This is a genomic window from Niastella sp. OAS944, from assembly GCA_024809215.1.
Lineage (GTDB): Bacteria > Bacteroidota > Bacteroidia > Chitinophagales > Chitinophagaceae > Niastella.
In genome coordinates this window covers 519,045-634,387 of the sequence record JANUBW010000002.1, presented here as the reverse complement: position 1 = coordinate 634,387, position 115,343 = coordinate 519,045, and the positions used below count along the sequence as shown (strand labels likewise).

104 protein-coding genes and 1 pseudogene (2 of these 105 cut by a window edge) are annotated in these 115,343 nt (G+C 42.6%); 50 read left to right on the top strand and 55 right to left on the bottom strand.

All coding sequences use genetic code 11. The annotated features are described in order from the left end of the window. On the top strand, positions 1–975 hold the final stretch of the coding sequence (locus tag GGD38_RS13190; protein ID WP_375300371.1) for a hypothetical protein. The gene continues 1,227 nt to the left of window position 1, outside the view; only the last 975 of its 2,202 coding nucleotides appear in the window; its start codon lies off the left edge, out of view; the stop codon is at positions 973–975. 75 nt (positions 976–1,050) lie between these two features. On the opposite strand, the gene GGD38_RS13185 is transcribed toward GGD38_RS13190, so the two are convergent. Together GGD38_RS13185 and GGD38_RS13180 are read right to left on the bottom strand one after the other, a co-directional pair. Next, on the bottom strand, positions 1,051–2,319 hold the full coding sequence (locus GGD38_RS13185; protein ID WP_375300372.1) for an erythromycin esterase family protein: 1,269 nt from the start codon (positions 2,317–2,319) through the stop codon (positions 1,051–1,053). A 113-nt stretch (positions 2,320–2,432) separates the two neighbouring features. After that, positions 2,433–5,162: a glycoside hydrolase family 9 protein gene (locus tag GGD38_RS13180; RefSeq protein WP_375300373.1), complete on the bottom strand. Its 2,730-nt coding sequence runs from the start codon at positions 5,160–5,162 to the stop codon at positions 2,433–2,435. 337 nt (positions 5,163–5,499) lie between these two features. On the opposite strand from GGD38_RS13180, the gene GGD38_RS13175 reads away from it, so the two are divergent. Then, the gene (locus GGD38_RS13175; RefSeq protein WP_375300374.1) at positions 5,500–5,691 is read left to right on the top strand and encodes a hypothetical protein; all 192 of its coding nucleotides are present in this window, start codon (positions 5,500–5,502) and stop codon (positions 5,689–5,691) included. 38 nt (positions 5,692–5,729) lie between these two features. On the opposite strand, the gene GGD38_RS13170 is transcribed toward GGD38_RS13175, so the two are convergent. The 6 genes from GGD38_RS13170 to GGD38_RS13145 all read right to left on the bottom strand — a co-directional run bounded on the left by GGD38_RS13170 (position 5,730) and on the right by GGD38_RS13145 (position 9,156). After that, entirely contained in the window at positions 5,730–6,311 is a 582-nt protein-coding gene (locus tag GGD38_RS13170) for a DUF2071 domain-containing protein (protein ID WP_375303727.1), read from the bottom strand. A gap of 118 nt (positions 6,312–6,429) precedes the next feature. Then, entirely contained in the window at positions 6,430–6,660 is a 231-nt protein-coding gene (locus tag GGD38_RS13165) for a hypothetical protein (protein ID WP_375300375.1), read from the bottom strand. A gap of 46 nt (positions 6,661–6,706) precedes the next feature. After that, on the bottom strand, positions 6,707–6,982 hold the full coding sequence (locus GGD38_RS13160) for a hypothetical protein (RefSeq protein ID WP_375300376.1): 276 nt from the start codon (positions 6,980–6,982) through the stop codon (positions 6,707–6,709). A gap of 410 nt (positions 6,983–7,392) precedes the next feature. Beyond that, positions 7,393–7,599, bottom strand: coding sequence for a hypothetical protein (locus tag GGD38_RS13155; protein ID WP_375300377.1), 207 nt, complete (start codon positions 7,597–7,599; stop codon positions 7,393–7,395). Between the two features lie 482 nt (positions 7,600–8,081). After that, positions 8,082–8,684 (bottom strand): ferritin-like domain-containing protein, encoded by a 603-nt coding sequence (locus tag GGD38_RS13150; RefSeq protein WP_375300378.1) that lies wholly within the window; start codon positions 8,682–8,684, stop codon positions 8,082–8,084. Between the two features lie 73 nt (positions 8,685–8,757). Beyond that, the gene (locus tag GGD38_RS13145; RefSeq protein WP_375300379.1) at positions 8,758–9,156 is read right to left on the bottom strand and encodes a cupin domain-containing protein; all 399 of its coding nucleotides are present in this window, start codon (positions 9,154–9,156) and stop codon (positions 8,758–8,760) included. A 182-nt stretch (positions 9,157–9,338) separates the two neighbouring features. On the opposite strand from GGD38_RS13145, the pseudogene GGD38_RS13140 reads away from it, so the two are divergent. Both GGD38_RS13140 and GGD38_RS13135 read left to right on the top strand, forming a co-directional pair. Next, positions 9,339–10,319: pseudogene (locus GGD38_RS13140) on the top strand (NAD(P)-dependent alcohol dehydrogenase). Positions 10,320–10,482: 163 nt separating this feature from the next. Next, positions 10,483–10,932, top strand: coding sequence for a hypothetical protein (locus GGD38_RS13135; RefSeq protein ID WP_375300380.1), 450 nt, complete (start codon positions 10,483–10,485; stop codon positions 10,930–10,932). 105 nt (positions 10,933–11,037) lie between these two features. Here GGD38_RS13135 and GGD38_RS13130 read toward each other — a convergent pair whose 3' ends face one another. Then, positions 11,038–11,226: a general stress protein CsbD gene (locus tag GGD38_RS13130; protein WP_375300381.1), complete on the bottom strand. Its 189-nt coding sequence runs from the start codon at positions 11,224–11,226 to the stop codon at positions 11,038–11,040. Positions 11,227–11,745: 519 nt separating this feature from the next. Between GGD38_RS13130 and GGD38_RS13125 the strand changes: the two genes are divergently transcribed. Further along, the gene (locus tag GGD38_RS13125; protein WP_375300382.1) at positions 11,746–12,060 is read left to right on the top strand and encodes an RNA recognition motif domain-containing protein; all 315 of its coding nucleotides are present in this window, start codon (positions 11,746–11,748) and stop codon (positions 12,058–12,060) included. A gap of 18 nt (positions 12,061–12,078) precedes the next feature. On the opposite strand, the gene GGD38_RS13120 is transcribed toward GGD38_RS13125, so the two are convergent. Together GGD38_RS13120 and GGD38_RS13115 are read right to left on the bottom strand one after the other, a co-directional pair. Continuing rightward, a complete protein-coding gene (locus GGD38_RS13120; protein WP_375300383.1) occupies positions 12,079–12,435 on the bottom strand; it encodes a hypothetical protein in 357 nt (118 codons plus the stop codon). 465 nt (positions 12,436–12,900) lie between these two features. After that, the gene (locus tag GGD38_RS13115) at positions 12,901–13,356 is read right to left on the bottom strand and encodes a hypothetical protein (protein WP_375300384.1); all 456 of its coding nucleotides are present in this window, start codon (positions 13,354–13,356) and stop codon (positions 12,901–12,903) included. A gap of 58 nt (positions 13,357–13,414) precedes the next feature. Between GGD38_RS13115 and GGD38_RS13110 the strand changes: the two genes are divergently transcribed. Further along, a complete protein-coding gene (locus GGD38_RS13110; protein ID WP_375300385.1) occupies positions 13,415–14,572 on the top strand; it encodes an AI-2E family transporter in 1,158 nt (385 codons plus the stop codon). Positions 14,573–14,585: 13 nt separating this feature from the next. After that, positions 14,586–15,500 (top strand): YihY/virulence factor BrkB family protein, encoded by a 915-nt coding sequence (locus GGD38_RS13105; RefSeq protein WP_375300386.1) that lies wholly within the window; start codon positions 14,586–14,588, stop codon positions 15,498–15,500. Between the two features lie 34 nt (positions 15,501–15,534). Here GGD38_RS13105 and GGD38_RS13100 read toward each other — a convergent pair whose 3' ends face one another. Then, positions 15,535–15,834: a hypothetical protein gene (locus tag GGD38_RS13100; protein ID WP_375300387.1), complete on the bottom strand. Its 300-nt coding sequence runs from the start codon at positions 15,832–15,834 to the stop codon at positions 15,535–15,537. Positions 15,835–16,142: 308 nt separating this feature from the next. Between GGD38_RS13100 and GGD38_RS13095 the strand changes: the two genes are divergently transcribed. From GGD38_RS13095 to GGD38_RS13070, 6 genes are all read left to right on the top strand, one after another. Continuing rightward, the gene (locus tag GGD38_RS13095; protein ID WP_375300388.1) at positions 16,143–16,682 is read left to right on the top strand and encodes a helix-turn-helix domain-containing protein; all 540 of its coding nucleotides are present in this window, start codon (positions 16,143–16,145) and stop codon (positions 16,680–16,682) included. Positions 16,683–17,142: 460 nt separating this feature from the next. Continuing rightward, the gene (locus GGD38_RS13090; RefSeq protein WP_375303830.1) at positions 17,143–17,298 is read left to right on the top strand and encodes a lmo0937 family membrane protein; all 156 of its coding nucleotides are present in this window, start codon (positions 17,143–17,145) and stop codon (positions 17,296–17,298) included. 393 nt (positions 17,299–17,691) lie between these two features. After that, positions 17,692–18,780 (top strand): fatty acid desaturase family protein, encoded by a 1,089-nt coding sequence (locus tag GGD38_RS13085; protein ID WP_375300389.1) that lies wholly within the window; start codon positions 17,692–17,694, stop codon positions 18,778–18,780. Continuing rightward, the gene (locus tag GGD38_RS13080; protein WP_375300390.1) at positions 18,767–20,308 is read left to right on the top strand and encodes a B12-binding domain-containing radical SAM protein; all 1,542 of its coding nucleotides are present in this window, start codon (positions 18,767–18,769) and stop codon (positions 20,306–20,308) included. The genes GGD38_RS13085 and GGD38_RS13080 overlap by 14 nt, the downstream gene beginning before the upstream one ends. Before the next feature lie 65 nt (positions 20,309–20,373). Beyond that, positions 20,374–23,745 (top strand): chemotaxis protein CheB, encoded by a 3,372-nt coding sequence (locus GGD38_RS13075; RefSeq protein ID WP_375300391.1) that lies wholly within the window; start codon positions 20,374–20,376, stop codon positions 23,743–23,745. A gap of 34 nt (positions 23,746–23,779) precedes the next feature. Then, positions 23,780–24,166 carry a response regulator gene (locus GGD38_RS13070; RefSeq protein ID WP_375300392.1) on the top strand — a complete coding sequence of 129 codons (387 nt, stop codon included), beginning with the start codon at positions 23,780–23,782 and terminating at the stop codon, positions 24,164–24,166. Here the strand turns inward: GGD38_RS13070 and GGD38_RS13065 are convergent. Together GGD38_RS13065 and GGD38_RS13060 are read right to left on the bottom strand one after the other, a co-directional pair. Next, positions 24,127–25,089, bottom strand: a complete 963-nt coding sequence (locus GGD38_RS13065; protein ID WP_375300393.1) for an NmrA/HSCARG family protein — start codon at positions 25,087–25,089, stop codon at positions 24,127–24,129. The two genes, GGD38_RS13070 and GGD38_RS13065, sit on opposite strands and share 40 nt — an antisense overlap. 94 nt (positions 25,090–25,183) lie before the next feature. Next, on the bottom strand, positions 25,184–25,561 hold the full coding sequence (locus GGD38_RS13060; protein WP_375300394.1) for a winged helix-turn-helix transcriptional regulator: 378 nt from the start codon (positions 25,559–25,561) through the stop codon (positions 25,184–25,186). Positions 25,562–25,645: 84 nt separating this feature from the next. On the opposite strand from GGD38_RS13060, the gene GGD38_RS13055 reads away from it, so the two are divergent. The 4 genes from GGD38_RS13055 (at position 25,646) to mug (ending at position 29,281) form a co-directional block, all read left to right on the top strand. Further along, on the top strand, positions 25,646–26,512 hold the full coding sequence (locus tag GGD38_RS13055; protein WP_375300395.1) for a helix-turn-helix domain-containing protein: 867 nt from the start codon (positions 25,646–25,648) through the stop codon (positions 26,510–26,512). A gap of 56 nt (positions 26,513–26,568) precedes the next feature. Next, positions 26,569–27,726, top strand: coding sequence for an MFS transporter (locus GGD38_RS13050; RefSeq protein ID WP_375300396.1), 1,158 nt, complete (start codon positions 26,569–26,571; stop codon positions 27,724–27,726). Positions 27,727–27,745: 19 nt separating this feature from the next. Continuing rightward, the gene (locus GGD38_RS13045) at positions 27,746–28,651 is read left to right on the top strand and encodes an SDR family oxidoreductase (RefSeq protein WP_375300397.1); all 906 of its coding nucleotides are present in this window, start codon (positions 27,746–27,748) and stop codon (positions 28,649–28,651) included. A gap of 120 nt (positions 28,652–28,771) precedes the next feature. Then, positions 28,772–29,281: a G/U mismatch-specific DNA glycosylase gene (gene mug / locus GGD38_RS13040; RefSeq protein ID WP_375300398.1), complete on the top strand. Its 510-nt coding sequence runs from the start codon at positions 28,772–28,774 to the stop codon at positions 29,279–29,281. Positions 29,282–29,292: 11 nt separating this feature from the next. On the opposite strand, the gene GGD38_RS13035 is transcribed toward mug, so the two are convergent. From GGD38_RS13035 to GGD38_RS13020, 4 genes are all read right to left on the bottom strand, one after another. Beyond that, positions 29,293–30,150: a helix-turn-helix domain-containing protein gene (locus GGD38_RS13035; RefSeq protein ID WP_375300399.1), complete on the bottom strand. Its 858-nt coding sequence runs from the start codon at positions 30,148–30,150 to the stop codon at positions 29,293–29,295. Between the two features lie 7 nt (positions 30,151–30,157). Continuing rightward, positions 30,158–30,475 carry a hypothetical protein gene (locus tag GGD38_RS13030; protein ID WP_375300400.1) on the bottom strand — a complete coding sequence of 106 codons (318 nt, stop codon included), beginning with the start codon at positions 30,473–30,475 and terminating at the stop codon, positions 30,158–30,160. Positions 30,476–30,567: 92 nt separating this feature from the next. Then, entirely contained in the window at positions 30,568–31,437 is an 870-nt protein-coding gene (locus tag GGD38_RS13025) for a helix-turn-helix domain-containing protein (protein ID WP_375300401.1), read from the bottom strand. A gap of 29 nt (positions 31,438–31,466) precedes the next feature. Further along, on the bottom strand, positions 31,467–32,681 hold the full coding sequence (locus GGD38_RS13020) for an MFS transporter (RefSeq protein WP_375300402.1): 1,215 nt from the start codon (positions 32,679–32,681) through the stop codon (positions 31,467–31,469). Positions 32,682–32,818: 137 nt separating this feature from the next. Between GGD38_RS13020 and GGD38_RS13015 the strand changes: the two genes are divergently transcribed. Next, the gene (locus tag GGD38_RS13015) at positions 32,819–33,127 is read left to right on the top strand and encodes a hypothetical protein (protein ID WP_375300403.1); all 309 of its coding nucleotides are present in this window, start codon (positions 32,819–32,821) and stop codon (positions 33,125–33,127) included. Beyond that, positions 33,124–35,190 carry a 2-oxoglutarate dehydrogenase E1 component gene (locus tag GGD38_RS13010; protein WP_375300404.1) on the top strand — a complete coding sequence of 689 codons (2,067 nt, stop codon included), beginning with the start codon at positions 33,124–33,126 and terminating at the stop codon, positions 35,188–35,190. The genes GGD38_RS13015 and GGD38_RS13010 overlap by 4 nt, the downstream gene beginning before the upstream one ends. Positions 35,191–35,211: 21 nt before the next feature. Here the strand turns inward: GGD38_RS13010 and GGD38_RS13005 are convergent, their stop codons facing one another. Then, entirely contained in the window at positions 35,212–35,415 is a 204-nt protein-coding gene (locus GGD38_RS13005; RefSeq protein ID WP_375300405.1) for a hypothetical protein, read from the bottom strand. A gap of 71 nt (positions 35,416–35,486) precedes the next feature. Then, positions 35,487–36,374, bottom strand: coding sequence for a diacylglycerol/lipid kinase family protein (locus GGD38_RS13000; protein ID WP_375300406.1), 888 nt, complete (start codon positions 36,372–36,374; stop codon positions 35,487–35,489). A 197-nt stretch (positions 36,375–36,571) separates the two neighbouring features. Between GGD38_RS13000 and GGD38_RS12995 the strand changes: the two genes are divergently transcribed. Continuing rightward, on the top strand, positions 36,572–37,720 hold the full coding sequence (locus GGD38_RS12995; protein WP_375300407.1) for an AI-2E family transporter: 1,149 nt from the start codon (positions 36,572–36,574) through the stop codon (positions 37,718–37,720). 71 nt (positions 37,721–37,791) lie between these two features. Here the strand turns inward: GGD38_RS12995 and GGD38_RS12990 are convergent, their stop codons facing one another. Then, positions 37,792–38,406: a hypothetical protein gene (locus GGD38_RS12990; RefSeq protein ID WP_375300408.1), complete on the bottom strand. Its 615-nt coding sequence runs from the start codon at positions 38,404–38,406 to the stop codon at positions 37,792–37,794. Positions 38,407–39,605: 1,199 nt separating this feature from the next. Beyond that, the gene (locus tag GGD38_RS12985; protein ID WP_375300409.1) at positions 39,606–40,121 is read right to left on the bottom strand and encodes a hypothetical protein; all 516 of its coding nucleotides are present in this window, start codon (positions 40,119–40,121) and stop codon (positions 39,606–39,608) included. A gap of 179 nt (positions 40,122–40,300) precedes the next feature. Here GGD38_RS12985 and GGD38_RS12980 point away from each other — a divergent pair, with 179 nt between their 5' ends. After that, positions 40,301–40,816 carry a class I SAM-dependent methyltransferase gene (locus GGD38_RS12980; protein ID WP_375300410.1) on the top strand — a complete coding sequence of 172 codons (516 nt, stop codon included), beginning with the start codon at positions 40,301–40,303 and terminating at the stop codon, positions 40,814–40,816. 25 nt (positions 40,817–40,841) lie between these two features. On the opposite strand, the gene GGD38_RS12975 is transcribed toward GGD38_RS12980, so the two are convergent. Both GGD38_RS12975 and GGD38_RS12970 read right to left on the bottom strand, forming a co-directional pair. Further along, entirely contained in the window at positions 40,842–41,261 is a 420-nt protein-coding gene (locus GGD38_RS12975) for a VOC family protein (protein WP_375300411.1), read from the bottom strand. Positions 41,262–41,285: 24 nt separating this feature from the next. Then, positions 41,286–42,035, bottom strand: a complete 750-nt coding sequence (locus tag GGD38_RS12970) for a DUF6597 domain-containing transcriptional factor (protein WP_375300412.1) — start codon at positions 42,033–42,035, stop codon at positions 41,286–41,288. 343 nt (positions 42,036–42,378) lie between these two features. On the opposite strand from GGD38_RS12970, the gene GGD38_RS12965 reads away from it, so the two are divergent. Beyond that, complete coding sequence (locus GGD38_RS12965; RefSeq protein WP_375300413.1) at positions 42,379–43,122, top strand: hypothetical protein; 744 nt, start codon at positions 42,379–42,381, stop codon at positions 43,120–43,122. A 200-nt stretch (positions 43,123–43,322) separates the two neighbouring features. Continuing rightward, positions 43,323–43,964, top strand: a complete 642-nt coding sequence (locus tag GGD38_RS12960; RefSeq protein WP_375300414.1) for a hypothetical protein — start codon at positions 43,323–43,325, stop codon at positions 43,962–43,964. Positions 43,965–44,037: 73 nt separating this feature from the next. Here the strand turns inward: GGD38_RS12960 and GGD38_RS12955 are convergent, their stop codons facing one another. Continuing rightward, complete coding sequence (locus GGD38_RS12955; protein WP_375300415.1) at positions 44,038–44,526, bottom strand: hypothetical protein; 489 nt, start codon at positions 44,524–44,526, stop codon at positions 44,038–44,040. A gap of 499 nt (positions 44,527–45,025) precedes the next feature. After that, a complete protein-coding gene (locus GGD38_RS12950; RefSeq protein WP_375300416.1) occupies positions 45,026–45,424 on the bottom strand; it encodes a hypothetical protein in 399 nt (132 codons plus the stop codon). A 227-nt stretch (positions 45,425–45,651) separates the two neighbouring features. Here GGD38_RS12950 and GGD38_RS12945 point away from each other — a divergent pair, with 227 nt between their 5' ends. The 4 genes from GGD38_RS12945 to GGD38_RS12930 all read left to right on the top strand — a co-directional run bounded on the left by GGD38_RS12945 (position 45,652) and on the right by GGD38_RS12930 (position 47,847). Next, a complete protein-coding gene (locus tag GGD38_RS12945; RefSeq protein ID WP_375300417.1) occupies positions 45,652–46,512 on the top strand; it encodes a hypothetical protein in 861 nt (286 codons plus the stop codon). Between the two features lie 241 nt (positions 46,513–46,753). Continuing rightward, positions 46,754–47,203, top strand: coding sequence for a cold-shock protein (locus tag GGD38_RS12940; RefSeq protein ID WP_375300418.1), 450 nt, complete (start codon positions 46,754–46,756; stop codon positions 47,201–47,203). Positions 47,204–47,297: 94 nt separating this feature from the next. After that, the gene (locus GGD38_RS12935; RefSeq protein ID WP_375300419.1) at positions 47,298–47,582 is read left to right on the top strand and encodes a hypothetical protein; all 285 of its coding nucleotides are present in this window, start codon (positions 47,298–47,300) and stop codon (positions 47,580–47,582) included. 13 nt (positions 47,583–47,595) lie between these two features. Further along, positions 47,596–47,847 (top strand): RNA recognition motif domain-containing protein, encoded by a 252-nt coding sequence (locus tag GGD38_RS12930; protein WP_375300420.1) that lies wholly within the window; start codon positions 47,596–47,598, stop codon positions 47,845–47,847. A 9-nt stretch (positions 47,848–47,856) separates the two neighbouring features. On the opposite strand, the gene GGD38_RS12925 is transcribed toward GGD38_RS12930, so the two are convergent. The 5 genes from GGD38_RS12925 to GGD38_RS12905 form a co-directional block, all read right to left on the bottom strand. Then, positions 47,857–48,933, bottom strand: coding sequence for a 3-oxoacyl-ACP synthase III family protein (locus GGD38_RS12925; protein WP_375300421.1), 1,077 nt, complete (start codon positions 48,931–48,933; stop codon positions 47,857–47,859). A 71-nt stretch (positions 48,934–49,004) separates the two neighbouring features. Next, positions 49,005–50,084, bottom strand: a complete 1,080-nt coding sequence (locus GGD38_RS12920) for a fatty acid desaturase family protein (RefSeq protein ID WP_375300422.1) — start codon at positions 50,082–50,084, stop codon at positions 49,005–49,007. A 72-nt stretch (positions 50,085–50,156) separates the two neighbouring features. Beyond that, complete coding sequence (locus tag GGD38_RS12915) at positions 50,157–50,456, bottom strand: RNA recognition motif domain-containing protein (RefSeq protein WP_375300423.1); 300 nt, start codon at positions 50,454–50,456, stop codon at positions 50,157–50,159. A gap of 212 nt (positions 50,457–50,668) precedes the next feature. Continuing rightward, positions 50,669–51,118 (bottom strand): carboxymuconolactone decarboxylase family protein, encoded by a 450-nt coding sequence (locus GGD38_RS12910; protein ID WP_375300424.1) that lies wholly within the window; start codon positions 51,116–51,118, stop codon positions 50,669–50,671. 66 nt (positions 51,119–51,184) lie between these two features. Further along, positions 51,185–51,826, bottom strand: coding sequence for a Crp/Fnr family transcriptional regulator (locus GGD38_RS12905; protein ID WP_375300425.1), 642 nt, complete (start codon positions 51,824–51,826; stop codon positions 51,185–51,187). Between the two features lie 80 nt (positions 51,827–51,906). Between GGD38_RS12905 and GGD38_RS12900 the strand changes: the two genes are divergently transcribed. Continuing rightward, positions 51,907–53,397, top strand: coding sequence for an alpha-amylase (locus tag GGD38_RS12900; RefSeq protein ID WP_375300426.1), 1,491 nt, complete (start codon positions 51,907–51,909; stop codon positions 53,395–53,397). A 4-nt stretch (positions 53,398–53,401) separates the two neighbouring features. On the opposite strand, the gene GGD38_RS12895 is transcribed toward GGD38_RS12900, so the two are convergent. The 6 genes from GGD38_RS12895 to modA form a co-directional block, all read right to left on the bottom strand. Continuing rightward, positions 53,402–53,677: a SemiSWEET family sugar transporter gene (locus GGD38_RS12895; RefSeq protein WP_375300427.1), complete on the bottom strand. Its 276-nt coding sequence runs from the start codon at positions 53,675–53,677 to the stop codon at positions 53,402–53,404. Positions 53,678–53,954: 277 nt separating this feature from the next. After that, a complete protein-coding gene (locus GGD38_RS12890; RefSeq protein WP_375300428.1) occupies positions 53,955–54,317 on the bottom strand; it encodes a hypothetical protein in 363 nt (120 codons plus the stop codon). Between the two features lie 32 nt (positions 54,318–54,349). Further along, a complete protein-coding gene (bioA, locus tag GGD38_RS12885) occupies positions 54,350–55,609 on the bottom strand; it encodes an adenosylmethionine--8-amino-7-oxononanoate transaminase (protein ID WP_375300429.1) in 1,260 nt (419 codons plus the stop codon). 265 nt (positions 55,610–55,874) lie between these two features. Then, positions 55,875–56,702: an ABC transporter ATP-binding protein gene (locus GGD38_RS12880; protein ID WP_375300430.1), complete on the bottom strand. Its 828-nt coding sequence runs from the start codon at positions 56,700–56,702 to the stop codon at positions 55,875–55,877. 22 nt (positions 56,703–56,724) lie between these two features. Further along, positions 56,725–57,399, bottom strand: a complete 675-nt coding sequence (gene modB, locus GGD38_RS12875) for a molybdate ABC transporter permease subunit (RefSeq protein WP_375300431.1) — start codon at positions 57,397–57,399, stop codon at positions 56,725–56,727. After that, complete coding sequence (gene modA / locus GGD38_RS12870; RefSeq protein WP_375300432.1) at positions 57,396–58,151, bottom strand: molybdate ABC transporter substrate-binding protein; 756 nt, start codon at positions 58,149–58,151, stop codon at positions 57,396–57,398. The genes modB and modA overlap by 4 nt, the downstream gene beginning before the upstream one ends. 168 nt (positions 58,152–58,319) lie before the next feature. On the opposite strand from modA, the gene GGD38_RS12865 reads away from it, so the two are divergent. The 10 genes from GGD38_RS12865 (at position 58,320) to GGD38_RS12820 (ending at position 81,763) form a co-directional block, all read left to right on the top strand. Then, positions 58,320–61,994 carry a two-component regulator propeller domain-containing protein gene (locus GGD38_RS12865; RefSeq protein WP_375300433.1) on the top strand — a complete coding sequence of 1,225 codons (3,675 nt, stop codon included), beginning with the start codon at positions 58,320–58,322 and terminating at the stop codon, positions 61,992–61,994. A 964-nt stretch (positions 61,995–62,958) separates the two neighbouring features. After that, entirely contained in the window at positions 62,959–65,208 is a 2,250-nt protein-coding gene (locus GGD38_RS12860; protein ID WP_375300434.1) for a fasciclin domain-containing protein, read from the top strand. A 1-nt stretch (position 65,209) separates the two neighbouring features. Next, positions 65,210–68,482, top strand: a complete 3,273-nt coding sequence (locus tag GGD38_RS12855) for a SusC/RagA family TonB-linked outer membrane protein (protein WP_375300435.1) — start codon at positions 65,210–65,212, stop codon at positions 68,480–68,482. A gap of 19 nt (positions 68,483–68,501) precedes the next feature. Further along, complete coding sequence (locus GGD38_RS12850) at positions 68,502–69,971, top strand: RagB/SusD family nutrient uptake outer membrane protein (protein WP_375300436.1); 1,470 nt, start codon at positions 68,502–68,504, stop codon at positions 69,969–69,971. Between the two features lie 13 nt (positions 69,972–69,984). After that, positions 69,985–71,655, top strand: coding sequence for a fasciclin domain-containing protein (locus GGD38_RS12845; RefSeq protein WP_375300437.1), 1,671 nt, complete (start codon positions 69,985–69,987; stop codon positions 71,653–71,655). A gap of 21 nt (positions 71,656–71,676) precedes the next feature. Continuing rightward, the gene (locus tag GGD38_RS12840; RefSeq protein ID WP_375300438.1) at positions 71,677–73,041 is read left to right on the top strand and encodes a fasciclin domain-containing protein; all 1,365 of its coding nucleotides are present in this window, start codon (positions 71,677–71,679) and stop codon (positions 73,039–73,041) included. Between the two features lie 165 nt (positions 73,042–73,206). Further along, positions 73,207–76,383 carry a SusC/RagA family TonB-linked outer membrane protein gene (locus tag GGD38_RS12835; protein ID WP_375300439.1) on the top strand — a complete coding sequence of 1,059 codons (3,177 nt, stop codon included), beginning with the start codon at positions 73,207–73,209 and terminating at the stop codon, positions 76,381–76,383. 13 nt (positions 76,384–76,396) lie between these two features. Further along, positions 76,397–78,175 (top strand): RagB/SusD family nutrient uptake outer membrane protein, encoded by a 1,779-nt coding sequence (locus GGD38_RS12830; protein ID WP_375300440.1) that lies wholly within the window; start codon positions 76,397–76,399, stop codon positions 78,173–78,175. 10 nt (positions 78,176–78,185) lie between these two features. Beyond that, on the top strand, positions 78,186–81,134 hold the full coding sequence (locus GGD38_RS12825; RefSeq protein WP_375300441.1) for a sugar-binding domain-containing protein: 2,949 nt from the start codon (positions 78,186–78,188) through the stop codon (positions 81,132–81,134). 17 nt (positions 81,135–81,151) lie between these two features. Then, positions 81,152–81,763: a porin family protein gene (locus GGD38_RS12820; protein ID WP_375300442.1), complete on the top strand. Its 612-nt coding sequence runs from the start codon at positions 81,152–81,154 to the stop codon at positions 81,761–81,763. Here the strand turns inward: GGD38_RS12820 and GGD38_RS12815 are convergent. Continuing rightward, entirely contained in the window at positions 81,747–83,693 is a 1,947-nt protein-coding gene (locus GGD38_RS12815) for an ATP-binding protein (protein WP_375303829.1), read from the bottom strand. The genes GGD38_RS12820 and GGD38_RS12815 overlap by 17 nt on opposite strands. A 141-nt stretch (positions 83,694–83,834) precedes the next feature. On the opposite strand from GGD38_RS12815, the gene GGD38_RS12810 reads away from it, so the two are divergent. Both GGD38_RS12810 and GGD38_RS12805 read left to right on the top strand, forming a co-directional pair. Then, positions 83,835–84,263 carry a response regulator gene (locus GGD38_RS12810; protein ID WP_375300444.1) on the top strand — a complete coding sequence of 143 codons (429 nt, stop codon included), beginning with the start codon at positions 83,835–83,837 and terminating at the stop codon, positions 84,261–84,263. A gap of 223 nt (positions 84,264–84,486) precedes the next feature. Beyond that, positions 84,487–85,374, top strand: coding sequence for a DMT family transporter (locus tag GGD38_RS12805; protein ID WP_375300445.1), 888 nt, complete (start codon positions 84,487–84,489; stop codon positions 85,372–85,374). A gap of 91 nt (positions 85,375–85,465) precedes the next feature. On the opposite strand, the gene GGD38_RS12800 is transcribed toward GGD38_RS12805, so the two are convergent. The 3 genes from GGD38_RS12800 to GGD38_RS12790 form a co-directional block, all read right to left on the bottom strand. Next, the gene (locus GGD38_RS12800; protein ID WP_375300446.1) at positions 85,466–87,091 is read right to left on the bottom strand and encodes an NADP-dependent glyceraldehyde-3-phosphate dehydrogenase; all 1,626 of its coding nucleotides are present in this window, start codon (positions 87,089–87,091) and stop codon (positions 85,466–85,468) included. Between the two features lie 128 nt (positions 87,092–87,219). Beyond that, the gene (locus tag GGD38_RS12795; protein ID WP_375300447.1) at positions 87,220–88,644 is read right to left on the bottom strand and encodes a T9SS type A sorting domain-containing protein; all 1,425 of its coding nucleotides are present in this window, start codon (positions 88,642–88,644) and stop codon (positions 87,220–87,222) included. A 28-nt stretch (positions 88,645–88,672) separates the two neighbouring features. Continuing rightward, on the bottom strand, positions 88,673–90,097 hold the full coding sequence (locus tag GGD38_RS12790; protein WP_375300448.1) for a hypothetical protein: 1,425 nt from the start codon (positions 90,095–90,097) through the stop codon (positions 88,673–88,675). A 245-nt stretch (positions 90,098–90,342) separates the two neighbouring features. Between GGD38_RS12790 and GGD38_RS12785 the strand changes: the two genes are divergently transcribed. The 3 genes from GGD38_RS12785 (at position 90,343) to GGD38_RS12775 (ending at position 93,843) form a co-directional block, all read left to right on the top strand. Further along, positions 90,343–92,253 (top strand): hypothetical protein, encoded by a 1,911-nt coding sequence (locus GGD38_RS12785; RefSeq protein WP_375300449.1) that lies wholly within the window; start codon positions 90,343–90,345, stop codon positions 92,251–92,253. A gap of 105 nt (positions 92,254–92,358) precedes the next feature. Continuing rightward, entirely contained in the window at positions 92,359–92,874 is a 516-nt protein-coding gene (locus tag GGD38_RS12780; protein WP_375300450.1) for a DUF6438 domain-containing protein, read from the top strand. A 42-nt stretch (positions 92,875–92,916) separates the two neighbouring features. Continuing rightward, positions 92,917–93,843 (top strand): ADP-ribosylglycohydrolase family protein, encoded by a 927-nt coding sequence (locus tag GGD38_RS12775; protein WP_375300451.1) that lies wholly within the window; start codon positions 92,917–92,919, stop codon positions 93,841–93,843. On the opposite strand, the gene xth is transcribed toward GGD38_RS12775, so the two are convergent. Both xth and GGD38_RS12765 read right to left on the bottom strand, forming a co-directional pair. Further along, positions 93,840–94,616, bottom strand: coding sequence for an exodeoxyribonuclease III (gene xth, locus GGD38_RS12770; RefSeq protein ID WP_375300452.1), 777 nt, complete (start codon positions 94,614–94,616; stop codon positions 93,840–93,842). The two genes, GGD38_RS12775 and xth, sit on opposite strands and share 4 nt — an antisense overlap. A gap of 44 nt (positions 94,617–94,660) precedes the next feature. Beyond that, positions 94,661–95,932 (bottom strand): GH36-type glycosyl hydrolase domain-containing protein, encoded by a 1,272-nt coding sequence (locus GGD38_RS12765; protein WP_375300453.1) that lies wholly within the window; start codon positions 95,930–95,932, stop codon positions 94,661–94,663. Positions 95,933–96,305: 373 nt separating this feature from the next. On the opposite strand from GGD38_RS12765, the gene GGD38_RS12760 reads away from it, so the two are divergent. The 5 genes from GGD38_RS12760 (at position 96,306) to GGD38_RS12740 (ending at position 100,723) form a co-directional block, all read left to right on the top strand. After that, complete coding sequence (locus tag GGD38_RS12760) at positions 96,306–97,280, top strand: T9SS type A sorting domain-containing protein (protein WP_375300454.1); 975 nt, start codon at positions 96,306–96,308, stop codon at positions 97,278–97,280. A gap of 43 nt (positions 97,281–97,323) precedes the next feature. Further along, complete coding sequence (locus tag GGD38_RS12755; protein WP_375300455.1) at positions 97,324–98,775, top strand: tail fiber domain-containing protein; 1,452 nt, start codon at positions 97,324–97,326, stop codon at positions 98,773–98,775. A gap of 171 nt (positions 98,776–98,946) precedes the next feature. Further along, on the top strand, positions 98,947–99,723 hold the full coding sequence (locus GGD38_RS12750) for a hypothetical protein (RefSeq protein ID WP_375300456.1): 777 nt from the start codon (positions 98,947–98,949) through the stop codon (positions 99,721–99,723). Positions 99,724–99,894: 171 nt separating this feature from the next. Further along, positions 99,895–100,284, top strand: coding sequence for a DUF1801 domain-containing protein (locus GGD38_RS12745; RefSeq protein ID WP_375300457.1), 390 nt, complete (start codon positions 99,895–99,897; stop codon positions 100,282–100,284). Positions 100,285–100,489: 205 nt separating this feature from the next. Then, a complete protein-coding gene (locus tag GGD38_RS12740; RefSeq protein ID WP_375300458.1) occupies positions 100,490–100,723 on the top strand; it encodes a hypothetical protein in 234 nt (77 codons plus the stop codon). 323 nt (positions 100,724–101,046) lie between these two features. Here GGD38_RS12740 and GGD38_RS12735 read toward each other — a convergent pair whose 3' ends face one another. Further along, complete coding sequence (locus GGD38_RS12735) at positions 101,047–102,705, bottom strand: tetratricopeptide repeat protein (protein WP_375300459.1); 1,659 nt, start codon at positions 102,703–102,705, stop codon at positions 101,047–101,049. A gap of 317 nt (positions 102,706–103,022) precedes the next feature. Between GGD38_RS12735 and yiaA the strand changes: the two genes are divergently transcribed. Beyond that, on the top strand, positions 103,023–103,436 hold the full coding sequence (gene yiaA, locus GGD38_RS12730; protein ID WP_375300460.1) for an inner membrane protein YiaA: 414 nt from the start codon (positions 103,023–103,025) through the stop codon (positions 103,434–103,436). A gap of 67 nt (positions 103,437–103,503) precedes the next feature. On the opposite strand, the gene GGD38_RS12725 is transcribed toward yiaA, so the two are convergent. From GGD38_RS12725 to GGD38_RS12700, 6 genes are all read right to left on the bottom strand, one after another. Further along, a complete protein-coding gene (locus GGD38_RS12725; RefSeq protein ID WP_375300461.1) occupies positions 103,504–104,271 on the bottom strand; it encodes an alpha/beta fold hydrolase in 768 nt (255 codons plus the stop codon). Between the two features lie 161 nt (positions 104,272–104,432). Continuing rightward, a complete protein-coding gene (locus GGD38_RS12720; protein WP_375300462.1) occupies positions 104,433–105,479 on the bottom strand; it encodes a sensor histidine kinase in 1,047 nt (348 codons plus the stop codon). A 7-nt stretch (positions 105,480–105,486) separates the two neighbouring features. Beyond that, positions 105,487–105,882 (bottom strand): response regulator, encoded by a 396-nt coding sequence (locus tag GGD38_RS12715; RefSeq protein ID WP_375300463.1) that lies wholly within the window; start codon positions 105,880–105,882, stop codon positions 105,487–105,489. 327 nt (positions 105,883–106,209) lie between these two features. Then, complete coding sequence (locus GGD38_RS12710; RefSeq protein WP_375300464.1) at positions 106,210–106,839, bottom strand: response regulator; 630 nt, start codon at positions 106,837–106,839, stop codon at positions 106,210–106,212. Continuing rightward, positions 106,836–108,677: a PAS domain S-box protein gene (locus tag GGD38_RS12705; protein ID WP_375300465.1), complete on the bottom strand. Its 1,842-nt coding sequence runs from the start codon at positions 108,675–108,677 to the stop codon at positions 106,836–106,838. Before GGD38_RS12705 ends, GGD38_RS12710 begins: the two co-directional genes overlap by 4 nt. Positions 108,678–108,884: 207 nt before the next feature. Continuing rightward, positions 108,885–110,738 carry a PQQ-binding-like beta-propeller repeat protein gene (locus tag GGD38_RS12700; RefSeq protein WP_375300466.1) on the bottom strand — a complete coding sequence of 618 codons (1,854 nt, stop codon included), beginning with the start codon at positions 110,736–110,738 and terminating at the stop codon, positions 108,885–108,887. 212 nt (positions 110,739–110,950) lie between these two features. Here GGD38_RS12700 and GGD38_RS12695 point away from each other — a divergent pair, with 212 nt between their 5' ends. Then, entirely contained in the window at positions 110,951–111,319 is a 369-nt protein-coding gene (locus GGD38_RS12695) for a winged helix-turn-helix domain-containing protein (protein WP_375300467.1), read from the top strand. A gap of 240 nt (positions 111,320–111,559) precedes the next feature. Here the strand turns inward: GGD38_RS12695 and GGD38_RS12690 are convergent, their stop codons facing one another. The 5 genes from GGD38_RS12690 to GGD38_RS12670 all read right to left on the bottom strand — a co-directional run. Then, complete coding sequence (locus GGD38_RS12690; RefSeq protein ID WP_375300468.1) at positions 111,560–112,555, bottom strand: metallophosphoesterase; 996 nt, start codon at positions 112,553–112,555, stop codon at positions 111,560–111,562. A gap of 226 nt (positions 112,556–112,781) precedes the next feature. Next, the gene (locus tag GGD38_RS12685; protein WP_375300469.1) at positions 112,782–113,480 is read right to left on the bottom strand and encodes a GNAT family N-acetyltransferase; all 699 of its coding nucleotides are present in this window, start codon (positions 113,478–113,480) and stop codon (positions 112,782–112,784) included. A gap of 180 nt (positions 113,481–113,660) precedes the next feature. Next, the gene (locus tag GGD38_RS12680; RefSeq protein ID WP_375300470.1) at positions 113,661–114,242 is read right to left on the bottom strand and encodes a PhnA domain-containing protein; all 582 of its coding nucleotides are present in this window, start codon (positions 114,240–114,242) and stop codon (positions 113,661–113,663) included. A 39-nt stretch (positions 114,243–114,281) separates the two neighbouring features. Then, positions 114,282–114,854 carry a hypothetical protein gene (locus GGD38_RS12675; RefSeq protein ID WP_375300471.1) on the bottom strand — a complete coding sequence of 191 codons (573 nt, stop codon included), beginning with the start codon at positions 114,852–114,854 and terminating at the stop codon, positions 114,282–114,284. A gap of 25 nt (positions 114,855–114,879) precedes the next feature. Then, on the bottom strand, positions 114,880–115,343 hold the 3' portion of the coding sequence (locus tag GGD38_RS12670; RefSeq protein WP_375300472.1) for a hypothetical protein. The gene runs 139 nt beyond the window's last position; only the last 464 of its 603 coding nucleotides appear in the window; its start codon lies off the right edge, out of view; it ends in the stop codon at positions 114,880–114,882.

Genomic DNA, 115,343 nt, shown 5'->3' with positions numbered 1-115,343 from the left:
CAAAATAACACAGGTAACTATTTTACCTGGAGCACCAGCAACGGTAATATTATGTCAACTTCGGCCAGCAGCATAATGGTAAATAAGCCCGGTACCTATACCGTACAGACTTCTTTAGGGGAGGGATGCCCGGTGTTAAGGACCGATGTGATAACGGTTTCTATAGATACCTCTGCCCCGGTCGCTTCTTTTTATGGTTCGGCCACCGCAAACCCAAATCAGTTTATATTACATGGAGGCGATACAGCAGCCAGCAATTATAACACCCCATTCGGTGGTTCCCAGGGTCTTTTATGGAACTGGAGCGGGCCCAACGCATTTTCTTCTACAGTGCAAGACCCAACGATCAATAATATCTCAGGAACTTACCAGCTTATAGTAACTGAAAAAAGAAATGGTTGCACCGATACCGTATCAAGCAATTTAAATATGGTTGTATTGGCCTCCGGCGTTGTGCTTAAATCAGAAGCGGTTAAAAATTCAGTTGTTCTACGCTGGAGCATGACCGACAAACAAACGAGCGCATTCGATATTGAAAGAAGCAGGGATGGTGTAGCCTTTGAAAAGATCGGTTCCGTATCTGTGCTTGCTGCAGATGCCGGTTCACGGTTTTCATTTGCCGATAATGATCTTCTGACTGGTAATGTTTCCTATAGGATAAGAATTGTTACAACCTCCGGATCTTCGTACTATTCAAATATTGTGAAGCTGAATAAAGATGCAGTATTCACCTTTGCGCTTGCAGGTAACAGTCCTTCATCAACACCGCGGTTGATCTTGAACACAAAAGAAACCGTTACAACAAAAGTTATGGTGTTCAATACAGCAGGGCAAACTGCGTATACAAAGCAGATGGTGTTACAGGTTGGACAAAACAATATTGAATTACCAGTGAGAGGTATGAAGGATAAATTAAATATCGTTGCCGTATATATAAATAATCAGTTACAGTTTAGCGGAAAACTTGTTTTTTAAGAATCGATGATGTGATTTATTGAGTGTGGTTATAAACCCTGCCATTCCTGGCAGGGTTTTTTTAATAGAGTGCCGTTATTTAATTGCTTTACAGGGATACATGTCCCTGATATAAAACACCCCATCATATACGTTTGTCCATTCTGCCATTTCATTCCGGTGATCTGCGCCGCCACCAGTTACAGATCCCGACATATAAAAGCTTTCCTGTTTCTGGCTGTTAAGTTTATTGTAATCGTGAAAATTAAGAAAGGCGTAGCTATAGTCTTTATTCATCCAGTTCTCCAGACTATTTTTCTTTACCGGTGGTATTTTAACAGGTTTTGTTGAAAGTCTGCCTTCTGTACCCCGGTACGAGGTAAAACCAAGCACATATGTTTGATTGCGCATGGCTGCATCATTGGTATAACAGGTGCCCATAGTTGTGGCTGCATTCAAAAATGTTTGGGGATAATGGCCGCCATGTTTAGATACATGATAATTGTGGGCCCATACAATTATTTTTTTACCTGCATATTTTACTTCACTTAGCCATTTCAGGTTTACTGCCATCTGGCTATCCCTTACATTCATGTGGCGCCAGTATTCATTCTTTAATTCATAGGTCCTCATTTGTTCAATATAACTCAGCAGATTGTCGATTACCAATGGCCAGAACCCATTACTTTCATTTCCATCGCTCATCTGTTGTTTTATTTCTTTTATATAATTAACACATTTCCCGATCAGCACGCTATCCTTTGTATGGTTATACCATTTTGAAATAAGCGGGTATATTTCGGTTGAATAATTTGCCTGTGCTGTGATTGGTAACTGTAATCTCTTTAACGCCGAGTCCAAGGCTGGAAAAAGGGTCACCAAACTCATTTGGTTATCAAAGCCGGTAATTTCAAGCGGATGGGCCGTTTGCAGGGTAGCCGGAATGTATTTAAATAAAGGAACACCGGCATCGCAATACGTCCAGAAAGGATAAATAAATTGCCTGAAAAATGAGTCTGTATTCCCGGGTTCTTTTTTTACCTGTTCCCAGTAGTAATTCATAAAGAAATCGCTTTCCCAGGCCAGTACATCAAACCCCTTTTGTTCGTGCAGGTATTTTATAAGGCGGGTTTTGGCAAGAAAAGCGGGCGCGTCGCCGTGGTCCTGTTCGCCCAGCATTACTACACGGGCGTTGCCGATGGCTGTGCCTACAGCTTCCAGGTCGGCATAGTTTACTGAATCGGGGTCTACTGATACTACGCGTTGGGCATGTTCTTCTACGAATTGTTTAATTCCTTGTTGGGCATGGGCAAATTGTAGAAGGCAAAGCAATACGGGAACAATGATCAATTTTTGTTTTTTCATAATGGATGTTCATATATAGCCTTTCTGATTATACTGCCTGTTTCACCTGGTTAGCCCTTCGAAGGTATAAAAAATCCTCCCGATTTAATCGGGAGGACCTTTTGTTTATGCCATTATCGTATTATTAATTTAGTACTTATGAGCCTGGTGTTTTTACTAATTGCTGTAACATTATATATACCCGTTGCAATAGAACCATTGATGATTATTGGTTCATTGGGCTTTACTTCTTTCTTCATAACAATATTCCCATAAATATCAGTAAGCGTTACTGTCACCTGTTTTATGGCCGGGTTAGGTGCCCGAATAGTGAAGGTGCGCTGGGTAACCGGATTGGGATACACTACGGCGGCGCCTTTGTTTCCGGCTGTACTTTCTTCTATTAGCTGGCGGGCAAGTGAATTGGTACCTGTAGCTTCAAAATGCGACCAGGCAAACTGGCCCACGTAACGAACGTAATAATTACCATTTACCCTTGCAGGCATACTGTTCGACCATTTATTGGTGTAGTCAACGCCGTTGATCTGCACCAGGCTCATGTTCCATGAATTTACATAGGAGATATTGCCTGAAATTGCATAGCAAAATTCACCGGCGCCCTCTTTTGTAAATGGTAATGATACTGCAACAGCGCTGCTGCAATCGCCGGGATTCGGTACAACCACACCCGATACCACAATTGTTGAGGAAGCGGTAAAGCCGCCATCGGCGGTTTTAGCGGTAATGGTGGCTGTGCCCTGGGCAAGACCGGTAACAAGGCCCGTATTGCTTACTGAAGCAATAGCTGGTGCACTCGAGCTCCAGGTGATGCTTTTGTTAGTGGCGTTGGCCGGCGTAACGGTGGCTGTGAGTTGCTGCGTTTCGTTTATTTGCAATGAATCGCTATTGGGCGTTACACTAATACCTGTAACCGGAACAACTACTCCCGGCGTTGGGGTGCTGCCATACACCAGTACATTATCTACATACAATGGAATGGTAGTAACTTCTTTCAAAGTACCATCAACGCCCTGCGACGACCAGTCGTTTGCGGGGTTCCAGGCTGAGGCGTTTGCTTCATAGGGCAAACGGATCCGGATCTGCGATTCCCTGCGCGATTCACCTTGTCCGCCCGGCCATATTTTTATACCTGAATTAAAGGTTACCTCGGCGTAATAAATATTGCGGGCTGCATCCCAGGCCTGCAGCTGAGTAAACGTAACATCTGCATTGTTCGATGAAACAACATAACTGGCAGGTGTATAGCCGGCAGCCAGTCCTTCGGTAATATCAATAAACAACCGGAACACATGTTTGCCGGCAATGCGGGCAGGCCAGGCCGTATGGTTGTGCACCCAAACGCTCCATTCGGTATAGGTGTTTCCACTGCCATTTAACCGGGCTTCAATGATATATTCTTTACTGGGCGTTTCTGCAACCGGAAAACCGGCCAGTGGTGTGCCGCCATAATCAGAAACCAGCGCAGCAAGCAGGCCAGAGAAGGCCGCGTTATAATCGGTAGCCACTTCATTGTTTACATAATTACCCCGGTCATCGGTATAGGCATCATTGCTGCCGGGGCCACCTACCAATGCGCCATATAAAGTATGCCGCGTTTCTGTTGGCGGACCGGTTAGGTTGTTGCTCCAGCAGCCATGTGCTGTACGATGGTGTGGTTTTGTTGGCGGATTAACGCCATACCCGCATACATAGCTGCTGTTGCGTGGGTTGTTGCCCAATGCATAATTCATTTGTTGCAATGCGAAATTGCTATACTTCGTTGCTTTGGCGGTGGTGGTAGCTACGCTTTGATAATACTTTGCCAAAAAACCGGTATTGATGGCATACCGCAGGGAGCCCCAGGTATCGAGCCAGGCCAAACCACCGGGTGTATACGTAATACGCTGGCCGTTGTAGCCATCCGTCCAATAATCGAGGTGGCGCTCCATGTCTTCCTTGTATTGCGCTTTGCCGGTAAGTTTTGCCAGCAGGGCATAACAGCCATATGATTTATCGTCCCAGGCAATGCCCCATTTAAATGACTTTATGGTGCTTTGCGGTTCGGTGCCCAGGTTGGCATAATAGTTTTCGGCTTTGGTGAGCCAGGTGGCGTCATTGGTAGCGCGGTACAGCCAGATGGCGCCCCATACTAACTCATCGTTATAACCGCTATATGAATTGTAATAACCGGCTGCATCGGTAATAGAGCTGGAGTATTTGCCGCGATAGGTATCGGCAAAATTGTACAATTGTATGGCGTGGTTCAGCAGGGTAGTGCTATAGGCCGCATCGTCGGTTTTGAACAGGATGCTGGCGGCCGCCATGGCGGCTGCAGTTTCAGCAGCAAGGTCTGACCCTGGTTTTGAGGCATCGATCTTATAGGCAGGGCGCGTCATGGTCATTACTTCTGCCGATCCCCACCAGGCGTGATCGGTACCGCCATTGCCTACCTGGCCATACAATTCATTGGGAGCTGTATGGCATTTAATAAAATAATCATTTACAAACCGCAGGTTGCGTTTTAAATAAGTCATTTGTGCAGAAGCGTTATAACCGCCTGCGAAATCAATACCGCCCCAGGCCAGCATGGTGGCAGAGAACGCCATGGGGAAGTTGAATTTAACATGGTCGCCGGCATCGTACCAGCCTCCGGTAAGGTTAACACCCACATCGCTGCCATCAGTAAGCGCCGAATTGGCGCGCCACGTTACACGGTTATCTGCCGGTAGTTGGCCCGATCGCTGGCACTCATAAAAGAACATTGACTTTTGTAAAGCTTCGGCATAATTGAATGTTTGTGCAAAGGAGTTGTTAAGTAAGATCAACAGGATGAGGGTAGCAATGATGCTACATTTTTTTCTCATGATAGTATAGGTTTATTGTAATAAAATTTAATTCATATGGGCAATAGGCATCTGCTGCATTCATTGGTTAAATGAATACAGGGAAACATACAGCACATTTGAGATCAATAATTCAACTTGCTATTGTTAAGATCGGGGGCGCCAGAGTGAAGGGCGTTAAAAAGTAATTATTCCAATTGGGGGGTATAAATAATCTTTAGCAAATTTAGCAGAAAATGATATTGACAGCCGGTTACTGCTGTACTTTTTATTAACAATTATTATTGAATTTTTTACCCACATACCGGGTTGTACCCTGGCAGCATTTTAGTATATATATAATTTAAAATGTAAGATCATGGAAACAAAAACATTGGCTACTTCAGCATTGCAGGGCGTTGGTACCCGTATAGTGGAGAGAGGCGCGAACAAAGCCATAGAATCTTTACCAAAGCAAAAGCAAAATAAAGTGAGAGGTTTATTGATGATCGCAGGCGCTGTTGCATTGTTTATGTCGGGCTTAAAGATGATGAAGAAAAAAACAGTATAACATCTAAGCTGCAGGAACGTTCTTGCAGCTTTTTTTCACTATACTTTATCGCCGGGTAATTTTTCGCGCCGCCAAATGAGGGCCAATTGCAATGGTGAATAATGCATAAGATGAACTGATTGCTCTGTTAACTGCCAACCCGGAAGGTTGAACCGTTGTAAGTGGAAATTGATATTTATACTGTATAAAGGCCACATGGGGTGGTGAATATTATACCGGTACAGATTATTGTCATCTTCCTGATAACAACAATATCTTTCTGTTAACCACCGTTCAAGCGGCGATACTTCGTTGAAGAACGCACCAGGATGAAAATCAATATCCAGTATATTGTCTTCTTTTTCCGCATTCATATGGTAATGAAATGAAGGCGCCTTACTAAGGTTGGCATACTGGTACGGAAGCTTCGTCATTGTTCTGTTCATAATTACCGCCTTTCTGCTGTTCGCTTTTATCTGCATAAAGTATATACCCGGTTTATTGTCATATTTTACATAGGTACGCAGGTTCAGTTCGTTAAATGCAGGCAGCAAAGGCATAAGCGGTAAAAAGCGCGTACGTAGGTCCGTAATAGAAAATGCAACTACCGATACCCAGGCATACCCTGAATTACCGCTGATATATTAAATACTTCATGGCTTTGCGGTAACAAACAGATAGAAAAAGAAACCCATTGCCCGGTATGCGGTAATACGGTTTGGCAATATCGTGTAATGGGTTCCGCTTAAGAAAGACGCGCTATTGTTTACCTGTTTTCTGCTTGTTTTCAGCCTTATCGTTTTCATGATCTTCACCACGCAAAACTGCATCATTCACTATTCCTTCATTATCAAGTGGCACATCGGTATCGGCGTTTGGCGCAATAAATTCATCTGGTGCAGTATCTGTTTGATTTTCGCCAGCATTTTTCTCCGGCTCCAGCTTGCGGTCCCTGGCCGCTTTTTCTTTACTGGTATTTCCTTGTAGCATAAAAAAGGTTTAATATATCTAGTAACATTTTCATGCCAGGCCTGTCTTAAATAACGTTTTCCTTCGGGCAACAGTCTTTATTAAAATGTTTGGCAATGCCCCTGCCAACCGATAAGCGCAGCTGACCAGTTTCTTTGTCTGGAACAGGGTCCGATACTATAGCACCTCCTTCCTCAATAAATATATGATTGCCATACAATCGTTGTTCCAGCGGCCCATTCATAATGGTTACATGGTATTCTTCAAATTGTTTTCCCTTAATTCGTACAAGGGCGAAGTAAGTCTTGTGCCTGTACTCAAATTCAATTGATACAATAGGCATTATTGACATTTTAAAAATGTTTTAGTGTTTAATAATAAATACGTTGGAAAATTGGCAGTCCGGATAGCAGATAGGCTATCGTGTTGCAATCGCGGCAGATAAATGGTGCTTCGATGCCGGTAGTATAATTATGTATGAGCTGCTATAGTTTTTGTAAAGAGAGGTATGCAATATTTACTTAAAAAACTATGCCGGTGTCAATGTGTTATTTTATACCACTCGTACTCATAACCTTTGAGAGTTAATAGCTTATTTTGGCTGCAGGTTTAATGTCTTCGCTGTTCAACAAGTTATGGAGTGTTTTATTTTCAACGATTCAAAACGCAAAAAGCATTCCCTGTAAATAAAAAGCCAGGGCCATTCTATGGCCCTGGCTCGTATTGCACTATGAACATATAACTAATAAATTATTAAAGCGGGTCGTGCCGTTTCTGTTTGAAATTTATACAGAAAGGATATTGCTTACCCAGATTGTTAAGCTCATTTATTATTTCCTCAGTTGGTGGTTTTACATCGTTGACTGAGCTTTGAGATCGCCTGTCTTTTCTGGTTGAGGCGCTTCTTTTAATAAATGATTGCAATGATGGGGTCTGCGCTTTAACTTGTGCACTTTTCATTCGGCTTCTAATTTAATGGTGAGTAAACAATGATTTCTGATCCGCTGTATAATGGCAATACAATTCATTCTAAGCGAACACTTAAGTAAGTGAATACTATCGATTATTTTAGTTATTGAAGAGTAACGGAGTATGAATGGTTAAAAAAACAGAAAACATGTATGTTCAAACGGAGATAATTACCGCAGTGAATTAAAGTTATTAATTTATGCCGACATAAAAAGCGATTTTATAAAGAAGTTTTTATTTTTATTTGAGTATTTACTTTTAGTGTAATCTTTCTCCCACTACATCTAATTTATCATGGTTGCTGCAACGGATAACTTTTATTCGCTGTAAGGGCCGGTATGTATAAAAATTTAACGCGTGTTACATTGCCCGCTTAAATAAAGCTTTTTTAGTCAATACACCGCTCACTTATAAAATGAAAAGCGGCTGCCGATGTGTGACTGCCGCTTTTACATTTATATGACCGGTATTTTTTATTCTTCCTCTTCTTCTTCGTCTTCTTCCTCTTCTTCCTGCTCAGCTTCCCAGTTAATGCTGTTTTCGGCAACTTCGGTCAATGTTTGGTCTGTTTGTTTTTCTTCTTCCAGTGTTTGCTCCAGAATACCGGCGGCTTCGTCAAGGCCAAGTGTATTGGCAAACTGCACCAGGGTGCCATAGGTGGCTATTTCGTAATGCTCTACTTTTTGACATGCCATTATAATACCTGCGTCGCGGGTTGCGGTGCCATCTTCGGTTTCCTCAACAACACTTTCTGCCTCTTTTATAAGACCTTCCATTGCGTCACATTTCTTGGCCTGTGCTTTCTTTTCCAACAATTCAAAAACCTCTTCCAGTCGGGTAACCTGTTCCTGTGTTTGTTCAATATGATCTGCAATGGCCGACTTCAACTCTTCTGTAGTTGCTTTCTTCATCAGTTTGGGCAACGATTTGGTAAGCGCTTTCTCGGCCCAATAGATATCTTTCAGGGCATCATGAAAAAGCTTTTCCAGCTGGCTGTTACCGGCGCCGGCGCCCTGCGGTTGTGCTGTTTTTTTCTTAGCGGTTTTTTTTGCTGATTTAGATCTTGTTGTTGGCATAGTATAATTTTTTTGAATGATTATGAATTATACTATTGGCCGATACAAAGCTTGTGCCATGGGGACAATGCTGTTATTGGGCATTATATTGTTCGTCCGTTACATGTTCCATCCAGTCAACTACCTTACCATTTAAGTTTTCCTGAATAGCTATATGCGTCATGCCGTTGGTGGCAGTAGCGCCATGCCAGTGTTTTTCATTGGGCGCAAACCAAACAACATCACCGGGGAATACCTTTTCAATAGGGCCGCCTTCGCGTTGGACCAGTCCGCACCCTGCCGTTATAATTAACGTTTGCCCCAGTGGGTGGGTATGCCATGCCGTTCTTGCACCGGGCTCAAAAGTAACGGCGGCCGAAGCGCCCCGTCTTGCATCATTAGCCTCGAACAACATATCGATCCTAACGGCGCCTGTAAACCAGTCTGCGGGGCCTTTGCCCGAAGGCTTTGAGCCTATTCTTGTTATTTCCATTGTGTGAAGTTATGTTTAAATAGTAGACAGCGGTAATGGTTATCAAACCGATCATTAAGAATTTCAAACCTCCTGCGTACGGACGGTTCCTTTCAGAAATTTGCCGGGTCAGGATAGTATGGTTATTGCTGCAAGATCCACGTATGCGATCTCATTTTCCCCAACACTGAAAAATAATATTTATGGATGCAATAAGAACAACCGCCGAAGGCGCCACCGCATTGAGAACAAAACAGGTAAAGGCATTTGGCACCCAGGCTGCCGAAGCTGCTTTGGACCAGTTAAATATCAATCGCAGAAAGCCAACACCGCACGATGTTGAGATCGAGATCCTGTATTGTGGTGTTTGCCATTCTGACCTGCATACGGCCAGGAACGAATGGCACGGCACTATTTACCCATGCGTGCCCGGGCATGAAATTGTGGGCCGCGTGGTAAGCGTGGGCGATCATGTAACTAAATTTAAAGTGGGCGAGGTTGCGGCAGTAGGCTGTTTGGTTGATAGCTGCCGGGAGTGCCAGTATTGCAAGGAAAACCTGGAGCAATATTGCGAAGAAGGAAATGTTCAAACCTACAATTCGCCCGACAAATACCTGGGCACCCGAACCTATGGCGGGTATTCGGAAAGCATTGTGGTTGATGAAGCATTTGTATTGCGTGTGCCCGAGAACCTCAACCTGGCTGCTACCGCTCCATTATTATGTGCAGGCATTACTACCTATTCGCCGCTCAGGCACTGGAATGTAGGGCCCGGTAAAAAAGTGGGTATTGTAGGTATTGGCGGGCTTGGGCATATGGGCGTTAAACTGGCAAAGGCAATGGGGGCAGAAGTGGTTGTGTTCACTACATCGGCCTCAAAAGTGGAAGATGCAAAACGCCTTGGCGCCGATGATGTAATTCTGTCGAAAGACCGCGGGCAAATGAAACGGTATTAAGGCAAACTTCATTTTGTGTTAGACGCTGTTTCTGCAGAACACGATATTAATGCCTATTTAAACCTGCTAAGGGTAGATGGTTCGCTGGCATTGGTAGGGGCGCCCGAACATCCGCTGCCCGTGGCTGCATTTAGTTTAATACCTTATAGAAGAAGTTTTGCGGGCTCCATGATCGGTGGTATTGCCGAAACCCAGGAGATGCTTGATCAATATTCAACAGATCAATGAAGCGTATGAACGTTTACTAAAGGGCGATGTAAAATACCGGTTTGTGATAGATATGGCATCGTTGAAGAAATAAACAGGAGCGAGGGGCATTTGATCCGTACAAAAAATGCTATATATTAGCGCGGCTTTTCCATAACGAATGGCCCTAAATTCTACATCTCTTATGAATTTGATTACTTACTTTGCCCTGTTTTATTCTTTATTTAGTACCGGTCCGTCTGGTAAAATTACGAATGATCCAACACCAGTTTTAGAGTGTAAAAGTTACAATGATGCTACGCTTAAGTTAACGGTATATACCGGCGTAGAAAAAGAGCCCGAATATCCGGGCGGTTCGCCTGCATGGGCACAGTATATCAACAAAAACCTCATTGAGGCAAATCTGGATGCTGCTGTTGACTGCCACGTCAAAGTAAAACTGATCATCGACGCCAGCGGTGAGATCAAAAAAGCAGTGGCCATACGCAACGATGCCGAAGTAAAAGAACCAAATGCCAACGAAAAGGAAGTAGTTCGTATTTACCTTAAATCAGGTACCTGGGTACCTGGCAAATGCGGTGGAAGTAATGTAGCTGCTGAAATTGTGCAATCGTTCACCCCTTGTATCAAATAAAAACAAATAAAAAAAAGACTATCAGAAATGGTAGTCTTTTTTGTTTTTTATATGATGAGATTCTGGCTTGCCTTACTTTCCCTTAAAGATCCATTAACTCATTAACTATGATGCTCCAATAATTTGTTGCAACTCTTCTTTCGTTTTGCCCAGTTTAACCTGAAGTTTTGCCAACATCTCGTTCTTCCTGCCAATCTCAAAGAACAGGTCCTTTTCGGTAAGTGCAGGAAATTCTTTCTTTAACCTCGTCTTTTGCTCGCTCCAGTTTACACTTGGGGTTTCCTTGTTTGTCATAATATTTGTATTTATTTTTTGCCAATAAACTATTGTACAAAGGTGAGCTTGTTTTTATTAGTTTATGTTATATGATTGAATATATAACTTACAACATTCACACATGACTATACAGATATACTAAGCGTGTTTTTTGAAAAATTGATTGGGGAAATGCTATTACCCCAATCAATGTATGGGGCTGGTATCGGTAGGTTAAGGTTATTTTTCCCGTTTTAATTTGGTTGTTTTAAGGATGATAAGTTTTTGCACCTGTAAAGGTGAGATTCTTTTACGCTTAATTGTTATACTATTTCAGAAATGAATTACAGAATTCACACTTATTACTATTATGTAAATAAGTAATGAACTATTGCTTTAAGTAATTGTAAGAAAATACAAAAAAGAGTATTAACTTCAGTGTGTTAAATTGAGCCTCGCATTAGTATCCATTAATTACATTGCTAAGTAACCTGCATTATAGTTAGTTTATTACTTCTTGCCTTCCTCGAAATTTAGTCATCAATTAATTTTTTACAAATGAACATTTATGTTTCAAATTTAAGCTTCGGCGTGCAGGATGACGATTTAAAAGATTTTTTTGCTCCTTATGGAGAAGTTACTTCTGCTAAAGTTATCACTGATAGGGAAACCGGCAAATCGAGAGGTTTCGGATTTGTTGAAATGGCTGATGAAGCTGCTTCGAAAAAAGCAATTGCAGAACTCGATGGTGCTACTGTAGAAAACAGAACGATCAGCGTCTCTGTTGCAAAGCCAAAAGGAGAAAGATCTTTCCGCAGTAATAATGGCGGCGGTTTTAATAATGGAAAAAGTTATAATGAAAATAGATTCTAAATTCATTTATGCTTCAGGTTAAAGCCCCTTACGGGGCTTTTTTAGTATCGGCCTCATGTCTAGATCTTTGAATTGAAGAGTTCGGGACATAATGGCAAGCTCTTTTATAACAATGGATATAAACGCGCTTGATTTTTCAAGACAGATATCCAGGATTTCCTCATCATTTTTAGCCAGTTCTATATACAGTAAAGCTGCTACCAGCACCTGATTCAGATTCTCCTGTATTTCCTGTCCAATTTTTGCCCGCTCATTTTCCCGTGCTGCCAGCACTGCTCTGTCTATTTTGTTTTGCTTTATTTGTTGAGCCTGCGTTACCTTCCAATCACTTTTTAGTAGTAGATTTTCGGGTATTTTATTATTTGAATTACGCATATAATTGCTTTAACATAAAGGTGAGAAACATTTTATAGTTAGCTGTTATATTTCTGATCAAACATTTTATAGTTTTCACACTTTAAACCATCTCTATTCTGGCATACCGCAATTGATTAACTGCAATGTGTGAATGATATAACCTATTTATGCAATTACATAATCCATATCTAAAAAAAGACACTCACCTTCATGTAGATATTAATAACAAAATAAAATGACAAACAGAACTTCAGCCTATTCCATTGCCTTATCACCATTTTCTTTATTGGGTGAAAGATACTTTTGGAAAAGTTTATGGTTTTCTATAGCATGTTGGATCCAATGGGGCAGGTTTTATCCTCGCCCTTTTTTTATTAATTCGCGAACCAGCTCGTAATAAAAAAATCCGGAAGAGATTCCGGATTTTTTTCGTTGCGTTATTAACCACAGTACTTATAGTATCCATTTTCCCGGCGTGGCATATCACTGATTATATGGTATAGAATCAGCAGATATCTGGTAACTTCTGGTGCTCTTTAAATGTTTATTTAATTTGAGCTGATTTTTAGCGATCCTGTTCTTTAGGTTCTCAATATCCTTGTTCAGGTTGTCGAGGTTTTGTGATTCATTTCTTGCATTTCTTGAATCTTTTTTGGCATCTCTCGCGGTATTTTTTGCTTTTCTGGCGAGTTTCTTACTATCGGGATCATTACTTAATTTTTCTGCCGCTGATGAATTCTTATTTGCAGAACTCTGTACTTTTTCCGAAGCGTTTTGTTTGTTATTTACCTGTTGTTCAAGCTGATTTTGTAGTTTACCCAGTTTTAATTGATCGCGGCTGATTTCCGAAACTAACGAAAGAGAATCTGTATTTACCTGAGCAGATGTCGATATATAAATGAACAGGCTGGTCGAGATCAATAATAATATTTTTTTCATACCTAAAGGTGAAACTCTTTTTGTATTCAATGATTATATGATTTTAGATAAAAATTGTATGATTCTTACATTTCAAACATGGGGAAAAACAAGTGAACTGGTAAGCCTGTTATTAATGAGTATAGTAACAATGAATAACAACATGAAAGAAATGCCTCTTGCCATAAGACGTTCCATTGAAATTCTGGGGCTTTTTATATTCGGGTGTATAATTGTAATTGGTAAAATTGTCATCATGCCTCTTTTGATGTCCTTTTTCATTAGTATTATGCTGATGCCGGTTTATCGCTTTTTCAGGAATCGAAAATTGCCTGAAGTGTTGGCCGTTTTTTTACCGATATTTTTTATAATTATTGTTGTTGCATTAATAGTATGGCTTTTTTATAACCAAACAAGCTTTCTCCTGCATGATTATCCTAAAATTGAGAAAAATTTGACCATTCATCTTAATGCTTTGAGTTTATGGATCAGTGGGGCGTTCGGTTTTTCACCGGTAGAACAATTAAAATTTATTAATGAACAAAGCAGTAAATTTTTAAACTATGCAGCCGGTATTTTAAGTGGCGCAGCAGGTTCGGCTACCGGTACATTATTGTTTTTGGGGTTATTGCCGATCTATACCTATCTGTTAATGATGTATAGAAGTATTTTTATGAAATTCATACTGATGTGTTTTGATCCAAACGAACATGAAAATATAGAAGATGTGATGCTGCAAATAGAAAAGATGGGTAAAAAATACCTGTTGGGTTTGTTGATCCAGCTTGGTTATATCACCTTGCTGTTATGGGGTATACTGGCTGTTTTCGGTATAAAACATGCGCTTCTGATAGGAATAATATTTGCTTTTTTAAACCTCATCCCTTATTTGGGTGCATTGATAGGTAATATTTTAGGGGCATTGATCACACTGGCTTCATCTGAAAGTATTGTTGATATTCTGTTTGTGCTGGGTGCAATTGCTGTAGTACAGTTCCTTGATAATAATATTTTAATGCCCCGTATTGTTGGTTCACAGGTAAAGCTCAATCCACTCATTTCCATCATTGGTATATTTATAGCGGGGGCCATGACAGGCATATCGGGTATGTTCCTTGCATTACCAATAATGGCGATCTTAAAAATTATATTCGACCGCACCGTACAATTTAAAAAATGGGGTGTGCTATTAGGTGATGAAAGGTCTGTTAAAAAGCCAATGCGTTTCCGAAAATGATAAAAATAAGCTCATGAAATGGGTCCCTGTCTTTTTTTCGCAACTATGGCGGGCTTTCAAAACAACGCTTAAAACCTTTGCATCTGAAAATTACCTGCGTTATAGCGCCTCACTTTCTTACTATACCATCTTTTCACTGGCTCCTTTACTTATTATTACCATTTCATTATTCGGATATATTTTTGGAAGACAGGCTATGGAAGGAAGGATCTTTTCGGAAATACGTTTGCAGGTGGGAGATGTGGCGGCCATGCAAATTCAGCAAATGATTCAACATGTTGCTTCTCCACAAAATTCTTTTGTTGCCAGGGTGACGGGAATTATTTTGATGGTTATCGGTATTATTGCCGTTTTTACAGAAGTGCAGGATGCTGTTAATAACATCTGGATGCTGAAACCAATACCAAGGCTTGACAGGAAAAATTATCTTATCAGAAGAGTTATTTCTTTAGGCGTATTCAGCATTATTGGTTGCACACTCGTTTTGTCATTAATAATCAATCTGCTGATTGACGTTATGGGTAATTACCTGGTTAACTTTTTTGCAGGGGCCAGCGTTTTTATAGTATTTACAATTAACCGGATCTTTATTATTGCCATTGTAGCAATATTGTTTATGTTCATATTCAAATACCTGCCCGATGGAGAAGTAAAATGGAAAGATGCGATGAAGGGTGCTATTTTCACTTCCGTTTTATTTATGATTGGCAAAGCTGCCATAGGCTATTTTCTTGGGCATCTTCATACAACCTCTACCTATGGCGTTGCAGGAAGTTTGATGGTCCTTCTGTTGTGGATTTATTATTCAAGCGTTATTGTATACTTTGGGGCTACGTTTACCAAAGTATACGCGTGTATGTATGGAGGAAAAATTATTCCCAGGTCTTATGCTGTACATTTAGAAACGAAAGAGATCTGGCCGAAGTAAAAGGTAGCTGATGCGGATACGGAATGATCAGCTATCAATTCTCTAGGATCTGATTGCTTATATAGGCTTCATATTCTTTTAAAAAGCTTTTACTATTACGGCCTGCATCGAAGATCGATTCCAGATTCGATGTTTTGAAAAAGCCTGAGGTGATCATTCTGCTAAGTGATGGATTCGCTTCAACCCAGGCCACATTCAGGCTATGATTCTTTAAAAATGATACAATGATCTCAACTTTGAAATAAACAGGGGTGTCTGAGGTGCCCCGTTTTAAGGCCGATAGCTCACTCATGGCCCTTGGATAGTTGGCAGAATCAAACTTCTCATTATTCATATTATCTATTTGTGGCATTGCATAATTACAACACAGGCAAAACTGCACTTTTTAACCCAATTGGCTGTTATATCATTGAATAAAGAACTTATATCATTCTCACATTGTTAGTAATAGTATTAATAAACAAAACAGATGGATATTATGAGTTACTGTTCAAATAATCAATTAGTTGTCTGTTGATTCCGAAAGGAGATAAATAAGGAAGTTTTTATGTACATTTAAGTAAGGGAAACCTGCACATCCCACTGGCTTTCTTCATCTTGTCACTCCGTAAAAGAGCACGTGTGAAACTTTATATTAAAAATATGGTTTGCCTCCGCTGTAAAATGGTTGTAAAAGAGGAACTGTCTAAACTTGGATACCATTATATTTCAGTGGAATTGGGTGAAGCTGAATTGATTGAAAAGATTTCAATTGAGCACCATGAACAGTTAAGGATCGCATTGTTGAAATCGGGCCTCGAATTGATGGATGACAAAAAGAGCATTTTGATCCAGAAAATAAAAAATGTCATTATTGACTTAGTTCACAATTCAGAAGAGCCATTGACCGTAAATTTCTCGGAGTATTTAAGTCAGAAACTTAACTACGATTATACTTATCTGGCCAATCTCTTTTCAGAAGTACAGGGCACAACTATCGAGAAATTCCTGATCGCTCACAAAATTGAACGGGTAAAAGAATTACTCGTATATAATGAGTTTAATTTAACCGAAATCGCTTACCGTATGCACTATAGCAGTGTTGCGCACCTTTCGGCACAGTTTAAAAAGGTTACGGGTCTTACGCCTTCACATTTTAAACAGCTTAAAAATAAACGAAGGTCCATGCTTGATGAAATTTGAAATTCCCCTCTTATGCTTATGTGAATCTTATAACTCTTTTCGAAAGTTATGTAACAGGAATGAATAAATAAGGTATCAACTTTGCAGGTGGTTTACCGGCAGCGGCAATTAAAAGATCCAGTATATGCCAGTTTATTATTACTTTTTAATGCTCATATTTTTGTCAGTCGCATTCCTTGTTATTCGTTCCTGGGTTTTACGAAGGAAGAATATTCCGGTTGAGTTATTTGTTAAGGCGCTGCAGAATGAAAATAGCGGAAATTTTGAACAAGCACTCATCTCTTATGAAAGCGCTTTGAACGAAGTTAATAAAATAAGGTTTCATGGCCATTTAAGAAATAAGATCATTGAAAAGATCAAACTACTACATACATTAATCGATTACAAGAATAGTTTTCATATTATCAGGTAAACCGCTTTGCAATTTCTGAGGATATTTTAACAGTTAAAAAAATAAGTTATGGGGGATTTAATGTTTGTCGCCAGCATTGTTCTCAGTGTTGCGTGGCTTATAGGATACCTGGGTTATAATGCAGATGGCGCTATTCACCTCCTGCTTATTGCGGCTTTTATTTTATTACTGTTGAGTCATGTGACAGGTAATAAGTCTCTATAGTACATGGAATAATTCAATTTATTAATTAAATGTGTGAATTATGTAACATGTTTAATGAACTGTATAACGGGGATCGGAAACAGGACTTTATCTTTGTTATGGTTTTTCATAGGATATTGGATTAAATCAGGGCTGGATCTTTATCCTGGCCCTTTTTTATTTAGGAATAAAAACGACTGCATTCAAAACCTGCTCCACTGTTACCCAACGCAAATGTTTTTGTGTTGTATTTAAATACATAAGGATGTGTGAATAATATAAATTGGTAACAAAAGTGTATAACAGTTTTATGACGAAAATAAGGCAACTTTAATACAGACAGGATAGTTGATTTAGATCATATATTTTGTTACAACACATACAAAAACATTTATTTACCAATGCGGTTCGGATATGCCCAGAGTAACATTTGATAACAGGAACCATTTGTTTTTACAATCTGTAAGGGCCTCAGTGAATACCTATTTTCAAAACAACGGGCTCAAAAAAACCGGTAACTGGAAATTGTATTTAAAAGCGATAGTATTGATACCGTTAGGTATTGGCATGTATATCTGGCTTTTACTTGGTAATTATAGCTGGCCGGTAGGCGTTTTGCTTTCTGTGCTCTTGGGATTAACCCTGGTTTGTATAGCGTTTAACGTTATGCATGATGCCTGTCATGGCAGTTATTCAGCCAAAAAATGGGTGAATGAGTTTATGGGATTAAGTATGAATGTTTTAGGCAGCAATGCCTTTATCTGGAAGATTAAACACAACATTATTCATCATACCTATACCAATATTGACGGGGTTGATAGTGATATCGACAATGGCCCGCTATTAAGGCAGTGCAATACCCAAAAATGGAGGCCTATACATCGTTACCAGTTCATTTATATGTTCATCCTGTATTCTGTAAGCACACTTGCCTGGATGTGGGGTACTGATTTTTATAAATACTTTACTAGAAAGATACAATCTACAGTAATTAGTAAAATTGATGCACGTCAGCATATTATATTCTGGTTTAGTAAAGTGCTTTATGCTTTTTTTTATGCTGTTGTACCAATTTATTTTTTAGGTTGGCAGGCATGGCTCACCGGTTTTTTAATTCTTCATATAACAATGGGGCTTGTTTTATCTGTTGTATTTCAATTGGCCCATGTGGTAGAAAAAACTTCTTTTGAATCGGTTACGGAAAATGACAAGGTAATAGCATCTGAATGGGCTATTCATGAAGTGAAGACCACCGCCGATTTTGCCCCTCGAAATATAGTGATCTGCTGGTTGGTTGGCGGATTGAATTTTCAAATAGAACACCATCTTTTTCCGCAAATCAGTCATGTGCATTATCCGGCATTGAGCAAAATAATACGGAAACAATGTGAATTATTTGGCCTGCCCTATAACTATTACCCAACCATGAGACAGGCTGTTTACTCGCATGTGCGGCTAATGAAACAATTAGGAAGTAACTATCAACAATATGAGAACTCTTAAAATTGGTGTTATTGACCTTGTATGTAAAAAACCTTCGAGGTCATTATGGGCAAGGATCATGCATGCTAACCTGGCCAGTATAATGCCTCAGGTAATAGCTACCTGGTGCGAACAGGAAGGACATAAGGTTAATATGATCTGCTATACCGGTAACGAAGATCTGAGCAAAGAACTTCCGAAAGATATAGACCTTATTTTTATCAGTTCCTTTACCCAGGCCGCGCTTCTGGCCTATGCAGTTAGTAACTATTTCCGTAGCCAGGGCGTGATAACGGTGTTAGGGGGGCCGCATGCACGGTGTTATCCCGATGATGCCGTTCAGTATTTTGACTATGTGCTGGGGTTTACCAACCGGGGAATAATAACCGATCTATTAAATAATTGTGTACCCCAGCGCCCTGTAGGAAAAAAAATATGTGCCGGTAAACAACCGGCCGATTTATGTGGTATACAGGAACGATGGAAATTTATTGAACCTACTTTAAAGAAAGCCCCTTTTATAAAAATTGTGCCTATACTGGGAAGTGTGGGCTGCCCTTATACCTGCCCGTTTTGCATTGATTCAACGGTAAGTTACCAGGCATTGGATAATAAAACCATAAGTTCTGATCTTAAATTTTTGCTTACTAAGTTTAAACAGCCATGGATAGGCTGGCATGACCCGAATTTTGGAATACGGTTCGAAGAAAGTATGGATGCCATTGCTGCAGCTGCACCACCAAAAAGTTTTCGTTTTGTGGCGGAAAGCAGCCTTTCGGTGCTTACAGAAGCTCATCTGAACAAGTTAAAGGAAAATGGATTTACCGCCCTGTTGCCTGGTGTTGAATCGTGGTATGAGCTGGGTAACAAATCACGGTCATCGCATATTACCGGTATTGATAAAGTGAAGCAGATCTCGGAACATATCAATACTATTTTTCGTTATGTGCCATATGTGCAAACCAACTTTGTGCTGGGGCTCGACAGTGATGCCGGGGCCGAACCTTTTGAACTTACCAAACGCTTTATAGATCATTCACCAAACGCTTTTCCGGGATTTTCGCTGCTTACTGCTTTCGGTGAGGCGGCGCCGTTAAATTTGGAATACCAGAAAACAAAGCGGGTACTTCCTTTTCCTTTTCATTTTTTAAACAATCACCTGGCCATGAATGTGAAACCTAAAAATTATGATTGGGTCGATTTTTACGGCAAGGTGATAGACCTTACCGAATATGCATTTTCCTTAAAGGCAATTTATCGCCGTTTTATAAATACACAAGGTTTTAATGCCAGGTGGATGAATATTATGCGTGCCATTTCTTCAGAAGGATGGGGCAGGTTAAAGTTCTACCGGCAGGTAAGGCAAAACCTTATACAGGACCGCAACTTTAGAAAATACTTTGAAGGGGAGTCACAGCAATTGCCCGAGTTCTATTTTAATATTATTAAAGCAGATCTCGGTATCTGGTGGCAATGGCTGCCGGGTTCCGCCCTGTCGCATAATGCATATGCATATCTTCAAAATAAAGAGAAGGAAGGCAATTTGTGATCATTGTATGAATAAACGTACCTTGTAAGAGTTTGCTGATCATAATTTTCAGCAAATATTATATCATGTCTGAACTGCACAATAAAGATAAGGGCAAGGAACGCTCTGATAACCTTTTTCCGGTAGTTGGTGTGGGGGCCTCAGCAGGGGGCCTCGATGCTTTTAAGAGGCTGATAAAGGCCATTCCGGAAAATGCAGGAGTGGCTTACATTTTGGTACAACACCTGGAGCCCTCGCATGATAGCATGCTGGTAGAAATACTGCAAAAGGTAACATCTATACCTGTACAGGAAATTACCAATAATGTACGGGTTGAACCAAACCGGGTTTATGTGATCCCTTCGAATAAATTGCTCACGGCAAATGATGGCCGACTTGAGTTAAGCCCCCGGGCGCCGAAAGGTGAGAAGAACATGCCCATCGATCTTTTTTTTACCTCTCTGGCCGTGGTTCATCAAAGCCATGCCATCGGCGTTGTTTTATCGGGGACTGCAAGCGATGGTACCCAGGGATTGAAGGCGATCAAAGAATATGGTGGTTTTACTTTTGCACAGGAACCGCAGTCTGCCGCTTACTCCGGTATGCCGCAGAGCGCCATCGATGCCGACGCTGTTGATTTTATCCTTTCACCCGAAGAGATCCCATTGCAACTGGCCAGAATATCTGAGATCTTCAGAATAAGTATGGAAGGAGAGAAAGAGGACATTAAAACGGCCAGGGAAGACGCTTTTCGTCAATTAATTGCATTGCTGCGTGTGCGAAAAGGGAATGATTTTACCTATTACAAACAAACTACCATTCGCAGGCGCATCATGCGCAGAATGGGTTTAAATAAAATTGATAGTATCACTGATTACCTCACCTTTTTCAGGGAAAATATTGCAGAACAGGACCTCCTTTATCAGGATCTGCTGATACCGGTGACGGGTTTCTTCCGCGACCCCAAAACTTTTACAGCACTAAGCGAAACCGTGTTTCCGAACGTATTAAAGGGTAAAGACGACGCCAATCCCATACGCTTCTGGATCGCAGGTTGTTCTACGGGAGAAGAGCCTTATTCAATGGCCATAAGCCTGAGTGAATATTTAGAAGAAAGGATTGCAGACTATAAGATCCAGATCTTTGCAACGGATATTTCTGAAAGGTCAATCGCAAAGGCTCGTATTGGCATATACGCTAAAAAAGATATGGGCGGGTTGAACGCTTACCTGTTGGAAAAATATTTTACCAGGGTCAATGGCGGTTATCATATCAATAAGACCGTCAGGGATCTGTGTGTGTTTGCCTGTCACAATTTTTTGAAAGATCCGCCATTTGCCAAAATGAGCCTGATCAGCTGCCGGAATGTGCTGATCTATATGGAAACATTTCTACAAAAAAAGGCGCTGACCACTTTTCATTATGCGTTGAATGAGAACGGTTATTTGTTACTGGGTAATTCTGAAACTACAGCGCCCGCGTCGGAGCTGTTCGCAACCTATGGTAAAAGTGAAAAAATATATACAAGAAAAAGCGTTCCCGGAAAGTTTTTACATCTTGTTTCCGGTAAAACGGAAAATATACCAAAAGGCAATGGCAGCAATGGTAAAAAGGAACCGGGCCGCGATGATTTTCAGCGGAGCGCCGATGAGGCGGTCATTCAAAGGTTTTCACCTTCAGGGGTTGTGGTGAATGAAGAAATGGATATTGTTCAGTTCAGGGGTTCTACCGGCGCCTGGTTAGAACCACCGCCCGGAAAACCCAGTCTGAATGTGTTGAAAATGGTTAAGCCGGGACTGTCCTTTGAACTGCGGAATGCTTTACATAAAGCAAAAACCGACAATCAACCGGTGGTTAAAAAAGGAATTCCTCTTGTGTCACCAGAGAAACAACAGTTGGTGGCCCTCGAAGTTATTCCATTATTGAATACGATAGAGCGCTATTACCTGGTCCTTTTTTGGGATGAGCGGCTTAGGATGCCGGGCGAAGAACCTGACGAGGCAACGCGGGAAGCCATGTTGAAAGGGATGGCAGAAAGCGAACGGAATAGTCAATTAGAAAAGGAAATGGCCCAGTTGCGCGAAGATATCAGAAGCGTTACGGAAGACCAGGAAGCGGTTAATGAGGAACTGCAAAGCGCAAACGAGGAGCTGTTGTCGGGTAGTGAAGAGCTGCAAAGCCTGAATGAAGAGCTGGAAACATCGAAGGAAGAGATCCAAAGCACTAATGAAGAGCTAACTACCCTGAACCAGGAATTGTTAGACCGGAATGAACAATTGAATATTGCCCGTTTGTATGCCGAATCCATAATAGCAACTATCCGGGAGCCGCTTATTGTGCTGGATAAGGACATGAAAGTAAGAACGGCTAACCAGTCATATTATAAAAAGTTCAAAACATCGGAAGAAGAAACGGAAGGCAGACCTTTTTATCAACTGAAGAATCGATTATGGGATATTCCTGCGTTTAGGTCGGCACTGGAAAATAGTTTGTTGACGGATGGCCGTATTACCGATGTGGAGATCAAACAAAAATTTGAAGATATTGGAGAAAGGACCTTGTTGTTAAATGCCTGCCGCATTGCCAAAAAAGATGATGCCGAATTATTGATATTACTGGCTTTTGAGGATATCACAGATAGCAGGAACCGGGAAAATGATCTGATCAATTTTTCGCGGGAACTCGAAACTAAAGTAGATGAACGCACTCTTTCGCTTAAAGAAGCCAATAACTTGCTTAAACAGTCAAATGACAGCCTGGAACAGTTTGCAACAATTGCCTCCCATGATTTACAGGAACCTTTGCGAAAGATCCAGACTTTCTCGGCACTGCTTAATGAACGATATAGAAAAGATATAACCGGTGAGGCCAGGGAACTGATAAATAAGATCAGCCTGTCGGCACAGCGGATGTCGGGAATGATCAGTGATGTGCTTAATTTTTCAAAGGTATTGGATGCTAATGTTTTTGAACAGGTGAACCTGAACGTTATTCTGCAAAACGTAAGGAACGATTTTGATATGCTGATAGAACAGAAAAAAGCCGTTATAACACAGGATGAGCTGCCTGTTATTAAAGCGGTGCCACTGCAAATGAACCAGCTTTTTTTCAACCTGCTCGGGAATGCCATTAAATTTTCCAGGCCGGATGTAGCGCCGGTGATCCATATCTCCTGTAGAATGCTCACTAATGCCGAAGTGCAAACGCATCCATCACTCGATAAGGCCTTATCTTATTATGATATTATTTTTTCTGACAACGGGATTGGGATCGATAAAGCGTTTATGGAACAGGTCTTTCAGATATTCCAGCGATTGAATGCAAGGGAACGTTTTGAAGGTACCGGTATCGGACTGGCTTTATGTAAAAAGATTGTGTTAAATCATAAAGGGGAAATTTATATACGTTCAAAAGAAGGGGTAGGAACGGAGTTTCATGTTCTTCTTCCTAAGGGATAAAGGTTCTTTTTTCACTTACTTCAAATGAAAGACTATGACTATATTGCTAATCGATGATGATGAGGATGACAGGAAGTTGTTCTTTGAGGCAACCGCAGAATATGATGATACCATAAAGTATGTTGCTGCGGCTAATGCCCGTGAAGCACTCCTATATTTAAATAATACTGCCAATGCTTTGCCTGAATTCATTTTTCTCGACTTGAGAATGCCGGGCCTCAGCGGAGAGCAATGTTTGATAGAAATAAAAAAAGATCCCCGGATCGCTTCTATTCCGGTGATCATTTACACAACGTCGAGGGATGAAAAGGAATCTGCAAGGTTAAAAAAGCTGGGGGCTGCGCATTTTATGAGCAAGCCTGTTTTGCCCGATGATGTGTATTACATGGTTTCTTTTGTGCTTGGTGAAAAATGGGGGTAATTGATGGTTCGCAGAAATTGTTCCCAACTGAAGCTGTTTGGGTTTATTTGCCGGCTCCACAACAGATCGCGGTCTTTTTTGAAATAACCATGTTCAACTGTATATGCTACCATGCCTGCGATCTCACGCACCAACATTTCATTTGAACCAAAATGCGGGAAATGATGAAGCAGTTCTTCCGGGGTGAAAGCTGAACTGTATGCAGCCTTTATACCCGTAACCCGCGTAAAGGTTTCTACCATTTCCCGGGGCGTAATAATATCACCGATCACCGGCAATGATTTACCGGCATATTGAGCCGGGTTTGAAAAGATCTCTAAAACAGCAGGGCCTGTGGCGGTAGTAGGATCAACAAATGGTGCCGGGAAATCAATTGGTAAATAGATGGGAAGTATAAGCGTATCTCCCTTCTGGTAAGGCGGATAAAATTCAAACAGGTTGGTATAAAAATACGCCAGGTAAATAAACGAACTGGTAACGGGTAGCGTTCGAATATATTCTTCAATGGTTGCCTTATCGGTAAAATGGGGCGCAAACATATTGCCTTGCGAAATTTTATCTACATTTTCCAAACTGCTAAAGATAATATGCGGTACGCCTGCTTCAACCGCTGCGTCTGCCAGTTGTTTACCCAACTCCGTTTCGTGATTGGCCGGTGGTATAATACCTGGTGTCATCATGAAAACACCGTCCGATCCGCGGAATGCTTTTACATAATCTTTTTTATAACCCAGGTCAAGTGGTATACTTACCAGTTCGGCCCCTTGTGCGGCCAGTCTAAGCGCCTCCGGCGAGTCAATACGACGGGTTATACCGCGTACCCGGTAACGCCCGCTTTGTAATAACGTGTGGGCCGCACTGCGCCCTTGCTTACCCAAAACACCAACAACAGTAATGAGTGGTTTTTCTTTTAAATGCATCATGCTTCCTGTATTTAATACAGGTGCGAAGCTATTTACTGTTGAAGGGAATTACAATAGCTATCCATTTGGATAGCCTTACTACAGGAGAAATTGATTATATAGTACTATTGATAAACGATCCTTTGTTTATGGCAACCTGATTGCCCCATTCGGTAATGGCATTCAGCACCGGAATAAACGACCGCCCAAAATCGGTGAGATCATAAACTGCTTTAACCGGAGGTTTCTTTCCGAAGATCTTTTTTGATATTATGCCATCAGCCTCCAACTGTTTAAGTTGTTTACTAAGCGTCATTTCGGTCACAGCGCTCATATCGCGGCATAATTCACTAAACCGCTTTTCACCGTGCCGCAGATGGTATAAGATCACGGCTTTCCATTTACCGCCAACCAGGTCCATGGTAAGACTTACCGTACAGGGATAGTTTTTACCATTAAGGGCCACGCCATCGCCAATGCATTCTGTTACCATGGGAAATTCTTTAATAGAAACGAATTTATTGAATAACAATGAAAGTGTAAATAGGTTTAATTTTACCCTATCTTTCAGGGGAATATGAAACAACCTCATATAGAAATACATACAGATGAACTGACGGCTACCGGCATTGATATATCTCCCTTTAGTGACATGAAGGATAATATTCAGCGGCCGCATCGCGATGACCATTATATGTTCGTAGTACAATCGAAAGGAAATTTTCTATGGGAGTTGGATTTTAAACAGGTTACTATGTTGGGCCCCAGCGTTCTGTATGTAGCTCCGGGGCAGGTGCATCGCTATCTTCAATTCAGCGATTGTACCGGCTGGTTTATATTTATTGATCCGCTGCTTGTAACAGAGAAATACACCAGGGTGCTTAATAACTATCTCAACGCCGGCCAGGTGTTCCAGATAAAAACAGATAATCCTGCGTTTTCGATTATTCCTGTCATTGAAACATTACTTGAAAGAAAAGAGTTTTTTCAGGACCAGATCGCACGATCACTTACAGATTCATTACTGGGTTTTCTTACCGGAGCTTTAATTCAGGACCATGCTGCTGAAAAACTGATGAGCGGACAAAAATACCAAACCGTATACCAGTTTAAACAACTGGTACAAACCCGGTACAAAGAATTGAAGCAGGTAAAAGAATATGCGTCGCAGCTGAATATTTCGCCGTTGTATTTAAACGAGATCGTTAAACAGATCACGGGATTTCCGGTAAGTTACTGGATCCAACAAACGATACTCTTAGAAGCTAAACGATTATTATACTACACCCAACTGGATGTAAAGCAGATAGCCTTTGAACTTGGGTATGAAGACCACACTTATTTCTCCCGCTTCTTTAAAAAGAACGTACACATGACCGCTTCGGAGTTCAGGGTAAAAAACCATGATCTGTCCAACAGCAACCCTGCTATAGATCACAGCTAAAGCATGCCGCCTGTATAATTTTGCCTTCGTAAACATTCAATTATACGAAGCGAATTATGGCAGAAACAATTTCGATCAAAAGGTTACTGACGCCTATTGTAATAACAGTACTGGCAGTATACCTCACCATTGGTGTTAGCCTGGGTGTATTACCCAAGTTTATAAAACAGGTGCTGGGGTTTGGCGACCTCACTGTTGGGGTTATACTGGGAATACAGGCGCTGGCCACGTTACTCACCCGGGCTTATAGCGGAAAGATCACCGATACTTTAGGTTCTAAAACCAGCACACAGCGGGGCGTGATGCTGGTACTGGTTGCAGGCATTTTCTACTTACTTGCAGGCATGGCAACGGCGTTGCCGGTACTGTCTTTATGCCTGTTGGCCCTTTCCAGAATAATACATGGCATTGCCGAAAGCATGTTGGCAACAGGCGCGCTTACATGGGGCATAGGGCTTGTAGGCCAACACAACTCAGGCAAGGTGATGACCTGGAATGGTATTGCCATGTATGCCGGCATTGCTATTGGCGCCCCTTTCAGTTTGTGGCTTGTGCAGTTTGGAACGGTACTGGCTTTTGCTACCATTCCATTACTATCGCTGGTAAGCTGGTTCTCAACCAGGGAATTGCCTGTAGTAAAAGTAGATGGAATACATGTAAGAACACCCTTTTACAAGGTGATTGGTAAGGTAAGTATACAAGGGTTGGCGTTAGCATTCTCTTCCATAGCTTTTGCCTGCATTGCCTCATTTATTTCACTGCTGTTCACAAAAAAGCAATGGGATGGCGCATCCCTTGGTTTTATTTGTTTTGGCGGTTCGTACATTCTTACCAGGGTATTTTTCTCTGCTTACCCCGATAGGTTTGGTGGCTTTAAGGTTGCCATAGTATCCATCATCATCGAAGTTGCCGGTCAGTTGTGTATAGGTTTTTCTACCACCAACTGGTTAGCTATTGCAGGTTGTACATTAACAGGAACAGGCTTTTCGCTGGTATTCCCTTCTCTCGGTGTACTGGCTATTAAAAAAGTGCCGCCGCAAATGAGAGGCACAGCATTGGGCGCCTATGCTGCCTTCTTTGATCTTGCATTGGGCATAGCCGGCCCTGTTGCCGGGCTTATTGCAGGCTGGTTCAGCTATCAGGCCATTTATATCTTCGGCGCCATCAGCTGTTTGCTTGCCGTGATCATATTGCTCTTTAAACAACACAAATAATTAAACCAATAAAATACAAATGAAAATTGTTTTAACAGGCTCTCTCGGCAACATAGGATTGCCGCTTACAAAGGAGTTGGTAAAGGAAGGTCATGCAGTAACCGTTATTAGTAGTAATACAGAAAGAAAAACAGCTATTGAAGCGCTTGGGGCAAAAGCAGCCATTGGCAGTATGTTCGATGCGGGTTTTCTGGCAACTACTTTTCGGGGTGCAGAGGTTATATACCTGATGGAAACACTGGAAGCAGCCGGCGGGTTCTTCGACAAAGACATAGACTTCGTTGCATCTATCAACCAGATAGGGTATAACTACAAAAAGGCCGTAATGCAATCGGGCGTAAAGAAAGTGGTACACCTGAGCAGTGTTGGTGCACATACGAACGTAGGCACAGGCATACTCATTTTCCATCGTAATGTAGAGGCCATTCTGAACGAATTACCGGCCGATGTAACGATAAAATTCATACGCCCGGTAGGTTTTTATACAAACATGCGCTCCTTTGTAAAATCCATCAAATACAAGGGCGCCATTGTTTCAAATTATGGCGGCGATCAAAAGGAACCCTGGGTTTCGCCATTGGATATTGCAAAGGTTGTGGCTGAAGCCATTAACACGCCGTTTGAAGGCCGTACAACCAGGTATGTGGCCAGCGATGAAGTATCGCCTAATGAAGTTGCAAAAGCGTTAGGCGCAGTTATTGGTAAACCCGATCTGCAATGGCAGGTGGTCTCTGATGAGCAGTTATTAAGCAACTGGCTGGGTATTGGTTTTAATGAACAGATAGCAAAGGGATTTGTGGAATTTCAGGCAAGTATGGGCACAGGTGCTTTGTACGAAGACTACTACCGCAACAAGCCGGTTTTAGGTGAAGTAAAGCTGGCTGATTTTGCAAAAGAATTTGCGGTAATGTATAACGAGGAGTAAGTAACAGCCCGCAAATACATACATCAATGTATTTGCGGGCTTTTTTTATAATGGCTGCATTCAACCAGACTTTGGCTGTATTCATACAACTTTTTTACAAAGGCTGTGTTAGTTTTGTGAATGCTCCCAACGTTACCCGATCTCATAGCCAAACAGCTAAAAGTCGTTTTTTGCGGTATAAATCCCGGCTTGAAATCGGCTTTGGACGGTCATCACTTTAGCAGGCGAAGCAATCGATTCTGGAAAGTTTTGCACCTGGCTGGTTTTACGCCCCATCAAATTGAACCTGTTCGTGATGCAACGATCCTTAAGTATGGTTATGGGCTCACCACGGCAGTGGCAAGGGCAACAGTGCGTGCCGACGAGCTTTTAAAAGAAGAATTTGATAATTCCATCGATGCCTTTAAAACCAAAATGTTGCATTTTAAACCCGGGTATATTGCGTTTCTCGGTAAACCGGCCTATAAAGCGTTTACAGGAAAAAAGCAGATCGCATGGGGGAATCAACCCGAACCTCTCTTTGGATTAAAAGTTTGGGTATTGCCAAACCCGAGTGGTTTAAACAGGGGATTCACCCTCAACGAGCTTGTTGAACATTACCAGGAATTGTATAGCGCCATTCAACAGTAATCTATTATGGCTCAGTTGTGCATCGATGCCAGTAACTCTGATGGCCGGGTTTGGGTAACCTGGTAGAATGTATTACTAAACGATGATAAACTTTGGTAGCCACATAAAAATGCTACATGTGCCAGTGAATGCTCATTTTCAACTATAAGCTGAAATGCTTTTGACATGCGCAGCAGTTTCAGGTACTGAAGAAAAGAAATATGCAGTGTTGACTGAAAGAACCTCGAGAGGCTTCTTTCGCTGATCGCAAACCGCAAACCTATGCTTTGCAAACTATGGCTTTCTGAAAGGTTCTCTTCTATAAATGCCAATATACTCAGCATTCTTTTATTTTCTGTAGAAGGAAGGGCAACGGGAAGTATTTGACTGCTTATTTGCGGTAGTATGTTCTTAATACTTTGTAAGAACATATAGGGCTCCCCGCCGGGAAGTATATGCGTATTCCATTGCCCGCTGAATTTGATCATTTGAAATAGAAGATCATTGATAGGGTAGATGCCCACCCGGGTAAAGAATTCATTTTTTGCATCATCGAGGGTATGAAAAAATAATGTGCGGCACACCGTAGCCGGGTTACCGATCGTTATTGTATGTTCAACCCCGGCCGGGATCCAGAAATAATGGCGGGCCGGTATTACAAATAATTTTTCCCGCAATCTTAAATAACCCAGTCCGCCTTCAACATACGTTAATTGATTTTTTGAATGTTTGTGAAAGGCGATATACTTTTCGCATTTTTCATGCATAACAAATATTGAATGGGGGTGTAATTCAATTTCCTGAAGGGAAGCCATTTCTTTCATAAAATCTTTTTTATAAGAATTGAATGCATCTATCCCAATTATTGAGATAGACGCATTGCAATTCATGCGTTTCCTATTTAAGCCTGATCTCAATCAATACAGGGCCGGGTCTACCGGTGCGCGCTATATAAAAGGCCTTTGCCAATATAGCAGGAATTTCAGTGGCATCTTTCCGATCCTCACCGGCAGCGTTTTCTTCTATGCCGGCGGCCTGCACCCATTTGTTTTGCTGTTTGGCAAATTGTACCGCTTCGGTGAGCGTAAGTTTGTAGTTGTTCTGCGCGCTTGCAAGTACCGGGCTTAACAGTAAAGCCAGTACCGATATAACGATGACCCATAAGCCTGTAATTATATCAGCGGGGTCTTCGTTGTTCATTTTTGATTTTGTCATATCTCAACTGTTTTAAAGTTTTGATTAGACAAAATTCCCCATAAAAGACACCTGAAAATAGGCCGTATTGCCTCAATGTTCGTCGAAATGGCTTAGTCTACCTTTTTCCGATATTCAATGGGCGACATGCCTGTATTTGCCCGAAAGAATTTCCCGAATACTGATTGGTCAGAAAAATTCAGCATATTGCTGATCTGTGATACGGTAAGCGTTTTGTTTTGCAGTAAAACTTTTGCTTCTAATATTATGGTATCGTCGATCCACTGGCCGGCAGATCTGCCGGTTTGTTTTTTAATGGCTGCTGAAAGTGATTTGGGTGTTAGATGAAGCTGGCCGGCATAAAAATCGAGTTTATGTTCGCGCTTATAATTACTTCGCAGCAATTGCCTGAATTTTAAGAACAAAGGATGGCTGTTTGATGTGGGCGCCTGAGGTATATGTTGGCGATAATAAGCGTCTATCTCATACACCAGTGCGAAGATGTAGTTGCGAACGAGCTCCGCCTCGTGGTAACTGCCTGTTCCCTGTGTAAGTTGTATGAGCTCATAAAGCTTTTTGAATTTATTATGGTAAGCACCTTTCAGAGGTAAAACATGCAGATCGCTGTTTTCAAAGAAGTCGTATTTAAAAAGAAAGAAGAGGTCGGCGTGCCGCTCCATTAAAAATGTGTTCTTAAAAAATATAACATCCATTTTTAACAGATCGCTGCATTTGGTGAAGTACCTGATAACAGACGGGCCCAGCGTAATGATCGAGGGCGCATCTACATCAAAGGAGGAAAGCCCTGCATTCAACCTTACGCCGCCTTCTTTTATATAAACGATCGCATAACATTCCGCCCTGTATGGCTCATCGTGATAGGGGTGCCCGGCAGATGTTACCAAAAGGTATTCCTTGTTATTGTCAGGAACAGAAAAAAGCCGGCTGTACCGTGAAAGCGAAAATGTTTTCAGGTCCTTCATGGATATAAATTTACAACATGGCCTATATATTATGCAGCCGTTTTTTCTTTTGCGTCCACACTTTTTATTCGCCTGGCGTTTATTTTTTCTGAAACAATTACAACAGTGAGTGCAAAGGCGCCCCATAATAACATTTGCCAGGTTGATACATTCCATTTGCCAATTTTCCACGAAAGCAGGCCGAAGTAAGTGCCTATGGCACCGCCAATAAAATAAGTGGTCATATAGATGGTATTCAGCCTGCTGTGTGCGTGTTCATGAAGACTGTAAATACGGGTAAAATTGGTAACCTGGGTGGCCTGTACGCCAATGTCTAAAAAGAAAATGCTTATTATTAAAACCGGCATCGAAAGCGGGAATAATTTAAGCAATACCACACTTCCAATAATAAAACCAACTGTTGTCAGCAACGATTTGTAACTGTTTCCTTTATCGGCCAGTTTACCAAAATAAGGCGCTACCAATGCACCGCCAATGGCAATCAGGCCAAACAAGCCAATGGTACCTGGCGTATAATTAAGCGGAGCAGTACTCAGGTGAAAAGTAAGCGTGGTCCAAAAAGAGCTGAAAATACCAAACGTGAAAGAACCAAGCAGGGCGGCCTGCCGAAGCACGCTGTATTCTTTGATCAGTAATAAAGTTGACTTTAATAATTTTAGGTAATTGCCTTTGAATTTTGGCGCCACCTCGGGAAGATATATTCTTTGCAAAACAAAAATGGTAAGTACCATTCCTGCAGAAACAAAATATACCGATCGCCAGCCAAACCAGCCGGTTATTAATCCACTCAGTACCCGGGCTCCTAAAATGCCTGCCAGTATGCCGCTAAACACCACACCCACCGTTTTTCCACGGTTGGCGCTGTTCATGGTGGCGGCCATTGGTAAAATGATCTGTGCGGGTGTTGAGCATAAACCTATCAAAAGGCTAAAAATATATACCTGTAGCAGCGTAGTAGCAAACGCAAAACCTATCAATGCCAATATAAGGGCGCCTGTTAAAAAAAGGATCAGGGTCTTTCTGTTCAACTTATCACCAAGTGGCAGCAGGAAGAACATGCCCAGTCCATAACCCAATTGGGTAAGTACGGCTATTTTACCAGCTTCATTTTCAGTGGCGTTTAATGATAAACCTATTTCGTTAAGAATAGGATGGTTGTAATAAATATTAGCGACGATTATACCTGCCGAAACTGCCATCAATAGAATAAGTCCCGAATGCAATGTTGCCTTTCTTTCTGTCATGACGCGAATGTAGAAAAGTTTTTAAATAACTAACAGGGTTGGCGCGAACCCTTACATAATTGGCTGGTTTAAACAAATGAATGATTTAAAGGAGCTCTACCTTTGTTTGGTCTAATATTTTAAAATTAGAAACAATTATGGACCGTTTAACATATCTTAATAACGGGACAGCCTCTTACATCAACTCTCTTTACGAAGCGTATCAGCATGATCCCGGTTCTGTAGAATTTGGCTGGCAAAAATTCTTTGAAGGTTTTGATTTTGGTTCTCATGGCGAACCTTTATATACTACTATGAAGCAGGCTTCCTCTGTTGAAGTATTTGCAGCTGTTATTAAAGAAATAAATGTGCTCAATTTGATCGATGCCTATCGTACCCGGGGGCATCTGTTTGCAAAAACAAACCCAGTACGGGAACGCCGTAAGCATTACCCGGAAAAGAATTGACCCTGTTTGGATTGAGTGAAGCCGATCTTGAGGCTGTGTTTAGTTCCGGTGCAGAAGTGGGTTTAGGTAAAACATCGTTGAGGAATATTATTGACCATCTTGAGCAAATCTATTGCCAGGCTATTGGTGCAGAATACAAATACGCGCACGGTAACTATAGCGGTGATGTAAAATATCATTTAGGTTATGCTAATGACATTACTACGTACTATGGAAAAAAAGTGCAGCTGAGTGTATGTCCTAATCCATCCCACTTAGAAGCTGTTGATGCCGTGGTAGAAGGTATAACGCGTTCCAGGATCGATCATAAATACGGCGGCGATCAGTCGAAGATCGTTCCGGTGCTTTTGCATGGTGATGCTTCCATTGCCGGACAGGGTATTGTTTATGAAGTATTGCAAATGGAAAAACTTGCCGGGTATAGTACCGGTGGCACCATTCACCTGGTGATCAATAACCAGGTAGGCTTTACAACAGACTATAAAGATGCCCGTTCAAGTACCTATTGTACCGATCTTGCAAAAGTAGTATTGGCGCCGGTGTTTCATGTAAATGGGGCCAACGTAGAAGCGCTGGCTTATATCATTCAATTAGCTATTGAATATCGCCAGGTGTTTAAGGAAGATGTTTTTATCGACATGCTGGCTTACAGAAAATATGGACATAACGAAGGCGACGAACCAAAATTCACCCAGCCGCTTTTATATAAAGCTATAGAAAGCCACCCGGGTACAAGGGAAATATATGTTCGAAAACTGGTAGCTGAAAAAAGCATTAATGCTGATAATGCTGCTGAACTTGACAGATCATTCAGGGCAGAGCTGCAGGTGTTTTTAGATGAGGCAAAAGAAGAAGAACGAATTACAACAGGCAGTAGCAACGCCAATGAAAAAGATTTCAATGAATCGCCCAATACGGCTATATCGGAAGAAATGCTTGTTGATATCGGAAACAGTATCACCTCCTTACCACCCGATATAGCCTTTTTGAAAAAAGTGGAGAAGTTGTTTGCCGACCGCAAAAAGCTGGTAAATGAAACCAGGGTGTTTGATTGGGCCATGGGCGAACAATTGGCATATGGATCGCTGTTAAAAGAAAACCATTCCGTACGGCTTAGCGGTGAGGATGTAAAGCGGGGTACCTTTTCACATCGGCATGCGGTGATTACGGCAATAGATTCAGATGAAGAATATGTGCCCCTGAATGCATTGGGCACACCTGCCAGGTTCGAAATTTATAATTCCCTGCTATCTGAATACGGCGTATTGGGGTTTGAATATGGTTATGCCCTGGCCAACCCAACTGCATTGGTAATATGGGAAGCGCAGTTTGGTGATTTTCTAAACACGGCGCAGGTTATAGTAGATCAATATGTGACCAGTGCCGAAGCAAAATGGCAATTGGGCAATGGGCTTGTGATGCTGCTGCCACATGGGTATGAAGGGCAGGGGCCTGAACATACGTCGGCCCGAATTGAACGGTTTATGGAAATGTGCGCCAATAATAATATACAGGTGGTGAACTGTACAACACCGGCCAATTTTTTCCATGTATTACGCAGGCAGTTACATCGCGATTTTAGAGTGCCGTTGATCGTTCTTACACCCAAGAGCCTTTTACGTCATCCATTATGTGTATCTGTGATGGAAGAATTTACCAATGGAAAATTCCAGGAGTTAATAGATGACGCGAACGCAAACAGCGAGCAGGTAAATCGCGTACTGTTTTGCTCAGGTAAGATCTATTATGATCTGCTTCAAAAACAGCAACAAGAGGAGCGTAATGATATTGCTCTCGTTCGCATTGAACAACTTTACCCAACGCCATTTGCCCAAATGCAAAAGATAAAAGATAAATACAGAATGGCCAGGGAATTTATTTGGGTACAGGAAGAACCGGAGAATATGGGAGCATGGCCATATCTGTGCCGAAAGTTCAGAAATAATGAAATGAACCTCGGGGTAATTGCACGTAAAGAAACAAGCAGCACTGCTACCGGGTTCGCTAAGCAACACGCCGCTGAGCAACAGGAAATTGTTGAACGCGCCTTAAGCGGAAATTGATCGGGTTATTTGTAATCGCTATCACTTATTCATGCTGCTATCACGCTTAGTTCCACTGGTATCTCGCTGAGTTCCACTGGTATCACGTTGCATTGATGCACTGGTATCGCGGGTATTATTGTTGGTGGCTGTACTGTCGGCTGAAGTGCCCGTAGTGTTTTTAGGAGGCTCGCAGGCGCTAAAGGCTGCTAATACAACTATCAATGCAATAACTAGGTTTTTCATAAATTAGTTTTTAATACTATTGTAGTATCAATTCCTTTGCCACCTTTTTATAAGATGCGTTAAAACGTGTTTTAGGTGGCAATAAGAAATTCCAGACTACCGGCTGTTATTTCAATTAAGATCTCAGTTTCTTTTTTCAACTTCAGCATTTTATCATCGGCATGCAAATGTTTGCCGTTATAAAAGATCTTTACCTGTTTGGCTTTCAGGGTATGAAACTGATATTCTTCTTCGCCGCCAACCATCTTTTGCAAAAGGTAGTCGGCGAATTTTTCTTTATGCGCTTCAGGGATCAGGATCACATCGAGTTCGCCATCGCCCGGATCGGCATAAGGAGCCAGCATGAGGTTGGGGCCAATAGAGCGCATGTTCATCACTTCTACCATATAGAAGTTTCCTGAGTGGTCGGTGCCGTCTATCTCCAAATGGCACTTATGAGGTTCATAGGAAAAAAGTATTTTATGTAAAAGCTTCAATGCGCCTTTCAGTTCATCTTCAGGTGTGTCGAATTTTATATCGCGGTCTTTTATTTCTTTCACCAGGTATGGGAAAATGCCAAAGCCAAATCCTTCCAGGAAAAAACTGGCCTCAGCAAAGTTTACCAGGGTGCCAATATCTACTTTCTTTATGGTGCTGGTTTTCCACGATCGAACGATCTGTTTGATGTTTCCGCTTACCCCTAAAGTTTTGGCTATGTTATTGGCTGTACCCAGTGGCAACAGGCCAATTGGGTATTTTTTCTTTTTATTCAACAATTCCTTTATCACTTTTCTTACGGTTCCGTCGCCGCCGGCAATGGCAATTAGGTCGGTATCGCTGTCGAATTGTTGCCATCCTTCTTCCTTTGTGGAATATAGCCTGCAGGCAAAGCCTGCACTTTCGATCAGCGCTGCCAGTTTTTTACTGCTATGTTCTTCGTTCCCTGCTGTAGGATTGTAAATTAATGTTACCTGTTTCATGTGGCTTTATTCATTTCAAATTTTGCGGTCGTTGTCGGCAGGGGTGTTCCCGGCGCCTGGAAATTTTATCATTATTTATTCATTTCAATGTTTATTTGGGTAAAATGTAGTTTGTTGAAAATGTGTATGGGCTATAGGATGCAATAAAGATGCCGTGCGAATTGTGGCATGCGAATTATAGCATTATCCGTAAAACTGTGCAAACCCTTCCTTTAACAGTCAGGCGATCGATCGAGATCATTGGATTGGCGGTGTTCTTTTGGTTCATAGTTGTTGCCGCCGACATTCTTTCGCCCATCGTGCTTGCATTCTTTCTTACTATACTGATGTATCCATTATTTAAATGGCTTACAAAGAAAAAGCTACCCGAAATGGTGGCCATCATAATTGTACTGGTGGTGCTTTTGGCCGGTATGGCGGCGGTGGTTTGGTTCATTTCTACAAATATTACCCGGCTGATTGAAGATTTTTCAACGTTAAAAGCCAATGTGACACTGCACCTGGAGCGACTGAGTAGCTGGATCAGCAGCAAAACCAATTATTCTACCGAGCGGCAGTTACAACTGATCAACCAGCAAAGTGAGAAGCTGGTGAATTTTGCCGGCGGATATGTTGGCGGTATCTTTTCTTCGCTTACTGCGCTGCTTATATTTTTCGGCCTTGTTCCCATTTACATTTTTTTATTATTGTTTTACCGCAACCTGCTGCTGCGTTTTGTTTTCCTGTGGTATAAAGAGCATGAGCATGAGCGCGTGAAGGAAACAGTGAAGGAGATGCAGGGCATCATAAAAAGTTATCTTGGGGGGCTGCTTATTCAAATTGCCTACATTACCATTTTGCTGGGAGGTATATTAATGTTATTTGGTATTAAACATGCGCTGCTGATTGGGGTGTTGTTCGCCTTTCTTAACCTTATTCCCTATATAGGAGCGCTTATTGGAAATGTGATTGGCGTATTGTTAACGCTTTCTTCGTCTGACCATTTATCGCCTATATTAACGGTGTTGATCGCTATTGCGGCGGTACAATTTTTAGATAATAATATTCTTATGCCAAAGATCGTTGGCTCAAAGGTACGCATTAATGCCCTTACCAGCATTGTGGCAGTTATTGCCGGCGGGGCGCTTGCGGGAATTTCCGGAATGTTTCTTTCGCTGCCGGTCATTGCAGTGCTGAAGATCATTTTCGACCGCTCGAACCACCTGAAGCAATGGGGCGTTTTGTTTGGTGATGAGCGGCCACCAAGAAGTCCGTTTACCTGGCCACGGTATCGTAAAGCGTCGCCGGTGGTGCAGGATGAAATTAAAGAGGAGAGTGGGATAGAGGTGAAGAAGGGAGGTACATAAAAAACGGCCCCCCGATAAATCGGAGGACCGGGCAATCCCTTTACGGGACAATTTGTGCTATAACACACTATTTATTGAATAACCCTTGAAACCAGTATTGATATTACCTTTTGTTTACCCTTGCCGATGGCAATTACCCGGAACCAGTATTTAGCGATCGAATTAAGGTTAGTGAAAACAGCTTCTCGATCGCTGGAGGTTTCGTTTATCCATTGGCTGTTGGGTGTTACCGGATCAGGCGTACATTGGAATACATAAGCCTTGGCCCCGGTTACCCGTTTTATGCGGGCAATGGCCTGTCCCGGCGGTCCTATTTCAACGTCCAGTTGGTCAATGGTTCCCAGGTCCTGCGAGGCGTTACCAATGCCGGCGATATCGAACCCGCTGCTAAGCAGCATGGTCTTATCACCGTTACTGGTTGTTGTTACAAAGTCATCCCATTTAACAAGCATCCCTATGAGCTCAGCTTTTCTGTCGTTTTTAGCTGAAGAAAGGGTGCGGTCTTTTCTGCCGGCTACATTTAAAGCTAACTGGAAGTCTGTGTGGCCCTTTTCCACCTCGGCTATTGTCGGTGTTGGATTGGGGAACGATGCATTGTTTTTCATGTTTTCCAAAATGCGACCAACCAGCATCAGCAGAAAAGTATCGCTGGGTTTTTTGTACGATTTTTTAATTTTAAGTTTCATATACAATAGATTTAAAAAATTATAAAATTGTTTTTAGTACACGCTACCTATCAGAACCTTAACTTTTGAACATACTTTGCCTGATACATCACCCTTGTTCCGGTAATATAGCTTTAGCACAACTGCTAAAGTGAGTAACACAAAGTGTTATTGAACGTTAGTGAATAAAGGCTCGGAATGAATACGTATTGGCCAATACGGAAGGATCTTAATGACCTGTTTGACTTACTTCTTTCACCGTTGGATTCCGTTTACTAGTGTCAGTGAATTTAGCTCATCGTTCAGGCGTCTTTGTTAAATCGAATATACGGTGGCGGAGAAGCGAAATCCAAATTTTGGCAACACTTGGCAACACTTGGCAACATTTCCTAGGTAGAACTACTTAAAAGTTGAACTTTTAGCGGTATGCTTTTTCTCGCGTAGACAAGACACTTTGAGTGTTGATCAGTTCGCGTTTTGACCTTTCTTTTCAAATTCCTGCTTCCGCAAGTTGGTATAACGCCTTCGCCAATCGGGTAAAGGTCTTCGCTAATCAGTTTATGCCCTTCGCCAATCATATAAAGGCTTTTGCTGATCAGGTTTATACCTTTCCCTGGCAGGTATATGCATTAAACGGTTAGTTACATGCCTTTCCCAATTGGGTGTTGAGTATTGCCAAAAAAGTAAAGGTTATTCCTCATGGGGTAAACACCTTTTCCTGTCAGGGGCAGGCGACCGACGGTCAGGTTATAACGACAGCCCGGTCGGGTAATCACGATCACCTGTTGGGATTCTCATAAAACCCGATAAGTAAAAGTGGAAACCTGATAGGATAAGTTAAAAAGCTAATCGGGCAGGTGAAGCACCCGATGGGGGAAAGGGGAGATCTGAATGGGAAAGCACTATTCCCGGCAGGGAGAAGTGAATACCCAATGAGGAAAGTTAAGTATCTGACAGGGAGAAGTGATAATCCGACAAGGAAATATAAATACCTGACAGGGCTGGTTAAATACCCGACAGGTTGAATTGAAAACCTGAATGGACAGGTCAAAATACCAATAGGTAACATCAAAAAACTTAATGGGAAAGTTCAAAACCTTATTGGTAAAGAGAAAACCTTCGTTATACGTTACCTATTCCACCGAACAAACCTTTCAAATACTGAAATTGGGTAAACTACAATTTACCAAACTGCCCGGCAATTTTGCCGGGCAGTTAACTTATTTGCTTTTGAACTTAGGTTTGTCCCATCTTTTTAAGAATAATTCATGCAATTGTTCCTGTATTTTATCCTCGGGCAGGCCATTTAAATAACAAAAACGCTCCACTGTTATTTTCTGATATGTTTTTATAAATGCAACTTCGCGAATGATAGCCAGCATCCGGTCAAGGGTACGCATGCTTTCACCGAGTAATTGACTCATATCCTTTCTACGTAAATAAACCGTATATGGGGCGGCCCTTGAGCACATTGGCTCGCCACGCGGGTCAGGCGGGTTCATGTGAAACCACATCAGTGCTTTGTACCGTAATAATAGCGGAGCAGTGGGATGCCCATAACGAATATTGCCTACTGTTGCCCAGATGTCTTTTTCATCGAAGGGTTGTGCTGAAACCTCCTGTATCTTTTCTGCCATTTTCTGCATTTCTACAGTGATCCTGTCTCTGTATGCTTGCCGCTCTGCTTCCGGTACCGGATAATTCGGCGACCATTCTTTTTCATTTGAATCATTCATGGTAATACTGTTTTGTAAAACATTTTGCTTACCAATCAGGGCCTATTACCGTTATGGACAGTATAATAGTGAAGGGCGATAAGATAGTTCTTTTTTGAAATATCGAATACGTGAAAAACACCTGATTTTAGGGAAGCGTAAAATGTTTCAAACGTATATTTAGCACGCAAACCGATACCATGCAATTAACTGAAGCAATATTGTTGATCCAAAAAGGAATTGTTCCGCAAAGCTCACCACAAACCTGGGCCGACCTGGGCGCTGGCAAGGGATTATTTTCAGAAGCCCTCTTATCTCTGTTAATACCGGGTTCTGTCATTCATGCGATTGATGTACAAAAGCGATCTAATACCGGGCATAATTCTTCGATCATATTTCACCAGGCAGATTTTGTGAACGATAAATTGCCAATACCAACCCTTGATGGTATACTTATGGCAAATTCCCTTCATTACGTACAGGACCAGGTAGCATGTATTCAAAAACTTAAAACCCATTTGCGCAATCGAACTGGAGTGATGGTGCTTATCGAGTATGATACCGATGCAGGAAATGAATGGGTACCGTATCCGGTTTCATTTGCCCGTGCACAAGCAATATTTAGCGATGCAGGCTTTTCCAGCATCGAAAAAATAGGAGAACGACCATCTGTTTACGGTAGAAATTCTATGTATGCAGCTTTAGTTACCCAATGAGGTGAATAACAGCATACCTCTTTTATTATTTCAAATGTTCTGCCCATTGGTCTTTTGGCAAAGCGGAAAAAATTTCCAATAAATTTTCTTCTGTGTCTCTGAAATGTGCCACACGAATGCCCCAGGCCGGCATATCTTTGGGTTCTGTTAGAAAATTAATTCCCTTGCTTTTTAGTTTTACGTAGGTGTCTGACACATCTTCAACCTCTATTATGATCACAGATCTGTCCTGAAATTCACCTTTCTTTTTAGTATTAAAATTGTCAATTGCCATACCCATTAATTCCGCTTTGAAAATGGCCAGCCCGGATTCTAAACCAATATTAAAGCTGGCAAAGTTTTCACCCGGTTTGCCCCAGGTACATTCAAGGCCAAGCGTATCATTGTAAAAAGTGAAAGCTTTATCAAAGTCGTTCACCAGTAACCGAATGTTGCTGAATTTCATTTTTCTTTAATTAGTGGGACAAAATTACTTTTTAGCCGTTGTTGTCAATTGTAAAAATCGGTCGTTTTTATTTTCGTATAGATCTTCCGGATTAACGCCCGTGTGTTTTTTTACGGATTTAATAAAATGTGACCGGTCAAAATAATTATATTCCGGATAAAGCTGACCGTTCTTTATGTGTTTAAAAGAAGCAAAAACTTTTAAGATATTGCAATATTGCTTCAATGAAATACCAAACCGTTCATTGAAATACCTGTTGATTTGCCGGCTTGTCCAAAATACTTGTTTTGAATATTGCTGAACGGTGAGTTCTCCATTTGTTTGTTGCAAAAGGTTGAACAGGTTTTTCTTTTTGAGGTCAATACTGTTCTTATTGCTCAATATTGAAAGCATTATTTTATCGAAGTGTTCTGTAGCATTGTTAAGATCAGAAAAATCAGTTTTGTTTATGTGCCAAAAGCCGTTTTCAACCGGCGATTCACTGTTGAGTATATCAGCAATTTTATTTTTAAAAATATGATCAACAGCTAAAAGTTTGAAGCGTATTCCAAAGATCTGGGTGTTTGGTTCAATAGAAACATCCACCTGTTTTGTCCAAATGCCTGTGAGCGAAGTTTCAATCAACTTGTTGTTTCTAAAATGAACAAGCAGATCAAAGCAACCGTCGGGCAAAATAGTAAAGTCAAGTGGGTTAGGTGTTGCGTTATTAAACCACCAATAACTTTTCACAAAATCCGTTAGCTGATCGTGGGGTTGAAGTTCTTTGTATATCATTCGGTGGCAATATCGCTAATGGTTTTAGTAGTATCAAACATTTTGGCCTTTGCCTCGTTAATCAATTTACTGATGATTTTGCTGTCGTGAAATTGCTATATGAATAGCAAAAAAACTGTACATCAGCGTTAACCACATGACATTAATTAATACCGGTTTGAGTTTTTAAATATGTTTTTTTATACTTTTACACCTCGTACAATGTATTAGGTTATACGATAATGTGATGCACTTTTCCTGGTACACTTCCTGTTGATCATCCAATATTCCTGCAGCCCTCGAAAAATAAAACATTTAAGAATACACTTATCAGACGTTTGTAAATACCTGTCGCCCAAAGCCCATGAGCAACACGTTTACCGATAAGGGAGTAATGAAAGCAAATAATTTAATTTTAACTTCAATGCGTAACTTAATTTTAATAGTTTCAATATTTTTCTTTTCAACTTGCTCAAAAAATGATACAGAAAGCAAAGGCGAACCAATTAATACATTTAATGAGATTTTTCAAATTCATTTTGACCTCGATGGCAAAAAATATGATTTGCTAATAAACAAAGACAGTATCAACTACGGAAATAGTAATTTGATCCAAACCAGCCCGGATAATTATCTTATTGCCAGTGGGGCATTTTTTAGAATTTCCCAGAAGTCTAACTATTCACTTTTGCTCGGTTCTGCTCAAGGAGACTTGCTAAATAACTGGTCAGCGACATATGAATCTTTTAAAATGCTAATGAGTCCAGGTGAAAAAAAATATGACTCCTTGCTATATTGTTACCAAACTAAATTCAATAGGGTTGAAATAAAGTTTTCAGACGAGAATAGAAGCTCCTGGGCGACTACAAAGTGGACTGACATAGGTAATTATCAAATACAGAAAATGGTTGACCAACCAGGAAGCAGCTTTGTGATTACCGAATACAAAGAAGCATCAATCGGGAATAAAAACCCCGCGAATAAAAGCAGAAATAACGCAGCTATCATCAAAGGAACGTTTAATTGCATTCTTTATAAAGCGAATTCCAGTGAGAAAATGCTTCTTACAAACGGTAGCTTTACCTTATTTGTAGGATTGGATGGATGATTTTGAATTACAGATAAATTTACAGGGTGGTATTGTATAAATGGTGTTGAATGTTTAAAAGCGGATAGTGTATCAAAGCAGTTTGCAGGGCCTGGAATTGAGCAAAATCAATACTTTTAACCGATCCGAAGATAATAACAGTTAATGTGTTTGAATCATGCATGAAAAGGTCTCTAAGGGAATAAAAGAAATACTGATAGATGGCAGATAAAAATAAACTCATCGTAAAAATTGAAAGTTTCAGGCATAGGGATAAGTTTTCAGCAGAGGTATGGGACAAAAGAGGTTTGAATCCTTCCGGTTCAGAGCTTTGCGCTCATTTGAATTCACATTTTAATTCTTGTGCAACTAAATTGATAGATGCTATTAATCTAAATGCTCCCGCTGAGCACCTCGTTGCAATAATAAAGGATTCACTCAGGTCGCTGAATAAAAATGATTATGATACTGAGGAAAGAGAGCTTATATGCGACTTGTTTTTTGAGCTTGCAAAGAATATAAATATCGATTTGGGAAAGAGTTTGGATGAATGGTTGTATGGTTTAAATATTTTATCACTAATTAGCAGTGATAGAAAAATTATAGAAACTCTTCGCCAACCTTGTACCAATTGTGGAAAAGAGCTTGAAACACACATAATGCAAAAGGAAGATGGAATACCTGATCATTCCTGGCTCATAGGAAAATGCTTTCATTGCAATGAATTAAATCTTATTGCGTTAAAACCTGATATAATTGAGTTCAGGTTTGGAAATTATGAAATGGTAACTTCTTTGAACAAAGAAGACTTTCCCTATGAAAAGGCTTTGGCTAAGCTTTTAGAACTTAAAGCAGCATTATAATAAAATTAACCCGAGATAAGGTACTGCATCGAATAATGCTATGTAAAAGTTATTAAATTGAGATCAAAAGAATTTACTGCACTATTTCTAAATTATTGAACTCACCAGAAACTGCAGTTGCTTTGGTGGTACCATTATGCGTCATATTAATGGTGCCCGAAAAAGTGCCCGTATGTTTTCCATTGGTGATCTTACTGAATGTAAGTACAACCGCGCCATCCATAATTTGATAGCCATTCAGTTGCCAGTCAATATAGCTGCTTCGAGGAGTATAAGTATAACTGGTAGTTGTAATAGTGTTGAGCGGAACTTTAGAGAGCCAGAAATTTATATATTGGGTACCGTCGTAGGCTACCATTCTGGATCCTCCGTTATTGTCAGAAATAATGGCACAACCTTTTTCATTGGGCATCCTTGGCCCGGTAAATTTTGTTTCTTCGCCTTCTATTTTAACTTTCAGATAAACGTCAGTGGAGCCTGAATTAGATTCATTTGAATCGGTTTTCTTGGAGCAGCTTACCGCAAAAATAAATAAACACATGCCAAGCAGCAGTTTCTTCATACTGTAGGGATTTTTTAATGTATCACTAACGCTTTTGTATTTTATTTATTTTAAATGTTAGTCTGGTAAGCTGCCAATGATTGTTTGGTAAGTAATTCTATGTATTATGAGCGGGCGGCTCCTTATTTAAAATTATAGGTGAGGTTGTTTAAAAAGAGTTACTAATATTTCAGTAAAATTGCTAACTAACGAGAAGGAGGCTGAATCGGTCATTGAGACGGACAGCGACAAATGGGCTAAGAAAGAGAAAATTCTACAATAAAAGTGGTAATTGTAAAATAATTGATAGCATACAATCCAGGACTGGGAGCTTTTGATTTTCATTGTGAGGTCTTAATAAATATTTATCCCTGTAGCAAATATGAACTTTAAGAACAATAGTAAAATACTTGGATTGGTAATTAATAAAGGAAAAAGGGGAGATATATGTAGTGGTTATTCTTTTTTGGTTGAGTTTGATTCTATAAATCCGGTTAACAATAGAATTATTTTGGACTCTTTAAGGTAAATTCTTCAACGTAATTTCTACTGTCTTACGCTCCCCATCATACACCATCTTTCCATCTTTTATAAACCCACATCCAATGATCAGGTCATAAGGGAATTCATTTAACATAGTTCTTACAGGTGTTTTCCCAAAATCTAATCCCTGTATTTCAATTGTTATTTCATAAATATCTATGGGTTGCCGGCCAAGTATTGGGTGTACCGCAACGGCACCATCAACTTTTTTTAAGTCTAACAGCGTAATGATATCGGTCTTTATATGAAGCCCGGCCGCACCGGTATCTATGATTGAACTTACTTTTATTCCAACATTATTCAGGGGATTGATTATTGTTACTTCCTCAATGGCAGGGAAGCCGTATTCATCGATAATGCCGGTGATCTTTCTCATAAGTAATTAATAATGTGTTCTTCATGCTATGTAACTTAAAGATAACCTATAGAAATTAATGTGCCATTTATATTTGGCACAGGTTTTTAAATTAGTAAGGGAATAAAATAGCAGGGCGCTATATGAGAGCTTGTTGGAAATATGTAAAGCATGTCTTTTTGTATATCTTGTTACTTGTTGGCATCCATTCCTGTTTGCCCTGCAGGCATTGCCATACGGCGCAATGCATGCCACCTGTTCGGATTGTTCATGATCGTGATATCTCCATTAAATATTCAGAGTTTAGCAACAGCCCCCACATAATAAAATTACAGCGAAAACAATTACATGAGATCTCCGGTATGGCTGCCAGCCGGCAGAATAAAAATGTATTGTATTTAAATGAAGATAGCGGTCATCCTAATTTCATTTATCTTACCAATACCACCGGCGAAGATCTTGGTAAGCTGATAATCAATAATACTTTTAATCGCGATTGGGAAGATATTGCCGTGGGGCCTGGTCCGTTACCTGATCGTAATTACATATATGTTGCCGATATTGGCGACAATTACGCCTGGTATTGCAAAAAACGTATTTACCGGTTTCCCGAACCTGACCTTAAAAATGAAGCAATGCCGGTTAGAAAAGTAATAAAACATGCGGAGACCATTACCATACAATATCCTGATAAACCCCACAATGCAGAAGCTATTCTGCTTGATCCGCTTACCCGCGATCTGTATATAGTCACCAAAGAGGATAATAAGTGCAATATTTATGTAGCTTCATTTCCCCAGGCTACCAGCCATAAAGTGGTTCTTGAACCGGTAATAACCTTACCATTTCATTTGGTTACAGGTGGTAACATTTCATTTAATGGGCTCGAGATCATGCTGCGCAACGAACATACTTACTGGTACTGGAAACGGGCGAGGGGAGAATCCATAGCAGCTGCTTTGGCAAGATCGCCTCAACAAATAACACCGGTAACAAAAGAGCCGCAAGGGGAAGCTATCTGCTTTGCAACAGAGCAACCCGGTTACTTTACCTGTTCTGAAGTTAGCAAAGGCCAGCAACCGGTAATTTGTTTTTATGAACAGGAGTAGTAGGTTTTATTACAATATATAAGGCCTTCATTGATGATTTACCGGGGGGGTAAACTCTTTTAGCGGTAAACCCGATTATTATTAGTATATTTGAATATTATTTCCTCCCTGCACCTGTTCTGAATCTTCACAACATTTAGTACGGCAAGGTCATATACAACTTTCGACTTGCACTGGATTTGATTTGTTAAATAGTGTTAAACAATATTTCCTGCCCGGCAGGAGTCATTAAACATTTTATATGGGAAAATCTCAAGAGACCTTTTCAAAAAGAGAGCGTGAAAAACAACGCGTAAAAAAGCAACAGGATAAAATAGAGAAAAGAAAGGAAAGAAAGGCTAATGAAAAAAGCAAAAGCCTGGAAGATATGATGGCATATCTCGACGAAAATGGAAATCTTACCAATACTCCTCCCGATCCGAAGAAAAAGAAGATCTTCCGCCAGGAAGATATGCAGGTGAGCGTACCAAAACAGGAAGACCGCCCAATTGAAGAACCAAGAAAAGGAATTGTATCATTTTTCAACACACAGAAAGGGTTTGGTTTTATCAACGATGCCGAAACCCGTGAACGAATTTTCGTACATGTCAATGACCTTTCTTCACCTGTGATGGAAAATGATAAAGTAACATTTTTCGTACAGCAAAGTCCCAAGGGATTGGTAGCTGTAAACGTTACGGTGGTTAAGTAAAAGCACAACATCATTATTTAAATAAGGCATGGGTAATATCCATGCCTGTTAATGTGCTATCTCTCATTTTAAACTTTCCTTTAAATGACTACCAATGACTTTTTTAAAAGAACATTTACATAATGGTGATTATAACTGGGCCATGGGGCTAAATCATTCCATTCAGAACAATGAACCCGACCGGCGCATGTTCGACCGTTCCAATGGTTATCAGATGCTGTTTATTATAAATTACTTTGGCCAATCATTAGGTAAATTGACTGTTACCGACGGGCGTAGAATTGAAAAGCTTATATCAACTCAGTTACCTGGAAACATTAAAAGTGAATTGTCGGTCTTTAACTGGCTGCGCGGAATTTATTTATATTATAGTAATTGATAAAAAAACGAGTATGCATATTCAGGTACTTAATCTTAGTTTGAATACCGGAGATCGTGAGCTGCGAAGGTTATTTTCTCCTTTCGGCATTGTTACGTCTGCCGAGGTATTACGCGATAAATTTAATGGCCGCTCAAAATGTAACGCAATGATCGATATGCCGGTTGATACGGAAGCCCGGCAGGCGATCCTGTCGCTTCATAAAACAACGTTAGATGGTAAAACGATCTCTGTAAGTGAACATCATACACAACCTGAATGGTAGAAAATATCGCTACTCCAGTTTGTAACAAGCCGCGTTTATATTCATACCGGCGCCTACCGATGCAAATAAGATCACATCGCCCGCATGCAATGCATGATCTTCTACCTGCCCTTTAAGTACAAGGTCATATAAAGTTGGAATGGTGGCCACAGAACTGTTACCCAGCCAGTGTATGCTCATAGGCATTACGCTTTCAGCAGCAACATCCATGTCATAAAGCCGGTACAGCGCTTTTACTATGGCCTCGTCCATTTTTTCGTTTGCCTGGTGAATGAAAATTTTCTTCAGGTCTTTTATATCAACGCTACTTTTTTCGAGACAGTCTTTCATAGCCGCAGGTACCTGCTTAAGGGCATACTCATATACCTTGCGCCCATGCATTTTTATAAAGTTGGTATTGCCCACTATTTCCGGTTCATATGACTTATCGAAATAAATATAATTGAGTTCTTCCGTGCAGTCTGATCGCGTGCATGCCCCTAAAAAGCCACCACCAGTTGCATTTACCTCTTTCTTTTGAACAATAAATGCACCGGCTCCATCCGAAAATATCATGCTGTCCCTGTCAAAAACGTCTATTACCCTCGATAGGGTCTCTGTACCTATTACCAGGCAGGTGCTGGCCATGCCTGCTTTTATAAAAGCATCGGCCTGTATAAGCCCCTGAAGCCATCCGGGGCAGCCAAACAGGATATCATAAGGTACACACGATGGATTTGATATTTTAAGCTCATGTTTTACCCTCGAAGCAAGTGATGGTACTGTATCGGATTGTACGCTCCCATGTTTAATATCGCCATAGTTATGGGCAACAATGATCTGGTCTATGGTTTCGGGGTCTATACCACTGTCTTCTATAGCCAGCCGTGCTGCAAATGTTGCCATATTGGAGGCTGTAATATGATCAGGCGCATAACGTCTTTCCTCGATGCCCGTAATTTGACGAAACTTTTCAATGATCTCGGGCATCCCTGAAGAGAGCGCAAGGCTTTTTCCGGTATAGAATTTTCCTGATGTGAATTCGTCGTTTTTTTTAATGACCGGTGGAATATATGATCCGGTGCCTGCGATTATAGAACGTATCATGCGTGAAATAATGGCTTATTACTTAAAAGGTACAGATTTTATGTCAAATATGATTTTGATAATGGCAATAGTTACGCAATATAGGGATTGCGGCCCAATTTTTTCATAGTTCGAACATGTGATGAAATGGCCGTTGATACCCGGTTAAAACAATGGTATGGCAGCCCATGTTGAACACAATGCTGGCGTACGATGAGGCTTAATGCCGGGTAGTGAATATGGCTGATGCGGGGAAACAAATGGTGCTCTACCTGAAAGTTCAACCCTCCCAGCAGCCATGATAAAACTTTGTTCCGGGGAGCAAAATTGGCCGTGGTTTTAATTTGATGCACCGCCCATTCTGTTTCTATCATTTTATCTTCAATGCCCACCGAATCAAATTCAGGCCCCTCAACCGCATGGGCAAGTTGAAACACATAAGAAATGAGAATGCCGGTAGTAATACCCATGGTGGCATATCCAATAAACCAGGCAAGCGGCCCAACCGTCAAAATCGGTAGTAGAATATAGAAAAATACATACAACACCTTACTTGTCCAGAACATAATATGTTCCTTTTTGTCCATCTGGTGTAATGTAGTATTATGAATTTTCTTTGTAAAGTACTTTTGAAAATCCCTTATGCTCACCCACATGAATAATGTAAGCGAGTAGGCCAGCGTGAGGTATACATGCTGGTATTTATGTATCGGCATCCATTTTTGAGTAGGGCTTTGTCTCAGCAGTTTACTCTGTGCAATATCGTCGTCGGCCCCTTCAATGTTTGTATAGGTGTGGTGAATTATATTATGTTTCTGTTTCCAGAAAAATGCATTTCCGCCAATTGCATTCAGGGTAAGCCCCAGTAAGTTATTCATCCATTTTTTGTCTGAATAACTGCCATGGCAGGCGTCATGCATAATGTTGAAGCCAATACAGGCAAGCATCAGGCCAAGCAGCATACACAGGGCCAGTGCAATAATTACCGGTAAATGAATGGTAAGTAATAAAATGTAGATGGTTATAGCAGAAGGTATAAGGATGACGGTCTTTGTATATAACTTCCAGTTGCCGGTCTTTTTGAGCTGGTTTTCGCTGAAATACGATTCTACGGCTTTTTTAAGCGACTGAAAGAAAATATTATTCGAATTATTGAAAGTGATCTTCGACATAGGACGAATTGGAGATTGTTAAAAAAATAAAGGACTCCTGGTAACGTCCGGGAGCCCTTTAAAAAAGAGATATTACCAGCGACGGCTCGAATTATCTTTGAAAGGATTCTTAGGGTTTGTGTATCCGCTTTCCTTTGGTTTTGCAACAGTAACCGAAATGGTACGGCCTTCAATAGTTCCGCCGTTTAACTCTGAGATGGCTTTGTTGCCAGCCTGGTCGTCGGGCATTTCCACAAAACCAAATCCTCTTGACCGGCCTGTGGTCCTGTCTGTAATGATTTTAGCAGATGATACTTCTCCATATTGCGCAAAGATCGTTGTGAGGTCTTCGTTCTGAAAATTGAAGCCGAGGTTTGAAACGTAAATGTTCATTGAAATAATTAAGAATATTAAAAATCATTTGAGAGGCAAAAAGTAAGAGACTAAAAGAGGAAGTAGATTCCTGAAGAAGAGTGATACAAGTGCGAAGCTCAAATTATCTGGATGAAGATACGCTTTTTACCGGTAACAAATCACAACAATATCACAAAGTGGAAGAGTTTTGCAAAAAGACGGTCCTGACAAACGCCAGAACCGCCAATTATTTATAAAGCCACCGTTTTTGTAGAGATTCCAATTCGGTTAAGGAAATTGATATGACTGATGCAAACGAATATATCGGCTATCTCTTTGTCACTGAAATGAGTTTTCAGCTTTTCGAAGGTTGCATCTTTAACGCCCTCTACAGATATATGGGTCATTTCTTCGGCCACTTTAAGCGCGCTCTTTTCCTTGTCGGTGAACAAAGGGCTTTCTTCCCAGGCAGATAAGACAAATAACCTGCGCTGCGATTCGCCCAGTTTCAACGCATCCTGGGTATGGTAATCGATACAATAAACACATTTGTTGATCTGTGAAACCCTCACCTTTATAAGCTCCAGTAAATTCCTGGGCACAGTGGAACCAATAAGGCGTTTGTCAATGGCTACTATATGGTCCCAGTAAAGAGGTTCTTCTTTCCACACGTCTAAGCGGTGTTTTTCTACTTTTAACATAATTGAACATTTTTGATTTACAGGAACAAAGTTCCATTTCAATTATGCCCTTTTGCTTAAACTGGTTTAAGAAACGTATTTCTTACGGATCTCGCTTAAATATTCGGGCGTAAAACCCAGGAAGGAGGCCAGCAGGTATTGTGGTACGCGCTGGATAAATTCAGGGAAGTTCGTACTGAACTCGCGGTAGAGCTCTTCCTTCGAAAATTCGTATAATTTCCTGAGCCTGATCTGTGAGGCGGCATAGGCCTTTTGAAAAACAAGATGGAAGTAGGCGTTCAGTTCAGGTACTTTTTCCAGTAGCTCGCGTTGGCGTTCTGTTGTAATGCTCAATACGGTTGTAGTTTCTACTGCCCGTATGGAGAACTGGGCGCTGGCGTTTTGCGGAAAGGCCATAAAGTCGGAGATCCACCAGTTTTCAAGGGCAAAATCAATCGTTTGTTCAATGCCGTTCTGCCGCAGATAGTAGATATATACACATCCTTTTACAATAAAGAATTTTTCGTGGCAGCGTTCGCCTTCCTGTAACAGGAACTGCTTTTTCTTATAGGTCCTGGGTTCAAAGTAGGGTTCCAGCAAACCCAGTTGTTCAGGTTCAATGGAGCAGAACTTTTTAATATGTGTTATGAGCGGCTGTATCACCTGTTTATTATTTACACCTATTGGCAAAATTAATGGAACTGAGGCGTTGGGCAATATGTTCCCCAATTAACTGTAATTAAAATCAATAACCCTGGTTTGCCCTGGCCGCCATTTTGTGTATAAGCTTTAAAACAACCCCCATTCCCATGATCAATGGAACTATGTTTCAGTATTTTCACTGGTATATACCAGCTGACGGAAGTTTATGGAAACTGGTGGCAAACGATGCCGAACATTTAGCGCAATTAGGTATTAACTCTGTTTGGTTGCCTCCGGCTTATAAAGGCAAAGATGGCCCCAATGCCAGTGGCTACGATGTATATGATCTGTACGACCTGGGTGAGTTTGATCAGAAAGGATCGGTACGTACAAAATACGGCACAAAACAGGAGCTTCTCGATGCTATAAAGGCCCTTCACCAACAGGGTATTCAGGTATATGCCGATATTGTGCTGAACCATAAAGGCGGCGCCGATGAAGCTGAACGTATAACTGTTAAAAAAGTTGATGAAGAAGATCGTACAAAATTCATCAGCGAGCCATTCACTATAGACGCATTTACCAAATTCACTTTTCCGGGGCGAAAGGGCAAGTACTCCAACTTTATTTGGGACCATAATTGTTTTACCGGTGTTGATTATGCCCACGATCTGAATGAAACCGCTATTTACTCCATTCAAAATGAATATGGCGAAGGCTGGGAAGAAGTAATAGATACCGAAAAAGGCAATTTCGACTACCTAATGTTTGCAGATATCGAGTTCCGTAACAAGTCGGTGCGGGAAGAACTAAAAAGATGGGGTGTTTGGTTCTTACAGGAAACCGGCGTTGATGGCGTTCGCATAGATGCTGTAAAACATATAACCCCCGATTATTTTGTTGAATGGCTCGATCATTTGCGCACTGTTAAACCCAACCTGTTTGCCGTTGGAGAATATTGGGCGCCGGGCGAATTACACTTATTGCTCCGTTATATTGAGCGAACCGGCGGACGGATGTCGCTTTTTGATTCTTCGCTGCACCATGCATTTTATTATGCTTCGCTTGCCGGTAAAGATTATGATCTTACAACAATTTTGAATGATAGTCTGGTGGTTGCAAAACCCGAACTGGCAGTGACCGTAGTTGATAACCACGATACCCAGCCGCTTCAGGCCTTGGAAGCTCCGGTAGAGAACTGGTTCAAACCACATGCGTATGCCATTATATTATTGAGAGAAGGCGGTTACCCCTGTGTGTTTTACCCCGATCTGTATGGCGCTCATTACGTTGATAAGGGAAAAGATGGCAACGATCATGAGATCTTTCTCGATAAATGCGCCCACCTGGAACAGCTACTGGAAGCGCGGCGCCGCTTTGCCTATGGTGAGCAACGCGATTACTTCGATCACCCCAATTGCATTGGCTGGACGCGCGCCGGCGCCGATGATATTGAAGGATCGGCCTGCGCTGTATTGTTGTCGAATAGTGAAGACGGACATAAAAAAATGGAAATAGGTAAACAACACAGCGGTAAAACCTTTATCGATCATTTGGGAAAACATACGGCAGAGGTGGTGATCGATGAAGAAGGGTGGGGCGAATTCTTCGTTCCGGCAGGCTCTGTTTCCGTATGGGTGCAAAAGACCGATAAGTAGCAGGTTACTTATTTGCTTCTTTCTTTTTATACTTCAATGAAAAGATAAGTATTAGAACATTTGTGACAAACGAAAAACAGTTGGTGGCAATAATGGGAATATCTTTTTTCTCAACTCCATACCAAACCCAGCCGCCAAGGCCAATCAATAAAACGACAAACATGCCGAGTGAAATACCTTCGGCTTTTTTCTCTTTTATTATTTTTACCAGTTGTGGCACCAGGGACGATGAAGTTAAAATTCCTGATGCTATTCCTATGATTTGCGTATAGTTGCTCAAGTTTATAATAGTGTCTGAAAAATTGTATGCCAGTATGGTTGTTACGAGTTGACGAGGGAGTTGATAAGTTGATACGGTTGATAGAGTTGATAAAGGTAATACTGGCGCGGCAATAGGACCAGAAGCTTAGCCGGAAAATCACATTGGCGCAAGCCTGGGAAAAAAGCAGATGGCGAGCACAGCGAGGCCTGATGCAACTGAATAACTGAATAACCCAATAACCGCAACTTAGAACCAGGAAGTAACAACTAAAAACCTGTGAACTAAGAACTGTGAACTATAAACTTTTACTCCTGCTAATCTTCTCCTGCACGGTTTTTTTTCGCTTTATCCAGCGCACCATAGGTTCGGGCATGTAGTGCGGGTTACCTTTTTTATCAACCAGTCCGGCCGAACGGTTGATCTTTTCACTCAGGCGTTTGATGGCGGCTTTTGATTTGGCAACGGCCAGTATTTCATCGGTCTGCTTTTTAAAGTGATCGGCAAAAGTCTTTAGTGCTTTGTTAATAAGGATTAATTCCTTTTTATATTCTTTGTGTTTGCGGTAATAGACCATCAGCCGGTCATAATAGAATGGGTCAATGGAGCCGGACTTTGCCTGCTGCTCATAAAAGGCAATATTTTCGGTGAGTTGTGCCATTAAAGGCGTCATTGCAAAAACTGCACCGGTACTTAGCGCATTTGCTGGCACCATTTACGCATAACATCAATAATAGCAACCACTTCCTGTTCTTCGGTAATATAAGGCGGCATCAGGTACAGGATGTTCCCTATAGGCCGTAACCATACGCCCTCGGTTTTGGCAAAGGTATTGAAACCGGCCAACATGGAAACTTCCTTAAATTCAAGGGCGCCAATAGCACCAATGGTCCTTTTGTGAACGATACCAGGGAAATTAAGGGTTGCAAATTCCCGGCGAATGATGGCTTCAATACGGGCGATCTTTTCAAGGTAGTTTTCTTCTTCAATCAATCTTATGCTTTCGAGCGCTACCGCACAGGCCAGTGCATTGGCCATAAATGTGGGCCCGTGCATAAGGGCTTTATCACGATCATCGCCTAAAAAGCTATTATATACTTCTGTAGAAGCTAATGTGGCGGCATGGCCCAGGTACCCGCCGGTGAGGCCCTTGCCCAGCACCATAATATCCGGACTAACCCCCGCATGTTCCGCTGCAAATAGTTTACCGGTGCGGCCAAAACCGGTGGCCACCTCATCGAAAATAAGTAAGACCCGGTATTTAGAACATAATTCCCGGGCTGCTTTAAGATAGCGTGGAGAATAGATGTGGAACCCGCCGGCGCATTGAACAATGGGTTCTACAATAAAGGCAGCTATTTCCTTGTGATGCGCTGCCAGCAGGTCTTCCAGTTGTTTTACCGCAGGTTGTATTGTCGCTTCTGTGGCTTCAAAACCACCGGCCGGAATATCGAGAAAGAAACCACGATGCAATACGCTTGAAAAGGCTTTGCTGAAGTCGGAGTCGTCACTGATCTCCATGGCCTTAAAGGTATCGCCATGATAACCGTTTCGTAGCGAAACGATCTTCGTTTTACCGGTTATACCCAGGTTTGTGAAGTATTGAATGGCCATTTTAAGCGCCACCTCAACACCTATGGAACCGCTATCGGAAAAGAATACATGATTGAGCCCTTCAGGGGTAATACGTACAAGCGTTGCTGCCAGGTCAAGCGCGGGTTGATGAGTAAGCCCGCCCAACATTACATGGGCAAATTGTTGCAATTGTTGTGTAAGCGCTGCATTCAATGCGGGATGGTTATAGCCATGTATAACGGCCCACCATGATGAAATGCCATCAATTAATTGAGCGCCGTCTTCCAACTGCATCATCACGCCATTCGCCTTTACCATTTTTGGCAAATGTTTTACGTGCTTCATTTGGGCGTATGGGTACCATAGTGTAGAGTTCATAATGATTGCGAAGGTAAGGAATGGATTAGTTAACGAGTTAACAAGTTGACGAGTTGACAAGTTGACGAGTTGACAGGTTGACTAAGGAATGCTCGCTTCGCGAGCAGGTGAATCGCCGAAAACGCGAGTCACGAAATTCAGAAATCTTTTCACGTTTGCCGTTTCACGTTTCACGATAGCGAGTTACAAAATTTCGCGAGTTATTGCCGATTCACGATTGCCGATTGCCGATTCAGGCAACTCGTGGTTTTTCATTATCACATTATCACATTATCTCATTAGCCTTTATCTTCACCTTGTCATTTACATTGAATTTACCGCCGATATTGATATGCAACAGCCGGTTATCGATCAACACAACCGCATTGCCATTGTCATCAATTGAAACAATATTGCCGGTTAATGTACCGGTATCGTTGCCGTTGCGGAAGAAATCAGCGGGCGTGGTTTGCCGGGTAAACCTGCCTTGTTCAAGCTGTATAACCACGTCGCTCAGTTTAATGATCTCATCGGTATTATGGCTTACCAAAATAGTGGTCAATGCATAACGTTTGTGTATCTCTCTTAAGGTGTCCTGCAACTGCGCCCGCATAACGCTATCGATAGCCGATAAAGGTTCATCCAATAATAAAATGGCAGGCTTTTTAGCAATGGCCCTTGCCAGCGCCACGCGTTGCTGCTGACCGCCTGAAAGCGCCTGTATTTTTCTGGCCGCCAGGTTGGTCAACCCGGTTACATCAAGCAATTCATCTACAATGTTCGTAGGTTCGTTTTTACCAAGTGCAAACAACAGGTTCTCCCGCACATTCATATTGGGAAATAAGGCATAGTCCTGGAATACGAAGCCAATCCTTCTTTGCTGGGGTTCCAAATAGTTTTTAAGCAAACCGTTATACCATTCGGTATGATCTACTTTAATATACCCGTTATCGGGTTTCATAAACCCCGCAAGCATACGTAGTATGGAAGTTTTGCCCGCGCCCGATGCGCCATACAGGCTCACGAATTGCCCGCGCTCAATTTTGGCGGTTACGTGTAACTGCATTTCACCTTCTGCGGTATGTAAATTTTTCTGTAATGAGAATTCAATCATAACCTTTCCTCATGTTATGGGGTCAGTAAAACCTGGCCTGTTGCATTTTCCGGTTAAATGAATACAGCAATAATAAGATCGCAAATGACAGCGCCAACAGAATGCCGGCATATATATTAGCACTGTGATAATGGAGCGCATCTACTTCATCATAGATGGCAATAGACGCTGTACGGGTTTTGTTGGGAACATTACCGCCTATCATCAGTACCACACCAAACTCGCCAACGGTATGGGCAAACGTCAATACAATGCCGGTGAGCAGGGATGGTTTTATATTCGGCAGCAGCACTTTTGAAAGCGTTTGCCATTTGGTTTTTCCCAAGGAATACGAAGCCTCTTTTAAACTGGGCGACAGGGAAGAAAGCCCCGATTGAATGGGATGCACCATAAACGGAAAACTATAGATCACCGACGCGATCAATAAACCCGAAAATGAAAATACCAGCCTGATATTGAACCATTGCTCCAGCCAATGACCAAACCAGTTGGCCGGACTGAACGCCAGCAGCAAATAAAAACCTATGACTGTGGGCGGTAACACAAGCGGCATGCTCACTATGGTTTGAACCACCACTTTAAAAACGCCTTTATCGCCGGTTAACCAGTTAGCCAGCGGCACAGCTATAATAAATAAAATAAGCGTTGTGCTCAACGCCAGTTTTAATGTAAGCCATAAAGGTGCTAACTCTATCATTTTACAATATATCCGAATTTGTTGTAAATAGTTTTTGCTTTTGCTGAATAAAGAAAAGTATAAAACTTTTTGGCTGCGGCTTCGTTGTTTTGTTTTGCATGTTTTAATAAGGCGGCCGACTGCTCAATGGGCGGATAGTCCTGGGCGTTTAACTCTACCCATTTGCCCTTGCCCTGTGTTTCTTTGGAGATCACAATAGACTTGGCCGTAAAACCTATATCGGCATTTTGTGTAACAATGAACTGGCTGGTTTGCGATATGCTTTCACCCGTTACCAGTTTGGGTGAAACCTTATCGTACAACCCATATTTTTTAAGAATAGCTTCGGCTGCGTGGCCATAGGGCGCTGTTTTAGGATTAGCTATGGCTATATTCTTAATATTTGAGCCCAGCAACAACTTTAGGTCCTTTGTGGGTTGTATGTTTGGCCTGGCGCTCCACAATACAAGCAGGCCCTGCGCATATACTTTAGGCGCTTCAAGTGTAAGTTTATTTTCGGCCAGTTTTTGAGGAAACTCTTTGTCGGCCGAAATAAAGATATCGAACGGTGCGCCGTTTTGTATCTGTTGCGTAAGTTTTCCCGATGCACCCAGTACCACTTCGATCTTTGTTTTGTCGGTTTTGTTATATTCCGTTATCAGTTCCTGTATGGTATATTGCATATTGGCCGCAACGGCAACGGTAATTTTGGGTTGCGCCCATAATGAGAGTGTTTGAATGGCCAGTAAAAGGGCAAGAAGTATCTTATTCATCTCCTGCTTTCAATTTAATGATGAACAAATCTACACTTTTTGTGCAAGTTCGTTGTATTCTACCAGAAATAACGAATTTGTATTATGCCTGTTGGTGTTTTTTTAATGCCCCTAATTGAATATGCCGTATTTTACAACCCGTTACGGTTGTCTTGTATGCGCCCCACCATGAAAATACATTTGTTGCTGTTTTGCCTGATGTTCCTGGCAGTTCAATTGCGTGCCCAAAAGCTGAGTTTCGAATATCTTACGGTAAAGGAAGGGCTTCCTCAAAATACAATAAGAAGTATCATTAAAGATAAGTATGGTTTTATGTGGTTCGGCACCTGGAACGGGCTTTGCCGCTACGATGGCTATACCTTCAAAGTGTACCGCACCGTTCCCGGCGATACAACTTCTATTGCCAATACCCGAATACATCACATATATAAAGATATCGCAGGCACCCTGTGGATCACTTCGTTTGCCAACAACGTTAGCAGGTATAATTACGAAACCGACAATTTTACCCGGTTCAAAGCAGACAAACTGCCCAAACCCATTCGCGATTCAACCAACCGCATAAATAGTTTACGGGCATTGGAACGGGCGGCGGGTTTACTTCAGCAGCATTTGGGACCCTATCATCTTTCAGAAACAAAAGAACATTTTGTATTTGAAACAACGCCCAATAGCAACGGCGGCATAAACGACAATAACGCAAATTGTGTTTACCAGGATGATCACGGCATTTTGTGGCTGGGTACTGCTACCGGCGGGGTGAATAAAGCCGATCTGAAGGCAAAGCCCTTCAATATTTTTACCATCAATGCAAAAAATAAAACATCGGTAAATACACCGGTACGCGCTATTTGTGTTGATGCAAACAGCATTTGGATAGGTACGCAGGACGACGGTGTATTATTTATAGATCGTAAAACAAATAAAGAGAAATGGTTTCGCGATGAACTGGCCGGCACCAGCGTTAGGACCCTCTTCAAAGACAGCCATGGCTATATTTGGATAGGCGACCGGTTGGGGCTCGACAGGTACGACACCCACACGCAGAAAATGATAAGGTGTTTTAGTGAGAACACCGGCGGCGCCTTACATTCAGCCCGTTTTTATGGTATCACCGAAGATCCGGTTGACCATTCAGTATGGTTTGGTACATATGATAAACTGCTTCGCTATGATCCCGTTAAAAATACGTTCGAAGGCAGGTCGTTAGGTACGTACTATTCAAAATCAGGTGCAGGTTGTTTGTTCTTCGATTCAAAAAATAACCTGTGGGTAGGTACCGATTATTCGGGGCTTATTCAGGTAAAACGTGATCCCATAACCCATGCGTTTACCGATACTGTAAGTTATAATGAGGCAACGCCTGATCCCATTCCTACCGATGACCGCGTGTATACAGTTACAGAAGATGAATTTGGAAATATTTGGGCCGGTTCGGCCAATGGGTTATATAAAATAGATCCGGTTAAAAAGCAGGTAAAAGTATTTACAAAACAGGATGGGTTAAGCGATCAGTACATCGTCAAATTGATTCCCGATAAAAAGGGCAACCTGTGGATCTCACACACAAATGGATTATCAAGGCTTACGATAAAAACCGGTGATATACGCAATTATGCGGTAAAAGAGAGTTTTCATGGTTATGAATTTATAGAAAGTTCCGGTTGTATTGATACCGCTACAGGTGAAATGTATTTCGGTGGTATGGATGGTTATGTTTCATTTCCGCCCGGGGATATCGCCAATAACGCCTACCCGCCGGTGGTAAGGTTAACTGCTTTACAGGTGCTTAATAAACCAGTTGCCATAGGCCAGAAAATAAACGATCATGTTATATTGTCAACGGCCATCAACCTTGCCAAACAGATAACGTTAACACATGCCGACCGAAGTTTTTCTATTGAATTTGCGGCGTTACATTTTTCGAACCCCGAAAAGAACCAGTATGCTTACCGGCTCGAAGGGCTTGATAAGGATTGGTTATTTGTTGATGCTTCGCGCCGGGTTGCCAGTTATTCAAACCTGCCCGCTGGTAAATATACTTTTCAGGTAAAGGCCTCCAACAGCGATGGCTTGTGGAACCAAACCCCAACAACACTCGAAATTATTGTGCTGCCGCCCTGGTGGCATACAGGCTGGGCCTACCTGGTATATATATTATTGGTATTACTGGCTGCGTATATTGTAGTTCGTATCATTCGCGCCCGCCATCAATACAGTCAACAGATACTGGCCGAACGGTTAAAGGCGGAAAAAGCACAGGAACTCGATCAAATGAAATCGAGGTTCTTTACCAATGTATCGCATGAATTTCGTACACCGCTTACGCTCATCATCGATCCATTGGAGTCGCTGCTGGCCGAAAAAATACCGGCTGGTAATGAAAGAGAATATTATGGCATAATGCACCGCAACGCCCGCCGCCTGCTTGCACTCATAAACCAGTTCCTCGATTTCAGAAAGCTGGAATCGGGCAGTTTACACCTGCATGCAAGCCGGCAGAATATGGTAGCGTTTGTACGTAATATTATGAGTGCTTTTGAATTTCAGGCCCGGCAGCGGAATATTCAATTTCGGCTTGAAGCGAACCGGGAAGAAATACAATTTGGGTTTGATGCCGATGTGGTGGGTAAGATCTTATACAACCTGATAGCCAATGCATTTAAATTCACCAGCGAAGGTGGTCGTATAACTGTTGCCATTATGGCGGCTGCCGAAAACCGCGAACAATTAATGCTCACCGTTTCTGATAATGGTATTGGTATCCCCGCTGAGCTTACTGCCCGCATATTTGAACCTTTTTACCAGGTAGAAAACAGTGAACGCATGCAAACCGGTGGTACCGGAGTAGGGTTGTCGCTCACCAAAGAACTGGTAACGCTGCATAAAGGTGCTATTACTGTAACCAGCCAACCTGGTAAAGAAACCAGGTTTACCGTTACACTTGGTAATTTGGAAGAAAACGCCGAATGGCAACCGGAAATACAACAACCGGCAAAAGCGACATTCGCTGACAATTACGCAGGTGCGGCGCATGTAACGGAAGAACCGGCGGCAACAACCGGATCGGCTGTTGTGCTGATCGTTGAAGATAATGATGATGTAAGGAACTACCTGCGCATGAACCTTAGCGCCACTTATAATATTATAGAAGCAATCAATGGGGTAGAGGGTTTGGAAAAAGCCCGGGAAGTTGTTCCTGATCTTATCATTAGTGATATTATGATGCCGGGTATGAACGGTCTGGAACTTTGCAAAAAACTAAAGACCGATGAAAAGACCAGCCATATTCCGGTAGTACTGTTAACCGCCCGGCAAAGCGACCAGTCGCAGGTGGAGGGGTACGAAACCGGGGCCGATGCATACATTACCAAGCCATTTAGTTCAACTTTGTTATTGGTTCGCATAAAGAACCTGCTTGAGTCGCGCCGCAAACTCAGGGAATTATATAACGCATCAACCGGGTTCAATACGCAGTTAATTGCCACTAATTCGGCCGACAAGGCTTTTTTAGATAAGGCCACTCATCTTATTGAAGAGAATATGAGCGACAAAGAGGTGAATGTGGAATGGCTGGCCAGTCAGTTATTGTTAAGCCGCACCCAGCTTTACCGCAAAATAAAAGCGCTCACCGATCAGTCGGTACATGAATTTGTGACCACCATAAGGCTAAACAAAGCCGCTCAATTGTTGCTGGAGGGCCGGCATACCGTAGGCGAAATTGCCTTTATGGTGGGTTATGCCGATAGTACCAGCTTTAGCCGCATGTTCCAAAAGCAGTTTAAGCAAACGCCCAAGAAGTTTAGCCAGCAGGGCGGGGTTGAGGGCGGGTCCCCTTCTTAAAGGGGGCTCGCCCTTGTTATAGGGTGAGCCGCTCTGAAAGAGCGACCCACCCTTAAGGGTTGATAATTAACCACTTTTAAATTTGTTCCATCCTCAAATGTATCAAAAAGCCGGTTTTTTGGTACGATCTGCCTATTGATGCCTTTCAATTCCCGATACTTTTAAGAACGAAAAGCAGCTGTAAGCAATTCGTGAATCGGCAATCGGCAATGGTCCCCGAAGTCCAGGGCCTCGCTAATCGTAACGGCAAACGTGAAACGTGAAACGTGAAATAATACAGCTTCGCGCCTCGCAGTGCAAACAAAGTCCGAAACTCGAAACCCGGAACTTAAAACTGAACAACTGAATAACTCAGTCCTGTGAACTAAGAACTAAAAACTAAAAACTGGTTTGGCCTTCGTTGCTGACAGGCCATTTTAGATAGTCAGTAGGTGATCGTCAAAAAACAGCTGACGTCACCACAATCGTTGAACACCCGCTGTTTCTACAGCAGGTACTTTTTTAAAGGATGCGGAACACCCGAACGTGAAAAGCTTACTGCTTACCACGCCGGAACCTTATTTTATTATCCCAACGTTACAACAGCTAACAGCATATTGTAACGAGTGGGGTTGGTTTGTTTTGTGTATAATAATAAATGCGGTTGTTATATATAGTTATATCATGATGATGTTTCGAAAACGTTTCCGTTGATTAATACAAATTTCGATTGCGCTTTCAGGATAGCTCAGGATAGAACTCACATGCATGCTGGTTAATTTTATGTTGTAAATATCATCTTGCCGTTCACATGCGATTGCACTACACGACCTAAAACTTTGCTTATATGAGAATGCACTTTTTACAATTACACTCCAGGCTTTATGCCCAATTGCCATTGAGCCAATTGCTGTGTTGCCAATGCTGCAACAAACACACCTCACTCACTTATTTATCAGGAACCCGGTTAATGTAAGCGTTTAATATGAACATATCTATAATGCGATATGCTGTACTATGTACAGTAATGGGGCTGCTATTTGCCTGTAAGAAAAAGTTCGACGATTATTATGAACGTCCAACTACTTTAGAGCCGCCGATTTACCAGCAACTGGAAGCCCGTGGTAATTTCACCAGCCTGCTTGCTGTAATTGATAAAGCTGGTTATAAGCGCATCTTATCTACCACGGGTTATTATACATTTTTTGCGCCCCACGATGATGCTTTCAATGCCTATTTAACTGAACATAAATTAACCAGTGTAAATGAGCTGGATTCTAACGCCTGTCGCGCTATTGTTACGTATTGCCTTGTGTATAATGCATATAAAAAGGACAGGCTCGATGATTATCAAAGCCCAACGGGTTGGGTGGCCGGCTCCGCATTTAAACGGAAAACTGCGAATTACACTTTTGTATATGATGGCACCGATACCAGTGGCGCACCTCTTAAAATGATCGCTAATAACCGAAACTCAATAAGTTTTGCAGAAACTGATAATAATAACAAGTATATCCCATACTTCGTCAATGATTATATGCAGAGCAGGAAACTAACAGCCTGGGATTACAATTACTTTTATCCAAATTCAAAGTATACCGGTTTTAATGTGGCTGATGCAGCAGTGACCGAACAGGATATAGCCGCAGAGAACGGGGTAATACATGTTATAGATAAAGTGGTAACGGCGCTGCCATCTATCGACCAGTACCTGGAAGGAAAGGAAGAATACAGTTTATTCAAAAGCCTGCTCGATAAATTCCTGGTGCAATATGTGTTGAACCCGGCCATTACCCGGCGCTATCAAATTACCACAGGCCAAACAGATAATGTATATACGAAAGTATACTCGGCGCCATCTGGTTCACTGGCTTATTCGTTGAATAATGAGAACCACCTGTTGTCTTTGAATGATGCACAAACGGAAAGCTATTCCATTTTTGTTCCCACCAATGCGGTATTGCAGAATTATATTAATAAAGTACTGCTTGAGAACTATCCGCCCGGTACTACACTGAGCGATGTGCCTGTAAATATTGTGTATGATTTTATAAATGCACACCTATGGCAACGCACTGTTTGGCCAAGTAAGTTCAATGAAGCAAGCAACTTCCTGGGTGAAGGAGCGCGTTTTGATGTGGCAACCGACATAGGAGAAAGAAAGATCTTAAGTAACGGTATTTTTTATGGCACTAAAAAGGTACAGGAAGCCAATGTGTTCACCAGTGTATATGGCCGTTCGTATCTCGATCCAAAGTATTCCATGATGACCAAACTGTTGAATTGGGAATTGAAATCTATTGTGTCGGACATTAACCGCGATTTCACGCTGTTTATGATCAGTGATTCGGTGCTGAATGCGGCCGGTTTTACCCACGATGCCGCGGTGAGTGTTCAACCCTACGAGCAATACCGTTTTACACCGCCCCCCGGTTCAACTTTACCCGCCACAAGCGGCGCCACTACCCGTAACCGGTTGTTGCGCATCCTTAACCTGCATGTTGTACCGGGAAGGGTGCTTACCAGTCTTGCAGGTGAAGGTGCCGCATTGACATATGGCGGCGAATACATTGGGTTTAAGTATAATAAAGTCTTCTCTTCCGGAAACGTAGAGGCTGATCAGACCATAGACGTTAGCCGGTACAAGGACTCAAAAAATGGCCGGGTATATTATATCGATAAATTATTTGATTTCAGTGAAAGCACCGTAGCTGCCCATATTGAAAAGCTGGGAACAACACCTTCGGCAAGTGCATCACCTTACAATTACTTCTGGGAATTCCTTAAAACATCCAGTATATATGTTGCCGCTGGCAAATCGATCGCAGGTGTGCCGGGCGGAACATTCTATACCTTGTTCATTCCCGACAATGCTGCCATTCAGCAGGCGGTAAAAGATACCTTGTTACCTGGCGATGCCACTACCGGCGTACCCAATTTTGTTGCTGCTACTCAAAGCAATTTAGATAAGGAAAAGGTGAACCGTTTTATTTATTATCATCTGTTAGACCGGCGTACAGTAGCCGCCGATGGAGTAGAAGAGGGCGGCGTTCCCACCTTGCTCAAAACAAACCTCGGTGATGCCGCTACTATATTAGTGACCAATACCCCGGGTAGCCTTATGCTAACCGATTCCTATGGCCGAACGGCAACGGTAATTTCTTCACCCAGCACATTTATGGGTAACAGGATCGTGATACATCTTATAAACAACTACTTAAAATACTCCTTATAAAATGAGCAAGTTGTATAAAATAGGTTGCTTAATTTTCTGCCTGCTGAGTTTGCACGGTATGGTGGCGAATGCACAACAGGCATCGGGTAATGCCGTGGCCATCAGAGGCAAGGTCACCGATAAAAAAACAAAGGGCCCCATGCAGGGAGTTACTGTTTCGGAAATGGATGCAGATGGCCGGTTTGTAAAAGGCACTACCACCGATATAGAAGGTAATTACAGCCTCAGGATCATCAATGCAAAAAACAAGATCTCTGTTTCCTATGTAGGGTATAAATCTACATCAGTAAGCATCAATGGAAGAACCAGTATTGACTTTCAGCTGGAAATGGGCGGCACCGATTTCGAAGAAGTGATAGTGGTGGGTAACCGCGGCAGCGACAATGGCCTGGGTACTACTTCTCAACGAAAGTTGACTACAGCAGTGTCTACCATTGCTGCCAAACAACTGGAAGAAATGCAGGCGGTGAGCATTGACCAGGCTTTACAGGGCCGGCTGGCCGGTGTTGATATTACAGCTACCAGCGGTGATCCCGGTGCTGCAATGAACATTCGCATTCGCGGGGTTTCTTCTATTAATTCAACAGGTAACCCGTTGATCGTTGTTGATGGTATGCCCTATGAAACCGAAATACCCAGTGATTTCAACTTTGGTACGGCCGACGAACAGGGATATGCGCAATTATTGAACATTGCCCCGGCCGACATTCTTACCATTACCGTATTGAAAGATGCCGCCGCTACGGCGGTATGGGGCAGCCGCGCCGCCAGTGGCGTACTGATCATAACTACCAAACGTGGAACCCGAGGTAAACCAAGTGTTTCCTATTCATTTAAAGGGTCAACCTCTATATTGCCCGATGCTATTCCCATGCTGAATGGCGATGAGTATGCTACCATGATCCCTGAAATTTATATGAACCGCATAGGGTTGAACCTGAACACCCAAAGCGCCAGGGAATTCAATTACGATCCTAATGATCCGTATTGGTATTACAACTATAGCAATAATGTGAACTGGGTGGATGCTGTTAGCAGGCAGGGGTATTTGAACGATCATAACTTATCTATTAATGGAGGCGGTGAGAAGGCCAAGTATTATGCCTCTATTGGTTATTTCAATCAAAAGGGAACAACCATTGGTACAGCGTTGAGCAGGATCAATACCCGTATTAACCTCGATTACACGATCTCCGATAGAATAAAGATCTTTACCAGTATCGCCTATACGCACACCGACCAGGACCGTAACTACTTAAGCGATAAGGAAGGCGCTATTCGCGGTGTTGCATACCTGAAAATGCCCAACATGAGCATTTTTGAATATGATGAGCTGGGCAATATTACACCTAATTATTTTTCACCCATGTCCAATGCCCAGGGAGGTTATAGCCGCATCTATAATCCCGTGGCCATGGCCTCACAGGCAAAGTTTTCGGTAATAGGCGAGCGTGTAGTGCCCCGGTTCCATATTGATTATGCTTTTATAAAGGGAGTACTTACGAGCTCGTTTGATGTGCAGTTCGATATCAACAATACACTAAACACCAGCTTTTTGCCCCAGGTGGCAACCGGCAGGCCGAATACAGAAACTGTAGTGAACAGGGCCTACAATGGCGATATAGATCTATATAGTGTAACTACAAGAACGAGTTTGAACTATACGCCCAAATTTAAAAATATCAATCATAATTTGTCGGCCTTCTTCAACCTTTTCACCAACGACTTTAAATCGGTGAACCAGGAGGTGATGACCTCCAATACGGCTTCCTCGTTACTGGTAGATCCGGCATCACCATCCCGTACCCAGAACACGGAATTAAAAGCCGTTTCAGGAAGCAGCCAAACACGTTCGTTAGGCGCCGTTGTGGAATTGCGTTATGATTTTAAAGATAAATACCTGTTCTCGGCTACACTGCGTGGTGATGGCAATTCACGATTTGGTCCGGCATACAGGTATGGGTTGTTCCCCGGCGGTTCTTTTGCCTGGCGTATTTCTGATGAAAAACCATTCAGGAATATCAAACAGCTCGACGATCTCAGGTTCAGGCTGAGTTATGCACTTTCGGGCAACGCACCCCGTCGCGATTACAGCTTTTACAATACGTACACCACGTATTCAACCAGCTATCTCGGCAGCAATGGGGTATACCCATCGGGCATGAAACTCGAAAATTTGCGTTGGGAAACTGTGCATGGCGGTAATGCCGGTTTAAATATTTCGCTCTTTAAACAACGGCTCAGGGCCGATGTAGACATGTATCGCAATCGTACCAAAGACCTGTTCTTCGATAACCTGCAGATAGCATCGCACAACGGCTTTAATGCAGTGAACATGAACGTGGGCACTATGGATAACCAGGGTTGGGAAATAGCCCTGTGGACCGTGCCTTACAAAAACCAGGACCTAAGTATTGGTTTTGACTTTAACGTTTCCAAAAACCAGAACGTTATCAGGAAGATCTCGGAGTACTATCCCAGTACCAGGGGAGATGTTGGTAACAACGGCGAATATATGCGCATGTTACAGATCGATAATCCCTTTGGCTCGTTCTATGGATTCAAATCAAAAGGCGTATACGCCGATAAAGAAGCAACCATTGCCAAAGGCGCCGATGGTAAGAACATAGTTGGGCCCAACGGGCAAACCGTATATATGCACTTTAATTACCCAACAGTTGATTACACTTTTCAGGAAGGCGATGCCATGTATGAAGACATCAATCACGACGGTAATATCAATTATATGGATGTTGTATACCTTGGTAATAGCAATCCTAAGTTATCAGGTGGCTTCGGTCCGTCGGTAACCTGGAAGAATTTTAAACTGTCATCCTTCTTCAGTTTCCGTTACGATTATGAAATAGTGAACGCCACCAAAATGAACACCAGCAACATGCACAGCTTCGACAACCAAAGTAAAGCTGTTTTGCGCCGCTGGCGTAAAACAGGCGACGTTACCGATATACCCCGTGGCATCATCGATGGCGGTTACAACTACCTGGGCAGCGACCGGTATGTAGAAGATGCATCTTATCTCCGATTCAGGGTTGTATCGCTGCGATACAATTTCGATAAAAAGTTCCTGGCAAAAGTTAAAATGAAAACACTCAGCGCTTTTGTTACTGCCGAGAACCTGTATACCTGGACCGGCTATACGGGCCAGGACCCTGAGGTAAGTACCCGTGGCGCCGACCCGTTCAGGGTGGCCAGTGATAATTCCATGACGCCGCCTTCAAAAACATTTACCATCGGTTTGCAGGCAAGCTTTTAAAACCTAACAATTGCATGAGATGAAAAAGACTTATTTATATATACTATTGATGTTGGTAGTGACCGGTATGGGTAGCTGCAAAAAATGGCTCGATCTGAAACCGCAGGATGGAATTGTAGGCGATGAATTCTGGAACACCAAGGAGCAGGTAGAGGCCGCCGTTACAGGTTTGTATACTTCATTACAAGGCAATACCGAATTGTTCTTTATCTGGGGTGAGGCCCGCGCCGATATGGTTGTGCCGGGTTTCAGAGCCAGCCAGGACGAGTTGGATATAGTAAACCTGAACATGCTTCCCGATAACTATTTCGTGAACTGGCGTACCATCTATCAAACCATTAACTATTGTAATACCATTATACAACTGGCGCCGGGCGTGTTGCAAAAAGACAATACGTTCGATCAGGCGCAGCTTGACCGGGCAATAGGCCAGGCGCGCGCAATAAGGGGGTTAATGTATTTTTACCTGGTACGCAGCTTTGGCGAAGTGCCGCTGACTACAAAAGCTACTGTAAGCGATAAGGATGTGGTAAACCTGGCAAAGAGCTCCAATGAAGAGGTCCTCAACAAGATCGCTGAAGATCTGAAAACAGCAACTGTCACATTGCCCGAAACATATGGCTCCGTTGCGCAGGACAAAGGACGGGTAACCCGCTTTGGCGCAAATGCCATGCTGGCCGATGTATATCTGTGGATGGACAAATACAACGAAGCCGCTGCCGAGTGCGACAAGATCATAGATGCCAGCAAATATTCTTTGGTAAGCCGCAGCAGCTACTTTAACGATGTTTTCTATACCGGTAATTCCCGCGAAAGCATCTTCGAACTGCAATTCGATGAGCAGCGTTTGAACCCGTTCTTCGATATGCATACGCCCAATAAAAAAAGATGGGGCGCGGCCACTCATCTTGTAGAAATGGTATATGGGTTAGACCTGGTAAGTTCCATTCCGAAATTTGATGAGCGTGGCATTAATACGTCCTTCCGAGGCAGCGATTTCATGATCTGGAAATATATGGGCGCTGATAACCTTGGCGATAATTTTCGCAATGCAGATCAGTCATTCGCCCATTGGATCTTTTACCGCTATGCCGATGTTTTGTTGATGAAGGCAGAGGCCATCAACGAATTAAATAAACCGCTCGAAGCATCACGCATTGTAAAAAACATCAGGGAGCGGGCCAATGCCGTTGACATGAAAGTGATGGATAGCTTAAGTAAAGGTGCAATGGCCAGTTATATTCTTGAAGAAAGACAACGCGAACTGGCTTTTGAAGGCAAACGCTGGTACGATGTATTACGCAATGCCAAAAGGAACAATTATGAAAAGCGCCAGCTGCTTCTGGATATGGCCAGCATAAGTCTTTCTGCCGATCGCCGCCAGGCTGCGTTTGCCAAACTGGCTGATAATAACAGCCATTATTTCCCCATTTACTTCTACGAGTTGCAAACAAACAAATTGCTTGAACAAAACTCTTTTTATAAATAATAAACGGGTTGTTATGAAACATACCTTTCTTATATACATCGCAACACTTATAAGTGCAGCCTCGTTCATGGCCGGTGGTTGTAAAAAACCGGACCTGAAAATGAACACTACAAACGATGTGAACATTGTGGGGTATCTTGAAAAATACCCCGACTCGTTCTCATTGTGGAAGGAGGTGCTCGACAGAACGGAGACCACTAACTTCCTGAATGCATTTGGTGCTTATACGGCATTTGCGCCTACCAATTCGGGTGTAAAAGCATGGCTGGCTGCCAACAGTATTCCAAGTGTTGATGCGGCCGATATAATCCAGTTGAAAGAGATCGTTAAATTTCATTTGCTGAACGATACGGTATCAACATCAAAATTCAAAGATGGTAAATTGCCTACCCCAACCATGCATGGGCAATTCCTTATAACCGGCGCACGCAATGAAGGCGGCGGAACAAGTTTCTCTATAAACCGCCAGGCGCTCGTATTACAATCGAATATTAAAGTAGGGAATGGGTACATTCACGTATTAGACCATGTGCTTGAGCCGGCTAAACAAACCATTGCCAGCCAGCTGGAAGCAAATCCTGAGTATTCCATTTTTGTGGAAGCCATGAAAGCAACAGGTTATTTCCATATGTTGGATACACTGGAAACCGATTCAAGCAAACGATGGATGACCTTGCTTGCCGAATCAAACAACGCCCTGGCCGATAGCAACATCACTTCATTTGCAAAACTGGTTGAAAGATATCCCCGGCCAAGATCAAACGACACAGTAGACCATTTGAAATTATATATGGCCTATCATATCATAAATGGCATCTTATTCCTCGGTGATATTGTAAACGCCCCTTCGTATTTAACATTACAGCCACAGGAGGTGATCAGCACCAAACTCATCAATAATGAAGTAGTGATAAATGAAGATGTGTTTAATGGTGTATTGGAAAAAGGGGTGTCGCTCATAAGAAGCAAAAGCGATTACGCCGCCACCAACGGCGTATGGCATACAGTAAATTCACATTTTGCTGCCAAAGTACGTGTGCCCACTGCCGTTTTTTGGGACCTGTGTATGTTCCCCGAGATCATGAAGCAACCGGCTTTTTATAAAAAATCGTGGCTTCAGTTCGACAAGGCAAGCCAGGATGACCGGCCTATTCAGGACATTGACTGGCATTATAATAATAACGATCGTTATGTGAAATATGAATACAGTACAACCGGTTCGCTAAGTAACTATGCATACAATAATGATATACTTACTGTTCCCATGGGTGGGCCTAACCGCGCAACCTGGATGGAATTCAGAACGCCGCCTATTATAAAAGGCCGTTATAAAGTATGGATCTGTTATCGTAACAGAAGCGGAAGCGGCACTATTTCCAGCATAAATGTATTGATCGATGGCGAACTGATGCAACGGCCCGTAAACCTCACTGTGGGCTATCCCGGCGGTTCAGATACCGACTTGGAATCACTGGGCTGGAAGAAATATACCCTGGGCGGCTCATTTGCCGGCAGATGTGTTGGTATAGTAGATATCAAAACTACCGAACGTCATATGCTTCGTCTTGAACCCACAGCAGGTTCCGGTGCGGCAGCCCATTTAGATATGGTGCACTTTATACCTATTGATGAGGTGCAATACCTGCCAAGGTTTGCACCCGATGGAAAGGAAGTTTGGCAATAATCACCCTATACTTAGAAAGAAATGAAACAAGTAAAAAGATATAAACTTATTGTAGCGCTGTTGTTCGCGGTTGTAATAAGCGGTTGTAATAAATGGAAAGATGTTGAATCACTCAGCGATCCTGAGTCAGGTTATGATCTGTATCAACGGATACAATCAATGCCCGAGCTCAGCAGCTTTGCAGAACTGTTATCAAAAACCGGGTACCACCAACTGATAGCTACATCAAAGAATTATACCGTGTTTGCACCTGTAAACGAGGCGCTGGCTTCGCTTGACCCTTCGGTGTTAAATGATACGGCAAAACTTCGGCTGTATGTAGGTAATCTTATAACAAACCAATTACAAACGGTAGAAGGCAGCAATACGGTTCGCCTGCCTATGATCAATGGAAAATACACAAACCTGCAGGGAACGCATTTTGAAGAAGCAACCATTACTACGGCTAATAAATATGGAAAGAACGGACTGCTGCACATAATAGATAAAGCAACACCCGTGCTTCCCAATGTATGGGAGTTTGTACAGCAATCGCCGCTGATGCCTGCTGCCCAGAAAAACTTCCTGCTGTCGCAAAAAGACTCGGCTGGTAATTATCTATACTTCAAAAATGTGTACGATATGCGCGATGAAAAAAAAGAATACACATTTTTTGTAATGACCGACACCAGCTATGTTAAAGAGGTTTCAAAGTATTTTTCTTTTTATGCAACCTCTACTGCCGACAGCACGGTGCCACTTGCCCAGCTGGCAGTGGTACGCGATCTGGCCATCGAGGGGGCATATACAGCGGCTGGCCTGCCCGATTCCGTATTGTCGAAATCCAATGCAAGAGTAAGAGTAAATAAAAACGACATCCTGCAAACGATAAAGGTGAGCAATGGCTACGTTCACTTTATGCGCAGGCTGCCCGTATTGCCAAAAGATAAATTTCAACCTTACATTATACAGGGTGAGAACTTTTCATTTACAAAGTTCGACAGGACCCCCTACACGTTTATAAGGGAAAGATTTAATCCCATTACCGGTAAAGATTTCAGGGATGTACTGGTATATAACCACGGGAATGCACAGTATTATTTGGGTTACAGGCTGGCAAGTGTGCCTGCTATGAAGTATAAAGCGTATTGGGTGGCGCTGAACGATAATATCAACAACAATTCAGACCCATATAAACAATTGTTGGGTATAGAAACGCCAACCGGTACTAAATTGTCGTACACAACAGTTGCTCCAAATGAATATAGGGAGGTGTTTCTCGGCGAATTCGAACTAACGAATTATTCGCCGGTCCTTAATATTCATCTCACTGCTGATAACAATACCAACAGCAACACCAGCAAGATCACCGTCGATTATATAAGGCTTGAACCAGTATTGAATTAGAAGTAGGAAGCATGAAGTAGGACGTATGAAAAACCCGAATTTCCTGGCCTTGCTCTTAATTCTTACCTCCTACTTCTTACTTCTGCATTTTATAATCAAATTTTTGATTTCTATTCATGGCTTTCTTATTTATACATTTTCTTAAATTATGACAATTCCAAAACGATGCTGAACAAAAGAAAATGGCTGATCGCAATAATTGTAAATGGATGCCTGGCTCATATGGGCGGAATCTTATATGCCCAGGACAGTGCCGCCAGCAACAATGTAATAGTGATAAGCAGGCAGGGAGTTACTATAACGGGCACCATAACCGATGCTGCCACCAGGAAAGAAATTGCCGGTGCACGCGTAAGGGTTGATAATTTTTCGGCCACATTGTCGGACAGTGCAGGGCATTTTACGCTGAAAGTGCCTTCTTATACAACCACTATTATTGTTGAAGGCGAAGGTTATAGCTCCAAACGTATTCCGCTGAAAGGCCGGCAGGCATTACAGGTATTTCTGCAGGATGAAACCCTTGAAACCCTTAACGGACCGGTGGCTACGCCATTTGGCGACGTAAGCAAAATACAGTCCACTGCAGCCATAGGCGCTTATAATATAAATGCCGGTCATAGCCAACCATTTGAGCTAACAGATGCCATGATGCAGGGAAGGGTAGCGGGCTTACAGGTTATTCGCCGCTCGGGCGCCCAGGGTGTAGGCGCTAACATGTTTCTAAGAGGGTACAACTCGCTGTATGCAACCAACAAACCGCTGGTGGTTATTGATAATATGCTGTTCGATGCCAATGAATATGGCGAAAGCATAATTGCCAACAACTATACTAATCCATTAGCGCTGATAGATATCAAGGATATCGAAAATATTTCTGTGCTAAAAGACGCCAGCAGTATTTATGGTACAAAAGGCGCAAATGGCGCTATTATAATTACCACCGCCAAAGCAAAAACACAGGCCACCAGGATCGACTTTGCTTTATACAGTGGCTTTAACCAGGCGCCCAAACGCCTGCCGGTGATGAATGCAGCAGATTACCGTACCTATTTGCATGAAATACTCCAAAGTAAAGGCATGAGTAATGCCCAAATTCAGGCGCAACCCTATATGAACGATGACCCTGCTGCTCCGCTTTATACGCAATATCATTTTGATACCGACTGGCAGCAAAAAGTGCTCACCAACAGTTTTAACCAGAATGCCTATTTGAAAATAACCGGGGGCGACGATATTGCCCTCTATGGATTAAGCATGGGCTTTACAAAAAATAACGGTATTGTTAAGCAAACCAGTCTTACCCGCTACAATACACGTTTCAATGCGCTCTTTAATTTTACAAAACGGTTTACCGGTAATACCAATTTATCGTTCAGCTATAACGAGCAGGATCTTAAAGACCAGGGTATAGCCGATAAAACAGCACCGGTATATCTTTCCCTTATTAAAGCACCCTTCCTGAACGATAAAGATGTAAATGAAAAAGGAGTTGAATCGCCCAATCTTTCTGATAAAGATACTTTTGGAATTACCAACCCGGCCGTAATTGTTGAGAATATGCTTGCACGCAACAAGTACTACCGTTTTATGGGCTCGTTTGGTTTTAATTATGAGATCTCTGCTAATTGGAAAGCCAGTACTACCATTGGGGTGGTATACGATAAAATAAGGGAGAACTTCTTTGTTCCAAGAAAAGGTATTGCCAACGATACCCTTTCAAACGCTGTTGCCGACAGCCGCATGGGTACCCAGGTAAAACGGTTGTTCTCTATTTACAACGACACACGTATTGAGTATAAAAAGATCTATCAGGATATACACAATTTTGTGGCCCGCCTTGGTATGCGATACCAGGCAAACAAAGCCTCACAACATTATGCATACAGTTATAATTCATCAACCGATGATTTAACCAGTGTGCAAACCGGGGTAAACGCGTTACGACAGGTAGGCGGTGGACTGGGCGATTGGAACTGGCTGAGCTTATATTTCAATTCGGAATATGATTTCAGGAACAAACTGTTCCTTACCCTGAATGCAGCCATGGACGGTTCTTCGCGTTTTGGTCCGCAGGCGCCACATGGTATAACCTTCTCGGGTCGTAAGTTTCCCGTGATGCCTTCTATAAGCGCCGCCTGGCTTGTTTCGTCGGAGTACTGGATGGCAAACACAGTATTAGACCTATTGAAGGTGAGAGCAACATTCGCTATTGCGGGGAACGATGATATCGGCAACTACAACAGCGGGCATACCTATACTTCGCAAAACCTGTTGGGTGCACAGGGATTGATCCGTGGCAATATTGCCAACCCTGCATTACAATGGGAAACCGTACGTAAAATGAATATAGGCTTCGATGTGGCATTTTGGAATGAAAGAGTGAACCTGAGTGTTGACGCTTACAAACACAAAACAACCAACATGCTGGTGTACCAGCCATTGTCGCCCCTAAGTGGTTTTGAATATACACTGACCAACGATGGCAGTATGCAAAATACCGGATTTGAAGTGGCCCTGAACGTTAGGGTAGTGAATGGCGGCAGTTTAAAATGGGATGCCGGTATACAAGCGGCAACAAATAAGAACAAAGTGCTGGCTGTGCCCGGTGACAGGGTGTTTACACCATTTGCAGGCGCTACTATTATTACAGCAGTAGGTAAGCCGGCAAACCAGTTCTATGGATATAGTACCAACGGCGTTTTTGCAACGGATGCCGAGGCGGCCGGTTTACAAAAGAAAAATACCGATGGTACATTAACTCCGTTCAAAGGCGGTGATATGCGCTTTGTTGATATGGATAATAACAACATCATCGATGATAACGATCGTGCGGTGATCGGCGATCCCAATCCCGGGTTTACCGGCGGTTTCAGTAATCGTATTATCTGGAAACGCTTTGAATTAAATGCCCTGTTCACTTTTAGCCAGGGAAATGATGTGTATAACTACCAGCGTTACCGGCTATCCGCTGCAAGCGGTATAGAGAACCAGCTGCAAAGTGTAAATAACAGATGGCGTGCCCCTGGTCATGTTACCACTACGCCCAAAGCAACCTGGGGCGATCCTATGGGTAACAGCCGGTTCAGCGACCGCTGGATAGAAGATGGATCGTACCTGCGTTTACGTAATATATCCATTCAGTACAATGTTCCGGTACGGGCAGGCACATTTGTAAAAAGCTTTGCTGTATACGGTACTGCCACCAATGTGTTCACACTTACAAAATACAATGGCTATGATCCGGAGTTTAGTGTAACCCCGGGCCTTTTTTCACAGGGCATCGATACCGGGCTCGATCCCTTGTATAGGAATGTAATAGTAGGTTTTCGCATGGGCTTATAAAATTATTTGAATTATGAAACTGACACTTAGAACAGCTGTGCTGGCCGGATGTTTGATCGCCGGTTTTGCATCCTGTAAAAAAATATTAGATGTTGATCCGGGTACTGAACTTACCGCAGACCAAATGTATCGCGATGTATACGACGCCAATGCTGCCGTAATGGGCATTTATGGCAGGTTCATGAGCCTGAGCGACCGGTATATCATTCTGAACGAACTGCGCGGCGACCTGATGGAGTTTACCAATAACGCCGATGAATATCTTAGGCAGATAAGTAATCATACGGTAACACCCGATAATCCATATGTAAATCCACGACCGTTCTATGAGCTCATCAACAACTGTAATGATGCGCTCACCAATTTCCTCATCATGCGGCAAACCAACAAGCTGAATGAACAGGATTTTAACCAGCGGTATTCCGATATCGGCGCTTTGCGTTCTTTCCTGTATTTGCAATTAGGCATACATTACGGTGAAGTGCCGTATGTTACGGAGCCACTACAGAATATAAATGAGGTTAAAGATGTTTCGCGTTTTACGCGCCTGCCTTTGAGCGTATTGATCGATAGCCTCATCAGTTTTACCGAAGCACTGCCGTATAAAGAAAATTATACCGCGAATGTGAATACCGGTACCGGCACCTCGCTGAATATTACACTCGATGGCTACCCAACGGAAAAGTTCTTTATCAATAAGAAGATCTTACTTGGTGAGCTGTATCTGTGGAAGGGCGATTACCATACGGCTGCAATACGGTTAAAAGAAATGATGGACTATTCTACTCCCAGCGCTTCCCTTGAAACCCGTTTTCTGTTGTATAAACGGGGATGGGTTATAGACAAGCCCGACAATATAGTGGTGTATACAAAAGCGGGCGATGCCGGCTCTCTTGATTACACCAATAGCTGGGGAACCATGTTCCAGGCAAAGGACCAGCGCTTTTTAAACGAAATGATCTGGGCATTGCCATACGACAGTAAGTTCAAACCCGAAAACCCATTGATCAAATTATTTTCACCCATAGGGGGCAATTACCAGGTAAGAGCATCACAGGAAATAATTGATAACTGGAATAGCCAGGAACAACGGCCCGTGGCTGGCACCGGTGCACTTACCGGTATACCCTACGACGCCCGCGGCTTGCTTAGTCAGCGTAAGATCGGCGGCCAGCCTACCATTACCAAATTCATTGGGAATTACATTAGCCTGAACGCATCAGTGCCATTAAACCCGTTGGAAAAAAGCGGCACCTGGTTCCTGTACCGGGCAGCGCACCTGCACCTGCGCTTTGCAGAAGCGGCCAACCGCGATGGCCAACCGCGACTGGCTTATGGGCTCTTCAATACCGGTATTCGTGGTATTCACCCGCCGCCCACAGGTGAAACCAATGTTACCAGTTACATGAATACACTCACGTACCCCGATCCTTACAAGTTTGATGCACGGCAGGGCGAGAATCCGTATTTTCGGGGGCCCTGGCATAGGAACGATGGCATACGTCAGCGCGCCGGTCTGGTATATTATAAACTTACGGCAATAAGTCAGCCCGACAGCGTTAACCAGGTGGAAGCCGGTATCATTAATGAGCTGGCGTTGGAAACCGCATTTGAAGGCACCCGCTGGCCCGATCTGCTGCGGGTGGCTATAAGAAGAAATGATGCTTCGTTCCTGGCAGACAAGATCTATAATAAACTAAGCAAAAACCCGGTAACAGCCGGTATAGCTGCAGATGTAAAAAGAAAACTGGCAGAGCGCGACTGGTTTCTGCCATTCAAGTGGGATCAATAAAAAATAAGACATGAATCAAAGAGTGCTTACGTTTACCTTATTGTGCTTACTACCATTGGCCACATTGGCGCAACGAACAAAGTATAACTTTAACAGCGAATGGAAAGTGTTTACCGGCGATGCCGCGGGCGCCGAAGCAGTAACGTTTAACGATGCTCACTGGAAGACGGTTACATTACCCTATGCATGGAACGAAGACGATGCTTTTCGCAAAGACATAGTCAACCATACCACAGGTATTGCCTGGTACCGCAAGAAATTTACATTGCCGGCAGCCGGCGATAAAAAAGTATTTATTGAATTTGAAGGCATCAGGCAGGCCGGTGATTTTTACGTTAATGGAACGCATGTTGATTTACATGAGAATGGCATTACCGCTTTTGGTTTTGATATTACCAACCTGGTAAAACCAGGCGCTGAAAATATAATTGCTGCCCGCATTGACAACAGTTGGGATTATAAGGAAAAAGCCACCGGACAAAAGTATCAATGGGAAGATAAAAACTTCAATGCCAACTTTGGCGGCATCAACAAAAATGTATACCTGCATATAACCGGTAAGGTATACCAAACATTACCATTGCACGCCAATCTCAATACCACGGGTGTGTATGTTTACGCTACTGATTTTAATATAAAAAACAAAACAGCAGTTATACATGCCGAATCGGAAGTGAAAAATGATGGCGATGCGGCAAAGATTGTTTCGTATGAGGTAGTGATCACCGGCCCGGATAATAAACCTGTAAAGATTTTCCAGGGCGAAAAAGCAACTATTGAAGCCGGAAAAACGGCGATCGTAAAAGCAGCGGCTGCAGTAAACAACCTTAACTTTTGGAGCTGGGGCTATGGTTATTTGTACAATGTAAAAACAATAATTAAAGTAGATAACAAACCTGTTGATGAAGTGAGTACCCGTACCGGGTTCCGTAAAACGGAATTTAAAAACGGCATGATCTATCTCAACGATCGTGTAATTATGGTGCATGGTTATGCGCAACGCACCAGCAACGAATGGCCATCAGTAGGTTTATCGGTGCCCGCCTGGTTAAGCGATTACAGCAATGGGCTGATGGTAAAAAGCAATGGTAACCTGGTGCGCTGGATGCACATCACTCCCTGGAAGCAGGATATCGAAAGCTGCGACCGTGTAGGTTTAATGCAGGCCATGCCGGCAGGCGATGCCGAAGCAGATGTAAATGGCACTCGTTGGGAGCAGCGTAAGGCCGTTATGCGCGACGCTATTATTTATAATCGCAATAATCCAAGTGTCATATTTTATGAATGCGGCAATGAAAGCATCAGCGAATCGCATATGGCCGAAATGAAAGCCATTCGTGATCAATATGATCCCAGCGGTGGACGATCTATTGGCAGTCGCGAAATGCTCGATAGCAAAACGGCCGGGTATGGTGGTGAAATGTTGTATACCAACAAAAGCGCCAACATACCCATGTGGGCTATGGAGTATTCAAGAGATGAAGGTTCGCGCAAATACTGGGATGAGTTTACACCGCCCTATCATAAAGATGGCGATGGTCCATTGCACAAAGGACAAAGCGCAGCACCTTACAATCGTAATATGGAAAGCCATGCCGTAGAAAATGTGGCCCGCTGGTACGAGTTTTGGCGCGAAAGACCAGGTACAGGCACCCGCGTTAGTGCCGGTGGTGTTAATATCGTTTTCTCCGAAACAAATACCCATCACCGGGGCGAAGAGAATTTCAGACGGAGTGGGGAAGTAGATGCCATGCGCATTATAAAAGAGAATTTCTATGCGCACCAAATAATGTGGGATGGTTGGGTAAATCCCGAAAAACAAGGTATCCATATCATTGGCCATTGGAATTATAAACCCAATGTAAAAAAAGCGGTGTATGTTATTTCAACTGCCCACAAAGTTGAATTGAAAATAAATGGCAGGTCGCTTGGTTTTGGTGAGAAAAGCAATGGCTTTTTATTCACCTTTAACAATGTTCAATGGGCGGCGGGCACTATCAGCGCAACAGGTTACAGTGCGAATGGTAAACCTGTATGCTCAACAGCAAAAAGTACAACAGGCGAACCCGTTGCCATTAAGTTGACCAATATTGCCAGCCCCACCGGTTTTATAGCAAACGGTCACGATCTGGCGCTTGTTGAAGTTGAAGTGGTAGATGCTACAGGCAACCGTGTGCCAACGGCATTGAATATGATCAGTTACTCATTAAGTGGCGAAGCAAGCTGGCGTGGGGGCATTGCCATGGGGCCCGATAATTATACGCTTACACAAAACTTTCCTGTTGAGGGAGGCGTGAACCGCGCATTAATTCGTTCAACCAACAAAGCGGGCACTATAACAATTACTGCATCTTCGCCCGGTTTAAAAGAAGCAACGCTTACGTTAACTTCGAAACCATTTGCTGTTCAAAACGGGTTAAGCACTACAATGCCTGGCGATGGATTACCTGTACATCTTGAAAGAGGACCAACACCAGGTACGCCTTCATTTACACCCCTTCGTAAAGCAGTGGCCATTGCAAAAGTTACAGCCGGCGCCAATGCCGATTCTGCCCAAAAAACCATCGACGATAACGAACTCACCAATTGGGTGAACGATGGTAAACTAAACACCGCCTGGATTGAATACGAGTTACAAAAAGAAGCAACCATTAGCGAGGTGACCCTTAAGCTGAACAAATTCAAATCGAATATTTATCCATTACGAATAACGGTTGATGATAAAGAAGTATTTAATGCCAACACTACCCGCAGCCTGGGTTATACAACGCTTGTTTGTACGCCAAAGCGCGGAAAGAAAGTGCGTATTCAACTGGTGAAAGATTCTATGGACGAAAGTAGTGATGAAATGGCCGAAGTAAATGGAAAAAAGCTGGAAGAAGGAGTAGGAAAAGAGGATGCCAATGCCACGGGTAGTTTTAGTATAATTGAAGCAGAGATCTACGAGGCAGTTAAATAACCAATCAAAATTGATCCATGAAAAAGTACTGTATTTTCTTCGCTGTTTGTTTCTTCTTGTTTGCTACGGTAAATGCCCAGGTATCATTCGGCGCAAAAGCCGGTGGTGCAATAACCTCGTTGCCCGGTGATGATGATAATAACAGTAAAGCTGGTTTTTATGGTGGCGTTACTGCCGAATTACCAGTTGGTAAAAAGTTTCGCATAGCAGCTGAACTGGTTTACGCACTGCAGGGAAACAAGAAACGTATAAGATTTAGCGACTGGGCGCCCAATGACGGTTATAGGGAAACGGGAAAAAAGGAGAACATGAACCTGAGCTATATAAACCTGCCCGTACTGCTGAAATACGAGGTTGTTAAAAAACTATATCTCGAAACAGGTTTGCAGGCTGGTTTGCTAATTAGCGCTAAGGTAAAAACATCACAAGGTACGGGTAACATAAAGGACCATTACGAGTCATTTGATCTTTCGTGGCCAATTGGTATAGGCTACCAGTTAAAAAACGGGTTGGGGGCAAACTTCCGTTACAACCTCGGACTTACCAATGTTTACAAGGAGGCTTTTTATAAAGCGCATAATAGTGTGGTACAACTGGGGGTATTTTATTGTCTTAAGCCGGTAAAATGATATAGAAGATTGCTCCTTGGCCAGGTTCGCTTTTGGCCCATATGGTACCGCCGTGGTTTTGTACTACCTTACGGGCTATTGAAAGGCCAATGCCTGAGCCTGAGTATTGAGATCTCGTATGCAGGCGTTCAAAGATGTCGAATATTTGCTCGGCAAAATGTTGTTCGAACCCGATACCATTATCCATCACTTCTATAAGCATGTATTGCCTGTTCTTTGCATGATTGGGCAGTTTTTCGGCAACCAGCTCTGCCGGGGCCAGGCTACTGTTAATGGTTATTACAGGTTGTTCACTGGCATATTTAAGTGCATTACCTATAAGGTTATGAAATAGTTGCTCAAGCTGCCGGGCATTTCCCTGCATAACGGGCAGGTTACTTACGGTGATCTTTGCCTGTTTTTCTTCAATCACCAGTTCAAGTTCCGATACTATAGCCTGAACGATATTATTCAGGTCCACGGTATCTTTTACTAAACGCTGTTGACTGATGTAACTGAAATTAAGCAGGTCGGTAACAAAATTGTTCAAATGCCGGGCAGAGGCTTCAATTCGGTTAAGTATGCGTTTATCTTCCTCAGTGGTTCCCGAAACGATGTTAGTTTTCAGTATGTTACTAAATGTGATGATCTTTCTTAATGGCTCTTTCATGTCGTGCGAAGCTGCATATGCAAAATCTTCGAGGTAGCGGTTCGATTGTTCCAACTCACTAACTGTTTGCTGCAATTTCAGCTGCGATTTTCGAAGGTTGGTATGATCGGTAAAAGAAACCAGCAACCGGTTCCCGATCTTAACACATTGAATGTCGATATAATTATCGAGGCCATCTGTATGATAATATACTTCTTTTCTTTTCACCTTGTTTGAAAAATATGCCTGCCGGCACATATCGAAAATACCATTGGTAAGGTAGCCGGGAAACCATTTGCTGCCCGGTTCGCCCATAAGTGCAGCTGGTGATTGTTGTGCATATGACGACATGGTAGCGTTCACCAGGTCGAATCGGAAATCTATAATTTCATTATTGTTGTTGTACTCAGGCACAAAAATGAACATTCCTGTTTGAGTGGCATCGAACACCGTTTTCAGGGTGCTTGCAAATTCTTCCAACTGAAGTTGTGACTGCTTTATAGTGGTAATATCTGTGAAGATGTGGATGAGATGATCGTTATCGAGCCGTGAGCTTGTTACTTCTATCCAATTGCCCGTATATTCAAGCTGGTACTGGTATAAAAAAGGTGTGCCGGTTTTGAGGGTGTTAAGCGTGCCCTGATAAAAGGGAGTGCTTAGGATCGAAGGCTCAATTTCAGTGATCCGTTTAGTAAGGTAAATATCGCGTGGAAGTCCGCTGGCTTTTACGGCAGCATCATTAGCTATTATAGTAAGTGCATCAATAACCTCACCCTGTTCGTTTCGTATTGCTTCGGTAACAGAAATACCGTTTGATGAATTTTTTAAGATATTATCCAGCAAGGTTTTTTGCCGGTCCAGCTCACGTGTATTCAGTTCAAGTGATCTTTTCTGCTGTTGAAGCTGGTCGATCATTTTCTTTTCGGTAGTTATATCCTGTACTACCGATAGTATGCCACCCCGGAGTTTTGATCGTAAAACGTGGGCATATTTATTGAGGGCCGGGTTATAAATGGTTGATGCACTCTGTATACAGGTTTCATATACATGCAACATTTCATTATAAAAGGAGGTACGCAACTCATCCGTCAATGTTCGGGAGGTACGAACGGTGAGTGTGTTGAGCGCCGCCGCCGTAACCTGCAAATATTCCAGTCCCTGCTGGTTGGCATACGAATAGGCAAAATCTACTATTTGCGGCGGGTTTCCAGCACTCCAAACTGGGCTCAACCATATTACGGCCTGCGGCTGGCCGCCATAAAACTCTTCAAATAATTGTAAATCAATTATGTCCTTTTGCATGGGGTTAGCTATATAGTTAATTATGCGAATGCAATGCCAGGCTATTGACGGTATATAAAAATTAATGTTCAAAGCATTAAATTTCAGTATATTGTAGCAATGCCATTAGCTTTACGGGATAGCAATAACTAATATTATTTTATGAAGAGCTTGCCAATGGGCCCAATTTTAATTATTGAAGATGATGAAGACGATCGGTTTTTTATAAGGAATGCTATTAAACAATGTGGAATAACGAATGATTACAGATTTTTCGATAATGGAAAACAGGCGCTTGACTATTTAATAATAACCAGTGAGCAGCCTTTCCTGATCCTTTGTGATATAAACATGCCCGTAATGAACGGCATTCAATTGTCACGTACAATTAACGCCAATGATTATCTTCGAAAGAAATCAATTCCATTTATATTTCTTACCACTACCGACTCACCGATACAGGTTAAAGAAGCTTACGAGCTTACTGTTCAGGGTTTTTTTAAAAAGCCACCTAGTATAGAAGAACTTACCACTATTATAAAAGGAATATATATTTATTGGGCTAACTGCCTGCATCCAAATAATGTTTAAAAGATGCTGTAGGCGGTCAAACCAATATTATACTATATTTGCACAATTACTACTATTTATATGAGCAGCTATAGTTCACTCGGTCCTCCAACGCTTTAATACTTCATCGAACACTCTGTTTTTTCGGTAGATTCTCTCTACCGGAATTAGCTGTTATTTTATTTTCAATTTATGTAACTATAAAAATGCACATCCTGTTGGGGATGAGTGGATAGGTCTTTTTATGAAAAAATCATATTTAATTTTACATATAGCAGTGCTCATTGCCGGCTTTACCGGCATCTTTGGTAAGTTGATCACACTCAATGAAGGGCTGTTGGTTTGGTACCGCGTATTCTTCTCTTTTATTTGGCTGTTTTTTATTTTAAAGTTGTTCAGGGTAAAAACGGCTATTCCAGTGCGCAATAAATTCAATATTGCCAAAGTGGGTATGCTTATCACGCTGCACTGGGTGTTCTTTTATGGAAGTATCAAGTATTCAAATATCTCAATTGGGGTTGTGTGTTTTTGCCTCACCAGTTTCTTTACGGCTATATTGGAGCCGCTTATAAACAGAAAGAAGTTTGTTGTTACCGAGCTGTTGCTTAGTATGCTTACTTTGTTGGGTATTGCATTGATCTTTCATTTTGATGCGTCGTACCAGGTTGGTATTGCCATAGGTGTTGTTTCTTCATTGTTTGGCGCGCTGTTCACTATTTATAATGAACGGCTGGTAAAACACTACGACAGCAAGCTTATCAATTACTATCAAATGATGGGTGGTGCCATTGGGCTGGGTGTTTTAATGCCCCTGTATCTTTATTTTTTTCCGGTGGCGCAACTTATACCGTCACTAACGGATACCGGATACCTGCTGTTGTTATCATTGTTCTGTACAGTGGGGTTGTATGTAATGTTTGCGGAATCGTTAAAAAGGATCCCGGCCTTTACTGTTAATTTAAGCTTTAACCTGGAGCCTATTTACTCCATCATAATGGCCTTACTTTTCTTTGATGAAGGCAAGGAGGTGAATGCTTCTTTTTATGTGGGGTTGTTTTTTGTAATGGCTTCGGTTGTTTTACAAACGGTTATTACAATTAGAAAAAAGCGTAAACCCGTGTTTGGGCAATAAATTAAAGGCGGGTACCTCTTCAAGAGGTGCTCGCCTTGATTATCAAAAACAAGGTGAGCAGCCCTGGAAGGGCTACCCACCTTGTTTAAAACTAGAAGATATAGTTTGTACTCAAGAAGTTCGACTCATGATCCCTTACTATGGTATTAAGCAGGGTTTTGTTCGACTCGGTATTTTTTGCGGCCACCAGTGAGCGGATAGAGAATGAGCGAAGTGCATCGAAAACAGAAAGCGTTCCTTCGGCACTGTCTTTTCTTCCGGTAAAGGGGAAAATATCGGGTCCGCGTTGAGCCTGGCAATTGATATTTACGCGGCTTACCAGGTTTACAAATGAATCAACCAGTTGGGCCACTTCTGTTGGCTCTTCACTGAAGATACTTACCTGCATACCATGCGATGCATTTACCTGGTAGTTAACCGGCTCATCAATTGTATCGAAAGGTACTACGGGAACAATAGGACCAAACTGTTCTTCATGATACAACTTCATTTGATCGTTCACGGGGTAAACTACCGCCGGGAATACAAACGATGCATCTTGCAGTCCACCGTTATCGTTCATTACTTTAGCGCCTTTTGCAATAGCATCATCGATGCAGGCTTTCAAATAAGCAGGTTTATTGTCTTCTGGCAGTGGCGTTACGCGTACACCGCTTTCCCAGGGTAAACCGGGTTTTAAAGCAGCTACGGCAGCAGATAATTTTTGGGTGAATTCTGCGGCCACTTCTTTTTGTACAAAGATCAGTTTCAGGGCTGTGCAACGTTGTCCGTTAAAAGAAAGCGCACCCAGTATACATTCGTTCACTGCAACATCGAGGTCGGCATTCTTTGTAACAATGGCGGCGTTTTTGGCGTCGAGGCTCAAAATGGCGCGTAAGCGGTTCACTTTGGGGTGTAATTTCTTAAGCCCGTTAGCTACTTTACTGCTGCCAATAAAGGCCAGTACATTCACTTTGCCGCTTTCCATAATGGGCGAAATGATCTCGGCTCCTTTACCATACAGGGTGTTTACTGTACCCTTGGGGAATGCCTCTTTAAATGCATTCAGCAACGGGTAGTGTGCCAGTACACCAAATTTTGGAAGTTTAAAGAGTATGGTATTGCCCATAATAAGGGCGGGAATGAGCGTGGTAAAAATTTCGTTCAACGGATAGTTGAAGGGGCCCATACTTAATACAACACCCAATGGCGCTCTTCTTATTTGGGCAATGGTGCCTTCTGCCTGTTGAAAACGTGATGATTCGCGGTCAAGATCTTTAAGCGCGTCTATTGTGTCGTTGATGTATTCTACGGTGCGGTCAAACTCTTTAGTAGCATCGGCCAAAGTTTTACCAATTTCCCACATCAACAGTTTTATTACCAGGCTTCTTTGCTGTATCATCAGGTAAACAAACTTCTGCATGCATTTGATGCGGCCTTCAACCGGCATAGTAGGCCATTCGCCCAATCCGTTTGCATAAGCGGCTTCTGCTGCAGCCAGCGCTTCCAGTGATTCTTTGGGAGTGGTATTGGGAATGCTGCCAAGCAGTTTTTTCTTTGGGCCATCGGGCGTTGGTATACATACAGGCGAATAAATATTGGTTACAGGGCCGTTCCAGGGCACCAGTTCGCCGTTCAATAAATATTCCCGTTGGTGAATTTCGGTTACCTGGTATTCTTCCGGGATACCGCTTTCGGCTTTAAATATCTCGGGTAAGGAACCTTTGTTTTGCTGCATGGTTGATTGATTTAACTTAACTTATTCTTATAAAAAGTTTCTAAATTAGGTATTACGTACTAAATAAAAAAGTACCGTGTTTCCACGGTACCCGCTTTCAAATAAAAAACAACCAAAAACAGCGCTAATTAATGTGTTAAAGCGACAATTATTTTTTTGCTAATAAACATCGATTGTTTGTGCAGCTGAATAGTATAAGTGCCCGAAGGTATGGATGCCGACACCGGAACCATCACTGGTGTATTTGTTTTCAGGTTCACTTTACCGCGTTGCACCGGTTTACCATTCATATCAAATATGCTATAATCGAATTCTCCTGTTAGTTCGCCTTTTGCCGTAAGTGCTATTTTGTCGTATACCGGGTTGTTTACAAGCAACGAACTGCCATTACCAGCTTCTGCCACCCGTACGATCTGTGATATAGTGAAGGAAGCATCATTGTCTACACTTTTAATGCGGTAATACGCTGTGTTAACCAATGGCTTATCGTCTTGTAATACATAACTTTCCAAACGGCCCGAGTTCCTCGCTGTCAATTTGCCAATGGCATAGAAGTCGATGCCATTCTCACTTCGTTCTACAATGAAATGGCTTACATTATGTTCATCGGCTGTTTTCCAGGTAACCTCAGTTAAGTTATTCTTTCTTTTGGCATCGATGCTAACAAGCGTCAGTGGCAAAATTGCAGATGTGCTGCCTAATGTAAACCTGTTAAACGATGAGATACTGTTTGATGTTATAGTGCCTGTACTGGCAAGGCTGCCGCTGGCGGTACCGCCCTGTGAACCCCAGGTGCTGCCATTATTAGCAGCAACTTTTACATCTGATAATATCCAGGTGGGAACGGTTACTTTACTATTGTCCCAGTTGAGCGTAACCTGGGCGGTTCCACCCGAAACTTTATTTACTTCCCAGTATTCATTAGGGTCAACGCTTACAATGGGCGCCTGCCGCTGGGTTGTATTGGGCGTTGGCATAGCATACTTTGCTGCAAATACACTGCTGGCCGACAGGTTATTTATATTGATTGTTCTTTGTACAGCGCCATTGCCAACGGGAAAATCAAAACTGGCGGTGCCATTCTTTTTAACCCAACCATTTACGTGCCGGCTATCGCCATTGCCTGTATAGGAAGCATTGGTTTCATAAACCAGGTAACTGGGTGTTGCAGCGGTAGTAATAACGCCACTGGTAAAATTGTGGGCGCCGCTAACCGTTAGGTCGGTATTCAACAGTATACCAGCACTATTGCCAGTAACCAGGTTAAAGGTTTTGAAGGCCTGGGCTCCATCGAGCGTTTGCAGGGCCGAACCATTCAGGTACAAGGTGCCGGCGCCAGTGCTCATGGCCGCCTGGTTTGAAGTAAGGTTTCTTTTTACATACAGGTTGCCATCATTTACCAGGCCGGCAGTAGAGGCATTGGTGAAATCGCCATGCACGGCCAGGTTGGCACCGCTGTGTATTTTTAAGTTGCCGGTATTATTAAGTGTATTCTGCGCTACCACTCCATTTGCAACCGGAAGTAACAACATACCGAATAGTAATTGTTTCATAAAGACCAGTTTTAGTTTGAGTGGAAAATTATTTTATAGAAAGCGTCATGTTCTGCACGTTGATATCAACACTGCTTTCATTATCCTCTGTCCATACTTCTACATAATCGCCGGGAGCTAAAGTAACGGTGCTTACAAGCGAAACTACCTGTATGTCGCCATATGAGGAGTAAACTTTGGTGCGCTGTCTCGATGCCGGTATTTGTACACCATTCTTGTAAATGTAAAAAGAATATACATAGGTGCCGCTGGTGCCAGATGCCGACATGGAAGCTGTTACAATGAACGTACGTGTTTTAGTTCCATCATACATGAGGCGGTTATTGGCTGGCGAGGTAAAGCGCACAAGTTCTGTAGCCGTAGTAGTGCCTGCCACCTTTACCGGCGAGTTCATAGTAAGGATATTTGTATTCGAAGGCGTAGAAATATACAGGGTCCCTGTAGCTACTGCATCTTTCTCTGTATTAAGACCGGCAGCTTCTACTTCCCATTTTTTAGAGAAAGTACCTGTAACCTTCGTTCCTGTGCCAATAAACGCAGTGTTTTTCAGGTTGCCGGCTTCAACTATCGACGTTATACCGGTAACATCAAGTGCCGTTGCTGAGTTTGCCGACATGGGTTGGCCAAAGCCACCCAATTTTTCAATAAGGTTAAAAGTTCCAACCAGTTTTTCAAAAGTACCGGCGTTGGTGCTGAACCAGGCAGTATTATCGAGCAGCAGGGTACTGTTGTTTTGATAGGTTATACCATTGGTGTTGCCTGCATAGTTGATAACGCTAAAGAACACCACATTACCACCTTTTACCAGGCCTACATCTTTACAACCGATCACGTTACAGTCGCGCACTAACATGGTTTCGGTAGCTGCCAGGTCAACGTTGAATAATTTAGCGCCGGTGGTTGAAGCTGTTAGCGTTAATGTTTTTACACTACCGCCTTTAGTACCAGTGAACATTTCGCCGGTTGCAGGCGTATAAACCAGTTTATCGTTGGTTGCATCGGCGCCTACGAGGTAGCAGCCGTTCAGGTTGATCTTAGAGGTAAGCGTAATGGTGCCATTCACTTCATAGGTAGTTCCGGCTGTAAGCGTTATAACACCGCTAACAGGGGCAGGCAGATCGGCTGCCGATTTAACAAGCACATAATTATTACGGGCATTGGCCGATGATTGCACCTGCAGCCATTTGCTGCCGCTCCAAAAGTAAAATCCATCGGTAACGGCGCCGCCTGTGCTGTAAACGATCATACCTGCGGGTACTGTACCTGTTAATGGACTAACCGAATTTACATCGCTAAGGGCAACCCGGGGCGCAAGCAAACCTTTATTGGTGCTTTCCATTTCAACAAGGGAATTAGCATTTATGGTGTTGGGATTGTCGCCAATTTTTATTTGGGCAGAAGAGGTAAGCACTGAACACACGATGGCTGCGGAAAAGAGAATACTCTTTTTCATAAATGTCTTAATTATTGGATTTTATTTGATTTGTATTCCGGTAGGAATGATTGAAGGCCAAAATTCCGAGAATGTGTATTTCTTACAAAAACTGTAGAGTGCTAAATGGAAACAGTAAGTGATTTTGTTTATGCATGTGATGAATAACCTTAAATATATTGTACTGCCTACTTCAAAACTACGTCAGCCCCTGAAAAGAAAGTACTGTATTATATGTAATAAACTGACTCTTATTAAGTTTGCGCATGAGCAGGCAAAGCAGACGTGCGTTTATTCGTACTACAACAGCAGGAAGTGTAGGATGGGCCACCGCAAAGTTCAATGGCCTGGCTGCCCTGGCGGCCCCGTTTGTAGCAGATGATCTTTATTCACTCAGCCATTCGCTTTCCGCTACCTGGGCAGGCAGGCTGTTGGGGTTGCAGATCACCGATGCAACGCAGGGAATTGATTATGGTGGTATTCGTTGCCCCAGCTTTCATCATATTCATGGCCGTATAGGCGATACCATATACCCCTTTATGCATATGGCCCGCCGTACCGGCGATGTTCGCTATATTGATGCCTCGGTACTTTTATTCCGCTGGATGGAGGCGAACGTGAGCCAACCCGATGGTTCGTGGCTGAACGAAAAGAACGACAAATGGAAAGGTATTACCGTTTTTACCGTCATCGCTCTTTGTGAGGCCCTACGTTTTCACGGTGCGCTGATGGATGATAATTTTAAAAGCGCCCTGCACAACAGGCTGCTGAAGGCGGGGGAGTGGATCAATACCAATGTGAATATCGATTACGGCAATATCAATTATCCTATTTCTGCATCCTATGCGCTTTCCCTTCTCGGAACCCTGCTGGATAATGGCAAATTCAGGGAAAAGGGACGCTTACTTGCGCAACAGGCAACCAAATTCTTTACCCAAAACAACCGTTTTGTTTTTGGCGAAGGCACCCCTTATTATGAGCCCAGTAAAAAAGGCTGTTTTTCGGTTGACCTTGGCTACAATGTTGAGGAGAGCCTGCCATCGCTGGCATTATACGGATTGTTGAATAAAGATGAAGAATTACTACAGCTGGTAACGGCTTCTTTGCAAACCCATATGGAGTTTATGTTACCCGATGGCGGTTGGGATAACAGTTGGGGTACCCGCAATTATAAATGGACCTACTGGGGCAGCCGCACTTCCGATGGTTGTCAGCCTGCATATGCATTGCTGGCCAATCGCGATGCCAGGTTTTATAGTGTAGCGTTAAAGAATACACAGCTGTTGCAACAAAACACCCACAACGGTTTGTTATATGGCGGACCGCACTATATTACCCATCGGGTACTACCAAGTGTGCACCATACCTTTTGCCATATAAAAGCGCTTAGTACTATGCTTGATCATGGACATTTACACCGCCCGGCAACTCCTGCGCTTCTTCCGCGCGAAACCAATTACGGCCTTCGCTTTTTTGAGGATATTCAAACCTGGCTTGTTGCTACAGGAAAATACAGGGCTACCGTTACCGGGTACGACAGGGAATACAAAGCCATGCACAACGGACATGCTACCGGTGGTGCATTAAGCATGTTATGGCACCAACAAACAGGCCCCCTGCTGGTAGCCAGCATGAATGCTTACCAGCTTGTTGAAGCCGGTAATATGCAGACTGATGCCGACCCGCTTTCAATGCCGCTAACGTTTAGGGCTGAACTTACCGCTAACGGCGTTGTTTATAGGAATATCGCTTGTCTCGATGCAACCGTTAATGCCAGTGTGCAAGGGGAGGGGGTGGTTATACAAGCCAACTCGAGGTTGGTTGATGAGCGCCAGAACGATCCGCCACAGGGACCGGTGTATTGCCAGGCTGAATATATTTTTACGCCGGAAAAAATAGTGCTTTCCCTCTATTGCAAAAGTAATTTAGCTGCTCATTTGAACGACATACGTATTGTTGTTCCCGTAATAGCTACTTCGCAGGAGAAGGTTGAAATGGTAAATGACAAAAACGTTTATATTTACAAAGCCAGCGCCAGCCTGCATTTGCACGCCGATACACCGCTTACCCGGTTACGTACAACCGCCGATCGTCTTTTTAATTTTGTACCGGGGCTGCAAGCTGTTCCTTTTGTCATACATAAAGCCGCTGGCTCCATTGTTATATCAGTACATTAGTATAACTGTTAATTATTAAGTAAGAAGTTGCATGTTGATAGAAAATGCCGTATTGTTGCGGGATTTTTTAATTGCTTAACACCTGTTTGAAACACAAAAACTACAATGAAAAGACTTACCCTATCAGCCGGGCTTATTGCTGCGGTGGTATTATTCGCCTGCAAATCACAATCGGCCAACACTACAGAAACAGAACCTGCCGATGAATTTAAAGTGGGCAAAGTTGTTTACCATTTGAGCCGTTGCAATGGTTCCTGCCCCAGCATGGACCTCGAGATTGACAGTGCAAGGAATGTATATGTTAACCGCGAGTTCTATAAATCCAAAAGTGAAATGGATTCAGCGAAGAGCGGCATCTTTAAAGGTAAATTAACTGCTGCACAGGATACCCAATTGGTAGCAGTGCTGAAAAAGAGCAATCTCGATAGCCTTGCTTTTCCAGAAGTTGGTATAGCTGATGTATCTGAAACTACCATTATTGTTTACTACAATGGAAAAAGAAAGCACCTGACAAGCGCCCGTCCGCCACAGGAAGCTAATGACCTCATCATGTTCTTAAAATCAGTAGGTAATGATTCAACACTGGTAAGAACAACCGATGTGAAAGAGTTAGAAAAGTAATACGTATCATTAAAAGATGTTTCTCCAAAAACAACCCGATCTATGACAACAATTGACAAGCTGGAACTGGCAAAAACCTCCCTTCTTGGGTTATCGGTTGGGGATGCTTTTGGAGAAACTTTCTTTGGTGTACCAGATGATATTTCGCTTAGGTGGCATCAACGAGGGCTGCAAAGCGGTACCTGGCCTTTTACCGATGATACGGTAATGGGTATTGGGGTTTACAATATCTTATCGAAGTTTGGCACCATTGACCAGGATGAACTGGCTAAAGAGTTTGCTGATAATTACCTGGCAGATGAAAATCGTGGGTATGGTGCAACGGCGCGGCGAATACTGAGGAACATTGCTGAAGATGGAGATTGGATGGATGCAAGCAACAGTGTGTTTGAAGGAATGGGTTCTGTGGGGAATGGCGCCGCCATGCGTAGTGGGCCTGTTGGCGCTTATTTTTATGAGAATACAGCTGAAGTAATTGAACAGGCCCGGTTAGCTGCCTACGTTACACATGCGCATGCCGAAGGTGTTGCCGGTGGTATTGCAGTTGCATTGGCAGCCTGTATTTGTACCCGCTATGGTTTGAATAAAGAGCCTTTATCTGCAGATACATTTTACGATTTTGTTATTGACAATATGCCGGCTAGTGAAGTGAGGGCCAAAATACAAAAGGCAAAAACACTTCCCGGCGATTACGATATCAGGACCATTGTTTCTGTATTGGGAAATGGCACCAATTTAATGGCAACAGATACCGTTCCATTAACATTATGGTGTGCCGCCAATAACAGCAATTCGTATGAAGATGCCATCTGGCGCGGCTTAAATGCTTTAGGCGACCGCGATACTATTGCTGCTATTATAGGAAGCATAGTGGTCATGTGTGCCGGCGTAAATAGTATCCCCGCACAATGGATCAAACAAGCTGAAAGCTTTAGTGAATCTTCTTTCTTTAATAAGGCTGCTTCTTAAGCATCTTTCAACTCAATCCAAACCGGACAATGATCGCTTGATTTTTCCCAACCACGAACTTCGCGGTCAACACCTGCAGCCAGCAATCTTCCTTCAATAGCGGGGTTTAATAAAAAGTGATCGATACGCAAGCCCGCATTACGTTCATAAGCCTGGCGGAAATAATCAAAGAAAGTATAGATGATGTCATCGGGGTAAAGCTTTCTTATGGCATCCGTCCAACCCTGATCTACCAGCTTTTTAAATGCTGCACGTGTTTCGGGGCGGAACAGGGCATCGTTCACCCATCGTTCGGGTTTATACACGTCTTTTTCTGTAGGCATTACATTATAGTCGCCGGTTAAAATAACAGGTTTATTTTGCTTTAAAAGCCCTGCAGCATGGTTTGTCAATCGTTCGAACCAGGCCAGCTTGTAATCGAACTTTGGACCAGGCGCAGGATTACCATTTGGTAAATACAAACAACCAATGGTTATATCGTTTACTGTTGCTTCAATATAGCGGCTATGTACATCCTCTGGGTCGCCGGGTAAACCTCTTTGTGTTTCAACCGGCTGGCCATGCTTTGATAAAATGGCTACACCATTCCAGCTTTTTTGTCCATGCCAGATGGCGTGATAACCGGCATCAAGAATAACCTGCTCAGGAAATTTTTCCTGGGGCGCTTTCAGTTCCTGTAAACATGCCACATCGGGCGCAGTTTCTTTTAACCAGCGAAGCAGCACCGGCAGGCGGCTGCTTATTCCATTCACATTATAGGTAGCGATCTTCATGTTATGTATTAGTAAGCCCGAATATAGTAATTGAAAACAGATATTCAATTTTTCTCTTTTAATAACATAATAGCCGTCCATAATACACCCGCTTCGCCTTTAAAACTGGAGGAGCCTTTGGGTTCATTGGCAGGTGTGTACCATTCGTAAAAGCCTTTATTCTTTAGTACCCGGGTAAGCATTGGTTGCAGCGCTTCTTTGGCTTCGTTCATTAAATCGTATCTCAATAACTGCGTTACCATTCTGCCGCCAAACCACGTCCAGTCGCCACCGTTTTGGTAAGAGTAAGGGCCCATGCCTTTGTTCTTAAAGGTGCCTTCGGGATAAACAGGATATAAGGTAAGCCCGATAGTGGCTGCATGCGCCTGTTTTACATTTTCCTGCATTTTATGATAGGCTTGTTTCACTTCGCGTTTACTTAATAAACCGGCTTCAATGGCAACAGTAGTGCCGCCGTGATAATATACTTCCGATTCATTGAACGATGCAGGAAAAGGCGAGTTGGTTAAGTATATATGTGCACGATATTTTTCTTTAGCAGCATCCCACAAATGTTTACGAATATTCTTCTTAATTCTATTCCTGGTGTTTGTCCAATAACGCCATTCACCAGGCATTAGCTGTGCAATTGTAAGATAGTCGTCGATGGCTATCACAAACATGGCGTTATCGTATATGTCAATGGCCTTGTGGGTATCGGCATTCAATTCAACACCCCAGTCGTGCTCGGGTTGTACATCGCCCCAATCGGCAGTTGTTGCGCCCCAAAGCAAACCATAGGTACTATCGTAGCGGGCATTCATTAAAAAATGCAGGGCCATTCCCAAACGTTGTTCAATACTTGTACCTGCAATGGTATCAGAAAGAATGGACCTGTCACCCGTGTTACGAATGTATTTGGCAACAGCCTGTACAAGCGAGGTTTCCTGATCGGTTTCAACGGTGTTCTTATGACCGGCATAATCGGGCGCCAGGTTGGTGTAATAGTAATTGTAACCAGCGCCTGCAGTTTTGGCTTTGGGCACATAGCCGTCGAGGATAGCGCCATCTTTTTGCTGAAAAAGGAAAAAGGTGGTAAGGCTTTTTCTGATGGAGGCCCTGTCATGCACCTTACAGGCTACATCCATAAAGGTGTTGAAGTCCCTGATCCACACTTCGCCATAGCCATCACCAGCGTTAAAACCTTTTTTTATCAGGTCTTCGGCCATGGTCTTCACCGAATCGGCCAACGGTATAATATTTTTCTGTTGGCCAAAAGAAGGTGAATGGCACCATAGCAGAAGACATACAATAATATTAATGGGGTTTACATTCATTCGAATGAATTATAGATGCATAAGTTACATCATTTAACTTATTCATCCGGGAACGGAAATGAAATTTCTGTTCTACCCTGTGTAATTTTTATAGTGGCCGATGTTTCTTTCATTAAGGTCAATAAGGCTGCATCGAGCTCAATAGTAAACCAATGTTTTCCCCTGTGGTATTCCAGCTCATATGATTTTAACGGTGACCGTTGGCATAAATACAATTTTCTTAACTACTTCAAATGCAAATAGTGGTCTGTGTTACCCGGGGGCTTTAAGGTAGCAACATCGGTATTACATTTTTTAATCAATAATTTTCGCTTTACCTATGATATGTCGTTTTTACGTCATATTTTGCGCGCTTAACCCTACTAATGCCCTTATGAAGAAACTCGTTGTTGTATGTTCTCTTGCATTCACAGTTAGCGCCAGTGCCCAGGTTAGTATAGGTGCCGATGGTATTTCCCTGGTAGCCGGTACTACGCTTTCAGCGGAAGGACTTGTTCTCACGCCTCAGGGTAACTTAGATTTAGCTAATACTACAATACAAAGAAGTAACACACCGGTAAATATAGGTAGCAGCGTTTATAGCATAGCCAATGTCATTAATTTTAGCTCGCCAATAGCTTTTACCGGAACTGTACGTTTAAATTACCTGGATGCGGAACTGAATAGTATTCCCGAATCACAACTATTGATGGCTTATAAGTCAACTTCGGTATGGGCCACTTCTTCTACCTCCGCTGTTAATACAACCGATAACTATGTTGAGGAAACGGTTTCATCAAAGACATTTGATGGTGTTACTGCTTCACCCGTATACATAGCATTACCTGTTTCGCTTACTTCATTTACGGCAAAACGACAAACAGATATAAGTGTGTTGTTACGCTGGACAACTGTTTCTGAATTACAGAACAGTCATTTTGCTATAGAACGGAGTAGTGATGGCGTTCAGTACAAGGTCATCGGCATTGTTCAGGCTTCTGGTAATGCAATGGGCTTTACATATTCATTTACTGATAGCGATCCGTTGGAGGGCGCCAATTATTACCGGCTAAAACAATATGATCTCGATGGCCGCGAACAGGTATATGGTGTTCGGTTGATACAATTTGAAAATGTAGCAACAGCCCTGGGACTATATCCCAACCCGGTTACCAACACCTTTAAACTGGTTTTGTCAACTATTCCGGCCAAACCATTGAGCTATTCTATCCAAAATGTATCAGGACAGATCATGCAGGCGGGCATCATTTCATTGCGTGAGCAATGGCTTGAAACCAGCGGATTGGCGGCCGGCGTGTATGTGTTGAGCCTTGAGAACGGTCAGGCCGTTCGGTTCTTTAAAAAATAAATCTGTATAACTATATTATTCCCCCGAAATGAAACCCTTACTCATGAGACCAGGATTTTTAATGCTGCCATTATTTGCTTTCGCTATAAGCGCTAAAGCCCAATTGGGCATTGGTACTACAACGCCCGATGCCAGCGCGCAATTACATGTTGAATCAACCAGCAAAGGGGTATTGGTGCCACGCGTTACCAGTACGGCTAATGTAACCAGTCCGGCAAAAGGATTGCTGGTATACCAAACCGGTGGCACCGAAGGCTTTTATTATAACAGCGGAACATCGGCAAGCCCCAATTGGGTACAGGTGCTTGCAGGTAATTATGTACAATTGGCACCTTCGGCACAGCAAACTTCCAATAGTACAAACAGCCTTATTAATGTAAAGCTTGTTGGCACAACCGGATTGGGTGTTGCAGGTACAAATGCCCTTGTTTCTCTTAGTGCCAGCGGTACTTATACTGATGGCAATACCCACGATAAAGAACGTTTCAGGGTTGATAACGACGGCAGCATTTTGGCTGTAAGTGACTACAATGGCGGAGTAACCGGCTCCGGTGTTCCTATTGAAGGTTCAGGTACCCGTTTTGTGTGGTACGCCCAGAAAGCTGCTTTTCGCGCGGGCAGCATAGATGGCACACAATGGGATGATGCAAACATTGGCTTGTATTCAACAGCGTTGGGTGAAAATGTACGCGCCCTTGGCGACAATGCGATCGCATTCGGTAAAAGTACGGTTGCAGCAGGTTCAAGAACTGTTGCTTTTGGGGAGGGGTGTACTGCAACCGGTGCAAATTCTGTGGCGCTTGGTTACGGATCTTCTACCTCTACATCAGCAGGTTCACCAAGGCAAGGGTCTTTTGTATTTTCCGACCGGTCAGTTCCGCTTGTTTATTCCTTTGGATCAAATATCGATGCAAGCTCACAGTTTCACCCTACCGTAAGCCACTCTTTCAACGTACGCGCTACGGGCGGTAGCTACTTTTATACCAACACGGCGCTTACTACCGGCCTGACTTTTAAAAATACTGATGCAAGCTTGATTTGTGCCAATAATTCGCTTAAGCTGAATAGCGATGGAAGCACCACCATTACCAGTGAGATGTACGGAAACGCGGGGGTATCACTTTCTGCAGGTGGTGGTTCATGGGCTTCGCTTTCGGATGTGAATATGAAGGAGAATTTTGCTACTGTTGATGGGGAAGAACTGCTTGAGCGTTTACGTATGGTGCCAATCACTTCCTGGAACTATAAGACACAGGACAGCAATATTCGTCATATTGGCCCCATGGCGCAGGACTTTGCCGCGGCCTTTAATGTGGGTGAAGATAACAGGCATATTGCAACCATAGATCCCGATGGGGTGGCGCTTGCCGGCGTTCAGGCGCTCGACAACCGCACCAACAATCAGCAGTTGCGCATTGAGCAATTGCAAAAAGAAAATAAGGAACTGAAAGAGCGGCTTGAAAGGCTGGAGAAATTGTTGATGAACGATAAATAGATCTAACTTATATACTATGTATTTTAAACAAAGCAGCTTCGCGAGAGGCTGCTTTTGTTTTAACATATCTGATGTTTTTAAATGTCTATTTTGGAGCCAGGTTAAACACTTATTAATATGTCTTTGCCAGGTAATTCCCAGGACTATTTTAAGATATTCTTTTTTATTCTCATGTTGACATTTCTCGCCAACCAAAACGCTTTTTCGCAGAATAAAAGCCTTGCCACAGAAGAAGATAAGCTGGCGAAACTGTATTCAAAAATGTTGTCTTTTACCCATGTTAGCTATGATAGTATTGAGGGATATTCCAATAAATTTGAAAAGGAATTTACCCGGTTTATTCAAAACAATCCAGGTACATTAAAATATCCTTTTGAGAAGTTTTCAGACAGCAGCATTTGCGCAGTAGAAACATCCAGCGATGGAAACTTTCGCATTTATACCTGGGACACCTGGGTTGGCGGCACGCAGCATTTTTATAAAGCCATTTATCAGTGGAAAGCCAATGGTAAGGTGTTTACAAAAGTGCCTGCTATTGAAGACGGTGATGGGGGAGAAGACTGTTCTGCTATGTATACCGTTACAATAAATAACAAGCCATATTATTTAGCAGTGATGAATAGTATAGGTTCTACAATGTATGGCGGGCAGTCTGTTTCGGCTTTCACAATTGATGGCAATAAATTGAATGACACAGTTAAGCTTTTCAAAACCAGAACCGCAAAGCTTAACAGAATACATATAGGATTTGAATTTGCCAGTATTGAAGATCAGCGGGAGTTAATTGTGTATGATAGTAAGTTGAAAATAGTATACATACCACTGGTAGATGAACATCAAAAGGTAACAAAAAAGAATCTGCTGTATCAATTGAAAGGCCACTACTTTATATACATTGGGGTTGAAACCGGCTGGCGTAGAACATCGAATGCCATTGATATGAAGTAACAGGGTTGGCCGGTCCCGAACGTCATAGTTGGCTACTTACGTGCATCTAAACAACTTCGACCCCGATCTTTTAAAGAAACCCGCAAAAAACGATGAACCACGGGTTGAAACCGGCTAAACGTGAATCAGAATAAAAAACTCCGTATATTCAAATCTCTAAACGCTTATTTTATGCATCCCGATGTTCAGGCTTATAACAATAACCAATCTCCTGAAGAGAAGGCGATCTGCGATCTGCTGGCAAAAGAAATAGATGCCGCACTGCCCGATGCAGAGAATAAGATCTGGCATGCCCACCCGGTTTGGTTTTTAGCAGGTAACCCTGTTGTTGGGTATAGCAAACTAAAGGGTGGTATTCGGCTGTTATTCTGGAGCGGTCAAAGTTTTGATGAAGCCGGTCTGCAAAAGGAGGGAAGCTTTAAGGCAGCAGAGGCCCGGTATATAGAATCAAAGCAAGTGAATAAAACCGATCTCAAACGTTGGTTGAAAAAGGCACGTGACATTCAATGGGATTATAAGAACATTGTAAAACGGAAAGGCGTACTGGAAAGGTTAAAGTGAGGGTATTGTTGAATAATTAGCCTGCCCCAATTCAGTAATTGAGATAGTCGATCAGGTTTTTGAGATCCCAAATCAGGTAATAGCCTCTCCCAATCAGGTAATAGCCTCTCCCAATCAGGTAATAGCCTCTCCCAATCGGGTAATAGCCTCTCCCAATCGGGTAATAGCCTTCACAAATCAGGTAATAGCCTCTCCCAATCAGGTAATGGCCTCTCCCAACCAGGTAATAGCCTTCACCAATCAGGTAATAGCCTCTCCCAATCGAGTAATAGCCTTCGCCAATCAGGTAGTAGCCTCTCCCAACCAGGTAATAGCCTTCACCAATCAGGTAACAGCCTCTCCCAATCGAGTAATAGCCTTCGCCAATCAGGTAGTAGCCTTCGCCAATCAGGTAATAGCCTTTGCCCAATCAGGTAATAGCCTTCGCCCAATCAGGTAAAGCCTGTACCCAACTTGTTTAGTGAAAAACTGAGTTGGGTGAGGCCCAATACCGGTTGGTAATGTCAAATTCCCGGATAGGTGTAATGAAAAACTGAGCTGGTAATGTCAAAAACTGAGTTGGTAATATCAAATACTGAATTGGCAACGTCAAATGCCGGGTTGGAGTGAGGTAAACCCCACTGGCGAAGACTACAATCCGATTGGCGAAGGCAATAAATGACTTGGTTACAGGTGTATATTGAAAAATCCATTCAAAAACCAGGTTAATGACCTCAGATTTGAGGTTATGAACGGAGAACTATGAACCAAGAACTGAAATAATTACTGTGCCTTTGCCACAGCTGTAGTTTTGGGAGCTGTAATTGCAGCAATGAGCTTGGAATAATAATCTGCCAGGTCCTTTTTGCCGCATAAGGCAGCCGATTGTGAGGCGCCGTTCAAACCATTATACCTGTTGGGATGCTTTTCCAGGTCGGCCTGGTAGGCTTCCAGGGCTTGTTCTGAGTCTTTTAATTCAAGGTACATATCGCCCAGCAATTCACGGGCGGGTAATACTTCGCCCGGTGTAACAGGATGCTTTTCGGTTTTGTCTTCCATATCTGTCGCCAGGCTCATTCTTTCCAGCGCACCTGCCTTATTGCCCTGTTTCAACAAGATCCAGCCTTCTACCGCTTTTATCTGAATGTCTACCTGGTTGGCCTTATAGCTTTCTTTTTTTGCCAGCAGATCATTGCGCAGCTGATTTAAAATGGCCAATTCGTTTTTTGCGCTATCAACTTTGTTGGTATGAATAAAACCCAGCGCCCGGGCAAAATGTATAATGGCCCGTTGCCAGGGAAATTGTTGCATGGGAAAACCGGCTGGCGTGGTGGTTAATTGCGTTGCTTCTTTCCACAACCTGTTTTCCAGCACATACCGGGCAGGAATAGCGGCAAAGGTATAGGCGCCTTTGAAGTTGGGGGGCGAAACCTGATTGAATGTATTCAGGTAGTCCCATTGTTCTTTGGCATGCTTCAGGTCTTTCTTTTGTAAATAGGCATACACTACGTAGTCCATGGCGTGCAGCTCTTCATCCCAATGGCCTTTTATCCCTGAATTTTCTGCATAACATTTGGCTGCTGACATCGATGCCAGGTTCGATTGTATACTTTCATCCCACATACCTAAACGAATAAAGATGTGCGATGGCATATGCTGCGCATGGGCCGATGCTGATGCTACCGATGCATATTTTTGCGCCGCCGGTAATGCCTGGTCGGCCAGTTCGGGATAATCGTACGTGTGAATGATATAATGTATGATACCGGGATGGTAAGGCGCACTTGCATAAAGGCCGTTGAGTATTTGCCCGGCCTTTTTTTGTTTTACATAGGTTTTATCGGCGGGGTCCGCTGCCGCATCGATGGCCAATGCATAAAAGATCGTTGCTTCTTTATCGTTGGGATATTTTTCCGATAAAGATCTCATTGCTGCTTCATATTGGTTGCAGCGGGTACGATGGTCGAGTTTTTCCCAATTGTTATAATAGGCAAGTAAGGCATTTATATAATCTGCTTCGCGAGGCGTTTTAGGTTCAATTGATTTTGCAATTTCCAATGCCTTTTGACCTTTTGTTAATTCGGGTGTTTCGGGCGGCGTCCATAAGGGATGAAAATTACACATGGCAACACCCCAGTAAGCCATGGCGCAGTGTTGATCATACTGAATTATTTTGGCGAATACTTTTTCTGCTTCATCGTATTCAAATGAATGCAGCAAGGCAATGGCAAAGTTGAATTGTTTGGTAAGACTATCATCACCCGAAATAATAAACGAAACTTTACCCACACCTTTATCATCAGGGCCGCAAAGTATTACATCGCCTGTTTTTAAATTGATAGCGTTTATCTCTTTGGCAAGCATCGGTTGTTTTCTTTCCCTGCATGAAAATAGCAACACAATAAACAGTACAGCTGTGGTAGTAGATAAGTGTCTGTTCATGATCTTTATCAATTTTAATGGCAAACATTATGTGCAGAGTGCGGATGTGACAGTACTTAAAGATAGAATTATTATGCCGGATATCCATTTGTAAGATAATTCCCGCCTGTCGGCCGGAAATTCCAAAAAATCAAGATCCAGGAACCAAATAAATTCAACCCATGCTTTTATATTGTAGTTTTTTTTGGTATTTATTTTTTGGTTCTTGTATTTTGAGATTTGGGATTTTTTCCAGGTATTTTAGCGTTATAGTGTCTTTTTTGTGAATATTTTATGGATTTTGACTATATCTTTATTGACCTTAAAACAAACAACCCATGAACCAAAAACCATCAAATGCCTTTATTGCTGCATCCTGGATAGCGCTTGGCGCAGGTATGCTTGGCTTTTTAATAGGCTTATGGCGTGCTGAAATGCAGCTGAATGAAAAGGGATATTATTTTACGGTTTTAATGTTCGGTCTTTTTGCTGTTATCTCTGTTCAAAAAAGTGTTCGGGACAGATTGGAAGGTATTCCCGTTACCGATATCTATTATGGCTTAAGCTGGTTCTGTACCATTCTGGCAGTTGTATTGCTTGTAGTGGGGTTATGGAATGCCGCCATTTTGCCCAGCGAAAAGGGTTATTATGCGTTTTCTTTCCTGCTGGCTTTGTTTGGCGCTATTGCCGTGCAAAAGAACACCCGCGATGCAAAAATACTGGGAAGTAAAAAAGATGCAAACGAACAATAATTGAATTTGAACTGCGTTTTAATAACGAACCCCGTCCCGGTTAATCCTGGGGCGGGGTTTTTATTTTTCAGCTATCGAGGAATTCCTCTATCAGCGGCATTATGGCTGCTGCATCTTTCTTTCCATTTTTTGATGTTGTAAGTTCGCCAATGTATTGGCCATGGATACCTGGTAATATGGCCAGGCGGCAATTGGCAATTAACCGGTACATTTCAACGGTGTTTTCAACCGTCATTACATCATTATCACCATTTATAAGCAGGGTATGTGCTGTAATCGATCTTATTTGATCATCGGTCCAGTCTTTGAATGCGATCATTCTGTCGCGGTCTCTTTCAAACATAATTTGCAACCTTTCTTTATCTGGTGTCAATGCCAGAAAAGCTTCGTGGTAGGGTTTGGGCATATTGTCGATCGTAACCCCATTCATGCCCTCAAAAAAGCCGGGTATAAAACCACTTCTTTTGTAAGGAGCGGCGGCCATAATCAGCTTATGAATTATATGAGGGTGCCTAAGCGCCAGTTCAATACAGGTATGTCCGCCGTTGCTGAAACCAAAGAAAGATGCTTTGTTTATATTCAAATGTTGTAACAGTGCTGCTACATCATCGGCATCCTGCGAAAAGGTTTGTGGTTCCATTCTATAGCCGCTACGGCCATGGTTTTGCAGTTCAATGGCAATGACGCGGTACTTGTTTGCGAGCAACGGAATTAAGTTGCCAAAGGTGGTTTGTATGGTTGAACCACCGCCATGTAACAATACTAACGGTTGGCCATCACCGTATATTTCATAATATATTTTAATGCCGTTCACCTGGGCGTGATCGTTTATCATATGGCTTTATTTTCGTACAATATAACCTATAAAAAGCAAAAAGCTCCTGATCGTTTATCAGAAGCTTTTGCGTACGTTACAATGCTCAATTACTTTGCATTGACAGTAACAGGTACCTTATTCAACACATTTCAATTGCACCCTGTTATATGTATTGGTTTTCAAATAGGAATCGTAATATGCAGCCGGCAACCTTTGCCCGGCGAGGTAATGATCTCACTGTTACCATAGAGGTGCTTAGCCCGTTCTCTTATGTTTATCAATCCAATTCCGTCTACCTGGTGGTTAAGGTCGAAACCGATGCCATCATCGTCTATGATCAACTCTACATGTTTATCATCGGTTTCGAGGGTCATAACCACCGTCTTGGCTCTGCTGTGCTCTATGATGTTCCTGAATTGTTCCTGCAGGATACGATATATGTTTACTTTCTTATGGTCGGAAATTAGTTCTTCATTGAAATGATGGATCCCGAATATGATATTTATTTTGTGGATCTGTTTTACGTCTTCAATAAAAGCTTTTACACTTTCGAGTAGGGTATCTTTTTGTAGTTTTTGTAACACCATGCCGCGCGATAGCTTCCTGATCTCGTCTATTGCTTCTTTCAATAATTGAATGGTTACACTTTTTGCTTTCTGGTTCTCTGTTTTATATACCTGCACCAGGTCGAGGTGCAGTTTGGCGGAACAGAGAAGCTGGTTCACATTATCATGTAGCTCCTGTCCAATCACCAGCCGCTCATGGTCCAGCATTTTGAGTAACATATCGCTTAGCGCGGTGTCATTGTTTTTATGGGTAGGTGCAGATGGTTGAATGGTGGATGCATTCTCTGCCTGCAGGGCCGCTGAGCTGCTATGGCCTGCGCACAGGATACAACCTTTCGCCTCTTTTCCGGAAACGAGTTGAAAGAATGACCATTTATATACTATCTGCCTGGTTGGGCCTGAATAGGTATACAGATTAATTGGGAAGGATTGATAGGGGTTTTCATTGGATGCCAGTAGGGTAGTGAATACTTCGCGATCGGTTTCAGACAGCAACGATTGAAAATAATCCAGTTGGCGGGATGTGCCCGGGCCAAAGGTTGTGTTCATGGCTGTATTCATAGAATGAATTCTGCCGTCGTGATCAATGATAGCATAATACACCGCTTCTGATTGGCCTTTTGGCAAACCATCGGGTGACCATCCGTCACTCAATTTCATAGCTATTTTACTTTTGTTTTACAAGGCTTTCCAGGGCCTCGTCTGTTATGCCTGTAATAGAGTCAAACCCCATAGACTTCTCTACATAGTAATCAGCTCCAAGGCGCATGCATGTTTCGTAATATTCCCCAGGGTCGTTATTTGTAAGCATGGCAATCTTTACATGCCGGTTCTTTTCCCTGACCTTCATCAGTAAATCAATGCCTGTCCTGTCGGGCAGATTGATGTCAAGGAAAATAAGGTGTGGCGTCTTTAGGGCGAACATCGTTAAACCATCTTCATAGCAACCCGCTGTTGCAATAGAGAGGCTGTCGTTATAACGTTCAGTTAGCAGTGTTTTGATACGATGAATGAATAAGGCCGAATCGTCAATTAAGAGGATACAGAGATTGCTGCTGTTCATTCATGCCTGTTTGTTTGGAATGCAAAGGTGCATCAATGTTGGTCCCTGGCAAATAGGGGCAGTTGTTGTTTTTGTGTCATGGTGACAATTACTGTTTGTAGTTGTTGGTACTACAATTGTTAATGTGATAATTTGCTAATGTGATAATGTGATAATGAAAAGGCAAATACAGTTAAGCTTCGCTTCGCTCGCCGTTGGCATTATTACTGGCAATGCCAACGGCATATTTTTGCTTCGCTGCGCTCCGCCTTTCAACAAATAAACAAGCCTTCCGGTATACCGAAAGGCCTGCTTTGTATTTTCCTCGTCAACTCGTTAACCAGTTAACTAAATAAGCTTATTCTCAATCGCATACACCGTTAATTCGGCATTATTCCCCATCCCCATTTTCTCCAGTATACGCGAGCGATAAGTACTAATAGTGTTTACGCTCAATGATAATGAGGCGGCTATTTCGGAAACGGTTTTGCCCGAAGCTATACGCTTTAGCACATCAAACTCGCGCTCCGACAGCTTTTCGTGCGGTAATTGGTTGGGGTCATCGCCAAAAGCTGCGGCCAGTTTTTCGGCCCCTTCGGCGCTGATATATTTTTTTCCCTGCAGCAATTGCCTTACAGCCTTTAACAGCTCATCGGGATGGCTTTCTTTGTTAAGATAGCCTGAGGCGCCGGCTTTTAATGCCCGTACCACATACTGGTCTTCGGGATGAACGCTCAATATAAGCACCGGTGTTGCCGGCAATATCTTTTTCAGTTGTTTTAGGGTTTCTAAAATATTGCGGCCAGGCATGGAGATGTCTGAAATAATAAGGTCCCATTTCTGTACCACGGCTTCTTTAATAAGGGCAGATGAATCGGTTACTTCGCTTACTTCTGAGCCGGGGAATTCTTCCCGCAATAAAGTGCTAAGGCCTTTACGGATAAGGCTGTGATCGTCGGCTATTAAAAATTTTGTCACTGTTGGCTAATTTCCTGGTTAGTGATTAGTATTGGAATGGATATTTGAATATAAGTTCCCGCACCGGGTTTGCTTTGTATTTGGAAATCCCCATCGATCATCAATGCCCTTTCCTGCATGCCCTTCAACCCAAGTGTTTTTCTGTGGGCCATATCTTCCATGCGAAATCCTTTGCCGTTATCACGGATCTCCAAAACAAACCTCGAATCTTCCTGCGACAGAACAGCATCTACCAGCGTAGCGCCGGCATGGCGCGCGATATTGGTAAGCGCTTCCTGATAAATACGGAACAGGGAATTGGATTGTTTGGTAGTGAATTGTGGTTCGTTCAACAGGCTTTCAAATACGCATTTGATGCCGAAGTTCTTTTCAAATTCGCGGCTTTGCCATTCCAGCGCACTAACCAATCCCAGGTTGTCGAGGATGCTGGGCCTGAGCTGGGTGGCAATTTTGCGTACCGATCGCATGGTGTCGGCCAGCAACTGATCGGCCTGTTTCATGTTCTCGATCATTTCTTTTTCGTCGGGGTGTAATTTTTTGCTCATTTGTAACAGGTCGAGTTTTAACAGCGTTAATTGCTGTCCTAACTCATCATGTATTTCGCGTGAAATATGTTTTCTTTCTTCTTCCCTTATGTTTTCGAGGTAAGAAGAAAGCTCTCTTAATTGCTGGTGCGATTGTTTCAGTTCCAGTTCGGCTTTTACCTTGCCCGAAATATCGTTGGCCACCACATACACATTATTATTGCCAATGGACACAAAAAACTCAATGACCTTTTTTGACGCGTCCTTACAGGTTACCTCAAACTGGCTAACAAACGTTATTCTGTTTCGGGACGGGTGTTGTTTCGCTTGTTCGCGATGGGCTATTACTTCGTTGCGGTAGTTTGCATCGGGATAAGCTTTTGTAAGCCAATCCTCCTGGGTGGGAATATCTTCTTTGGTATAACCAAAGGTTTCGTTAAAGGCGTTGTTCAGGAACCGGGTGTCGCCATTGTCGCTAAATACACAAATGGGAATTGGTAATTGTTCGGAAATGTTCCGGAATTTTTCTTCGCTTTCCCGCAAGGCCCTTGTAATGCAATTCCGTTCGGTAACATCGTTAAAGGTAATATAGCAGAGGTTATTAGCTGTAGAAAAAGACATTTCAATGTCCTTTGTACTGCCGTCTTTGCAATAGAGGGTGATCTCTAAAGGGCAGGATTCCGGCTTTTCCCCGGTCTGCACTTTTATCAACTCACTACGCCATATTTTCTGCATCTGCAGGAAATAGCCATCGTCGCGGTAGGCAACTTTTCGCCAATGGTCCATATCGGGCATGTCCTCAATGGTATAACCAAACCATTCGGTAAACTTGGGATTGATAAAAACAAATCGTTTGGGTTCCCGTATCTCATACACGGCAATGGGCGTGGTTATCTTTTCCAAAATGCGTTTGAACTTATTTTTTGCCGCCAGTACCATTTGCTCGGCCTGCTTTTTCTCTATAAGTTCATCGCCGGCTGCTTGTTTTTTATATATAACCAGTACAAGCGGTTGTTTTCGCATATGCCAAACCGAACAGGTATATGAAGCCGGTGGTAATTTTTTTGAACAGAGCTCAAGATGTATAAGGGAATCCCGATGTATATTTTTTTTTGTAATGGCCGTTTTGTATACCATTTTGGAGGCCGGGGTAAGAAATTGTTGGATCTTTTTGCCTACACACCGCTTTCCGGCCACTCCATGCAGCCTGGCTTGTGTTGGCCAGATGGCATTTATAATTCCTGTTCGCTTTTCTATCGATACTAAAATGACATCGCCGGCATAGGTGTTGGTAGCAAGCATACTTTTTTCCAAACGGAAATAGTTTTAAGTATGTATTAAGGGTTTGGATCATAAGATAAGGCATTTCTATATAAAACAATTGGTAAAACGGTTATTTTTTAACCATATACCCGATTAGTCGATGCTCCTGACCGGTGCATCACCGGTTGCGGGATGACAAGTGTTATAATAAAAAAGCTGCTCCATTGTTGGAGCAGCCTGGAAATATTTCGCCAGAAATTATTTAGACGCGTTCAGATCATATGACTGTACAAATTTATCTTTTATAACTACGTACAGTTTGTTCTCTGCTTCGTCAACAATATAGGCAGGGTCTTTATCGCCAAATGGTATTTTCACTACGTCTTTTCCTGAATCTTTGTCAACTTTTACCAATCCATTCACGCCATCTTCAAATTTGGTGAGAATGTAAATGGCATCTTTGGTTGCTTTGGTTGCATTAAAGCGTTGTTTGGCCACGGCGAACAACAGATCGGCGCCAGTGCCTGCGGCCGCTCCTGATTTATAGGTAGAGGTGCTTTTGTCAACATAGATCTCGTTAACAGGTTGGCCCTTGGCATCTGTGGCGGGGCGCATGCGAAGAGATTGCACGGTTTTAACTCCTGTATAAACATAGGCGGCAACGGCAGCGCCTTTCATCAACGCACGTGTGCCTTTGCTTAAGCCGGCTTCTTTGTAATTGTGGTTAAAAATTACTTTGCCATCAAAATCAACCAGCGAAGTATTTTGTAAAGAGTTAATGAAATAACCGTTCTTTCTTACTTCAATAGTAGCAAGTTCTTTGTCCTCGTCGTAGTCTTTCAACGGAAGCGCTTCTGTCAATACGGTCATGGTGCCATCGCTCAGGCTGAACGCATTCAGTTTATCGTCTGAATAAACCAGCAGACGGTTTTTTTCATTATCGAATCCAAAGGCAGGGCGTTTGCGGATCTTGATATCCCTTTTCCACAGCTCTTTACCTTTTTCATATTCTACCAGGTTGGCCCTTGAATCGGTAAAATATAAAATACCTTTTTCGGTGGGCTCAATGATGGCGGCCGGACTGCTCAATTCAAACTTCCAAACCTTTTTACCTTCATTGTTAACCAGGTAAAACTTGGTTTCTTTTTCTTCATTGTTAATGGCCAGAATACCATGGGCCGTTAAACGAATATCGTTGATGTTATCCAGTGAGCTTTCTTTTTTCCAGCGCAGCTCACCGGTTACTGCATCGATGATGTTCACTCCTTCAGAATGTTTCAGAATGTAGCTTTTTTCATCATAAGGGGCCAGGCCATTACATTTACCATTCAGCTTTAACAGCTTTTCGCCATAAGCACTAACGCCGCTTTCTGTTTTCAACAGGTCGATGCGGTTTTCGTATGATACGAAAACGCTCGATCTGTCGTAAGTAAGCAGGGCGTCTTCAATTTTCTCTTTGAATTCTTTTCTCCAAACTTCAGCGCCGTCATTACTGTTAAGGCAAGTCACGATTTCCTTGTCAATGATGATCAGGTTGCCATTTTTATCGACCATTGGCGGAACGGTAAAAATGCTTTTTGTGTTTAACAACGCGCGCAAGCCTGTTTTGGCGGCGCCAATGTCTTTCGACCATCTTTCTTTTCCGGTACCAAAATCGAGCAGGGCAATAAAGCTGCGTTTGTTACGGGTGCCTTCAATGAGCAATGCGCCCAGGTCGTATAAAGGTCTTTTACCAGAGATCTTCATGTCGGCTTCGTTGCTGTTGAAAACGATCTTACCACTTTCAGCTTCGATGATGCTGGTTTGCGGTTTACCAAAACCCAGCGTTTTGGCCGTTTCAACCATGAAATAAGGCGTGCCTTCAATGTTCTCGAACTTGTTTTCACTGGCGCTTCCCAGTTCTTTAATTTCCCAATTGATCTTTTTAGTTTTGGGATCGATGCCCACCAGGGCCTGGTCTGTTGCAGCTACCAGCGAACCGGTGTTTGTTTGCTGCATCCAGTTTACTTTTGTAAAAGTGGTTCCAATTTGAAATTCAAACTCAGGCTGTACCTGGGCAAATGATAAAACAGAGAGACTTAGAAATAGGGCTGTCGTACAAATGGACTTCATATTCGGTATTGGTTTGTGAAATAAGTGGCCGAAAAATAGAAAGAATAAAATGATGTATCAAGTGATGAATGTCAAAGTATTATTAATAACCATTCACCATTAGTATAACTACGTATACACGTTAGTGATAAATGTGATTTGTAAAGATGACACGTAAGGTATTAGTTATATATGTTAGTGGTAAACTCCGTTGAAATAATTATTATTGCAATATGAAAAAGCAAATGAAGGACATATTGACAAAAGGCGAGTTCAGGGTAAATGGCAGCTTATGGCTGGAAGGTAATGGTACCCGCTTTTTTGGTCCTGGTCCTGTTGAGTTATTACAATTAATTGAAGAAACGGGCTCTATAAATCAGGCTGCAAAAAAAATGGGTATGTCGTATAAGAAAGCCTGGGAAATTGTGAACCGCCTTAATGAAAAGGTTGGCAGCCCCCTGGTGATCACTGCTACCGGTGGCGAAAAGGGTGGGGGATCAACTATCTCTGAAGAAGCGAAGCAGATGGTTCTTTGGTATGTTTCGTTGCGTGAAAGGTTCCGAAAGTTTATAGAACATGAAACGGAGAAATTGACTGGTTAACTTTTTTGTTCAGTTCTCAGTTCTTAGTTCTCAGTTTTTAGTTCTTAGTTTTGGGGTTTAAGTTGCAGGTTATTGAGTTATTCAGTTGCTTCAGGCATCGCTGCGCTCGCCATCAGCTTTTTTCCCTTGGCTTGAGCCAATGTGATTTTTCGGCTACGCTTCGCTATTGGTCCTATTGCGGTGCCTGTATTACCTTTATCAACTTCATCAACTTATCAACTCCCTCGTCAACTCGTCAACTTATTTAATGATCAATTGCGACTTAATGATCTGGTCTTTGTAGTTTATAAATTGAACCAACATATTATCCCGTGTCATGGAGATGGCGGCAAAACCCTGTTCTGAAGAGATCCAGCGGCTGCCGGTTGGTTTTATAGCTGCTGGCCGGCCTTCGGAACCTGCGCCTGAGATAATGTAATGTGTTTTGCCTTCGGGTTTGTAATACTCCTGGTGATGTTCGTGGCCACAGATATAAACATCTACATTATATTTTTTAAACAATGGTTCAAGCAGGCCCTGCATATTCTTTGTATCCTGGAAGGTATTACGCCAGCCACCGGTATATACGGGGTGATGGCCTACCACTATTTTCCATTTAACAGAGTTGTCGTTTAAAATACTTTCAAGCCAGGCGATCTGTGCCTCTGCACCACCGGCCGGATATTTTATAGAGTCTGGTTTATTACCACGCATTTTCTTTTCAAGCGGGTCGGTATCTATAAAGGCAAAAAGCACCCCTTGTGAAGTATCGCCATTGATAAAGAACTTTTTTGAATGATAACGGGCGGGCAGCGTCCAGCGGGAGCTGATATTGCTGTATTGTACCTGTGCCTCGGGGTTTGAAATATAATCGTGATTGCCCAGCACCGGGTACCATTTAACATGAAGCGACTGTGCGCGGTAGATGGATTCAAACGAGCTGATCCAATGATAATCCTGGGTGCTGTTTACGCCATAAGGATAAAAATTATCGCCGGTTGCAATAACAAAAGTTGCATTGAGGTCATGTGCCGCCTTGCCCATACCGGCTGCTACTTCTTTTTGATAGTTCTCACCATTGCGTCCCCAGTCGCCAAATACGATATAATTAAGGGCGTTGGGTGTGATCTTAATACCATTAATAGAACCGCCACGATATCCCAGATCATCTACCACCGGCGCTTTTAGCTGCGCATTTGAAATAAAAGGGATGGTCAACAACGATAATAAAAACAGTATAGATGTTCTTGATGCCATAGCATTGGTTTTTAAAGCGGTGCAAGTTACTTTTTGGAGTGTATGAAAGTACGAAGAAACAATTTGATAATCTGCGTAAAACGTGAAACGTAAAACGTGAAACGTGAAACGGCAATCGGCCGCTCAATTTCGAGGCTCGGGTTTTGTCGGCAATCGCCTATAAGTTTCGGGTGGTGCAAGGCGCGTATTAATCTCAAAGTGGGTGAACCGTTTCACGTTTGCCGTCTCACGTTTTACGATTCTGCAACTGCCAGAAAGAGATCGTTCTTCTTCTAACAAACCCCATGTATTCATACAAACCAATGGCTCGTTCGTTGGTTTCAATTACATGCAGGAAGGGCGTAAGGCCAGCAGCGAGGTTGTATTTGCAAAGACCCCATATTAATTGTTGTGCATATTTACGCCCGGTATATTCAGGATCGGTACAAATAGCGCTTAGTTCAGTTAAGCCATCGAGCCGCATACGTGTGCCGGCAATGGCTACCAACTTACGGTCCTGTCTTATGCCTAAATAAAGACCCAACTGATACGTGTCTGGTTCGTAATAGCCAGGCTGCACGCTGTTGATGAGGTCATATATTTCATCTTTATGATCTGCCGTAAGTGGTTGAAGGGGCAAAACATTCTTTAAATCGGGAAGCGGCTTCTGCAGCACCATTTGTGCGCAGGGCAATTCTTTTAATACTGTAAAACTGGAAGGCAGCGGTGGAAGCTCGCCAATGAGGTAAAAGATCTCACCCGGTGCAAGCATAGTAGTCAGTGAACCAATTTCTTTTTCATGGCCGGGCTCACATGCTGCAAAAGGAAGTATGCCGCGCCGGTACCGTTTAACATGTGCGGTACCGGTAGCAAAGTTTTGCTGAACGCTGGTCAATGCGTTCCAGGCTGGTTGATCTAGTTTAGCTATTTGGTTGTTATCGAGCATTAGACAATTTAATAAACAGGAGTCAATCGGCAATCGGCAATAAATTTCCGGCGGCGCAAGATCCAGTAATTATTCTCAAAGCGCGGTAGCTGTATTTCCTTTATCAACTTTATCACCTCTATCAACATATCAACTATTACTCAAGCTGCCGCACCTAGAACAACCTTGTTAACTCGTCAACTAACCCTGTCTTCTCACATACTTCGTTAAGATAACAATCACCTGCCCCTCAATTCTCCCTTCAATCTGCTCGGTATTATCCTCAACCAACCTTATATTTCTTACAACAGTGCCCATTTTAGCGTTGAGCGTAGAGCCTTTTACATCGAGGCTTTTGGTAAGAACAACTGTATCGCCATTATGCAATTGATGGCCATTACTGTCTTTGTGCAATTCAACGGCGGCGTCGTTCTCATGGTCGCCACTGGCTTTTGCCCAGGCAAGGCGTTCATCATCGAGGTACATCATATCGAGGTTATCGCTGGCCCAGCTTTCCTGTTTCAAGCGGTTCAGCATTCGCCATGAAACTACCTGTATACCGGGAACCTCGCTCCACATGGTTTCTGATAACAAGCTCCAGTGCTTTGCATCGAGCTCCGCTTTTTTATCGATCTGTGTACGGCAGGTATCGCAAATAAAAATACTGTCGCTGGCATCACCATAAGGTTGCGGCGCTACCTCGTATATTTTCAATGCATCTGTAGATTTACATAACTCACACTGATTGCCGCTGCGTTGCTTTAATTGTTCTTCGAGTTTCATATTGGGATTGTAAAAATGGCGGCGAAGGTAACATTTTTTTTATGATGCCATTTCTTCCGCCAGGCGGCGTTTGTTTTCTCTTCTGATCTTTACCAGGCCCATACAACTTATAATTGCCCAAAACAGCGGTGTAATTATAGTTACATTCAGCATAAATGCTATTAAAATGGTACTGAATATGCCTTCTCTTGAAAAATCCTGCCTGGTAAATAATGGAACATACACTAAAAACAGCAACGCCTGCCAAACCACATCGGTAATACTCAATACGGCAATTACAATCCATACAGCTTTAAGAACATGGGTGTTTCCGCCTTTCCATAATTTAATAGCAGAGATAATATAAAAGAGGACCAGGATAGCCGAAATCGTTAGCATCAATGTTTTGGGAAGCATTGAAAGGATCCCGTCTGGTAATACGTGCGGTAAGAAATACAACCGCATTTTTAACACCGGTAAAAAGATGATAACGGTAAAAACAATAAGTGTTATAACCGTTACCTTGTTCAGCCACCGCAGCCCCGGGCGCTTAACAGCATTATAGAAAACAATGAATGCAACTAAGATCAGTACTGCGTATGGTATTAGCAGGTAAAAACTGAGTAATTCCATTGTAAGGAACAGGTTTGATTAGTTCCTACAATGATACGATTTTACTATAAGACGGATAAGTATGTACTACCTGGCGGAGTTTTTCCCTTCTGATCTTTACCAGGCTTAAAGCGCTTATGAGTACCCAGCAGGCAGGGTAGATCATATTGGTTAGGTAATTCCTGGGGTTAATAGTATGTTCTAAAATGAGCTTTATATGGGTTGGATTATCGGCGGCAAGTTCAGGAACTTTATAGTTTATATACAGATAGGCATTCCACAAAACTTCCGCAACATTTAGCACTACAATTGCCACCCATACCGCGGTTAGCCAGGAAGTTTGCTTTTCTTTATTGATACTGATAATGGCAAAGATCAATACGGCAGCCAGGCAAATGAGTTTTACGATCCGGTTTTTTGCATCGTAACTGATATCGATAATACCTGTGGGAATTAACCTGGTGTCGCTGATGTATTTAATAAAATATAATGCGATCAGAACAACAAGTG

Excerpts from the sequence above, each read along its gene's own strand:
- GGD38_RS13185 (WP_375300372.1), bottom strand. The coding sequence starts at position 2,319 with ATGAAAAAACAAAAATTGATCATTGTTCCCGTATTGCTTTGCCTTCTA.
- GGD38_RS13180 (WP_375300373.1), bottom strand. The coding sequence starts at position 5,162 with ATGAGAAAAAAATGTAGCATCATTGCTACCCTCATCCTGTTGATCTTA.
- GGD38_RS13175 (WP_375300374.1), top strand. The coding sequence starts at position 5,500 with ATGGAAACAAAAACATTGGCTACTTCAGCATTGCAGGGCGTTGGTACC.
- GGD38_RS13165 (WP_375300375.1), bottom strand. The coding sequence starts at position 6,660 with ATGCTACAAGGAAATACCAGTAAAGAAAAAGCGGCCAGGGACCGCAAG.
- GGD38_RS13160 (WP_375300376.1), bottom strand. The coding sequence starts at position 6,982 with ATGCCTATTGTATCAATTGAATTTGAGTACAGGCACAAGACTTACTTC.
- GGD38_RS13155 (WP_375300377.1), bottom strand. The coding sequence starts at position 7,599 with ATGAAAAGTGCACAAGTTAAAGCGCAGACCCCATCATTGCAATCATTT.
- GGD38_RS13150 (WP_375300378.1), bottom strand. The coding sequence starts at position 8,684 with ATGCCAACAACAAGATCTAAATCAGCAAAAAAAACCGCTAAGAAAAAA.
- GGD38_RS13145 (WP_375300379.1), bottom strand. The coding sequence starts at position 9,156 with ATGGAAATAACAAGAATAGGCTCAAAGCCTTCGGGCAAAGGCCCCGCA.
- GGD38_RS13135 (WP_375300380.1), top strand. The coding sequence starts at position 10,483 with ATGAATTTGATTACTTACTTTGCCCTGTTTTATTCTTTATTTAGTACC.
- GGD38_RS13130 (WP_375300381.1), bottom strand. The coding sequence starts at position 11,226 with ATGACAAACAAGGAAACCCCAAGTGTAAACTGGAGCGAGCAAAAGACG.
- GGD38_RS13125 (WP_375300382.1), top strand. The coding sequence starts at position 11,746 with ATGAACATTTATGTTTCAAATTTAAGCTTCGGCGTGCAGGATGACGAT.
- GGD38_RS13120 (WP_375300383.1), bottom strand. The coding sequence starts at position 12,435 with ATGCGTAATTCAAATAATAAAATACCCGAAAATCTACTACTAAAAAGT.
- GGD38_RS13115 (WP_375300384.1), bottom strand. The coding sequence starts at position 13,356 with ATGAAAAAAATATTATTATTGATCTCGACCAGCCTGTTCATTTATATA.
- GGD38_RS13110 (WP_375300385.1), top strand. The coding sequence starts at position 13,415 with ATGATTCTTACATTTCAAACATGGGGAAAAACAAGTGAACTGGTAAGC.
- GGD38_RS13105 (WP_375300386.1), top strand. The coding sequence starts at position 14,586 with ATGAAATGGGTCCCTGTCTTTTTTTCGCAACTATGGCGGGCTTTCAAA.
- GGD38_RS13100 (WP_375300387.1), bottom strand. The coding sequence starts at position 15,834 with ATGAATAATGAGAAGTTTGATTCTGCCAACTATCCAAGGGCCATGAGT.
- GGD38_RS13095 (WP_375300388.1), top strand. The coding sequence starts at position 16,143 with ATGGTTTGCCTCCGCTGTAAAATGGTTGTAAAAGAGGAACTGTCTAAA.
- GGD38_RS13090 (WP_375303830.1), top strand. The coding sequence starts at position 17,143 with ATGGGGGATTTAATGTTTGTCGCCAGCATTGTTCTCAGTGTTGCGTGG.
- GGD38_RS13085 (WP_375300389.1), top strand. The coding sequence starts at position 17,692 with ATGCCCAGAGTAACATTTGATAACAGGAACCATTTGTTTTTACAATCT.
- GGD38_RS13080 (WP_375300390.1), top strand. The coding sequence starts at position 18,767 with ATGAGAACTCTTAAAATTGGTGTTATTGACCTTGTATGTAAAAAACCT.
- GGD38_RS13075 (WP_375300391.1), top strand. The coding sequence starts at position 20,374 with ATGTCTGAACTGCACAATAAAGATAAGGGCAAGGAACGCTCTGATAAC.
- GGD38_RS13070 (WP_375300392.1), top strand. The coding sequence starts at position 23,780 with ATGACTATATTGCTAATCGATGATGATGAGGATGACAGGAAGTTGTTC.
- GGD38_RS13065 (WP_375300393.1), bottom strand. The coding sequence starts at position 25,089 with ATGATGCATTTAAAAGAAAAACCACTCATTACTGTTGTTGGTGTTTTG.
- GGD38_RS13060 (WP_375300394.1), bottom strand. The coding sequence starts at position 25,561 with ATGGTAACAGAATGCATTGGCGATGGCGTGGCCCTTAATGGTAAAAAC.
- GGD38_RS13055 (WP_375300395.1), top strand. The coding sequence starts at position 25,646 with ATGAAACAACCTCATATAGAAATACATACAGATGAACTGACGGCTACC.
- GGD38_RS13050 (WP_375300396.1), top strand. The coding sequence starts at position 26,569 with ATGGCAGAAACAATTTCGATCAAAAGGTTACTGACGCCTATTGTAATA.
- GGD38_RS13045 (WP_375300397.1), top strand. The coding sequence starts at position 27,746 with ATGAAAATTGTTTTAACAGGCTCTCTCGGCAACATAGGATTGCCGCTT.
- mug (WP_375300398.1), top strand. The coding sequence starts at position 28,772 with ATGCTCCCAACGTTACCCGATCTCATAGCCAAACAGCTAAAAGTCGTT.
- GGD38_RS13035 (WP_375300399.1), bottom strand. The coding sequence starts at position 30,150 with ATGAATTGCAATGCGTCTATCTCAATAATTGGGATAGATGCATTCAAT.
- GGD38_RS13030 (WP_375300400.1), bottom strand. The coding sequence starts at position 30,475 with ATGACAAAATCAAAAATGAACAACGAAGACCCCGCTGATATAATTACA.
- GGD38_RS13025 (WP_375300401.1), bottom strand. The coding sequence starts at position 31,437 with ATGAAGGACCTGAAAACATTTTCGCTTTCACGGTACAGCCGGCTTTTT.
- GGD38_RS13020 (WP_375300402.1), bottom strand. The coding sequence starts at position 32,681 with ATGACAGAAAGAAAGGCAACATTGCATTCGGGACTTATTCTATTGATG.
- GGD38_RS13015 (WP_375300403.1), top strand. The coding sequence starts at position 32,819 with ATGGACCGTTTAACATATCTTAATAACGGGACAGCCTCTTACATCAAC.
- GGD38_RS13005 (WP_375300405.1), bottom strand. The coding sequence starts at position 35,415 with ATGAAAAACCTAGTTATTGCATTGATAGTTGTATTAGCAGCCTTTAGC.
- GGD38_RS13000 (WP_375300406.1), bottom strand. The coding sequence starts at position 36,374 with ATGAAACAGGTAACATTAATTTACAATCCTACAGCAGGGAACGAAGAA.
- GGD38_RS12990 (WP_375300408.1), bottom strand. The coding sequence starts at position 38,406 with ATGAAACTTAAAATTAAAAAATCGTACAAAAAACCCAGCGATACTTTT.
- GGD38_RS12985 (WP_375300409.1), bottom strand. The coding sequence starts at position 40,121 with ATGAATGATTCAAATGAAAAAGAATGGTCGCCGAATTATCCGGTACCG.
- GGD38_RS12980 (WP_375300410.1), top strand. The coding sequence starts at position 40,301 with ATGCAATTAACTGAAGCAATATTGTTGATCCAAAAAGGAATTGTTCCG.
- GGD38_RS12975 (WP_375300411.1), bottom strand. The coding sequence starts at position 41,261 with ATGAAATTCAGCAACATTCGGTTACTGGTGAACGACTTTGATAAAGCT.
- GGD38_RS12970 (WP_375300412.1), bottom strand. The coding sequence starts at position 42,035 with ATGATATACAAAGAACTTCAACCCCACGATCAGCTAACGGATTTTGTG.
- GGD38_RS12965 (WP_375300413.1), top strand. The coding sequence starts at position 42,379 with ATGAGCAACACGTTTACCGATAAGGGAGTAATGAAAGCAAATAATTTA.
- GGD38_RS12960 (WP_375300414.1), top strand. The coding sequence starts at position 43,323 with ATGGCAGATAAAAATAAACTCATCGTAAAAATTGAAAGTTTCAGGCAT.
- GGD38_RS12955 (WP_375300415.1), bottom strand. The coding sequence starts at position 44,526 with ATGAAGAAACTGCTGCTTGGCATGTGTTTATTTATTTTTGCGGTAAGC.
- GGD38_RS12950 (WP_375300416.1), bottom strand. The coding sequence starts at position 45,424 with ATGAGAAAGATCACCGGCATTATCGATGAATACGGCTTCCCTGCCATT.
- GGD38_RS12945 (WP_375300417.1), top strand. The coding sequence starts at position 45,652 with ATGCCACCTGTTCGGATTGTTCATGATCGTGATATCTCCATTAAATAT.
- GGD38_RS12940 (WP_375300418.1), top strand. The coding sequence starts at position 46,754 with ATGGGAAAATCTCAAGAGACCTTTTCAAAAAGAGAGCGTGAAAAACAA.
- GGD38_RS12935 (WP_375300419.1), top strand. The coding sequence starts at position 47,298 with ATGACTTTTTTAAAAGAACATTTACATAATGGTGATTATAACTGGGCC.
- GGD38_RS12930 (WP_375300420.1), top strand. The coding sequence starts at position 47,596 with ATGCATATTCAGGTACTTAATCTTAGTTTGAATACCGGAGATCGTGAG.
- GGD38_RS12925 (WP_375300421.1), bottom strand. The coding sequence starts at position 48,933 with ATGATACGTTCTATAATCGCAGGCACCGGATCATATATTCCACCGGTC.
- GGD38_RS12920 (WP_375300422.1), bottom strand. The coding sequence starts at position 50,084 with ATGTCGAAGATCACTTTCAATAATTCGAATAATATTTTCTTTCAGTCG.
- GGD38_RS12915 (WP_375300423.1), bottom strand. The coding sequence starts at position 50,456 with ATGAACATTTACGTTTCAAACCTCGGCTTCAATTTTCAGAACGAAGAC.
- GGD38_RS12910 (WP_375300424.1), bottom strand. The coding sequence starts at position 51,118 with ATGTTAAAAGTAGAAAAACACCGCTTAGACGTGTGGAAAGAAGAACCT.
- GGD38_RS12900 (WP_375300426.1), top strand. The coding sequence starts at position 51,907 with ATGATCAATGGAACTATGTTTCAGTATTTTCACTGGTATATACCAGCT.
- GGD38_RS12890 (WP_375300428.1), bottom strand. The coding sequence starts at position 54,317 with ATGGCACAACTCACCGAAAATATTGCCTTTTATGAGCAGCAGGCAAAG.
- bioA (WP_375300429.1), bottom strand. The coding sequence starts at position 55,609 with ATGAACTCTACACTATGGTACCCATACGCCCAAATGAAGCACGTAAAA.
- GGD38_RS12880 (WP_375300430.1), bottom strand. The coding sequence starts at position 56,702 with ATGATTGAATTCTCATTACAGAAAAATTTACATACCGCAGAAGGTGAA.
- modB (WP_375300431.1), bottom strand. The coding sequence starts at position 57,399 with ATGATAGAGTTAGCACCTTTATGGCTTACATTAAAACTGGCGTTGAGC.
- modA (WP_375300432.1), bottom strand. The coding sequence starts at position 58,151 with ATGAATAAGATACTTCTTGCCCTTTTACTGGCCATTCAAACACTCTCA.
- GGD38_RS12865 (WP_375300433.1), top strand. The coding sequence starts at position 58,320 with ATGAAAATACATTTGTTGCTGTTTTGCCTGATGTTCCTGGCAGTTCAA.
- GGD38_RS12860 (WP_375300434.1), top strand. The coding sequence starts at position 62,959 with ATGAACATATCTATAATGCGATATGCTGTACTATGTACAGTAATGGGG.
- GGD38_RS12855 (WP_375300435.1), top strand. The coding sequence starts at position 65,210 with ATGAGCAAGTTGTATAAAATAGGTTGCTTAATTTTCTGCCTGCTGAGT.
- GGD38_RS12850 (WP_375300436.1), top strand. The coding sequence starts at position 68,502 with ATGAAAAAGACTTATTTATATATACTATTGATGTTGGTAGTGACCGGT.
- GGD38_RS12845 (WP_375300437.1), top strand. The coding sequence starts at position 69,985 with ATGAAACATACCTTTCTTATATACATCGCAACACTTATAAGTGCAGCC.
- GGD38_RS12840 (WP_375300438.1), top strand. The coding sequence starts at position 71,677 with ATGAAACAAGTAAAAAGATATAAACTTATTGTAGCGCTGTTGTTCGCG.
- GGD38_RS12835 (WP_375300439.1), top strand. The coding sequence starts at position 73,207 with ATGCTGAACAAAAGAAAATGGCTGATCGCAATAATTGTAAATGGATGC.
- GGD38_RS12830 (WP_375300440.1), top strand. The coding sequence starts at position 76,397 with ATGAAACTGACACTTAGAACAGCTGTGCTGGCCGGATGTTTGATCGCC.
- GGD38_RS12825 (WP_375300441.1), top strand. The coding sequence starts at position 78,186 with ATGAATCAAAGAGTGCTTACGTTTACCTTATTGTGCTTACTACCATTG.
- GGD38_RS12820 (WP_375300442.1), top strand. The coding sequence starts at position 81,152 with ATGAAAAAGTACTGTATTTTCTTCGCTGTTTGTTTCTTCTTGTTTGCT.
- GGD38_RS12815 (WP_375303829.1), bottom strand. The coding sequence starts at position 83,693 with ATGCAAAAGGACATAATTGATTTACAATTATTTGAAGAGTTTTATGGC.
- GGD38_RS12810 (WP_375300444.1), top strand. The coding sequence starts at position 83,835 with ATGAAGAGCTTGCCAATGGGCCCAATTTTAATTATTGAAGATGATGAA.
- GGD38_RS12805 (WP_375300445.1), top strand. The coding sequence starts at position 84,487 with ATGAAAAAATCATATTTAATTTTACATATAGCAGTGCTCATTGCCGGC.
- GGD38_RS12800 (WP_375300446.1), bottom strand. The coding sequence starts at position 87,091 with ATGCAGCAAAACAAAGGTTCCTTACCCGAGATATTTAAAGCCGAAAGC.
- GGD38_RS12795 (WP_375300447.1), bottom strand. The coding sequence starts at position 88,644 with ATGAAACAATTACTATTCGGTATGTTGTTACTTCCGGTTGCAAATGGA.
- GGD38_RS12790 (WP_375300448.1), bottom strand. The coding sequence starts at position 90,097 with ATGAAAAAGAGTATTCTCTTTTCCGCAGCCATCGTGTGTTCAGTGCTT.
- GGD38_RS12785 (WP_375300449.1), top strand. The coding sequence starts at position 90,343 with ATGAGCAGGCAAAGCAGACGTGCGTTTATTCGTACTACAACAGCAGGA.
- GGD38_RS12780 (WP_375300450.1), top strand. The coding sequence starts at position 92,359 with ATGAAAAGACTTACCCTATCAGCCGGGCTTATTGCTGCGGTGGTATTA.
- GGD38_RS12775 (WP_375300451.1), top strand. The coding sequence starts at position 92,917 with ATGACAACAATTGACAAGCTGGAACTGGCAAAAACCTCCCTTCTTGGG.
- xth (WP_375300452.1), bottom strand. The coding sequence starts at position 94,616 with ATGAAGATCGCTACCTATAATGTGAATGGAATAAGCAGCCGCCTGCCG.
- GGD38_RS12765 (WP_375300453.1), bottom strand. The coding sequence starts at position 95,932 with ATGAATGTAAACCCCATTAATATTATTGTATGTCTTCTGCTATGGTGC.
- GGD38_RS12760 (WP_375300454.1), top strand. The coding sequence starts at position 96,306 with ATGAAGAAACTCGTTGTTGTATGTTCTCTTGCATTCACAGTTAGCGCC.
- GGD38_RS12755 (WP_375300455.1), top strand. The coding sequence starts at position 97,324 with ATGAGACCAGGATTTTTAATGCTGCCATTATTTGCTTTCGCTATAAGC.
- GGD38_RS12750 (WP_375300456.1), top strand. The coding sequence starts at position 98,947 with ATGTTGACATTTCTCGCCAACCAAAACGCTTTTTCGCAGAATAAAAGC.
- GGD38_RS12745 (WP_375300457.1), top strand. The coding sequence starts at position 99,895 with ATGCATCCCGATGTTCAGGCTTATAACAATAACCAATCTCCTGAAGAG.
- GGD38_RS12740 (WP_375300458.1), top strand. The coding sequence starts at position 100,490 with ATGGCCTCTCCCAACCAGGTAATAGCCTTCACCAATCAGGTAATAGCC.
- GGD38_RS12735 (WP_375300459.1), bottom strand. The coding sequence starts at position 102,705 with ATGAACAGACACTTATCTACTACCACAGCTGTACTGTTTATTGTGTTG.
- yiaA (WP_375300460.1), top strand. The coding sequence starts at position 103,023 with ATGAACCAAAAACCATCAAATGCCTTTATTGCTGCATCCTGGATAGCG.
- GGD38_RS12725 (WP_375300461.1), bottom strand. The coding sequence starts at position 104,271 with ATGATAAACGATCACGCCCAGGTGAACGGCATTAAAATATATTATGAA.
- GGD38_RS12720 (WP_375300462.1), bottom strand. The coding sequence starts at position 105,479 with ATGAAATTGAGTGACGGATGGTCACCCGATGGTTTGCCAAAAGGCCAA.
- GGD38_RS12715 (WP_375300463.1), bottom strand. The coding sequence starts at position 105,882 with ATGAACAGCAGCAATCTCTGTATCCTCTTAATTGACGATTCGGCCTTA.
- GGD38_RS12700 (WP_375300466.1), bottom strand. The coding sequence starts at position 110,738 with ATGAAGTCCATTTGTACGACAGCCCTATTTCTAAGTCTCTCTGTTTTA.
- GGD38_RS12695 (WP_375300467.1), top strand. The coding sequence starts at position 110,951 with ATGAAAAAGCAAATGAAGGACATATTGACAAAAGGCGAGTTCAGGGTA.
- GGD38_RS12690 (WP_375300468.1), bottom strand. The coding sequence starts at position 112,555 with ATGGCATCAAGAACATCTATACTGTTTTTATTATCGTTGTTGACCATC.
- GGD38_RS12685 (WP_375300469.1), bottom strand. The coding sequence starts at position 113,480 with ATGCTCGATAACAACCAAATAGCTAAACTAGATCAACCAGCCTGGAAC.
- GGD38_RS12680 (WP_375300470.1), bottom strand. The coding sequence starts at position 114,242 with ATGAAACTCGAAGAACAATTAAAGCAACGCAGCGGCAATCAGTGTGAG.
- GGD38_RS12675 (WP_375300471.1), bottom strand. The coding sequence starts at position 114,854 with ATGGAATTACTCAGTTTTTACCTGCTAATACCATACGCAGTACTGATC.